The following is a 109037-nucleotide window of genomic DNA, read 5'->3' as shown; positions in this document are numbered from 1 at the left end:
TCGGGTCGCTCGGTCGCGGCGCGGACGATCATGCCCACCCGCGTACGCGTCATCAGCAGCCAGACGCCGAGGCAGACGAGCAGCGCGACACCGATCACGAAGAGCTGGTAGACCGGCAGCCCGACGCCACCCACCTGCACCCGCCCGGTCAGCGCCTCGGGGCGCTCGTAGGGCAACCCCGAGACCCCGTAGCGGCGCTTGACGAGGTCGACCAGCAGCAGGGTCAGCCCGAAGGTGAGCAGCAGGTTGTAGAGCGGGTCGAGCGGCAGCAGCCACTGCACCAGCAGCCGCTCGACCAGCATCCCGAAGACCAGCATCAGCAGCGGCACCACGATCAGCGCCAGCCACAGGCTCATCCCGACGGTGTCCAGGAGCACCGCGGCGGCGACCGCTCCCAGCATGTAGAAGGCGCCGTGGGCGAAGTTGACCACGCCCAGCACCCCGAAGATGACGGCCAGGCCGAGCGCGGCCAGCGCGTAGAAGCTGCCGGCCGCGAGCCCTTGGACGGTGTACTGCAGAACCGCGTTCATACCAATCCCTCTAGACCTCGCGCCTACATCGAGCAGCCGGACTCAGCTGCCGGGCGGAACGCCTCCTCGGCCGGGATCGTCTTGATGATCTCCTCGTAGTCCCAGTCCTCCTTGACGTCGTCCGGTCCCTTGACCCGGGCCAGGTAGGCGTCGTGGATGACCCGGTGGTCCTCGGCGCGGATCTCACCGTTGCGCAGGAACATGTCCTCGACCTTCTTGCCCTCGAGCTCCTCGACGATCTTGTCGGCGTCGTCGGTGCCGGCCGCCTGGACCGCCTCGAGGTACTGCGTCGCCGCCGAGTAGTTGCCCGCGTGGGCGTACGTCGGCCGGTCGCCGGTCTCCTCCATGAAGCGGTCGGCCCACTCGCGGGACTTCTCGTCGAGGTTCCAGTACCAGGCGTCGGTGAAGATCGTGCCCTCGAACGCCTCGACGCCGAGCGAGTGGATGTCGGAGATGAACATCAGCCCGACGGCCAGGTCGATGCCCTGGTCCTTGAGCCCGGACTCGTTGTACTGCTTGACCAGGTTGATCAGGTCGCCGCCGGCGTGCATGGTGCCGATGACCTGCGGTTTCGCGGCTCCCGCCTTGGTGATGTACGTCGCGAAGTTGTCGTTCGGGAACGGCGTCGCGATCGTGCCCGCGACCGTGCCGCCGCCCGCCTCGATGGCGCCGGTGAACGACTTCACCATGTCCTGGCCGAAGGCGTAGTCGGGGTAGATCAGCTGCCAGTTCTTGTCGCCTTCCTCGGTGACGACGGTGCCGGTGCCGTTGGCCAGCATCCAGGTGTCGTAGGCGTAGTGGAAGGTGTACTTGTTGCACTGCGCGCCGGTCAGCTCGGTCGTGCCGGCGCCGATGTTCATGTAGAGCTTCTTCTTGTTCTTCGCCTGCGTCGCGACGGCCAGCGCCGCCGACGAGGTCGGCACGTCGAGGATGACGTCGGCGCCCTCGCGGTCGTAGAGCTCCTGGGCCTTGGTGTTGGCGATGTCCGGCTCGTTCTGGTGATCGGCCGAGGTCACCTCGATGTCGTCGACGACGGCCTCGTCGCCGTACTTCTCCTGGTAGTCGTCGATCGCCATCTGGATCGCGATCTTCGAGTTGGGGCCGGAGACGTCCTTGTAGACACCGGAGGCGTCGTTGAGCAGGGCGAGGACCACCTTGTCGTCGGTGAAGTCACCTCCGGCAGCAGCCGGCCCGCCGGCACCGCAGCCTGCGGTGACCAGGACACCTGCCATCAATATCGAGGCGCCCGCAGCTGTGCGTCGCTTGTTCATCGTGTCTCTCCTCGTGGGGTAGGGCTGTGCTCGATCTCTGCGGACGTACGTCAGATCCCGAGGTCTTCGAGTAGCTCGTCCTGACGTTCGACGAACTCGTCGTTGTCGAGGCTCTCGACCAGGCGGCCCTGGGCGAGCAGGTAGTGGCGGTCGGCGACGGTGGCGGCGAAACGTACGTTCTGCTCGATCAGGAGCACGCCGATCCCGGACTGCTTCGCGGTCCGCACGATGTCGCCGATCTGGGCGACGATGACGGGGGCGAGCCCCTCGGAGGGCTCGTCGAGCAGCAGCAGGCGGGCCCCGGTGCGGAGCACCCGGGCGACGGCGAGCATCTGCTGCTCGCCGCCCGAGAGCGTCGTCCCGCCCGCTCGCCGACGGCTGCCGAGAGCCGGGAAGGCGTCGTAGACCTGCTCCAGCGTCCACGCCGACTCGGAGACCTTCGGCGGCAGCAGGAGGTTCTCCTCCACGCTCAGGTTGGCGAAGATGCCGCGGTCGTCCTGCACCCAACCGAGCCCGGCGCGGGCCCGCTTGTGCGCGGGCAGCGAGGTGATCTCGCGGCCGTCGAGCCGGATCGATCCGGTCAGGTGCTTGTGGAGGCCCATCAGGCAGCGGACGAGCGTGGTCTTGCCGGCGCCGTTGCGGCCGACGAGGGTGACGACCTCGCCCTCGGCCACGCTCAGGGTGGCCTCGCGCAGGGCCTGCGCCTCTCCGTACCAGGCGCTCAGGTTCTCTATCTCAAGCACGGTGAGCCTCTCCGAGGTAGGCGGTGATGACCCGCGGGTCCGCACGGACCTCGTCGTAGGGGCCTTCGGCGAGCACCGAGCCCTGCTGCAGGACGGTGACCCGGTCGGCGAGGTGGGCGACGACGTGCATGTTGTGGTCGACGAAGACGACCGTGCGGCCCTCGGCGATGCGCCGGACGAGCTCGATGGTGCGGTCCACGTCCTCGATGCCCATCCCCGCCGTCGGCTCGTCGAGGAGCAACAGGCGGGGCTCGACAGCGAGGACGAGAGCGAGCTCGAGCGCCCGCTTCTGTCCGTACGCCATCAGCCCGGTCGGCTTGTCGGCCAGCTCGGTGAGGCCGACCTCGGCCAGCAGCCGGTCGACCTCCTCGCGGCGGCGTCCGAGCAGCTTCTCCGAGCGCCAGAACCTCAGCCCCTGGTTGGTCAGTCCCTGGAGCGCGATCTCGACGTGCTCGCGCGGGGTGAGGTTCTCGAAGAGGCTGGTGATCTGGAAGGAGCGGGCCACCCCGTGGCGGGTGATCCGCTCCGGTGCCATCCCGGTGACGTCGTCACCGAAGACCGTGATCCGTCCGCCGGTGGGCTTGAGGAACCCGGTCAGCAGGTTGAACAGGGTCGTCTTGCCGGCGCCGTTGGGGCCGACGAGCGCGTGTACGGTGCCCTCGGCGACCTCCAGGTCGACTGAGCTGACTGCGCGGAAGCCGCGGAAGTCCTTGGTGAGACCCTCGGTCCGTAGTGCGCACCTCGGGGTCGATGTGGTGCTCGTCACAGGGGCGACGCTAGGGAAGTGGTGAGACGTACGCCATAGGGGTTCGGGACACACTGAGCCCCGTCATTGTGTGGCTCGCCCCCATGCCGGCTCTCCAGTGCCCGGCTCAAGTCTGGCCACATCTTGCGCACAGGAGTTGTGTGCGGCGGCCACATGGCGCAGGTCACACCGCGTCGCGATCCTTGAGCAATGGCCCCCACCCACGTACGCAGATTCCTGACCGTCGGCTCCGCGCTCGCCCTCGCCGCCGCGGCCCTAATCGTCGGCCAGGTGCCCGCGAGCGCCGCGCCGTCGACGGGCACCGCCGACTGCTCGTCGCTGGTCGGGCTGAAGGTCCCCGCCCACCGCATCGGCCTGCCGACCACCGGTGCCGAGGTCACCGCGACGAGGTCGATGCCGGCCTCCGGGACCGGGCCGACCGCGCTCCCGGCCTACTGCCGCGCCGACATCGCGATCCACCCGGTCGACCCCGCCGCCCCGGACATCCGGATGGGCCTGGCCCTGCCCCAGGGGTGGAACGGGAAGACGATGATGTTCGGCGGTGGCGGCTACAACGGCACCGTCCCCAATCTCGCCCAGAACGTGCCCTTCGGGCCGGTCGACCAGCGCACCCCGCTCGGCCGCGGCTACGCCACCTACGCCAGCGACTCCGGCCATCAGGCCGACACCAGCCGCCACCCGATCGCCAGCCTGGACGGCTGGTTCGGCCAGAACGACGAAGCCGTGCGCAACTTCTCGGGTGACGCGCTCAAGAAGGTGCACGACACCGCCACGTACGTGATCTCGAAGGCGTTCGGTCGGGCGCCCGGCACGGCCTACTTCGCCGGCGGCTCGACCGGTGGCCGGGAGGCCCTGGCGGTCGCGCAGCGCTGGCCGCGCGACTTCGACGGGGTGATCTCCGCGTACCCGGCCTGGAACGCCGCCACCCTCGACCTCTTCTTCGGCCGGATCACCCACGAGTTCGGCAAGCCCGGCGCGTTCCCGTCGAAGGCGCAGCAGGACCTCGTCGCACAGCGGGTCCTGGCCGCCTGCGACGGCGGCGACGGGGTCACGGACGGGGTGATCTCCGACGAGGCCGGCTGCGACTTCGACCCGGAGACGCTGTTGTGCGGCGAGGGCGAGACGCCGGGGGACACCTGCCTCTCGCGTGAGCAGGTGGATGCGGTGGTAGCGGCCGACAGCAGCTGGCGGCTGCCCTACCGGGTGGCGAGCGGAGAGTGGGGCTACCCCGGGTTCCCGCTGCTGTCCGGAGCACGCATGTCGACGCCGGTCCTCGGCTTCGGCACCGCCGCGCCGGCCGACCCGATGCCGGTGACCGCCGGCTACGGCATGCAGTTCTGGAACCAGTGGGCCAAGTACTTCGTCGCTCGCGACCCGCAGATCAGCCCGTTCGCGATCGACCCGGCCGACCCGGGGGAGTGGCAGGGCCGGATCAGCGAGCTGACCGCGCTCCAGGACGTCAACGACGCCGACCTGCGCCCGTTCGCCCGATCCGGCGGCAGGCTGATCCTGGTCCACGGTGCCGCCGACGAGCTGGTCAGCCACCGCTCCACGATCGACTACTACCAGCGCGTCCAGCGGCTGATGGGCAAGCGGGCGACCGAGGGGTTCTCCCGGTTCTATCTGGTGCCCGGAGCCAACCACGCCAACTTCGCCCCGGTCGCCTTCTCCGCCTCGTACGACTCCCTCACGGCCCTGGAGAAGTGGGCCGAACGAGGCGTCGCTCCCGGGCAGAACCAGGTGGTCGCCGACGGCAATGCCGGAGCCGCCCGGACCCGGCCGCTGTGCGATTGGCCGGCCTGGCCCGCGTACGTCGGAGGACCCGCCTCGGAGGCGAGCAGCTTCCGGTGCGAGATGTGACGGATTACACCCCCGACCTTTCCGGTCCATCAGCCGAGATGGTTTCCTATCCCTCATGTCTGTTTGGCGCACCAAATCCATCGAGCAATCCCTTGCCGATGCCGAGACCCCGGAGTTCAAGCTCAAAAGGCGACTCACTTCGGTTGACCTGACCGTCTTCGGGATCGGCGTCATCATCGGAGCGGGAATCTTCACGCTGACCGGTAGAGCCGCGGCTGAGTACGCCGGCCCGGGTGTGGTCTTCTCCTTCGTCATCGCCGCGATCTGCTGCGGCCTGGCCGCGCTGTGCTACGCCGAGTTCGCCTCGACGGTGCCGGTGTCGGGGTCCGCGTACACGTTCTCCTACGCCACCCTCGGCGAGATGCTCGCCTGGATCATCGGCTGGGACCTGATCCTGGAGATGGTGCTCGGTGCGTCCGTGGTCGCGCAGGGCTGGAGCAGCTACCTGGTGACGTTCCTCGAGGAGATCGGCCTCGGCTGGCCCGAAGGGTATGGGCCGGACGCCAACGCCGACTTCGGTCAGCCCAACCTGGCCGCCCTGCTGCTCGTGATCGTCCTGGTGGGCCTGATCGCGATCGGTATCAAGGAGTCGCTGCGGGTCAACCTCGTCCTGGTCGCGGTCAAGCTGTTCATCGTCCTGTTCGTCATCGTCGCCGGCATGTTCTACATCACCGGCTCCAACTACGACCCGTTCATCCCCGACCGTGCCGGTTCCGTCAGCGGTGAGGGCATCCACCAGCCGCTGATCCAGTGGGCCTTCGGCCTCGAGCCGCAGACCTTCGGTGTCCTCGGCATCATCTCGGCCGCCTCGGTCGTCTTCTTCGCCTACATCGGCTTCGACGTGGTCGCCACGACCGCGGAGGAGGCCAACAACCCCCAGCGCGACCTGCCGCGCGGCATCATCGGCTCGCTGGTGATCTGCACGATCCTCTACGTCGCCGTCGCCCTGGTGATCACCGGCATGGTGAAGTACGACCAGATCGACACCGAGGCCGCGCTCGCCACCGCGTTCCGAGATGTCGGCCGCGGCGGGTTCGCGACCCTGATCTCGGCCGGCGCCGTCGCCGGTCTGACCACCGTCGTGATGACGCTGATGATCGGCGCCATCCGGGTCATCTTCGCGATGAGCCGCGACGGTCTGTTCCCGGTGAGGTTCGCCCACGTCAACCCGAAGACCGGCACCCCGGTCCGGATCACCCTCACCGTCGGCGTCTTCGTCGCGATCGTGGCCACCTTCACCCCGATCGGCAAGCTCGAGGAGATGGTCAACATCGGCACCCTGACCGCGTTCGCGCTGGTCTCGATCGCCGTGCCGATCCTGCGCAAGCGTCGCCCGGACCTGCCGCGCTCCTTCAAGGTGCCGTTCAACCCGGTGCTGCCGATCGTGGCCGCGCTGATCTGCATCTACCTGACCCTCAACCTGAGCGTCGAGACCTGGCTGCGGTTCCTGGTCTGGATGGCGATCGGCTTCGCCATCTACTTCCTCTACGGCTACCGCAACTCGCGGGTCGGTAAGGGCGGCGACGACAACGTCGTCGAGCCGCTGCACATGTGAGGATCTCGTAGACGAGAAGGAGCGCGTGGCCGGACCGGCCGCGCGCCCCTTTCCTCGTCTGGACGTCACCTGACGGCATCGACCAGGCGGTCGCCGAGGTCGGAGCGGAGATAGAGGACCGATCGGCCGTGGCGGGCCGAGGTCAGCAGCCCTGCCGCGCGCATCGCCCGCAGGTGCTGGTTGACGGCGGTGGGGGTCACCCCGAGGCGTACGGCCAGCTCGGTCGACGAGGCCGGAGCCGCCAGCAGCGTGAGGAGCCCGGAGCGGGTCTCGCCGATGAGGTCGCGCAGCGCCCGCGGCGCCTGCGGCCGGTCGCTGGTCCACAGCGTGCCGAGGCCGCGTGCCGGGTAGAACATGACCGGCGGCTCCTCGGGCGAGATCGGCGTCGACGGGTTGCGGGAGAACAGGGTGGGGACCAGGGTGAGCCCGTCGCCGGCGGTCGTACGCCGATAGTCGACCTTCGACGTGGTGAGCCGGATCGCGAGGACGTCGTCGGCGAGGGTGACCCGCGGCGAGATGTCGGCGAACATCGACGCCATGCCGGAGTGGACGATCGTCCGGCCGCGATGGACGATGTCGGCCTCCAGTACCGCTCGCATCCGCTGCCAGTGGGGTTCGAAGCAGGCGTCCCAGTAGCCGCGCAGCGCGGTGAGGACGCGGCGCAGCACAACCTGCGGAGGCCCGCTCAGGACCGGCGGTGGGCCGCCCTCGAAGTGGACCGCGTCGAGGTCGGCACGTACGCGCTGCGGCGAGGTCGCCGCGACGACCTCGAGCTCGTCCTCGAGCCGGGCGAGCGGGGTGCGCGGGCGCGGGTTGAGGAAGTCCGGCGTCCAGAGTCGGTCGTTGGTCAGCGCCAGCAGGGTCTCGCGATCCAGGTCGGCGGTGCCGACACCGCGGAGCCAGGGCAGGTGGAGCGGGAACCGGCCGGGGTCGCGCAGCGCCCGCAGCGAGAGGGTGAGCTCGTTGAGCGGCGAGATGGCGAACCGGACCTCGCTCAGGTCGGGACCGGCCAGCTCGTACCTGATCATGAAGCAATACGCTACATCGTTAGCGCGCGCAGGCGTGGGGTGCGACAACTGGACCCGTGATCCGCCTCCCCAGCGACCCGGTCGAGCGCCCGCTCGTCGGCGCCATCGCCGCCCTCTCCCTCGCCCGTGGCATGTTCTTCGCCGTCAGCGCGCTCTACTTCACCCGCACGGTCGGCCTCTCGGCCGTGACCGTCGGCATCGGCCTGACCGTCGCCGGAGCCGTCGGCGTCGTGGCGACGTACGCCGGCGGGCGGCTCAGCGACCGGTGGGGCGCCGACCGGGTGCAGCTGTGGGCGATGGCCAGCTACGGCATCGCTCTGCTCGCCTACGCCCTGGCGCGTGACGTGGTCGCGTTCGTGCTGGTCGCGACCTGGGTCTCGGCCTCGCGAGGCTTCCAGTCGAGCGCGCAGTCGACGCTGATCGCGCGCTGGTTCAACGGCCCCGACCGGGTCGCCGTACGCGCCCGGCTGCGCGTGGTCATGAACGTGATGATCGGAGCGGGGACGCTGCTCGCCGCGCTGGCGCTGGCGGTCGACACCGGGACCGCCTATCGCACCACGATGGTGGTCGTCGGGTTGCTCACCACGCTCGCGGCCGTGCCGCTCATCGGGCTCAGGCGCCGGGTCGCCGGGCTGGCCGAGACGATGGACGCCGGCTCCGGTCCGACGGTGGCCGCGGGTCCCTCACCGCTGCGCGACCGCACCTATGTGACCGCGACCGTGCTCAGCGGAGTGATGGCGATCCACTTCGGGCTGACCTCGATCGGGGTGCCGCTGTGGGTGGCCGACCACACCGACGCGCCGACGGTCCTGGTCTCGCTGCTCCTGGTGGTGAACACCGTCTACGTCGCGCTCTTCCAGGTGCGGGCCTCGCGCGGCACCCACGACATCGCCACGGCGGGTCGGGCCGTGCGGGGTGCCGGGTTCCTGCTGCTCGCCGCCTGCCTGCTCTTCGCGGGGGCTGGCTATGCGGGCCCGGTGTTCGCCACGTGCCTGCTGCTGCTCGCCGCGCTGGCCGCCTCGGCAGCCGAGACGCGCGGCGAGGCGGGCAGCTGGGGGCTGGCCTTCGAGCTCGCCGACCAGCAGCGGGCCGGTGCCTACCAGGGAGTGAGCCAGATGGGCTACGCGCTGGCGCACATGCTCGCGCCTCTGGTGGTGACCGCCACCGCGATCGACCACGGCACCGGTGGCTGGATGGTGCTGGGCGCGCTCTTCGCCGTCACCGGCATCCTCACCGCGGTGCTCGCCCGGCACGCGGCCACGGCACGCGATCAGGCTCAGGCTCAGCGCAGCGAGTACGTCGCCAGCGAGACGCCGGTGTAGTGCACGATGAACGCGAGGATCGTGAAGGTGTGGAAGACCTCGTGGAAGCCGAACCACTGCGGCCACGGGTTGGGCCGCTTGAAGCCGTAGATGACGCCGCCGGCGGTGTAGAGCGCGCCGCCGACACAGATCAGCGTGAAGGTGGCGATCCCGATGCCGACACCGAGCGCGACCGCGCCGGAGAAGAAGGACGGGATGAAGAAGATCGCCGCCCAGCCGAGCGCGATGTAGTTCGGGACGTACAGCCAGCGCGGGGCCTCGGGCCAGAACACCCGGAAGAAGACGCCCAGGATGGCACCGGTCCAGACCACCGAGAGCAGCACGACCTGGGTGACGCCGTCGAGGAGCAGCAGCGAGAAGGGGGTGTAGGAGCCCGCGATCATCAGCATGATGTTCGCGTGGTCCCAGCGCTTCAGGATGGTGTGGGAGCGTGGGCTCCACTTACCCATCGCGTTGCCGCGGTGGTAGACCGCGGAGACGGTGAAGAGCAGCAGCGCGGCCATCGTGAACACCGCCGCGCCGAGCCGCGGCGCACCCGCGGGGGCCAGGACGATCAGCACGATCCCGGCCGCCAGCGTGAGCGGGGCGCTGGCCAGGTGGATCCAGCCGCGCAGCTTTGGCAGGGCCTCGTGAACGGTCGAGGAGACCGAGTCGGTGATCGTTCCGACCTTGAGGCGCATCGCGTCCGTCATCTCGCTCATAAGTGCCAAGGCTATCGGTCGACCCTGAAGATCGGGTGAACCCCGTCCCGCTGGGAGATGTGGGCGCGGCGCCGATACCCTTCTGCACGTGGCAGACTGGAAGGAAGGCGTACGTCGGGTTCTCTACCCAGCCTACGAGGCGCGGATGCTCCGCAAGCTCGATGCCTCCAAGCTGCCCAAGCACGTCGGGGTGATGCTCGACGGCAACCGTCGCTGGGCCAAGGAGGTCGGCCAATCGACCGCCCACGGCCATCGGGCCGGCGCGGCCAACATCGAGCCGCTGCTCACCTGGTGCGACGAGATCGGCATCGAGGTGGTCACCCTGTGGCTGCTCTCCACCGACAATCTCAACCGCCCTGCCGACGAGCTGGCACCGCTCCTCGAGATCATCGCCGACGCGGTCGACTCGCTGGCAGACGTACGCCGCTGGCGGCTGCACCCGGTCGGCGCGCTCGATCTCCTGCCCGACTGGCTGTCCCAGCGCCTCAAGGCCGCCGAGGAGGCGACCCGGGACGTCGACGGGATGCTGGTCAACGTCGCCGTCGGCTACGGCGGCCGCCGCGAGATCGCCGATGCCGTACGCGCCCTGCTCAACGAGCACGCCATCCGCGGCACCTCGCTGGAGGAGCTCGCCCAGATCATCGACGTCGAGCACATCGCCGACCACCTCTACACCAAGGGCCAGCCCGATCCCGACCTGGTGATCCGTACGTCCGGGGAGCAGCGCCTGGGCGGATTTCTGCTCTGGCAGAGCGCGAAGTCGGAGTTCTACTTCTGCGAGGCCTACTGGCCCGACTTCCGGCGAACCGACTTCCTGCGGGCCCTGCGCGCCTACGCCCACCGCGAGCGTCGCCTCGGAAGGTGACCACTGGCCGGAACATTCGGTCGTGTCACCAGGAGTTCACAAAGAAAAATCGTTCGTGTTGCCACAGACCGTTGGTCCGGCGTCGTAGCGTTGTACCAACGGCGGGGAACAAATTCCCGTCGCACCTGGAGGCCCGTTACGTGAGTAGTCACGAACCGAACCTGCGTCAGGATCTCATCGATCCCGACGGGTGTGAGGCGGTCGGCACCCCGACTGACGGTCCACCGTCCGGTCCATCTGATTAACGATGAAATGGCCGGACTCATGGGTGTATGAGCCGGTCGCGAGAGGTGATCCGCGTGGCCAACCGAACCACGAACGAGCATGTCACCGAGGCCGATACGTCGGCCGCTCCGACACCGGCGTCGGAGTCTTCCCCGGAGAGCGAGTCGCCTTCTGTGCGCACGTTCGTTCTCGACACCAGCGTCCTGCTCTCGGACCCGAAGGCCATGACGCGCTTCGCCGAGCACCAGGTCGTCCTCCCGGTGGTGGTCATCACCGAGCTGGAGGGGAAGCGACACCACCCGGAGCTGGGCTACTTCGCCCGCTCTGCGCTCCGGCAGCTGGACGGGCTGCGGGTCACCCACGGACGCCTCGACACGGCGGTCCCGGTCGGCGAGGAGGGCGGCACGATCCGTGTCGAGCTCAACCACACCGACCCGTCCTCGCTGCCGAGCGGATTCCGGCTCGGGGACAACGACACCCGGATCCTCGCGGTCGCGCGCAACCTGCAGGGCGACGGGCTCGACGTCACCCTGGTCTCCAAGGACCTGCCGATGCGGATCAAGGCGTCCGCGGTCGGGCTGAAGGCCGAGGACTACCGCGGTGAGCGGATCAACGACTCCGATCCGGGCTACTCCGGGATGGCCGAGCTGGACGTCGCCTCCGCGTCCCTCGACGAGCTCTACGACGACGGCGTCCTCGAGCTCGACGCGGCCCGCGACCTGCCCTGCCACACCGGTCTGGTGCTGATGTCGGACCGTGGCACCGCGCTGGGCCGGGTCGGACCGGACAAGCAGGTGCACCTGGTGCGCGGGGACCGGGAGGTCTTCGGGATCCATGGCCGCTCCGCGGAGCAGCGGATCGCGCTGGAGATGCTGCTCGACCCCGAGGTCGGCATCGTCTCCCTCGGTGGCCGGGCCGGCACCGGGAAGTCCGCGCTCGCGCTGTGCGCCGGGCTGGAGGCGGTCATGGAGCGCAACCAGCACAAGAAGGTGCTGATCTTCCGCCCGCTCTTCGCCGTCGGCGGCCAGGAGCTCGGCTACCTCCCCGGCACCGAGGGCGAGAAGATGTCGCCGTGGGGCCAGGCGGTCTTCGACACGCTCTCTGCGGTCACCACGCAGGACGTGATCGACGAGATCATCGACCGGGGCATGCTGGAGGTGCTGCCGCTGACCCACATCCGCGGCCGGTCGCTGCACGACTCGTTCGTGATCGTCGACGAGGCGCAGTCGCTGGAGCGCAACGTGCTCCTGACGGTGCTCTCCCGCATCGGCGCCAACTCGAAGGTCGTGCTCACCCACGACGTCGCCCAGCGCGACAACCTCCGGGTCGGACGCCACGACGGCGTGGTCGCGGTCATCGAGAAGCTGAAGGGCCACCCGCTCTTCTCCCACGTCACCCTGACCCGCTCCGAGCGCTCGCCGATCGCCGCGCTCGTCACCGAGATGCTGGAGAACGTCGTCCCGTAATCATTGTCACGTCAACGGCCCTGGACCTGTAAGGTCTGGGGCCGTTGTGATTTCTGTGACTCGTGTTACGGAAGTGATGCTCAGGACGGTCATTTCTGACCTACAAACGGTGCGTCCGGTTTGATACGAGGTTGGTGCTCATGCATTGTTTGCGGGTCTGTAATGCCTCAGCCCCCGAATGAGAGCCCGTGACCAAGCCTGTTCATCGTGCCCCGCGACATCGCGGTGCGCCAGCGAATCCGCTTGTCGACGTTCCGCACAAGGCTGCGCGTACGACCGCCAAGACAACCCTCCTCCTCTCCGTCCTCGCCCTCGGCGGGACCGGCGCCGCAGTCGCAGGCGGGGTGGCCTACACCGGCCCCGCCACCGACGACCCGACGCTCAGCGCGGGTGAGTCGGCAGCCGCCGACATCCCCGAGCTCACCGACGCCCAGCGCGCCGCGATCGAGGCCGAGTCCGCCGCCCGCGGCAACGAGACCTCCCTGTCGCGTTCGGCCGGTGACCGCCGCGAGGTCGCCGACCCCGGCAAGCAGGCCGCCCTGTCGGCCGGCAACGACGTACGGGCCATCGCCGGCGTCGAAGAGATCGAGATCGATCTGCGCAACCCCAAGGACATCGCCAAGTCGATGCTCGGCGACTTCGGCTGGGGGATGGACCAGTTCTCCTGCCTCGAGCCGCTCTGGGAGAAGGAGTCGGGCTGGAACCCGACCGCTGCCAACCCCTCCTCCAGCGCCTACGGCATCCCGCAGGCCCTCCCCGGCTCCAAGATGGCCTCCGCCGGCGACGACTGGGAGACCAACCCCGCCACCCAGATCGAGTGGGGCCTCGGCTACATCAACGACCGCTATGGCTCCCCCTGCGGCGCCTGGAGCCACTCCCAGTCCGTCGGCTGGTACTAGGCCGAATCTGTTGGCCCGGCGGCCGAGTCGGCTCGTCCTGACGTGAAATCTCGCCGAGTCGGCGCGTTCTAACGCGCCGACTCGGCGATGTTTTTGGTCAGGATGAGCCGACTCGGCGGGTCAGGGGTGGGTCATCGACTCGACGTCGAGCGCTTCGTCCAGCTGGGCCTCGGTGAGGGTGCCGTCGGCGACGTAGCCGAGCTTGATGACGGTGTCCTTGATCGTGGCGCCTTCGGCGAGGGCCTGCTTGGCGACCTTGGCGGCGGCCTCGTAGCCGATGTACTTGTTGAGCGGGGTGACGATCGAGGGGGAGGACTCGGCGTAGGCGCGGAGGCGCTCAGGGACGGGGACGATCCCGTCGACGGTGCGCTCGGCCAGGACGGTCATCGAGGTGGAGAGCAGGCGGATCGACTCCAGGATGTTGCGGGCCATCACCGGCATCGCGACGTTGAGCTCGAAGGCGCCCGAGGCACCGGCGGCGGTCACCGCGGCGTCGTTGCCGATCACCTGGAAGGCGACCATCAAGGTGGCCTCCGGCACGACCGGGTTGACCTTGCCGGGCATGATCGAGGAGCCCGGCTGGAGGTCGGGCAGGTGGATCTCGGCCAGGCCGGTGGTGGGGCCGGACGACATCCAGCGCAGGTCGTTGTTGATCTTGATCAGGCCGACCGCGAGCGTCTTCAGGACGCCGGAGAGCTCGACGAGCGAGTCGCGGGTGCCCTGGGCCTCGAAGTGGTTGCGGGCCTCGGTGAACGGCTGGCCGGTGCGGTTGGAGAGGTCGGCGATCACGGCCTGCGGGAACCCGGCGGGCGTGTTGATGCCGGTCCCGACCGCGGTGCCGCCCAGCGCCAGCTCGCGCACCCTCGGGAGCACCGACTCGAGCCGCTCGGCCGCGTAGCGGACGGTGGCTGCGTACCCTCCGAACTCCTGGCCGAGGGTGACGGGGGTGGCGTCCATCAGGTGCGTACGTCCCGACTTCACCAGGCCGGAGAACTTCTCGGCCTTCGCCTCGAGCGAGCCGGCCAGGACGTCGATCGCGGGCAGCAGCTGCTCGGTGACGGCGACGGCGGCCGCGACGTGGATCGCGGTCGGGAAGGTGTCGTTGGAGGACTGGGAGGCGTTGACGTGGTCGTTGGGATGTACGTCCCGGCCCGCCCGAGCCGCCAGCGACGCGATCACCTCGTTGGCGTTCATGTTGGAGGAGGTGCCGGAGCCGGTCTGGAAGACGTCGATCGGGAACGCGTCGTCGTGGCGGCCCTCGGAGACCTCGCCCGCGGCGGCGATGATCGCCTCGGCCTTGTCGCCGGGCAGGACGCCGAGGTCGAAGTTGGCCTTGGCGGCGGCCGCCTTCACATGACCGATCGCGTGGATCAGCGCCGGCTCGATGGGCGTGCCCGAGATGGGGAAGTTCTCCACGGCCCGCTGGGTCTGGGCGCGCCACAGCGCGTCCTTCGGGACCCGGACCTCTCCCATGGAGTCGTGCTCGATGCGAAAGCTCATGTCGTCCATGTCTGATTCAACCTTTGACTAGTTGGTGCCATTCCCGCGCGAGACCCCGTCGGCCGAGAGCCGGCCCACATAGAGCCAGTAGGTCTCGGAGTGCCCCTGCAGGTCGACCGGGTAGGAGAGCGCCTCGGCCTCGTCGAAGACCTGCGCCATCACCTCCAGCAGCGCCGGAGCCTTCGCCGCCGACCACACCACCACGGTGCCACCCGCGGCCGTCGCCCGCCGCGCATCCGCCAGCGCGGGCGCCTCGTAGAGCGCTCCGTTGGCGTCGTGAACCAGGTAGCCGGGGCCGTTGTCGACGTCCAGCAGCACGACGTCGTACGCCTCGGGCCGGCTCTCCCGCAGGACCACGGCCACGTCGGCCACCTCGATGTGGACGCGCTCGTCCCTCAGCAGGTCGGGGCCGTGGGGGATCCGGCCGGTCCGCATCCACTCGACCAGGCGCGGCTCGATCTCGACGACCGTGACCGCCTCGACCCGTGGATCGGTCAGTACGGCCTCGAGGGTGAAGCCGAGCCCGAGACCACCGATGAGCACGTGCTTCGGCGCCGGGTGCAGCTCGAGGGCGTGCGTGGCCAGCGCCTTCTCCGTCGAGGTCTCCCGGGTGTCCATCACGAAGATCCCGTTGGCCCGCAGCTCCAGGTGGCCGTCCGCTCGATGCCGTAGCGCCAGCCCACCGTCGACGATCACCGATTCAGTCCCACTCACGGTTCCATTGTGTCCGATGTGGGTACCGGGTCCGTCATGAGCGATGACGACACCCAGTTCCCAGCCCAGCAGCAGGAACCTCCCGGGCTCACCGGGGAGATGGACCCGCTGCCCGACCACGGCGAGTCCAGCTACCAGGGCCACGGCCGCCTCGATGGCAAGGTCGCGCTCATCACCGGTGCCGACTCCGGCATCGGCCGCGCGGTCGCCATCGCGTACGCCCGTGAGGGGGCCGACGTGGCCTTCACCTACCTCCCGGAGGAGGAGCCGGACGCCCAGGAGACCTCGAAGCTGGTCGAGGAGGCCGGACGTACGCCGCTGGCCATCCCGATCGACCTGCGCGAGCGTGAGGCGTGCGACGAGGTCGTCGAACGCACCGTGCAGGAGCTCGGCGGCCTCGACATCCTGGTCAACAACGCCGGTTACCAGTTCGCCCGCGACAAGGGTCTGACGGACATGGACGACGAGCGGATCGACCGGACGTTCAAGACGAACCTGTACGCCCTCCTCTGGCTGACCCGCGCAGCCGTCCCGCACCTGCGGAAGAGCAACGGCTGCGTCATCAACAATGCCTCGATCCAGGCGTACGAACCTTCGACCAGCCTGCTCGACTACGCCGCGACGAAGGCGGCCATCAACAACTTCACCGTCAACCTCGCCGCCGAGCTCGGGCCCGACGGGGTCCGGGTGAACGCAGTGGCCCCGGGGCCGATCTGGACCCCGCTGCAGCCGGCGACGCAGGCGCCGGAGAAGGTGCAGAAGTTCGGGGCGAACACGCCGCTGGGGCGCGCCGGTCAGCCGGCCGAGGTCGCGCCCGCGTTCGTGTTCCTGGCCTCTCCGGCCGAGGCGTCCTACGTCTCCGGCACCGTTCTCGGGGTGACTGGGGGACGGCCGGTGTTCTGATGGCCGCGAGCAGCTTTCACCCCGGTGAGATCGAGGGCGGTGGTCCGGACGAGGACCCGGCCGAGCGGATCACCCGGAACTGGAACGAGCTCCTCCAAGAGCTGCGGGTGCTGCAGACCGGCGTGCAGATCCTGACCGGCTTCCTGCTGACCGTCCCGTTCTCGCCCCGCTTTCCGGACCTGGCCGACCACCAGCAGACGATCTACCTCGTGGTGCTGGTCGGCTCGGTCATCACCACTTCCCTGATCATCGCCCCGGTCTCCTTCCACCGGATCCTGTTCAGGCGCCGCCAGCGGCCGTGGCTGGTCACGGCCTCGCACGCCTGTGCCCGCGCCGGACTGGCAGGATTCGCGGTCACCTCGGCGCTGGTCGTGCTGCTCGTCTTCGACGTCGTCCTCTCCTTCGGAGCCGGGGTCGTCGCCGCGGTGGGTGTCCTGGTCCTGTTCGTCTCGCTGTGGGCCGGCCTGCCGATGCTGAATGGGCGAAACAACTCTCGCTGACCCCATGTGATCACCACCACACCGGGAGTACCCTGGTGAGGAACCGAGTCTGGTGGGCTTATGTGGTCGTTCTTCTGGATCATCGTCGCGGTACTGCTCGGAGTTGCCGAGGCGTTCACGATGACGCTGGCGTTCGCTTTCGTCGCCGGCGGGGCGCTCCTTGCCGCGGGCAGCGCCGCCTTGGGCGCGCCCGTGCTGGTGCAGATGCTGGTCTTCGCGCTCGCGGGCGGCGGCAGCGTGCTGCTGGTGCGGCCGATCGCACGCCGTCACATGGCCCTGCCGCCGCCGGTGCGTGATGGCACCGACGCGCTGGTCGGCCGTCAGGCGGTCGTCCTCGCGGAGGTGAGCTACGCCCACGGGCTGGTCCGGCTCGCGGGCGAGGAATGGACCGCCCGCCCCTACGACGAGGACCTGGTCATCCCGGTCGGATGCCGGGTCGACGTGCTCGAGATCGAAGGCGCGACGGCGCTCGTGCATCCGCGCGACCCGCTGTCGCTGTCCCCTTAGAGGAGGGCGTACGAGATGGAACTTCTGCTGATCGTTCTGGTCATGGTCGCGCTTGTGGTGGGGGCGGTCGCCTCGACGGTGCGGATCGTGCCGCAGGCCCGGCGCTACAACATCGAGCGCTTCGGGCGCTACCGGATCACGCTCCAGCCAGGGCTGAACTTCGTGATCCCGCTCGTGGACCGGGTCAACACCAAGCTGGACGTACGCGAGACCGTCTACTCCTCCAACCCGCGTCCGGTGATCACCGAGGACAACCTGGTGGTCAACATCGACACGGTGCTCTACTACCAGATCACCGACCCGCGGGCGGCGGCCTACGAGGTCGCGAACTACCTGCAGGCGATCGACCAGCTCACCGTCACCACGCTGCGAAACCTCATCGGCTCGATGGACCTGGAGCGCACCCTGACCTCGCGCGAGACGATCAACGCGCGGCTGCGTGAGGTGCTCGACGACGCCACCGGGAAGTGGGGGATCCGGGTCAACCGGGTCGAGATCAAGGCGATCGACCCGCCGGCCTCGATCAAGGAGGCGATGGAGAAGCAGATGCGCGCCGAGCGGGACAAGCGCGCCGCCATCCTGCACGCGGAGGGCAAGCGGGCCTCGCTGATCCTCGAGGCCGAGGGCACCCGGCAGAAGTCCATCCTGGAGGCGGAGGGCAACCAGCAGGCCCGGATCCTCGAGGCCGAGGGTGAGGCCACGGCGTTGGAGCGGGTCTTCCAGGCGGTCCACGCCAACGACGCCGACCCCAAGGTCCTGGCCTACAAGTACCTCGAGATGCTGCCCTCGCTCGCGTCGCACGGCAACTCGTTCTGGGTCATCCCCGGCGAGCTCACCGAGGCGATGCGTACGGTCACCGGCGCCTTCGCCGACAACGCCTCCTCTATGCAGTCGGCGAAGGGGTCGGACAACGGCCACGACGCAGGACGTACGCCGCCGGTTCCCTCGCCTCGCGAGGCGATCGAGCAGGCGGAGCACGAGGCGGCCAAGGCGGTCGAGGCGGCCCACGAGGAGTCGGCCCGCGCGGACCGCATCATCGGGTGACGCCGCAAAGGTCGCAGAAACCCGTTTCCCGAGGGCACCCGGTCGCTGACAAGATGGCCGGGTGCCGCTGTCCACCCCGACGTTGACGACCGAGCGGTTGCGGCTGCGGCCGTTCGCCGCCGCCGATGCCGAGCCGCTGTTCGCCCTCCAGAGCGACGCGTACGTCCTGCGCTACTGGGACTCGCCGCCCTGGACCGAGCGGGCGCGTGCCGAGCAGTTCATCGCCCGAAGCCATGCGATGGCCGAGGAGGGGAGCGGGGCGCGGCTGGTCATCGAGCGCGACTCCACCTTCGCCGGCTGGTGCACCCTGAACTCCTGGAATCCCGACTTCCGCAGCGCCTCGCTGGGCTACTGCCTCGCCCGGGCCGGCTGGGGTCAGGGCATCGCGACCGAGGCCGCGGGCGCGCTCCTGGACTGGGCCTTCGACACCCTGGACCTGAACCGGGTCCAGGCCGAGGCCGACACCCGCAACGCCGCCTCTGCCCGGGTGCTGGAGAAGCTCGGCTTCATGCTGGAGGGGACGCTGCGCGAGGACTGCGTGGTGAACGGCGACGTCTCGGACTCGTGGGTGTTCGGGCTGCTGCGCCGGGAGTGGTTCGCCCGGCAACGGGGTACCGCACGGAACATGAGCCAGCAACCGTTACCAGCAGAGGGCCCCGACGATCCCGAATACACCGAGGAGACGGGGGAGGACCAGGAGGGCGGCCAGGTCTCCGCGGCCGAGAACCTCGAAGGCGAGGGTGGCACTCCGATCGCGCCGTCCGACGCGACTGCCGGCTACCCCGACTCCGAGTCCGGCAGCCCGGACACGCACGGGTCCGGGCCTGGTGAGGCGCCGCCCGAGAACCGGCGCGACAACGACGTCTAGGGACTCTGCGTACGTCCAGCCCCTGCGGCACACCGAATCTCGGTGCACCGCAGGGACCATCAGGTGCGTACGCGGCGCCCAGCAGGATCAGCCGAAGAGGTCACCCAACCAGGACTCGCGGTGGTGGCCGCGGCGGTTGTCGTGGCGGCGGTCGTCGTCGTCATAGTCGCGCCGCTCGTACTCCCGCTTCTCATAGCGTCGCTCGTCGCGCTTCTGCTCCTGGCGGGGCTGCTGGTAGCTGCCGGGCTGCGGGGCGCCGACGGACCGCTCGATGATCTTGTCGATCTCGCCGCGGTCCAGCCACACGCCACGGCACTGCGGGCAGTAGTCGATCTCGATGCCTTGGCGCTCGCTCATCACCAGGGTGGCACCGTCGATGGGGCACTGCATGGGGGTCTCCTCGTCGTCGGGGATCGGCGACCATCAACCTAGCCGGTCGCCCCGCATCGCCAATGCTCAGCGTCGGCGGACGTCCGGTCTTCGGCTGCTCCGGAAGGAATGGGGTCAGTCGCCGAGACGCTTGAACGGCTCGATGGCGAAGACGACGTCGACGGCGACGTCGAAGTAGGCGGCGATCCGCAGAGCAAGATGCAGCGAGGGGCTGTATTCGCCCCGCTCCAAGTAGCCCACGGTCTGGTAGTGGACGCCGAGGGCATCGGCGAGCTCCCGACGGGAGATGCCGCGCTCGGCGCGTAGCATCGCGATCCGGTTGTAGACGGTGTCCGATTCGTTGGCCACGGGTCAGTAGCCCCTGGACATGACCTTGTCGCGCGCCGCCGCGATCGCGGAGCCAGTCTGGCGGCGAGCCATCCGGCGGAGCACGATCGGTGCCAGCACGAGGCCGACCACGGCCCAGACGCCGAGGACGCCGAACATCTCGACCGTACGCCAGGAGTCTCCGATCTCCGCGGCCTCCGCCCCCGCGGGCATCATCGCGGACCGTGTGCCGAGCCCGAGCCAGTAGAAGGGGAAGATCTGCCCGACCCACTGCAGCCAGGTGGGCATCGCGGTGATCGGGTAGAAGATGCCGGAGATCGCGATCAACAGCATCGAGGCCAGCATGATCAGCATCGACTGGGCGCTCGACTTGAAGATCGAGCCGAGCGCCGACCCGATCGGAACGGTCGCGACCATGCCGACGACGAAGATGACCGGGAGCAGCAGCGCCGTGCGGCCGTCGATCCGGAGGTCGCCGATCACCGTCATCGCGGGGATCGCGAGCAGCACCAGGCTGGCCAGCGTGGTCAGCCCGAAGAACCAGATCTTGCCGATCAGGTAGCCGAGCATCCCGTCGGGCGTCGCCTTGGCCCGCAGCAGCGTGCCGTCCTCACGGTCGGTGGCGATCTGCATCGCCGGGCCCGCGAGGCCGCCGAAGGCGATCGACATCCCGATCAGGCTCGGCAGCACCATCGCACCCAGGGCGAGGTCGGTGCCGGGCACGGTGTTGCCGCGCATGAACAAGAGCGTCACCGTGAAGCTGACCGGGAACAGGAGCATCCAGAAGATGTCGCCGACGTCGGTCAGCGAATACTTGGTCTCCAGCCAGCCGCGGTGCAGCCCGGCGCGTACGGCGACGCCGCGCGTGCCTGTGGTCCCGGTGGTGATCATGACAGCGCCTCCAGCTTCTCGTGCTCCTCGGCCAGGCCGCTCTCGACCCGCTGGACGAGCGCGAGGTAGGTGTCCTCGAGGTTGGCCCGTTTCACCTCGAGCTCGGTCACGTCGGGGTCGGTCGCGAGCAGGCGGCGTACGAACTCGGTCGGGTCGCGGTCCTCGACCGCGTGCACGTGCCGCTCGCCTCCGGCGGTCCAGCGGACCTCCGCCTTGGTCGCGAGGTCGAGGGCCAGCTGGTCGGGACTGCCGTCGGCGATGATCGTGCCGCGGTCGAGCACGAGGATCCGGTCGGCGAGCTTCTCCGCCTCGGCCAGGTCGTGAGTGGTCAGCAGCACGGTGGTGTTCTCGAAGTCGGAGAGCCGGTGCACCAGCTCGTGGAACTCTCGTCGCGCGTGCGGGTCGAAGCCGGCCGTCGGCTCGTCGAGGAACACCAGTTCGGGACGGCCGACGATGCCGATCGCGACGTCGACCCGGCGGCGCTGGCCGCCGGAGAGCCGCATCACCCTCTGGTCTGCGTGGGCGGTGAGGCCGACGACGGCGAGCAGCTCGTCGACGTCCCACGGGCGAGGGACCTCAGTGGTGGCGTACGGCGCGTAGAACCGCGCGTGGTAGTCGAGCAGGTCGCGCACCCGCCAGCGGCTGTGGTCCCGCCATGACTGGAGCACCACGCCGACCCGCGCTCGCCACCGCTCGTCGCCCCGTGCCGGGTCGGAACCCAGCACCGAGACGTCGCCCGAGGCCGGCATCCGGAATCCTTCGAGGACCTCGATGGTCGTGGTCTTGCCGGCGCCGTTGGGACCGAGCAGGGCGACGACCTCGCCGCGACGGGCGGAGAAGGTCACGCCCTTGAGCACCTCGTTGCTGCCGTAGCGCACCCGCAGGTCGCGTACGTCGAGCGCGAGGTCGGTGAGCGCTGTTGTGCTCTCGCTATCGGGCATAGCAGGAATACTACGACCGATAGACGAAGTGCGACAGCGAATTGGGTGGGCGCCCGCTCAGCGCTCCTTGGAGCGCACCCGGATCCCGGTCAGCGGCACCGTGGTGGTGCCGGAGGGGTCGGTGAAGAAGTCGTTGCCCTCGCCGTCGACGACGATGAAGGCCGGGAAGTTCTCGACCTCGATCTTCCAGACCGCCTCCATGCCGAGCTCGGGGTACTCGAGCACCTCGACCGACTTGATGCAGTCCTGAGCCAGCCGGGCGGCGGGACCGCCGATGGAGCCGAGGTAGAAGCCGCCGTAGGTCCCGCACGCCTCGGCGACGACCTTGGAGCGGTTGCCCTTGGCCAGCATGACCATCGAGCCGCCGGCAGCCTGGAACTGCTCGACGTAGGAGTCCATCCGGCCGGCGGTGGTCGGCCCGAAGGACCCGCTCGCCATGCCCTCGGGCGTCTTGGCGGGCCCGGCGTAGTAGACCGGGTGGTTCTTCAGGTAGTCCGGCATCTCCTCGCCGGCGTCGAGGCGCTCCTTGATCTTGGCGTGCGCGATGTCGCGGGCCACGACCATCGGGCCGGACAGCGACAGGCGGGTCTTGACCGGGTGCTGCGACAGCGTCGACAGGATCTTGTCCATGGGCTGGTTCAGATCGATCGAAACGACCTCGCCGGCCGAGATCTCCTCGGCCATGCCGGCGTCGGGCATGTACTGCGCCGGGTCGGTCTCGAGCTGCTCGAGGAACACTCCGTCGCGGGTGATCTTGCCCAGCGCCTGGCGGTCGGCGGAGCAGGAGACCGCGATCGCCACCGGGCAGGACGCGCCGTGGCGGGGGAGCCGGACGACGCGTACGTCATGGCAGAAGTACTTGCCGCCGAACTGGGCCCCGATCCCGAAGGACTGGGTGAGCTCGAAGACCTTCTCCTCGAGGTCGGTGTCGCGGAAACCGTGGGCGCTCATCGAGCCCTCGGTCGGGAGGTTGTCGAGGTAGTGCGCGCTCGCGTACTTCGCGGTCTTGAGCGCGAACTCCGCCGAGGTCCCGCCGATGACGACGGCGAGGTGGTACGGCGGGCAGGCGGCGGTGCCGAGCGAGCGGATCTTCTCGTCGAGGAAGGTGAGGATCCGGTCGGGGTTGAGGATCGCCTTGGTCTCCTGGAACAGGAACGACTTGTTGGCGCTGCCGCCGCCCTTCGCCATGAAGAGGAACTTGTACTCCGGGCCGTTCTCGCCCTCGGTGGTCGAGTAGATCTCGACCTGCGCGGGCAGGTTGGAGCCGGTGTTCTTCTCCTCGTACGTGGTCAGCGGTGCCAGCTGGGAGTAGCGCAGGTTGAGCTTGGTGTAGGCGTCGAAGACACCGCGGCTGACGGTCTCGGCGTCGTCGGTGCCGGTCAGCACACCCTCGGACTTCTTGCCCATCACGATCGCGGTGCCGGTGTCCTGGCACATCGGCAGGATCCCGCCGGCGGAGATGTTGACGTTCTTGAGCAGGTCGAGCGCGACGAAGCGGTCGTTCCCGGAGGCCTCGGGGTCGTCGATGATCTTCCGCAGCTGCTTGAGGTGGGCCGGGCGGAGGTACTGGTTGATGTCCTTCATCGCCTCGGCGGTCAGCCGGCGGATCGCCTCGGGGTCGACCTTGAGGAACTTGCGCCCGTCGACCTCGATCTCTTCCACCCCCTCGCTCGTGATCAAGCGGTAAGGAGTGTCGTCCTTGCCGGTCGGGAGGAGGTCGGAGTACCGGAACTCAACGTCAGCCACGGAAGAGAATCGTACGCCGCCGGGGATGTCACAGATCGCGCGCGTCCGCCGTCTAGATGTCGAGCGCCCCGGAGAGCGGGGCCGAGAACCAGGAGGAGAAATGGCTGCCACCCGAATCGCGCCCGCGGAGATCACCGGCATCAAGGGAATGCTGATCAAGCGGTTCGCCAAGAAGATGCTCGGCCAGGTGCCGTCCTCGGTCGGCGTCTACTGGCACAACCAGAACGTGCTGATGGGCATGTCCGGCCTCGGGTCCAAGGTGAAGAAGTGGGACGCCTGCGACGAGCAGCTGAAGTCCTTCGCCCACATGGCCGTCGCCTCGGCCGTGGGGTGCAGCTGGTGCCTGGACTACAACTACTTCGAGGCGCACAACCGCGGTCTCGACATGGACAAGGCCCGGGAGGTGCCGCGCTGGCGTGAGTCCGACGTCTTCACGCCGCTGGAGCGGGACGTGATGGCGTACGCCGAGGCGATGAGCCAGGCGGAGCCGACCGTCACCGACGAGATGGTGTCGGGCCTGGTCGCGCAGCTCGGCGAGGCGGCGGTGATCGAGCTGACCGCGGTCATCGGGTTCGCCAACTTCTCGACCCGCACCAACATCGCCCTGGGTATCGAGTCCGACGGCTTCGCGGAGGCCTGTGAGCTCAAGCCGCTCGCACAGCGCGGAGGTCAGCCGTCCACGATCGGGTGAACCCCTTGCGTCGGGTGCCCACGATTCCGTTACAGTGATCGAGACCCAACCCACACGGGAGTCCGCGGCAGCGGGCTGAGAGGGAGCTGGAGCCGCTCCGACCGTAGTACCTGATCCGGATCATGCCGGCGAAGGAAGTGACCTGACGTGTTGCCTGCTCTACCGCGGCTCCTCTGCCTCGTGTCCACGACCGACGACCTGACGCTCCTGCCTGCGCTCGCCGCAGCAGGAGTCGACGGCTTCCAGGTACGCGACAAGGGCGCGACCACACGGGAGCTGGTGGTTCTCACCGCGTCCGTCATCGAGCTCGTCGCGGCGTACGAGGCGTGCGTCGTCGTCGACGACCGGCTCGACGTCGCGCTCGCCACCGGTGCCGACGGCGTCCATCTCGGCGCGTCCGATCTGCCGTTGGCCGACGCCCGGCGAATCGCCGACGCGGTCGCTCCGGGGCTGATCATCGGCGCGACCTGCCGGGACCGTGCCGCGGTCGAGGCGGCTGCCGCGGCGGGCGCGGACTACGCCGGGTTCGGACCGGTCTTCGCCACCACCTCCAAGGCCGGGCTCCCCGACCCGCTGGGCGTCGACGCGGTCACGGCCGCCGCCGGTGTCCTGCCGCTGATCGCGATCGGCGGGATCTCGACCACTTCCGCCGGGGCCGTCCGCGCCGCCGGAGCCCACGGAGTCGCCGTGATCGGCGGACTCTGGCGACAACCCGACCCACTCCAGGCCGCGAAGGAGCTCGTGGAAGCCGTCGGCTGATGCGGGTACGGATCCTCGGTGCCGGGATCGTCGGGCTGTCCGTGGCCGACGAGCTGATCCGTCGCGGTCACGACGTCGCCGTGGTCGATCCGGAGCCAGGCTCGGGGGCGTCGTACGCCGCGGCCGGCATGCTCAGCCCGGCCGGTGAGGCGTGGTACGGCGAGGAGACGCTGACCCGGCTGTGCCTGTCGTCGCTGGCACTCTGGCCCGGGTTCGCCGCTCGGCTCGGGGTGCCCGTACACACCCGCGGGACGCTGCTCGTCGGCCTCGACGCCGGGGACGTCCAGCAGGTCGAGCGGCAGCTCTCGGTGCTCGATCTCGCCGGGGTCTCCTACGAGAGGCTCCTACGTCGCGAGCTGCTCGCCCGCGAGCCCGGGCTCGGCCGTGTCGCCGGCGGGGCCTTCCTCGCCGAGGACCACTCGGTCGACCCGCGTGCGGTCGTCCGCGCGCTGCTCGAACGGGTCGGGGACCGTGTTGGTTTCGACACGCCTCCGCCTAGCGGCTCCGGCGGCTCAACCGACGAATCCGCTGGTCGAGCCGCGAGCGCCAGCGAGCGTGTCGAGACCAACACGGTCACCGTCATCGCGACCGGCGCGCAGCTTCCCGACCCCTACTCCTCCCTCATCCGCCCGGTGCGCGGGGACGTCGTGCGGGTGCGGACGCAGGAGCCGGTGGCGCGGACGGTGCGGGCCTGGGCGCACGGCGAGCAGATCTACGTGGTGCCGCGGATCGACAGCGACGAGGTGGTCATCGGGGCCACCACCGAGGAGCGCGACGGTCCGCTGCTGCCGACCGTCGAAGGCGTGTGGCGGCTGCTCGACTCCGCCCGCCGGGTGGTGCCGGCGCTGGACCGCGCGAGCGTGGTGGAGGCGACCTCGCGCGACCGCCCGGGCACCGCCGACAACCTCCCGCTGGTCGGCCCGACCCACGAGCCGGGAGTCGTGCTCGCCGCGGGCGCCTACCGCAACGGCGTCCTGCTGGCGCCGCTCATCGCGCAGCTGGTGGCCGACCACATCGAGACAGGGTCAGTGGAGCCCGCGGTCGATCCGCGTCGGTTCCGGATGAAGGAGGACGGATGAAGATCACCGTGAACAGCGAGCCGATGGAGGTCAGCGGCACCGTTGCCGATCTGCTCGAGGCACGTACCGGCGACCGGCGGCCGAGCGGCATCGCCGTCGCCGTGGACGAGGAGATCGTGCCGCGCGACGACTGGGCGCGTTGGCCACTTCAGGACGGACATGTCGTCGAGATCGTGACGGCGGTGCAGGGCGGATGACCAACCCACCGACGAGCAGCCTGAAGGTCGCCGGGCGCGAGCTCTCCTCACGCCTCTTCCTCGGCACCGGTGGCCTGCCCAACCTGGCCCTGCTCCCCGACGTCATCGCCGCCGCCGACCCGGGTCTGGTGACGGTCTCGATGCGGCGTACGTCCTCGACGGCCTCCGGCGGATTGCTGGAGACGCTGCGCGCGGCGAAGGTTCCGATCCTGCCCAACACCGCGGGTTGCCTCTCGGCACGCGAGGCGGTGCTGACCGCCGAGCTCGCCCGCGAGGCGCTTGAGACGGACTGGGTCAAGCTGGAGGTGATCGGCGACGAGACCTCGCTGATGCCCGATGCCGTCGAGCTCGTCGAGGCCGCCGAGCAGCTGGTGCGCAAGGGCTTCACGGTCCTTCCGTACGCCACCGACGACCCGGTTCTCGCCCGCCGGCTCGAGGACGCGGGCTGCGCGGCGGTGATGCCGCTCGGCTCGCCGATCGGGTCGGGGCTCGGGCTGCTGAACCCGTACGCGATCGAGGCAGTCGTCGCCGCGGTGTCCGTGCCCGTCGTGCTCGACGCCGGTGTCGGTACGGCCTCGGACGCGGCCCTGGCCATGGAGCTCGGCTGCTCAGCGGTCCTAGCCGCCACCGCGGTGACCCGCGCCGACGACCCGGTCGGGATGGCTCGCGCGCTGCGCCTGGCGGTCGAGGCCGGGCACACCGCCCGCGCCGCCGGCCGGATCCCGCGGCAGGCGGTCGCCCGGGCGTCGTCTCCGATGGAGGGCCGGATCGCATGACCGCACTGCCGCGCCTGCTCGTCCTCACCGACCGCTCCCAGCTGCCGCTCGGCCGCAGCCTGTTCGCGACGATGGCAGCGTGCGCCGAGGCGGGCCTGACCCACGTCGTGCTCCGGGAGCTCGACGAGCCCCTGGAGCATCGGGCCAAGCTGGCCGAGCTGCTCGCCGGACTCGGCCTGAACGTCATCGCCGCCCACACCCCGCTGCCGGCAGCGGAGGGCCTGCACCTGCCCGCCTCCGCGAGCTGTAGTCGGTGTCACAGCGTGTTACACCGCGGCCGCAGCTGCCACAGCCCCGCCGAGGTCGCCACGGCCGCCGCGGAGGGGTTCGACTACGCGATGCTGAGCCCGTACGCGCTGACCGAGTCCAAGCCCGGCTACGGGCCGCCGCTGGGGCCGGCCGCGTTCTGCGACCTGCCGCTGCCGACGTACGCGCTGGGCGGGATCACCCCGGACAACGCCGCGGCGGCGGTGGCGGCCGGGGCCCACGGAGTGGCCGTGATGGGCGCGGTGATGCGCGCGGAGGAGCCGGCCGAGGTCGTACGCGACCTGTTGGCGGCCCTCGGCACGACGGCGGTGGCGTCGTGAACCCACCGGTCGCGCTCACCATCGCGGGCACCGACTCCGGGGGAGCGGCGGGTACGGCGGCCGATCTGGCCACCTTCGCCGCGCTCGGGGTCCACGGAGCCTGCGTGATCACCGCCGTCACCGCCCAGGACACGACCGGGGTCAGCGACATCCACGCCATCCCGGTCGCCACGGTCGAGGCCCAGCTCCGCGCAGTCTTCGACGACCTCCCCGTCGCGGCGGTCAAGACCGGCATGCTCGGCAGCGCCGAGGCGGTCGCGCTCGTCGCGCGGCTCTGCGCCGGTCGGCCGCTCGTCGTCGACCCCGTCCTGGTCGCCACCTCCGGCGCGGTGCTGGGCGGTGAAGACGTACGCCGCGCCTACCTCGACCACCTGCTCCCCGTCGCCACCGTCGTCACCCCCAACCTCGACGAGGCCCGGGCCCTGGCCGGTCACGACGGATCGCCCGAGGGGATCGCCGCGGAGCTGGCAAATGCGAAGTCGGCGGTGATCGTCACCGGCGGTGACCCGGAAGCCACCGGCACATGCACCGACTGGCTCGCAGAGCCGGGGAGACCCCCGATCCCGCTCACCCATCCCGCCGTCCCGACGAAGAACGACCACGGCACGGGCTGCACCTACAGCTCGGCCCTGGCCGCCCACCTCGCCCACGGCGCCCCGCTGCGCGAAGCGGCGGAGCAGGCCGCCGCGTACGTCACCCGACAGCTCACCAGAAGCCAGCACTGGACCCTCGGCCGTGGCCGAGGACCGATCGCTCACACCAAGGAGATCGCATGACCGTCCACCCCGCCCACACCCGCCTCGAGATCGGCGACCTGAAGGTCCCGGTGACCCGGGTCGCGCTCACCAACGGTGAGACCTTCGACCGCTACTGCACCGAGGGCCCCGGCTCGCAGCCGGAACAGGGTCTCCCGCCGCGCCGCGACGAGTGGATCGTCGAGCGAGGCGACACCGAGACCTACGAGGGCCGCCGGACCGAGCTGGTGGACAACGGCAAAGCAGCCGTACGCCGCGGCGAGGCCCGCCAGGAGTGGCAGGGCGAGCGCCGGCCGCCGCGCCGAGGCAAGAACGTGACCCAGATGCACTACGCGCGCCAGGGCATCATCACCAAGGAGATGGCCTACGTCGCGGTGCGCGAGAGCTGCGACCCCGAGCTGGTCCGCGAGGAGGTGGCGGCCGGCCGGGCGATCATCCCGAACAACGTCAACCACCCCGAGTCCGAGCCGATGATCATCGGGAAGCGCTTCCTGGTGAAGATCAACGCCAACATCGGGAACTCCGCGGTCACCAGCAGCATCGCGGAGGAGGTCGACAAGCTCACCCACGCGATCACCTGGGGCGCGGACACGGTGATGGACCTGAGCACCGGAGACGACATCCACACCACCCGCGAGTGGATCCTGCGCAACTCACCCGTCCCGATCGGCACCGTGCCGATCTACCAGGCCCTGGAGAAGGTGAACGGCGAGGCCGACAAGCTCACGTGGGAGGTGTTCCGGGACACCGTCATCGAGCAGGCCGAGCAGGGCGTCGACTACATGACGATCCACGCCGGAGTGCTCCTGCGCTACGTCCCGCTCACCGCCAACCGCGTCACCGGCATCGTCTCCCGAGGCGGCTCGATCATGGCCGGCTGGTGCCTCGCGCACCACCAGGAGAGCTTCCTCTACACCCACTTCGACGAGCTCTGCGAGATCTTCAAGCAGTACGACGTCGCCTTCTCGCTCGGCGACGGACTCCGCCCGGGCTCCACCGCCGACGCCAACGACGAGGCCCAGCTCAGCGAGCTGCGGACGCTGGCCGAGCTCACCGAGAGGGCCTGGGAGCACGACGTACAGGTCATGGTCGAAGGCCCCGGGCACGTCCCGCTCAACCTCGTGGAGGAGAACGTACGACTCCAGCAGGAGTGGTGCCACGGCGCGCCGTTCTACACGCTGGGGCCGCTCGCCACCGACATCGCGCCCGGCTACGACCACATCACGAGTGCCATCGGTGCGGCCACGATCGCGATGCACGGCACCGCGATGCTCTGCTACGTCACCCCCAAGGAGCACCTCGGCCTGCCGGACCGGGACGACGTGAAGACGGGCGTGATCACCTACAAGCTCGCCGCCCACGCCGCCGACATCGCCAAGGGCCACCCCGGCGCCCGCGACCACGACGACGCGCTCTCCAGGGCTCGCTTCGAGTTCCGCTGGCGTGACCAGTTCGCCCTCTCGCTGGACCCCGTCACCGCGGAGAGCTTCCACGACGAGACGCTGCCGGCGGAGAACGCCAAGACCGCCCACTTCTGCTCCATGTGCGGCCCGAAGTTCTGCTCGATGAAGATCAGCCAGGACGTACGCGACCGCTTCGGCGGCGAGAACGGCGCGTCGCCCGAGGAGATCGAGGCGGGGATGCTGGAGAAGTCGAAGGAGTTCGCGGCCGCAGGGAGCCGGGTCTACCTCCCGCTCGCCGACTGACCCGCCTGCTACGAGTCCGACCGCAGGCTCTCGTAGAGCCTCGCGAGTCCCTCCGAGCCGTGCCCTGCAGCGATCTGTTCGCTGATCAGTGCCTGGACGGCAGCGATGGGGGAGGGGTCGACCCCCTCCTCCTCGCTGGCTCGCACGATGTGCGAGAGGTCGGAGAACTCCAGGCTCTGCTGGCCAGGGACGGAGTAGTCGCCGCCATCGATGACCCCCGCGTAGCCGGCGAGCTCCTCGGTCATGGCGGCGAGGAACAGAGCCTGCCGGGCGGCGAAGTCCGCCGCGCTCATCCCCATGGTGGCGGCCATCGCGGCACCGTGGAAGAAGCCCGTGAACATCTGGTACATCCCCGACAGCATCGCCAGGTCCACCAGCGACGCCCGGCCGGCGTCCTCGCCGTGGAACTCGCTCGTGGCCCAGACCTCGAGCGTCGGCAGCAGGGCGTCGTACGCGGCCCGTGAGCCGCTGTAGAAGATCTGGCCCGCGCGGGACCCGATCATGGCGGGCACGGCCATGATGGCGCCGTCGAGGTAGTCGATGCCGTGCTCGGCCGCCCAGGAGGCGAGCGCACGGGCCTCGTTGGGCGTCGTGGTCGTGACGTTGACCAGGGTGCGACCACGCAGCTCGCCGGCGGCCAGGCCGAGGGTCTCCTCGACGGAGGAGTGATCGAGCAGGCAGGCGATGACCACGGGGCTCGCCAGCACCGCCGCCGGGACCGAGTCCGCGGCCCCGGCGCCGCGGGCCACCAGCTCCTTGGCGCGGCCAGGCGTACGGTTCCAGACGGTCACGGAACGACCGGCGTCGAGCAACGCGGTGGCCAGCGCGCTGCCCATCGCGCCGAGGCCGAGCACGCTGACGTCGGTCGAGGGGATCGAGTTTCCATTGGTTTCTGACACGTCATCCATGCTGGAGGAGATCGCCCGGCCGCGGGAGTACCCACCATTTACTGGGGTACGCACCAATCGGTCAGTGCTCAGTCTCAGGGTTGAACCTGAGAGACGGGCGACACGTACGCCGATAGCATTCAGGACCATGGGACTCCCTGAACCGCACCCCGGCCAGCCCCGCCGAGCCGACCTGCGTGTCAGCGATGCCGACCGCCACGCCGTGGCCGACATCCTGCGCGAGGCTGCCGGCGAGGGCCGCCTGGACATCGACGAGCTGGAGGAGCGGCTCGAGGAGACCTACAAAGCCAAGACGTACGCCGACCTGGAGCCGATCACGCAGGACCTGCCGGTCGCGGGGCAGGCGCCGGTCTCACCGCCATCGGCCGCGGTGCCGGTCGTCTACGGCGAGGGCGCGGCGAGCGACAGTGCCAGCGCGTTCCTGAGCAACGTCGAGCGCAAGGGCGTATGGGTGGTTCCCCAGCAGTTCTCGGTCAATGCGGTGCTGGGCGACGCCAACATCGACCTGCGGGAGGCGCACTACTCGGCGCGGGAGGTGGTCATCAACGCGACCTCCGTCCTGGGCAGCGTGAAGGTCACCGTCCCGCCGAACGTGCACGTGATCGTCGAGGGCAACGGCGTCCTCGGCGACTTCAAGGAGCCCTCGGAGAAGGTGCCCGAGGCGCTCACCGCGGACTCCCCGGTGGTGCGGGTGCGGGGCCTCGCCGTGCTCGGCGACGTGACCGTCAAGCGCCGAGGTCCGCGCGGCCCGAGGCGCACGCTGAAGCAGCACCTCGGCCTGGAGTGAATGGTGTAGGGGGATTGTTGAGGCACAGTCTCGAAGCCCCCACTAGCATTCGCCCCATGGGAACGACCCCCGAGCCATTCCGCGGCCAGAATCCTGATCCGAACCTCCGGATCAGCGATGCCGACCGCCACAAGGTGGCTGACATCCTGCGCGAGGCCGCGGGCGAGGGCCGCCTGGAGATCGACGAGCTCGACGACCGCCTCGAGGCGACCTTCAAGGCCAAGACGTACGCCGACCTGGTCCCGATCACGGTCGACCTGCCGGCCGCGGGCACCCCGGCGCCGCCGGTTCCGGTGTCCAAGCCCGCCAACGCGAGCAGCCCCGCCGTCTTCGCAGCCAATCCGATCGAGAGCCAGCTCTACGTCGCGATCATGAGCGGTGTCGACCGTCGCGGGGTCTGGACGGTGCCGGCGACCGGCAACGTGATCGCCCTGATGGGCGGCGCCGAGCTCGACATGCGTCAGGCGCAGTTCTCCGCGCAGGAGACCGTGATCTACGCCAACGCGATCATGGGTGGGGTCAACATCACCGTCGGCCCCGATGTCCAGGTCGTGATGCAGGGAGTCGGGATCATGGGCGGCTACGTCGGTCCGCGCGGGATCGAGCCGACCGGCGGTCCGGTGCTGCGGGTGAAGGGCCTGGCGCTGATGGGTGGCGTCACGGTCATCCGCAAGCCGCTGAAGGAAGCGAAGGGCTCGCGGCAGCTGAAGATGCCGCCGCCGCACGAGCTGCACTGAGCAACACCATCTCGGGGATGGTCCGCTCCGCGGACCGATTTTGTCGTGCCAGGAAATCAGGCACTAATCTCACCTGAACCAGATATTGTGTAGTTACATAATAGACAAAGGAGTCTCGGGATGAAGCCGAAGTGGAGCGCACTGCTGGGCGCCGCACTCCTGGCCGTCGTGGCCCTGATCGCCGGACTCCTGGTCCTCGGCCCGAAGACGGTGGCCGCCGGCTCTGCCGCCGCCGACCCGTCGGCCGCGCCGGTCGAGGAAGCCGCGGAGCTGGCCGCGACGACCGACGAGCGGCCCAACATGGTCCTGATCCTGATGGACGACTTCTCCCTGGAGCTGCTCCGCACGATGCCGGAGGCGACCAGGATGGCGGCCGAGGGCGCGACGTACCAGAACTCCTTCGTCATCGACTCGCTCTGCTGCCCCTCGCGCGCAGCGCTGCTCACCGGGCAGACCCCGCACCACACCAAGGTCCTCACCAACACCCAGAACGACCCGGAGCACCCGGTCGGCGGCTGGTCGGCGTTCCAGCGCTACGGCAACGTCGAGAAGCAGTTCAGCATCGGGCTCCAGGAGGCCGGCTACACGACCGGTTTCGTGGGGAAGTACATCAACGCCTACGAGGCCACCGTCGGCTCCGACGGCAAGCGCGTGCCGCCGCCCAAGGTGCCTGGCTGGGACTCCTGGAACGCACTCCTCGGCGGCGCCTACGGCGGCTGGGGCTACCAGAGCACCTTCCTGGACGGCAACGGCGCGGTGCAGCTCCGCAACCACCCGAGGCCGCCGACCTCGGCCGGAGTGGCGCGCAAGGACGCGGGCTACGCCACCAACGTCACCCGTGACTACGCCCTCTCCTTCATCGAGAAGCACCGCGACGACGAGAATCCCTACTTCCTCGAGATCGCCGCCTACGGGCCTCACTCGCGCCTGGGCCACCACTACCCGGGCCTGGACACCTGGTTCCCGCCCGCGTTCGCCGACCAGGCGCCGGCCGGCGACCCCGCGGGCGGCAATTGCGGCCGGGTCGCGTGCGCCGACCTGAGCCTGACGGACCTGGTCGGCTACGGCGACGACCGCTGGGACAACGCGCCGACCTACCTCGGCCGCGGAGGACGTACGTCGCAGGCTCCCGCCTGGCGCACCAACAAGGTGTCGCTGACCGACGAGACCGCGCTGAACCAGTACCGCGACCGCGCCCGGATGGTGCAGTCGATCGACCGGATGATCACCCAGGTGCGGAAGGCTGCCGGGGATGACACCTACATCGTGCTGACCTCCGACAACGGCTTCCACCTGGGACAGCACCAGCTCAACGGCGGCAAGGGCGCTCCGTACGACTCCGACACCCGCGTGCCCATGGTCGTCGTCGGCCCGGACGTGGTGCCGGGCAAGCGCAGCCAGTTCGTCAACAACATCGACCTCGCGCCGACCTTCCTCGACATCGCCGGCGCTCCGACCCCGTCCTACGTCTCCGGGACCTCGTTCGCGGAGACCCTGAGCCGGCCGCGGCTGCCGGGTGGGCGATACGCCTTCTTCGAGCACACCTATGCGAAGTCGCATCCCGGCGAGGTCGACCTCGACAACGGCTCGGGCGGCACCATCGACATCATCCCGTCCTACATCGGGGTGCGCGGCTCGCAGGGTCTGCTGGTCCGGTTCGACCTGGACAAGTCCTGGAAGGGCACCGACTACGCCTACGAGCTCTACCGCTACGACCGGCCGTGGGAGGACCGCAACGTCTTCGCCGAGGACCACGCGAAGCCGTACGCCCGTGACCTGATGCGCCGGCTGAACGCCTACGAGGGTTGCGCACCAGCTGTGTGCCGGGCTTTGACCCGCTGATAACCGATGTGGGCTATGGTGTCTCCGCCGAGGAAATGTGTCCTCGGTCACTTCACAACGGATCGTCCGGCACGTACCTGCCGGTGAAGGAGACAACGGAATCATGGCAACAGTTACGTTCGAGAAGGCGCAGCGTTGGTACGCCGGCGCCGCCGAGCCCGCGGTCAAGGGCATCGACCTCGAGATCAAGGACGGCGAGTTCATGGTGCTCGTCGGTCCGTCCGGATGCGGTAAGACCACCACCCTGCGCATGCTCGCCGGGCTGGAGGAGGTCAACTCGGGTGCCATCAGGATCGGCGACCGCGAGGTCACCAACGTGGCCCCCAAGGACCGCGACATCGCGATGGTCTTCCAGAACTACGCGCTCTACCCGCACATGAGCGTCGCCGAGAACATGGCGTTCTCGCTGAAGATGGCCAAGGTCCCGAAGGCCGAGCGTGACAAGCTCGTCGCCGAGGCCGCCAAGACCCTGGGCCTGACCGACTACCTCGACCGCAAGCCGAAGGCGCTCTCCGGTGGTCAGCGCCAGCGCGTCGCCATGGGCCGTGCGATCGTCCGCCAGCCGCAGGTCTTCTGCATGGACGAGCCGCTCTCCAACCTCGACGCCAAGATGCGCGTGCAGACCCGCACCGACATCGCCAAGCTCCAGGCCGACCTCGGCATCACCACCGTCTACGTCACCCACGACCAGGTCGAGGCCATGACGATGGGCGACCGCGTCGCGGTGATGAGCAACGGTGAGCTGCAGCAGGTCGACACCCCGCTCAACCTCTACCGCAAGCCGGTCAACCTCTTCGTCGCCGGCTTCATCGGCTCGCCGCAGATGAACCTCATCAAGGCCACCGCTGCCGACGGCGGCGGTGCGAAGATCGGGGAGTACGTCGTCCCCGTCGGCACCACCGACATGCCCACGCAGATCACCGTCGGCGTGCGTCCGGAGAGCTTCCGGGTCATCGGCGAGGGCCAGGGCGGGCTGCCGGTCCAGGTGACCGTCGTCGAGGAGCTCGGCTCCGACTCCTACGTCTACGGCACCAGCGACGTCGAGGGTGTTCCCTCGACCCTGATCGTCCGGGTCTCCTCCAAGGACCACGTCAGCAAGGGCGACACGATCTACGTCACCACCGACCCCGAGGACGTCCACGTCTTCGACACCGAGTCGGGCCTGCGCGTCAACTGAGCGCCGACCGACGCACTCAGTGCTGCTGGTTCATCCGGGCCAGCATCGCGTTGTAGGCATCGAGGGCCTCGTCGCTGTCGGGATCCACGGATCCCGGCTCGGCGGGGCCCTCAGTCGTGCCCCGGGCGCTCTCCTCGGCGAGCCGGCTGCTGCGTACGCCATCGAGGAAGCGGCCGGTCATCTTGACCCGGCGCTCGGGTGAGGAGACGACGGCGATCACCAGGCCGATGGCGAGCAGCATCATGCCGCCGTCGCCGCCGGCCCACATCAGGCCGCCGGCGGTCTGGATGTCCTTGACCGCGTCTAGCGCCCACTCGGGCCGGGCGCCGGAGTAGACCGGGTAGAGGTCGCGCTCGGTCTGCAGCATCACGATCCCCACGATCGTGTCGGGCACCATCCCGACGACGAGGAGCGCGATCCGGCCCAGATAGGGCAGGTCGGTGCGTACCTTCTCCTCACCGATCGCTCCGGTGAGGAAGAGGAAGCCGGCGACGACGTAGAGCACCTGCTCGCCGACCATCAGCGAGGTGCTCTGCGCCATCGAGTCCATGAACCCGGACAGGTGGGTGCCGATGATGACCACCGAGTAGAGCAGCGTGCCGGTGACCGGGTGGATCAGGATGGTGACCGGGAGCGAGCGCATCGCCCGCTCGGCCCGCGGGCCGGTCTCGGCGATGACGGTGAGCGGGTGACCGAGCACCAGGAGCGTGGGCACGACCATGATCAGCGTCAGGTGGAGCACCATGTGCATCCAGGCCAGCGCCATCGCGTAGCCGTTGATGGCCGAGGCGACCACGACGTACATCAGGCCGAGCCCGGTCAGGAACGACGCCACCCGCCAGCCCTTGACCGTCGAGGCCGCTCCGGCGGCGTTGCGGAGCGTGAGATAGCCCGCCGCGAGGATGACCACGGCGAGCAGCCAGCCGGGCTGGAGACTCCAGGTGGTGAAGAACTCGGACCAACCGAGCGGGGGCAGGGAGCCGTGGTCGTGCATGGTCTCACGGTATCTCCGGGCCCACGCCGAAGGTTATTTCGGGCGGCTGCCGGGGTCGATCAGCGGCACCAGGAACAGCCGGGCGAGCGCGCGCAGCTGCGCCTCGTCGTCGATGTCGACGACCTCGCTCGGGGTGACCAGGAACGAGGTCGAGGTGCGGACCATCAGCTCGGCGACGAGGTCGACCTCGATCTCGGCGGGTACGTTGCCGGCCCGCTGCTCGCGACGCAGCTGACCGGCGACGAAGCGCGTGATCGTGGCCACGGTGCGGCCCCCGTCGCCGACGATGGAGTGCACCAGGGAGTCGGTCTCGACGGTGAGCAGGCCCCCGATCAGCGGGTTGCCGCGGATCGCCCGCATCGCGCTGGCGAAGCCGATCTCCACACGCTCCGCCGCGTCGGCGGCATCGGCGATGTCGAGCACGAACTGGTCGAAGTAGCGCCGGAACTCGCGGCGTACGACCTGCTCGACCAGGGCGTCCTTGTTGGCGAAGCGCCGGTAGACGGTGATCCGGGCGACCCCGGCGCGGTTCGCGACCTCCTCCATGGTGGTCCGCCTGATCCCGATCTGGCGGAACTGCTCCGCGGCGGCATCGAGGAGCTTCGCGGTCACCGCCTCGTCCTCGATGGGCTCGGCGACGTCCGTGAGCGCCCTGGCGAGCAGTGAGCCCGACTCGCCCTCGGGGACCGAGGCGCGCATCCGCTACGCGGTGACGGTGCGGTCGGCGGCTCGGTCGGCCGTGCGGCGTACGACCTTGATGAAGGCGGGCCACAGCGCTCGGGGCAGGTCGTGACCCATGCCCTTGAACAGGGTGATCTCCGAGCCGGGGACGGCCGCGGCAGTCGCCCGGCCGCCGGAGACGTGGACCATCTTGTCGGTCAGACCGTGGATGACGCTGAACGGGACCCGGATGCGTCCGAGGTCCTCGGTGCGGTCGGGCTGGGTGAGCACGGCGAGCATCTGCCGCGCGACGGCGGGCCCGCTGACGCCGCGGTTCCAGGTGTCGATCGCGCGGCGGCGTACCTCGTCCTCGGGCTCGGGGAAGCCGGGGGAGCCGATCTGGATGCCACCCTTGATCTGGCGCTCGATGTAGCCCTCCAGGCCAGGCTTCTTGATGACCAGCGCGGGCAGCAGGGTCGGGTGCTGGAAGCCGACACCGCGACGGCCGGTGGTCGACATCGTCGAGCAGACCGAGCGCACCCGGTCGGGGTGGCGGATGGCGAGGGTCTGGGCGATCATCCCGCCCATCGACACGCCCCACACGTGCGCGGAGTCGATGCCGAGATGGGTCAGCAGCGCGGCCGCGTCGTCTGCGAGGTCGTCCATCGCGTACGGCGCCCGCGTCGGCAGCCCCGCGAACGCACGCGCCAGCCGCGCAAGCGTGATCCGCTCGTCGGAGGGGTGCGGCGAGGAGTGGCCGATGTCGCGGTTGTCGTAGCGGACCACGTAGAACCCGGCCTGGGCCAGCTGCTCGCACAGCTCGGTGTTCCACCAGGTCATCGGGCCACCGAGCCCCATGATCAGCAGCAGCGGATCAGCGCTGGGGCTTCCGAACGTGTCGTACGCCAGCTCGACCCCTCCGGGGAGGAAGGCGGTGGACTCGGTCGGCTCGGCGGCGGTGGTCATGTGGTGATTTTACGGGACGCGGCCAGATGTCTCCGGGAAGCGTAGATCTCGACCCGCCCGTCGCTCGGGCTCGCTCGATCTTTTCGCGTTCGCCCGGCGCAAGCGTCGGGCGAGGATCAGAAGTCGATGGCGCTGTACGCCTGGAGCTTGGCGAGCTGGTGCTCCGAGGTGACCTTGCGGATCGTGCCCGAGCGGCTGCGCATCACCAGGGAGTCGGTGACGATGGCGCCGTGGGGGAGGTACTGCACGCCCCGCATCAGGTCGCCGTCGGTGATGCCGGTGGCGACGAAGAAGCAGTCGTCGCCGGTGACCAGGTCGTCGGTGTGGAGCACGAAGTCGGGGTCGAGGTTGTGGCCGGCGTCGAGGGCACGCTGGCGCTCCTCGTCGTCCTTGGGCCACAGCCGGCCCTGGATGGTGCCACCGAGCGCCTTCATCGCGCACGCGGCGACGATGCCCTCGGGAGTGCCGCCGATGCCCATCAGCAGGTCGGCGCCGGAGCCGGCGCGGGCGGCCGAGATCGCGCCGGCGACGTCGCCGTCGACGATGAACTTGATCCGGGCGCCGGTCTCGCGGATCTCCTCGACCAGCTTGTCGTGGCGCGGCCGGTCGAGCACGATCACGGTGATGTCGGAGGCCTTGGTGTCCTTCGCCTTGGCCACCGCGGCGATGTTCTCGGCCACGGGAAGGCGGATGTCGACGACGTCGGCGGCCTCGGGGCCGGTGACCAGCTTCTCCATGTAGAAGACGGCGCTTGGGTCGTACATGCTGCCGCGCGGGGCGACCGCCATCACCGCGACGGCGTTGCTCATGCCCTTGGCGGTCAGGGTGGTGCCGTCGATCGGGTCGACCGCGACGTCGCACTCGGGGCCGGTGCCGTCGCCGACCTGCTCGCCGTTGTAGAGCATCGGGGCGTTGTCCTTCTCGCCCTCGCCGATCACGACGGTGCCGTTCATGGCGACCGTGGAGATCATCGTGCGCATCGCGTTGACCGCGACACCGTCGGCACCGTTCTTGTCACCACGCCCCACCCAGCGGGCCGCGGCCATCGCAGCCGCCTCCGTCACGCGCACGAGCTCCAGGGCCAGGTTGCGGTCAGGAGCGGTGGGGGCGACGCCGAGCGGCTGGGTGTCGTTCATAGGGGTCAATCTATCCGCCGGGCGCGGTGGAGCGGCCACGGTGTCACTTGATCGATCCAGAGACAAGCCTCACAGCAAAACCCGACTGCGGGTCGTTCAGAACCTGCTCGGTGGGGCCGTCCTCGACGATGTGACCATGCTCGATCACCACCACCCGGTCGGCGAGCGCACGGGCGTCGGCCGCGTCGTGGGTGACGATGATGGCGGTCCTGTCCTCGAGGGCGGTACGCAGGGTCTGCCGCAGCGCGGGACGTACGTCGACGTCGAGCGAGGCCATCGGCTCGTCGAGCAGGAGCAGCTCTGGGTCGGCCGCGAGGGCCCGCGCCACCGCTACGCGCTGGGCCTGACCGCCGGAGATCTGCGTGGGTCTGCGGCCGGCGAGCATCTCGGCGCCGACCTCGGTGAGGTGGCGGGTGGCGAGCTCGTTGGCCTGGCGGCGGCGTACGCCACGGGCGCGGGGCGCGAAGGCGACGTTGGCCAGCACGGACAGATGTGGGAAGAGCAGCGGGTCCTGAGCGAGGAGCGCGATCCCGCGGGCGTGCGGGGGAGTGCCGTCCAGGACGCGGTCGCCGAGGCGTACCTCTCCCTCGTCGGGACGCAGGAGTCCGGCGATCACGCCGAGGATGCTGGACTTGCCGGCGCCGTTGGGGCCGGTGAGCGCGACCGTCTCGCCGGCGGCCACGTCGAGGGTGACGTCGATGCCACGCTGGGGGATCACCGCACGCAGATGCAGCGCACTCATAGAGCTCTCCCGTGGCGGGCGAAGCCGATCACGGCGACCGCGACCACGACCAGCACCAGCGAGAGCGCGACCGCGGCGTCCGGGTCGTCGACGCGGAGCAGGTAGACCTGGAGCGGCATCGTGCTGGTCACTCCGGGGAGGTTGCCGGCGAAGGTGATCGTGGCGCCGAACTCGCCGAGGCAACGGGCGAAGGCCAGGACCGATCCGGAGAGCAGCCCGGGGCCGACCAGGGGGAGGGTGACGCGCCGGAAGACGGTGGTCGGTCGGGCCCCGAGGGTGGCCGCGACCGCCTCGTAGCGGGTGCCGCTGGTGCGCAGCGCGCCTTCGAGACTGATCACCAGGAACGGCAGCGCGACGAACGTCTGCGCCATCACCACGGCGAGCGTGGTGAACGGGATCTGGATGCCGACCAGGTCCAGCGACTGTCCCAGCAGCCCCCGCCGGCCGAAGGTATAGAGCAGCGCCAGGCCGCTGACGACCGGGGGCAGCACGAGCGGAAGGAGCACCAGCGAGCGCATCAGCCCCTCGCCCCGGAAGCTGGTGCGGGCGAGGACGGTGGAGAGAGGTACGCCGAGGAGGATGCACAGCGCGGTGCTCGCCACCGCGGTGCGCAGGCTCAGCCAGAGCGCCTCCAGCGCGGACGGCGAGGTGATCAGCGCCGGGAAGCTCGCCAGATCGACGCGGAGGATGATCGCGGCGAGCGGAACGATGATGAACGCCGCCGCGAGGGCCGCCGGGAACCAGAGCCAGCGTGGCATACCGACGGACGGACCGGCCCCCCTCTGCCGGTCCGTCCGCCTGGCGGTCCCGAGAAGATCAGGGCTGGCTGAAGCCGGCATCGGTCAGGACCTTCTGTCCGGTCTCGCTCAGCACCAGGTCGACGAACTCCTGGGCGAGGTCGGCGTCGTCGGAGCCGTCGATGGTGCTGATCGGGTAGGTGTTCACGACTTGGTCGGCCTCATCGAACTCGACGCCCGTCACGGTGTCGCCGGCGGCTTTGACGTCGGTGACGTAGACCAGTCCGGCGTCCGCGTCGCCGGAGGTGATCTTGGCGAGTACGTCGCTGACCGACTGCTCCTCGCTGACCGGCTCGATGTCGACGCCGGTCTCCTCCTCCATCTGCGCGGTCGCGTTGCCGCAGGGGACCTCGGCCGCGCAGACGACGACCTTGGTCCCGTCCTTGGCGAGATCCTGGAAGCCGGTGATGTCGGCCGGGTTGCCCGGGGGCGTGGCGATCTCCAGGGTGTTGGCGGCGAAGTCCTCCGGGTCGGCGGCCAGGTCGCCGAGCTTGTCCATGTTCTTGGTGTCGGCCGAGGCGAAGACGTCCGCCGGGGCGCCGTCCTCGATCTGGGCCACCAGGTCCGAGGAGCCGCCGAAGCTGGTGGTCACCTTCACGCCGGGATGGTCCTTCTCGAACTCCTCGGCCAGCTTGGTGAACGTGTCGGTCAGCGAGGCCGCCGCGAAGACGGTCAGCTCCCGGTTCTCCGACCCCTCGCTCGAGCTCCCGCAGCCGGCGAGCGCGAGGGTGGCCGCCATCGCGACGGCGGCACCGATTCCAGGGTTCTTGATCATGGGCGCTCCACGACGACGTTGGTTGACTTGATGGATGCGACCGCGCTGACGCCTGGCTCGAGACCCAGCTCGACAGCGGCCTCGGCGCTCATCAGGGAGACGATCCGGTAGGGCCCGCAGACCATCTCCACCTGGGCCATCACGGTGTCCAGGGTGGTCTTGGTGACGATCCCGAGCATCCGGTTGCGGGCGCTGACCGCCTTCGCCCGGTCCGGGTCGGGGGCATCGGCCAGCTCGGAGGCCAGCTCGGCCAGGACGATGCCGTCGATGACCGCCCGGCCGTTCTCCGTGCTTGCCTCGATCCGTCCCGCGTCGATCCAGCGGCGCACGGTGTCGTCGCTGACGCCGAGGAGTCCCGCGGCTTCGGCGATACGGTAGGTGGTCACCGGAGGAGTATCGCATCTGCGGAGAGATCATGGGTGGATTGTCCTCATCTGCGGAACGCTCGGACTCGTTGGTCGAGCTTGTCGTGACCACGATTCGAGGGAACATCGACCGAGTGGGACCATGGAGGGCGTGAGCGACACCGATCAGCAGCAGCCCGCCCAGCCGTCGAGTGAGCCGGCGAGCGAGCAGCCGGAGACCCCGGCGCGCAGCTACCCACGCACGTTCGGTGCCCTGATCGGGTCGATGATCTTCCTGCTCGTCCTCGTCGTCCCGATCGTGCTGATCGTGCAGTGGCGCGGCAACCTCGAGCGCGAGGTCAGCGGTGCCAACGAGACCTACAAGGCCGACTGGGCAGAGGCCGTACGCAGCGCCCAGGTCGCCGACCTCGACGTCGTCTACCCGCGCGAGCTGCCCTCGGGCTGGTACGCCAACACCGACCCGTCCTACCAGGGCGGTGAGGAGCCGGCCTGGACCATGTCGTTCGTCAAGGGTGAGACCTCCTACGTCGGCCTCGAGCTCTCGAGCCGCTCGGCGCGGGCGCTGGCCCAGAAGAACGTCGACACCCAGGCCAAGAAGGGCGACGAGGTCAGCATCGACACCGACGTCGCCGACACCTGGACCGAATGGTCCGACTCCGGCGGCGACACCGCCTACTCTGCCGAGGTCGACGGCCAGACCCTGATGCTCTGGGGTCCCAAGGACGGCGACGTCCGCGACTACCTCGCCCTCATCACCACCGAGCCCCTGAAGTAGCGAGACGTCACCCGCGTCGGCCGAGACGTCACCTACGTCGGCCGACGTGGCAGCTCGGTGACCTCTCGGCCGACCTAGGTGACGTCTCGGGCGACGGGAGCGACTTCTCGTCAGTCTTGGATGGCGGCGTCGATCTTCTTCCGGGCGCCGTCGAGCCACTCCTGGCACAGGGTGGCCAGCTTCTCGCCGCGCTCCCACAGGGCGAGGGACTCCTCGAGGGTGATGCCGCCGGCCTCGAGCTTGCGGACGACCTCGACCAGCTCTTCGCGGGCCTGTTCGTAGGACAGGTCGCTGTTGTTGTCGTCAGTCATCGGCAGGATCTTTCTCAATCGAGGTGATGGTCGTTGTCAGGCGGCCGTCGGCGAGGCGGATGCTGACCGTCTCGCCCTCGGCGGCGTCGGCGACGCTGGTGAGGACGTGTCCGTCGGCATCCTGGGCGACGGCGTACCCCCGTCTCAGCGTCTCCAGGGGTGAGAGCGCTCGAGCTCGGGCGCGATGGTGGCCGATGTCGTCGGCGGCCCGGTCGAGGGCGTGCCCGAGGGTGCGGCGGGCACGGTCGCGCAGCGAGGTGACCTCGTCGCGCCGGGCGTCGATCAGGGAGCGCGGGTCGGCCAGCACCGGCCGGGAGCGCAGCGCGTCCAGGAGCGTCTGCTCGCGGTGGATCAGCGCGGCGATCCCGCCGCGGAGCCGGTCGCGTCCGGTCGCGACGATCCGCTGCTCCTCGACCACGTCGGGTACGACGAGCTTGGCGGCATCGGTCGGCGTCGAAGCACGTACGTCGGCGGCCAGGTCCAGCAGCGGCGAGTCGGGCTCGTGGCCGATCGCGGAGACGACCGGGGTGCGCGCGGCGTGCACCGCACGGATCAGGTGCTCGTCGGAGAACGGCAGCAGGTCCTCGACCGAACCGCCGCCACGGGCGATGACGATCACGTCGACCTCGGGGTCGCGGTCGAGCCGCTGCAGCTTCTCGACGACGTCAGCGGCGCTGCGCGCCCCCTGCATCGCGGCGTACGCCACCTCGAACCGCACCTGCGGCCACCGCCGCTTCGCGTTCTCGAGCACGTCCCGCTCGGCCGCGGAGTTCGCTGCGGTGAGCAGCCCGACCTTGGCCGGCAGGAAGGGGAGCGGGCGCTTGAGCTCGGCAGCGAACAGGCCCTCGGCGGCCAGCAGCTGCCGGCGCTGCTCCAGCCGGGCGAGCAGCTCACCGAGCCCGACCGGACGGATGTCGCGGGCCTGCAGCGAGAGGGTGCCGCGGTTGGCGTAGTAGGACGGCTTCGCATGGATGATCACCGAGGCGCCCTCGACCAGCGGCGGATTCAGGCTGTCGAGCAGGAACCGCGTGCACGTCACCGGCACCGAGATGTCGGCCACCGAGTCGCGCAGGGTCAGGAAGACGGTCTGCATCCCCGGCCGCCGGCTCATCTGGGCCACCTGCCCCTCCACCCAGACCGCACCGAGCTTGTCGATCCAGCCACCGATCGCGTTAGCGATCTGCCGCACCGGGGCGGGCGACTCGGGGGAGGTGTCCAACGCCATGTCGCCAACCCTAGAGCGGGCCACCGACATTAGAGGTGTCACGCCACGGTCTCTAGACTGAGGGCATGAGCATCGACCTCGGCACCCCACGCCTGATCTCCGACGACGAGAAGGCTGTCCTCCTCGCGGAGCCGCGCGGTTACTGCGCCGGTGTGGACCGGGCCGTGATCACGGTCGAGGAGGCGCTGGACCTCTACGGTGCGCCGGTCTACGTGCGCAAGGAGATCGTGCACAACAAGCACGTCGTCGACGACCTGCGCAACCGTGGTGCGATCTTCGTCAACGAGCTGGACGAGGTGCCCTCGGGTGCGACCGTCGTCTTCTCCGCCCACGGCGTCTCCCCGGCGGTCCACGCCGACGCCGCCGTGCGTGAGCTGAAGACGATCGACGCGACCTGCCCGCTGGTCACCAAGGTCCACCTGGAGGCCAAGCGGTTCGCCCGCGAGGGCTACAGCATCCTGCTGATCGGCCACGCCGGTCACGAGGAGGTCGAGGGCACCATGGGCGAGGCGCCGGAGGCGACCACGCTCGTCGAGGGCCCCGGTGACGTACCCGGCCTCGAGGTCGCCGACCCGTCCAAGGTCGTCTGGCTCTCCCAGACCACCCTCTCGGTCGACGAGACGATGGAGACGGTCGCCGCGCTCCGGGCGAAGTTCCCCGAGCTGCTCGACCCGCCCAGCGATGACATCTGCTACGCCACCCAGAACCGTCAGCAGGCGGTCAAGGAGATCGGCGGGGCCAGCGACCTGGTCATCGTCGTCGGCTCCGGCAACTCCTCCAACTCGGTCCGCCTGGTCGAGGTCGCCCTCGAGGCCGGTGCCAAGGCCGCCTACCGCGTCGACGACGCCAGCGAGATCGACGAGTCCTGGCTCGAGGGCGTACGCAGCGTCTCGGTCACCTCCGGAGCCAGCGTGCCCGAGAAGCTGGTCGAGGGTGTCGTCGGGTTCCTCAAGGACCGGGGCTTCCCCGACGCCACGGCGCACAAGAGCGCCGAGGAGTCGCTGATCTTCGCGCTGCCCACCGAACTCCGCAAGGACCTGAAAGCCGCTGCCGCGAGGGGTTGATCCCAGCCCGCCCGGTGGCGTTAGGGTCGAGGGGTGGCCCGATTTCTCGACGTACACCCAGACAACCCGCAGTCCCGTCTGATCAGCCAGGTCGTCGATGCCCTGCGTGACGACCAGCTGATCGCGTACCCGACCGACTCCGGTTACGCGCTCGGCTCGCGGATCGGCAACAAGGACGGTCGCGACCGGATCCTCAAGATCCGTGGTCTCGACGACCGCCACCACTTCACGTTGATCTGCAAGGACTTCGCGCAGCTCGGCACGATGGTCCACGTCGACAACAGCGCCTTCCGGGCGATCAAGCACGCGACCCCGGGGCCCTACACGTTCATCCTCCCGGCGACGCCTGAGGTGCCGCGACGGCTGATGCACCCGAAGAAGAAGACCGTCGGCGTACGCATCCCCGATCACGCAGTCGTGCAGGCGCTGCTCGAGGAGCTCGGTGAGCCGCTGCTGTCCTCGACGCTGATCCTGCCCGGCGAGACCGAGCCGGAGGTCTTCGGGTGGAACGTCAAGGAGGCGCTCGACCACCAGGTCGACATCGTCATCGAGGCCGGTGAGACCCCGGCCGAGCCGACCACCGTCATCGACTGGTCCGACGGCGAGCCCGAGGTCATCCGTGAGGGTGCCGGCGACGTCTCCGGGTTCCTCGCGCTGGACTGATCAGGAGGCCAGGGCGCGTTCGCGCTCGACCTCGTCGCGGGTCTCGGTGCGCTGTTTCAGCACCCGGCGGCGCATCACCAGGCAGCCCAGGCACAGGGCGTAGCCGATGAAGAGGCTGATCGCGTGGTGTCCGAGGCCGCTGACCACGGCTTGGACGAAGCCGTCCCCGGCGTCGGCGATCGATCCGGGCTGGGTCGCGGCCAGCAGGATGAAGATGCCGAGCATGATCAGCGGCGGGAGCACGCCGACCACGAAGAAGTCGCTGGGTCTGACGATCAGCGCGAGCGTCAGCGCGATCGCCACGAAGGCGAAGTCGAAGAGCAGGCCGATCTGGTCGTCGATGAGCAGATCGACGAAGGTCACCGTCAGCGAGGTGGCGGATCCGAGCGCGACAACATGGCGGCCGGACTCGCGTCCTTCCTCCCAGATGGTGCGCTGACTCATGGGGTCACGATCTCTCGTATGCAGCCTGTGTATCCGAACCCACGGTAGGGCCAGGCACACCGTCATTCTCGGCGGCGCGCCGATCATCTTCCCTTACGCTGCTGAGCCGCTCCACAGCGCGTATCTCGACTGGACGCGGCGTCTCGAGCTCATCGTCGGTTACCGATAATTCATTGAAACGACGGGCGGCCACCAGGACCCGGTTGTCGAGGGATCCGATCGCCTGGTTGTAGCGGGTCACCGCGGTGTTGAGGGAGCGCCCGATCCCGTCCAGGTGGCTGGACATCGTGGACAGGCGCTGGTGCAGGTCACGGCCGAGCCGGTGGATCTCCCGAGCCTGCTCGGCGAGCGCCTCGTGGGACCATCCGTGCGCCACCGTGCGCAGCAGCGCGATCAGCGTGGTCGGTGAGGCCAGCACGACGCGGCGCTCCGCGGCGTACTCGATCAGGCCGGGCTCGGTCTCCAGCGCCGCCGAGAGGAACGACTCCGCCGGCACGAAGAGCACGACGAACTCGGGCGACTCCTCCAGGAAGCGCCAGTAGGACTTCGAGGCCAGCTGGTCCACATGCGTACGCAGCTGGGCGGTGTGTCTGCGCAGATGAGCTCGGTAGTCGTCCTCGTTGTCCGCCGCCGCGGCGTCCAGGTAGGCGTCCAGGGGGACCTTGGAGTCGACGACCAGCTCCTTGTTGCCGGACAGGTGCACCACCAGGTCGGGTCGCAGCCGCCCGTCCTCGAGATGGACCTGCTCGGAGAAGTCGCACTTGTCCACCAGGCCGGCGAGCTCCACCGCGCGGCGCAGGTGCATCTCGCCCCAGCGGCCCCTGACCTGGGGTTTCCGCAGCGCCGTCGACAGCGACCGGGTCTCGGTCTGGAGCCGCCCGACCTCCGTCTCGAACTGCCCCTGCCAGCGAGCCCGCTCGCGGTCGAGATGCTGCATCTGGTCGCTGAGCCGGTCGAGCCCCTGCATCACCTCGGCCTGGTCCACCATCCCCGCCGCGACCGTCCCCACGCTCCGGGCGCGTGCCCACAGCACCCCGAGCACGACGCCCAGGGCAAGACCGATCACCAGTCCGAGCACGAGGATCCAGATCTCCATACATCGATCCTCGCAGGCACCACCGACAATTTGTTCGGATGGGCACTGTCGGCGGTTCGTGGTTCCATGGAGGCATGGCCCACGACGTCGAGCTCGCCGAACGAGTGCGGGACCTCGTGCCCGCCGGTGCCACCGAGGTGAAGATGTTCGGCGGGCTGGCCTTCATGGTGAACGGCAACATGGCCTGCGCCATCCGCCGCGACGACCTGCTCGTACGCACCGGCAGATCGGCCTTCGAGGCCGCCATCGCCGCGGGTGCCGAGCCGGCGATCATGGGTGGCCGGACGATGTCCGGCTACGTCAACGTCCCCGCCGACCTGCTCAGCGGCGACGCGCTCGCCGGCTGGGTCGAGCGCGGCGTCGTCACCGCCGAGTCACTGCCACCGAAGTAGCGCGACCACCGGAAGGTGATCGCTCCCGGTCCGGTCCAACGGTCGTACGTCCTCGACCTCGGCGCCACGGGCGAAGACGTGGTCGATGCGGATGGCCGGGAGGGCTGCCGGGAAGGTGAACCCGAAGCGGTCCTGCGGTTCGCTGACCTGGGAGATGACCGCACGGAGTGCGCGGTCGCGCGCGTCTGCGTTGAAGTCGCCGGAGACGATCACGACCTCGGTGTCGTCGGCACGCAGAGCCTCGGCGAGAAGCTCGATGCTCCCGTTGCGCGCCCTGACGTCCAGGCCGCGGACGCCCAGCCGGATCGAGGGCAGATGCACGGCATAGACCGCGACGACAGGGGCGTCGTCGGCAGGCCTGGTCTCGACCCGCAGCCCGCGTCTCCACGACGCGTCCACGCCCGCCGGGCGCAGATCGAGAGGTGTCGCGTTCTCCAGCGGTCGTGCCGACCAGACCCCGACGGTGCCGTACGTCTCGTGGTGCGGAAGGACATCGCCGAACGCCCGGCTGTAGTCGTCGACCCGCTCGGGAACCACCTCGTTCAGCGTTACGACGTCGGGCGAGGCCGCGAGGATCTCGCGGACGGTCCCGGTGATGTCCGTGTTCGTGTCGCTCACGTTGTGCTGGACGACGACCAGGTCAGGGCGCGACGCGGGAACGTCGGAGAGCTTGGGATGAAACGTCCAACCCCAGGCCACGGCGGGCACGAGGAACGCGACGACCGCGGCGGCCGACCGTCGCGCCAGCCCGACGATCAGGACCAGCACCGCCACGGCGCCGAGCCAGGGCAGGAACGTCTCCACGAGGCTGCCGATGCCGAGCGCCGACGGGAGATGGGCGTGGAAGACGATCGTGCCGCCGATGGCGAGCAGGAGGATCGCGCACACCGTTCCACGGGACCAGACCGTGCTCCGGCCCTCCCGGTTCACCTCATCGCGGTCAGTCGGCGAGATCGACGATCACCGGAGCGTGGTCGGAGGGAGAGCCGGTGCCGATCGCGGGGTTGCGCTCGTCGAGGTCGACGAACGCGCCCGTCACCCGCGAGGCGAAGGAAGGGGAGCCGAGGACGAAGTCGATGCGCAGGCCGCGGTTGCGCTCGAAGCGCTGCCGGTAGTAGTCGAAGTAGGTGTAGGCCTCCGGACCGGGCACGAAGGGGCGTACGACATCCTTGAAGTCCTTCTCGATGGCGAAGAAGGCGTCGCGCTCGGCGGGGGTGAGGTGGGTCTTGCCGACGAACTGCTTGGGGTCGAAGCAGTCCTCGTCGAAGGGGCAGACGTTCCAGTCGCCGACCATGGCCGAGGGGCCGTCGTGCCAGGCCAGAGAGGCCTTCTGCAGGGCCGCGAGCCATTCGAGCTTGTAGGCGTAGTGCGGGTCGTCGGGCTTGCGGCCGTTGGGGACGTAGACCGAGGTCACCCGGATCCCATCGCACGTTGCCGAGATGGCGCGGGCCTCGGCGACGTCCTTGAACGACGGCATCCCCTCGAACCCGACCTGGATGTCGGTCAGCCCGACCCGCGAGATCAGCGCGACGCCGTTCCACTGGTCGTAGCCGACCGAGGCGACCTCGTAGCCACGGGCCTCCAGCCCCATCGTCGGGATCTGGTCGGGCTTGGCCTTGGTCTCCTGCAGGGCCAGCACGTCGATCGAGTGTCGCTCGACGAAGGCCTCGACGCGGTCGATGCGGGAGCGGATGGAGTTGATGTTCCAGGTGGCGATACGCACGCCCGTCAGACTATCCAGAGGACGTATTGGACTACCGTTTGAGGCGTGGGCAGAGCGACGATCGAGATGCACGGGGTCCGTCGTCTCTATGAGCAGGCCGATCTCGCCGAGCTGATCGCCCTCGACGACATCGACCTGACGATCGAGCCCGGCACGTTCGTGAGCATCATCGGGCCCTCGGGCTGCGGCAAGTCGACCCTGTTGCGGCTGATCAGCGGGCAGGAGTCGGCCGACGCCGGGAAGATCACGGTGTGCGGTCTGACGCCGAAGGAGGCGGCCGAGGCGAAGGCCTTCGGTTTCGTGCCGCAGTCTCCGGCGCTGCTGCCCTGGCTGAGCGTGCTCGGCAACGTGACCCTGCCGCACAAGGTGAATCGCCGCAGCGACCGCGGCCGGCCCGATCTCGAGGCGATGCTGCGCGAGGTCGGCCTGGGGGAGTCGCTCCACAAGCTCCCGGCCGAGCTGTCCGGCGGCATGAAGCAGCGGACCGCGATCGTACGCGCATTCGGGCTGCGCCCTGACGTACTCCTTCTCGACGAGCCCTTCGGTGCGCTCGACGAGTTCACCCGCGAGGCGCTCCAGGAGCAGCTGCTGGAGCTGTGGGAGCAGACCCGCGCGACGGTCGTCTTCGTCACCCACTCGATCTCCGAGGCGGTCAGGCTGTCCGACAAGGTCGTGGTGATGGCTCCGCGACCGGGCCGGATCACCGATGTCATCGACATCGACCTGCCCCGTCCGCGTCACCAGGAGCTGCTCACCTCGCCCGAGTTCCACGCCTACGAGCTCGCCCTCCGGGGCAGCCTGAGGGACGCCTTCAGCCACGGAGAGGTCGTCTCGTGACCCTGGACTCAGGTACGCAGCCGGCCCCTCGGCCACATCTCGTCGTCCCCACTCCCGAGCAGCTCGCCGCGCGCCGCCTGCGCCGCCGTACGCGGCTGCTCCGCCCGCGCTACTGGCTCCCGTTCGTCCTCCTCGTCGTGGTGCTCGGGCTCGCCTGGGAGCTGGGCGCGCGGCGGATGCCCTACCTGTTCGCGCCGCTCGGCGACATCGCGAGCGTGCTGACCGAGGACCCCGGCTACTTCCTGAGCAACACCCTGGTCACGCTCAGCGAGGCGCTGGTGGGGCTCGGGATCGGCTTCGTCGCCGCCTTCGCCCTCGCCGTCGTGGTGAGCGAGATCGCGGTGGTGCGGCGTGCGGTGATGCCGGTGGCCGTCGTGCTCTCGGTGACGCCGCTGGTTGCAATCGCGCCGCTGCTCGTGGTCGCGCTCGGGTTCGGGATGGGGCCGAAGGTCGTCCTGACCGCGCTGGTCTGCTTCTTTCCGATCCTGATCAACGTGGCGACCGGGCTGCGGGCGGTGCCCTCGCCGGTGCTGCAGGTCTACCGGACCGTGGCCGCGAGCCGGCTGGAGGTGCTGCGCTACCTGCGGGTGCCGGCCTCGCTGCCGTACGTCTTCGCGTCCCTGCGGATCGTCTTCCCGCTGTCGATGATCGGCGCCGTCGTGGCCGAGCTCTCCGCCGCGGGGTCGGCAGACGGCCTCGGCAGCGTGATACAGGTGGCCAGCTCGCAGAACAGACTGGCTACGGTGTGGGCAGCGATCTTCGTCCTCGCGGCGCTCGGGTCGCTGCTGTTCTGGCTCGTGACGCTCGCCGAGCGTCGAGTGCTCCACTGGCACGAGTCCTGATCTTCGAGTGAAGGAGCCCTTCATGTCTCGCGTACGTCCGATCGCTGCTGCCCTCACGTCGGCGGTCGTCCTGCTCGGTGCGCTGACCGCCTGCGGGTCCTCGCAGAACTCCGCCGGCGAGCAGGGGAGCGCGGTCTCGGCCGAGCGCTGCGAGCAGAACGAGAAGGCCGGGAAGATCACCTACATGTCGGGCTACTACTGGCAGGCGTCGGCCTCGATCATGGAGGCCATCGCCGCAGATCGGCTCGGCTACTTCACCGATCTCTGCCTCGACGTCGAGCTTCAGCCGGGCTCGGGCGACGTCTCCCAGAATGCCAAGCTGATCGCCGCCGGGAAGGTGCAGGTCGGGCCGCTCTCCGAGCAGGACATCATGACCTCCAACGCGAGCGGCCTGAAGGTGCTCGGCGTCTCGTCCTACTCCAACGCCGGTCTCGACGTGCTGATGACCGGCACCTCGATCACCGACCTGAAGCAGCTCGAGGGCAAGACCCTCGGCCACAAGGGCTGGGTGCCGGTCGGCGTACAGGCGATGCTCGCCGAGGCCGGCGTGGACATGACCAAGGTGAAGCAGGTCAAGGTCGGCTACGACCCCGGCGTCCTGCCGCGCGGCCAGGTCGACGCGCTGGTCGGGTTCGTCTCCAACGAGCCCAACCAGCTGAAGGAGGCCGGCGAGGACGTGACCGTCTGGGAGCCGACCGACTTCGAGGTGCCCGGTTCCCTCGGCGCCTACTCCGTCAACCCCGCCTGGGCCGAGAAGCACCCCACCGCCGTCGAGGACTTCCTCCGGGCCGTCTTCAAGGCCTACACCTACTGCGCCTCCGCGGACCACGTCGAGGAGTGCATCGGCTACCAGCACGACCTGGCCGGCGCCGAGTCCGACGAGAAGCACGAGACGGCCATCTGGCGCACCGAGGTCGCGGTCGCGGCCGACAACCCGCTCCCGGGCAAGTTCGGCTCGGTCGACCCCGACAACGTCGCGGCGCTGGCCGGGGTCGTCACTGCGTACGCCGGGCAGAAGGTCACGCCCGAGCAGGCTGCCTCCTGGTTCGACACCTCCTTCGCGGAGGCCGTCGTCGATGACAGCGACAAGGTGATCTGGCCCGCTCCGTGATGCGACCGGCGGCAAACGTACGAGTTTCGTTCGAAACTTTTGCCTGGCAAACGGGAATTTGACCGAAGTTTCTATGCCGTATGCGGGGTCGTAACGCTTGAATCTCCTGTGGCCCTCGGGGTGCCCTATCTCGGGCGGCCGCTCACATTTCCAGGAGGAAGAGCTATGCGAGTTCGTATTCCCATGATGATCGCCGCGGCTGCGGGTGCCGCAGCGCTGACTGCGTCGATGGTTCCCGCATTCGCCGAGGAGGCACCGAGCTACCAGGAGTTCGAGGCGTCCACATACGTCGACGTGGACGGTCAGTACATCGTCAACGGCGACGAGGTCGTCTCCAACCAGGGTGACCTGCACAAGTTCTACGAGTCGATGGTCTCGACGCCGAAGCACGTCCCGGAGGACGGCCTCATCGTCAACACCGTCAGCGGCCGGGACGACAAGTGGTCGGCCTCGCAGGCGCTCAACCTGACCTACTGTGTCTCGGACAAGTTCGGCACCAACAAGGCCGGCATCGTCTCGGCGATGGCCCAGGGCGCCGGCCTGTGGGAGGCGGCGAGCTCGGCGGTCGAGTTCACCTACGTCCCCGCCCAGGACGGCGCGTGCAACACCCGCAACTCCAACGTGCTCTTCTCGGTCGAGCCGGTCAGCACCTCGCAGTACATCGCGCGAGCGTTCTTCCCCTCGACCTCGAAGCGTTCGCGCAACGTGCTCATCGACGACTCGATCTTCTCGTCGGGCAACTGGGAGCCGGGTGACATCCTCGCGCACGAGCTCGGTCACGCCCTCGGGTTCCGTCACGAGCACACCCGCCCGGAGGCGGCGACCTGCTTCGAGGACAACAACTGGCGTGCGCTGACCCCGTACGACTCCTCCTCGATCATGCACTACCCGCAGTGCAACGGTGGCTCGGAGGACCTGGAGTTCCAGGCCTCCGACGCGGCCGGGGTCCGGGCGCTGTACGGCTCCTGATCCTCTAGCAGCAAGAGAGCGGCCCTCCCGGTTTCCGGGAGGGCCGCTCTCATGGGGTTCCTAGTAGGACAGCCCGTGCCCGAGCGGGAAGAGATCCGGGATCTCCACCGGGAGCTTGCCGCTCGGGTTCACCTCGCCGTAGAGCACGCGCACCAGCGACTCGAGCTGGTGGGAGGTGTAGCCGTAGGTGTCGAGCACCGTCGCGGCCTCGGGGAACGAGGTCACGTCGTAGGGGTTGCGCATCGCGGTGACGATCACCGGGGTGTCGGTGGCGAGCAGCGCCTTGACCAGCTTGGTCTGGGCCACGGAGGCCGGGGTCGGCTGGCCGGTCGCCGGGTTGATCTGCCAGGCGTTGTTGGTCGGCACGACCACCAGATCCTTGCCCGCGGCGGCCTCGACGGCGGCGTTGATCTGCGCGTCGGTCGGGGTGGTGCCCGACTGCAGCACCTGGGTCGTCGCGCCGCGCTTCTGGAGTCCGGCCGCGATGCCCGCTGTCGTGTCCACGCCCCAGCCCGCGACCAGGACGTTCTTCGCCCCGGGCGCCAGCGGCAGCAGGTCGTCGTCGTTCTTCACCAACGTGGTGGTGCGGTCGGAGATCGCCTGGGCGTCGGCCTTGTGCAGCGGGTTGCTGAAGACCGCCGGAGCTGCCGCCGGGTCGACGTAGGGGCTCTCGAAGATCTTGTTCTCGAGCTTGTGCTCGAGGATCCGGTAGACCGACTCGTCGAGCCGCTGGCGCGAGATGGTGCCGTTCTTGACGGCGCCGAGGACCGCGGCGTACGCCGTGTCCATCTGCGGCGGGATGAGCAGCTGGTCGGCGCCGGCGAGGAAGGCCTCGACCGGGGCGACGTCGGGCGGGTACGTCGCGCTCGCGCCCTGCATGTCGAGGGCGTCGGTCACGATCAGGCCGTCGAAGCCCATCTCCTCGCGGAGCAGGCCGGTGAGGATCGGCTCGGACATGGTGGCCGGCTCGCCGCTCGGGTCGATCGCGGGCACGGTCACGTGGGCCGTCATGATCGCGTCGATCCCGGCGTCGATCGCAGCCTTGAACGGCGGCAGGTCGATCGCCTCGAGCTCCTCGCGGCTGTGGGTCACCTCGGGCAGGCCGTAGTGGCTGTCGGTGCCGGTGTCGCCGTGGCCCGGGAAGTGCTTGGCGATCGAGGAGAGGTCGCCGTCGTCGAACCCGCCGACCTCGGCCTCGACGATGTCGGAGACCGCAGCAGAGTCGGCCCCGGCCGAGCGGATCCCGATCACCGGGTTGTTGGGGTTGAGGTTGACGTCGGCGACGGGGGCGTAGTCCTGGGTGACCCCGACGGCGGCCAGCTCGGTGCCGATGACCTCGGCAGAGCGGGCTGCGTCCTCGGTCGAGCCGCCGGCGCCCAGCGCCATCTGGCCGGGCATCTGGGTCGCGCCGCTGGCCGGACCGAAGCGGGCCACGAGCGCGCCGCCCTCCTGGTCGACCGCTATGTTGAGCGGGATCTTGGGCCGCTGCTGGAGCGCGGCACGCTGGAGGCCGTTGGAGAGCGTCGCCACTTGGGCCGCGTCGCCGATGTTGTCGGGGCCGCGGGTGGTGAAGTAGATGACCCCGCCGGGCTGGTACTTCGCGATCGCCTGCGCCGGGGTGTCCACCCCGTAGAGCCTCTGGTTGCCGGCCTTCGCCGTGTCGCTGACGTTGTTGGCGTCGCGTCCGTAGACCTCGATCACGAAGAGCTGGCCGATCTTCTGCTGCAGCGACATGTGGTGCATCAGCGAGACGATCTTGCGGTGCTGGGGCGACGCCATGTCCGTGGCGGTCGTCGCGGGCGGATCCGGCTCTGCGGCGTGGGTTGCTGCGTACGGCGTAGCAACCGCCACCGCGGCCGCGAGTCCCGCAGCCGCCAACCTTCCGCGTCTGGTCAGTGTCGTTCTGCTCATGACAACCTCCCCATCTGCACCGCGATACGCGGCACGGCGATTCACTCTAGGGGCTACCAACCGGTCACGGAAGAAAATTCCCGAGTCAGCAGATGGGGCAGGACGATTTTCACCGGATCGGTGGACAGAACGGCCCGGCAGGGCCAGGGTGAACCTTCGTGCGCATCGTTGTCGGAGCCGCAGCGGCGGCCACTCTCGCTCTCACCACCCTCACATTCGCGCCGGCGGCGCAGGCTGTGCAGCCAGGGGGTGCGTACGACTGGACGTCTGTGAACGTCGATACGACACAGGGGTTCCGGGCGCTGGACGCCGTCGACGCGGAGACCGCGTGGGTCGGCGGGGACGGCGGGGGAGTGTTCCGTACGACCGATGGCGGCCGGACCTGGGACGAGGTCTCGCCGCCGGGATCCGACGGGCTGCTCTTCCGCGATGTCGAGGCACGCTCGGCGAGCGAGGCGGTGGTGCTCTCCATCGGTGAGGGTGAGGCGAGCCGGATCTACAAGACCGTCGACGGCGGAGCGACCTGGACCGAGACGTTCCGGTCCGCGGAGCCGACCGCGTTCTACAACTGCGTCGACTTCTGGCCCGGCGGGAAGCGCGGGATCGCGATGAGCGACCCGGTCGACGGTGAGTGGCGCATCATCACGACCGCTGACGGCGGCGACACCTGGACGATCGCGGACACGCGCGGCTTGGAGGCGCCGGGCGAGTTCGGCTACTCGGCCAGCGGGACCTGCCTGGTCACCGCGGGGGCGCGCGACGCCTGGATCGGCGGTGGCGGCGCGGCCGCGAAGATCTACGCCACCCACAACGGTGGTCGTTCCTGGTCCGCTGCCGACTCCACGATCGCGACCGGTGAGGCCGCAGGTGTCTTCGGGCTCGGGTTCCGCAACCCTCGCCAGGGCATCGCGGTCGGTGGCGACTTCGGCCTCGAGGACGACGGCGTCGACCGCGCCGCGTACTCCACCGATGGCGGCCGCACCTGGACCAACTCCGACTCCGACCTGGGCGGATACCGTGAAGCGGTCGCCTGGATCGGTGGCCGCACGGCGATCGCCGTCGGCCCCAACGGCAGCGACATCAGCCACGACAACGGCCGTTCCTGGAAGCCGTTCGGCGCCACCCAGACCCGCTTCCACACCGTCGACTGCGCCCAGGGTGTCTGCTGGGCCGCCGGTGCGGGCGGGCGGGTCGGGGTGCTCGCCCGCTGAGCTCAGATCTTGAGCCCGATCGTCATCGGTCCGCTCGAGGCCATCTCGTGCTCGCCGCGCTCGATGCAGAACTCGTTGCCCTCCGGGTCGCGGAGCGCGACGAAGCCGGTCCCGTCCTCCTTGCGGTGGTCGCCGAAGACGGTGGCGCCGAGCGAGAGCGCGCGCTCGACGAGCTCGTCGCGGGTGGTGTCCTCCGGCTTGATGTCGATGTGGACCCGGTTCTTCGCCGACTTCGCCTCGGGCACCGGGACGAAGAGGAACATCAGCTCCTTCGACGGGAAGCTGCGGGCGACGATCACCTCGGGGTCCTCGTCGTAGAAGAGGTGCCAGCCGGTGACCGCCGACCAGAACTCCCCGAGCTTGCGGGGGTCGGCACAGTCGAAGGTGAGATGGCGGATCTGGATTGTCATGGCCGGATCATCCACCGAAGCCCGCCCGACGCGGAACGGGTTATTCGACGAACTCCGAGACCGTACGCGGCGTGGCCGCCGTCGCCAGGGCGACGGCCGTCTCGAGCGGCACGTCCGGGATGTCGACGTGCTCGTGGCCGGCCGCGGTCATCGCGGTGACCTGGGCAAGGCCGATGCGGCGGTCGAAGAACGTCTGCCTGACCCGCCAGCCGATGATGCCGTCGGTCTGCAGCGCGGTGCGTACGGCGGTGTACGAGCCGGAGCGGACGACCAGGTAGCGATCGGTGAGCGCGTGGCCGAGGTGGCGGTGGCGGAGCTCGGCACCGAGCAGCCCGAGAACGAGGGTGACCACCAGCATGGCGACCGGGATCCACCAGAGCCAGACGTCGCCGAAGACGCCGATCAGCACCGTCGGGACGAGCGCGACGAGCGTCCACACGACGGTGGCGACGACCGCCCGGAACCAGTAGCGCCGGCGTGGCCGCGGCCCGTGTCCGGTGAGCGCCGTCGAGAACGCGTCCTCGCCGAGGATGTCGGTGCCGACCTCGGAGACGACCTGCTCCGGGGCCGTCGGCAGGACCGCGGGGAAGTTGTCGTCGAGCCCGGTCGTCAGCAGGTTGAGATCGGCCCCGCCGGCCAGGCCGATCAGCGGGCCGACGGTGGAGGTGGCGCCGCGTACCTTCGCCTCCTCCACCGTCGTCGCGCGGGTGCTGGTCAGGCCGAAGCTGCGTCGCAGCGTGGTGCCCTCCCGGCCCTGCTCGCGTACGACCTGGAGGTCCCACCAGCGCACCGCGTAGCCCACGCACGACCCGATCGCCCACACCGCGGCGGCCCCGACGATCGCGATCGGCACGGCGATGAAGAGCATGCGTACGAACTCGTCGACCGGGACGCCGTTGACCTCGCCGTTGGTGACCCGGACACCGAAGGACTCCCACGGGATGAGGTCGGAGAAGGCACCGAAGAGCGCGCCCAGACCGCCGAGCGCGATCGCGAGGTTCCTGAGGTTGAGCGGGGCGTACCTGATCCAGGACCAGTCGAGCCTGGCGATGATCTCGCCTTCGGGCGAGGCCGCGACGGGCGCGGTCTCCGGCGAGGAGCCTTCAGCGGAGGGCACCTCAGGCGCGGATGGCCCGGATGGCGCCGGGGCCGCGTGCAGGAGCTCGCGCCGCAGCCGGGCGGCGGCGTCCTTGGTGAGCGAGTCGAGGGTGATCTGGCCCTCGTCGACCCCGGTGCCGACATTGACCTTGGTGACCCCGAGGGCGCGGTGGATGAGGGTCGAGCTCAGGTCGACGCTCCGCACCCGGTCGAGCCGGGCGGTCAGGGTGGTGCGGTTGAGCAGGCCCTTGCGTACCTCCAGATGTGTCGGTGTCACCCGATAGCTCGTGGTCAGCCACGGGACCATGCCGGCCAGAGCCGCGACCACCGCGATGCCGACCGCGACCAGCAGACCGATGAACACGTTCGCCTGCCCGGCACCGAAGGCACCGACCGCGGCCGGGATGATCGCCTGACGCAGCGTCGAGAGCGGGCTGACGACAGCGGTCCATCCGGCCAGCCGCTGCCACTCCGCGTCCGGAACGACAGGAGCGTCAGGGACCTCGGGGGCCTCGGGGACGTCAGGGACCTCGGGTGTGCTCACGTCGCGTCCTCAGGCGTCGCCGCGGTGATCGCCACCAGCTTCGCGACGACCTCGAGCGCGAGCGCGTCGTCGAGGCAGGCGATCTGGACGATGCCCGCCGAGGAGGCGGTGGAGACCTTGACCGTACGCAGCCCGAACCGCCGCATCAGCGGCCCCTGGGTCGAGTCGACCGTCTGTACCCGGGAGAGCGGCACGATCTCGTCGATGACGGTGAGCCACCCGTGGCGTACGTGGACGGCGATGTCGGTCACCTCCCACCGGTGGATCCGGAACCGGATCGAGGGCACGAAGGTCAGCCCCGGCACCGGCGCAAGGACGAAGACCACGGCGACGGCCCAGAGGATCCAGGTCCAGAAGCCCTCGGGGACGAGGACCGCCGCCACGATCGCACCCACCGCGAGGGCCAGCCAGATCACGGCGCCGATCGCCTCCGCCGTACGCCAGTACGCCGGTGCGCGCTCGGAGACCTGATGTGCGGGTTCGCGCAGTCGCTGTGGTGCGTCGGGGGCGTTCACGGGACGCGAGCCTATTGGGTGGGGTCCCATGACCGTCGGAAATTGTGATCGGCGGTTCTGGTGCCGACCCCAGCCGTCCGCGTTTCGGCCGTGGTCGGCGTACGGATCTCGACCCGCAGTCGCGGCTTCGCAAGCTCAGCCGAGCGCTCGCTCGATCTCCTCGCGTTCCCCGAAGCAGGCTTCGGGGAGGCTCGGACCTAGGATTGTCGATCGTGGCACTCACCATCGGCATCGTGGGACTTCCCAACGCGGGCAAGTCGACCCTCTTCAACGCTCTGACCAAGAACGACGTACTCGCGGCGAACTACCCGTTCGCCACCATCGAGCCCAACGTCGGTGTCGTCGGGGTTCCCGACGAGCGGCTGGCCGAGCTGGCGAAGATCTACGGGTCCCAGAAGCTGCTGCCGGCCACGGTGCAGTTCGTCGACATCGCCGGCATCGTGCGTGGCGCCTCGCAGGGTGAGGGCCTGGGCAACAAGTTCCTCTCCCACATCCGCGAGTCCGATGCGATCTGCCAGGTCACCCGGGTCTTCCGCGACGACGACGTCACCCACGTCGACGGCAAGGTCGAGCCCGCCAACGACATCTCCACCATCCAGACCGAGCTGATCCTGGCCGACCTGGAGACGGTCGAGAAGGCGATCCCGCGGCTGGAGAAGGAGTCGCGCAAGGCTCCGGACCTCAAGGCGAACCTCGCCGCCGCGGTCGAGGCCAAGGAGGCCCTCGAGGCCGGCACCCCGATCATCGCCACCAAGATCGACCGCGCGCTGATCCGCGACCTGATGCTGCTCACCGCCAAGCCCTACATCTTCGTCTTCAACTGCGACTCCGACGAGCTCGCCGACGAGGCCCTGAAGGACTCCATGCGCGAGCTGGTCGCCCCCGCCGAGGCGATCTTCCTGGACGCGAAGTTCGAGTCCGAGCTGGTCGAGCTCGACGAGGACGAGGCCCGCGAGTTCCTGGCCGACGCCGGCGTCGAGGAGCCCGGCCTGGACATCCTCGCCCGCGTCGGCTTCGACACCCTCGGCCTGCAGACCTACCTCACCGCCGGCCCCAAGGAAGTACGCGCCTGGGAGATCCCCAAGGGCGCCACCGCCCCCGAGGCCGCCGGTGTCATCCACACCGACTTCCAGAAGGGCTTCATCAAGGCCGAGATCGTCTCCTACGACGACCTCATCTCCGCCGGCTCCGTGGCCAAGGCCCGTGACCTCGGCAAGGTCCGCATGGAGGGCAAGGACTACGTCATGGCGGACGGCGACGTGGTCGAGTTCCGCTTCAACGTCTGAGAAGTGATCTGCTGAAAAGCCAGACGCCTGCCATCGGGCATGCGAATTTATACGCATGCCTTATGATGCAACGTTCCACCGAGGGAAGCGGCTCCGTGCCTTGGCGCGATGGTCGGAAGTGGGCGTCTTGGAACCGCGCGCGAGATTGCCAATCGAGGCTAGGTTTGCAGCCCGTGTCGACCAACGGTCGGGGGTCTTCTTCCGGCCAGTACTACTTTGTGACACGGACTCCGTAGAATTTCATCGCCAACTGAGTTACCTCATAGACGCCTTCGACGCATTGCCTGAGCGAGTTGACATTGCGTTCGACTCGACTTGGAAGGCCTTTGAGGTTGCGTCCGCTGCCGCGGTTAGCGCAAACATCACCGACCGGCTTAAATTGCTGTCTCGATCGATTGATGTAGCCGTTACCGATCGACTCTGTGCAAGCATTCCGGTGCAGTCATGTGAGTATCTCTTCAAAAAGATCGTTGCTGATATTGATGAACCTGAATCGCGGTCTCGATTCAGAAAACGAATCGATGGTCTGGGAGATTCCGCGATCAACCAGCTAGTCGGCCACCTACGCGCGACATATGGTGAAGGATCTCTGGAGTCAGGGCGAAAGGGTGCGTTACTGCTTAGAAGAGCACTTCGGGGTGAGATCCTCAGGCTCGGTTCCGACATCGATTTTCAATTGAGCGGATTATCGCGTTCAAGATTTCTGATGTCTGTCTTTCTGTATACGGCTCGCAACGATAGAATTCATGGAGAGTCCTTCTCGCCGTTTGTGAGCAGTGTGGCGAGTTTGCGAACCTATACCCACCCATACTTTGCGTTTCTGGCGTCCTATTACCTACTCCTGTGCGTTTGGCGAGAAACTATGCCGGACGTGCTTCCGGGCGGTCATGTCGGCATAGCATCTTCGCTCGACGAAAATATCAAGCTGGCGATGGAACTGTTCGGGCGACATTGGGAGAGGTAGAAATGGTGGTCGGGGAGTGCCGGATGTATTTGTAGAAGCAGATTGGCTGCATAGTCGAGTTCCGCTTCAACGTGTAAGCCTCCGGGACCGAGCCTCCGAGGAGATACTCGCGTCATGACGATCGACCGTCTGATCGCGTCGGGGCTGTTGTCGGCCGACGACGCGGAGTGGTCGCCGGTAGCCGGCGGAGAGTCCGGTGCCACGGTGCTTCATGACCGTGAGGCGGAGCGCTATGCGAAGGTCGTTCCCGCTGCGGCGGCGCAGGACCTGGCTGCGGAACGCGATCGGATCACCTGGCTCGGCGAGGCAGGCCTCCCCGTCGCCTCCGTGCTCGACTGGTGGGCGACGGACGATGGCGCGTGCCTGATCACCAGTGCGGTGGCCGGCGTCTCGGCAGACCAGCTGGATGCTGATGCGCTTCGACGCGCCTGGCCGAGCATCGCCGCGATCGTTCGTACGCTGCACGGCCTGCCTGTGGAGGAGTGTCCCTTCGACAGGGGGCTCGGGGTGATGGTGCCGCTCGCACGGGAGGTGGTCGCCGCGGGTCGAGTCCAGGCTGAGTTCCTGCCGGTAGCGCTGCAGCAGGTGCCGCCGGCGACGATCCTCGACGGGATCGAGGACGAGCTGCCGCAGCGTACGTTTCAAGAACGCACCTCACCTGTCGTGTGCCACGGCGACCTCTGCCTTCCGAACGTCCTCGTGGACCCGGACACGATGCGCGTATCTGGACTGATCGATCTGGGGCGGCTCGGTCGTGCGGACCCGTACGCGGACATCGCCCTATTGCTTGAGAATGCTCGCGAAACGTGGCGTGATGAGGCCACCGCTTCCCAGACCGATCGTGAGTTCGCCGAGCTGTATGGATTCCGTCTCGACGCCGAGCGTCGGCGCTTCTATCTGCGTCTCGACCCACTGACCTGGCCTGGCTGAACGATCAGGCGACAGCCGCATGATCAGTGGACTGGTGGGCCCTGCGGCTGCCCCTCGAACCTGGCTCCGCTCGGTTCGGCGAATACCGCACCTCATGAGCGGAGGCCGGCGGCGTGGTCCGCGTAAGCGATACTGAGCGGGCACGACATGCCGCCGCCTCAACCCAACACTGGAGGTTCCATGCCCAAGGGCTACTGGGTCAGCGCCTATCGCAACATTTCAGACCCTGAGAAGCTGGCCGCGTACAACAAGCTGGCCCCGCAGGCCGTCAAGGCCGGGGGCGGTCGGGTCCTCAGCCGTGGCAGTCGGGTCGTGGCGCACGACTCCGGAATCGCCGAGCGCACCGTCCTGATCGAGTTCGACAGCTTCGAGCAGGCCGTAGCGGCGCACGAGAGCGCGGCGTACCAGGAGGCGCTCGCCGCCCTCTCCGACGGTGTCGAGCGCGACTTCCGCATCATCGAAGGCATGGACTGACCGAAGTCCAGGATCTTCAGGTGCCACGGATCGAGCTCACCACTGAGATTCCGGCGACGCCGGAGCGGTGCTTTGAGCTGAGCTTGTCCGTGGACGCGCACCAGTCGTCGATGTCCGACTCGGGTGAGCGCGCCATCTCCGGTGTCACCTCGGGTGTGATGCGTCGGGGCGACTCGGTGACCTGGAGAGCACGTCACCTCGGGATCGCGTTCACGATGACTTCGGTGATCAGTCAGTACGACGCTCCGTACCGGTTCGTGGACGAGCAGGAGTCCGGCCCGTTTCGGCGTTGGTGGCATGAGCACCGATTCGAACCAGTCTCTGGTGGCACCCTGATGACCGATGTCGTGGAGTTCGAGTCGCCCGCCGGACCGGTCGGGCGGTTCATGAACGCCCTCGTGCTGACTCGGTACATGACGAAGCTGTTGGAGCAACGGAACGCGTGGTTGGTCGACGCTCTCTCTGCGCCTGAGGTCTGATGGCTCTCGTGGCGCGAGCCCTCGTCGCCCCGTGCTGATGCAGCAGCAACGTGGGAGTCCCGAAGTCACCCGGTGACCTCAGGACTCCCACGTCGCTTGTCGGTCAAGGTCGCGGCACCTTCTGCTCCTGCTGGGACCCCGGGACGAGCTGGCCGTCGATGGCAAGCTCGGAGGTGTACTCGTCCATGTCGTGGGGGACCTCGAAGGCGGCGTATCCGGCTCCGTCGACCTCATGGACGTCGAGGTCCTTGGTGTAACCCGCTGACGTGATGCGGACAGACGTCACATCGGGATGAACGGCGTAGACCCAGACGAACGAGTCGCCGACCTCGACACCAGAGGCGTTGAAGAGCGCCGGATTCTCCAGATAGCGGGACGTGTCGTTGACGTGGCCGCAGTCCATTTCGACGTACTCACCGTACTCATAACCAGTAGTGCTCCACTCGCTTCCGAGCAGGTTCTCCTTCTCCTCGACCAGTTCCACTCCGGTGACGGGCTGACCACACTCATCGGTTCGGTCGGACTCGATCAGCAGGTAGCGGCTGCCGTCCACGCTTCCGCGCATGACGATGTCCTGCGGAGGGATCTTGTCGACGTACTCCGGTCCTTGGCGGACGATCGCAGCTCCCGCGGCCGTCGCCAGCACCACAGGGATGGCGACTGCGCCGAGGCCGACCAGGATCCGCCGCCTGCGGTGCGGCTTTCGTGCGGTGTTGATCCGGCTTGCGGCGAAGTCGTCCTCGGCGAGTGTGTCCGCAACCGTGTGCAGGGTGTGTCGCAGCAGCAGGCCGAGGCTCTCCGGGTCGTGGGTGTTCTTCATGCGAGTGCCTTTCGGAGCTTGCCCAGCGCCCGCCGGTGGTCCGAGCGGACAGTTGCTGCTGGGCGGTTGAGGATGTCTGCGATCTCAGCCAGGGGAAGATCTTCGTAGTAGTGGAGGACGACGACGGCGCGTTGCGTCCACGGCAGCTGCGCGATCTGTGTCCAGGTCTCGTCAACCTCAGGCGGAAGGGTCACCAGCGGCCGATCAACGGCCTTGGCTCGGAGGCGGAACTGCCGTCGCTGGGCATCCTTGACGAGATTGACCACGGCCTTCTTGAGGTAGCGCGACGGGTTCTCGATCTGATCCCAGCGCTCGTGGGCCGAGGTGAACGCTGACTGGACCACGTCCTCGCTCATCTCGTGCGAGCCAGAAACCAGGTACGCCAGCCGCAGGAGCGTCATCCGGTACTCCCGGTAGGCCTCCTCGAACCCAACGTTGGGCATCTGCCCCTTCGTCGTCATCACACCTTCTCAGTCGTACCGGACACCCGAAACGTTGCACCTGATACTGCGCCGAATGTGGTGATCGCCAGGCACCTTCGAGTATCCGGCGGCCTTGCAGACATTCGTAGCGACAGGAGTCCCGAGCGGTGGTCGCGGTGGCGCCTGCGATCGTAGAGACCGAGACGACCTTGAACCGGGTCGATGAGGCGTACGCGCTGGCCTGGGCCGAAGCGCGTACGGCGGCCGACGAGGACCTGATCGACGTGCTCCGCCAGGCAGGACTCGGGCCGAGCTGGACCGAGCCGGGCCGGCCGCGGGCGGATCTGCTGCTCGCCATCTGGCGGGCGGGCGCTACCCCGCGGTCCGCCTCGAGACAGCTTCGCGAGGCTCTCGGCGTACGGTCCGGTGCTTGACCCTGGTGGGGACCAGGAGAAGTCTGGAGAGATGACCAACCGTGCGATCGATGACTCGCGTTCGCTGCTGACGCTCGGCCGGGTGGACTCGGTGCGGGTCCAGGTCGGCTATCGGGCCAGCCCTGACGACCAGGTGGATCGGCAGTACCTGCTCGACCTGTCGGTCCCAGAGCCGGACGGCGGGGGAGGCGAGGATGTACTCGACGAGCGGGAGATCCTCGCCGCGCTGGAGCCAGTCCTGTACGCCGGAGCCGAGGCGCGACGGCACTACTCGCTGCACCAGCACCGATGGCACACCAGCTGGGGCGCCAGCCCGGGCGCCCTCGAGATCGGGCTGCTGGTGAACACCGGGCCTCGGACCACGGCCGTCTCGGAGGCGTCGTACGACGGTGTGGCCCGCGCCTTTCGTGACGTGATGGAGGTGGTCGGCCAGCCGGAGCGGACGCCGACCTCGCGGGAGTCGGCGGTCCAGCGCACACTGCGCGCGGCCGCGACGGCGTACGCAGTGGACCCGGACGCGCTGTCGCTCCGTGCGGAGGAGCACCACGCGGCCGACAACTCCTGGACGCTCACCCTGCGCTCCACCGCGGGGGATGAGTACGACGTGGTGGTCGGCTTCGTCGAGGGGTACGCCGGTGCGGTGTCGGTGCGGCATGCACACCGGATCGAGGCGGCCGACTCCATCGGCCCCGAGTGACGTGGAGCCAGGAAGTCGCCGCGCTACAGCCAGGGCCGGCGTCCGGGGCCGGTCGGGTGGGTGCCGGTGACGCCCATGACGACCGAGTACAGGCTGGTCTCGGCGGTGATGAAGAGGCGGTTGCGCTTGGCGCCGCCCCAGGAGATGTTGGCGACGGTCTCGGGGACGTTCAGGCGGCCGATGAGGGTGCCGTCGGGGTCGTAGCAGTGCACGCCGTCGTCCATCGCGGCGACCCAGAGGTGGCCGCCGTCGTCGAAGCGGAGGTTGTCGAAGCGGGCGTCGTCGCGGGCTCCGGCGTCGGCGAAGACCTCGCCCTCGGAGAGGGTGCCGTCATCGCGTACGTCGAAGCGCCAGATCTTGCCGGCACGGGTGTCGGAGACGAAGAGCTGGCGCTCGTCGGGGGAGAAGACCAGCCCGTTCGGGGCGCCGAAGCAGTCCGCGACCAGGCGGACCTCGCCGGTGGAAGGGTCGATCCGGTAGACGTTGTTGGAGCCGATCTCGCTCTCGGCGCGGTAGCCCTCGTAGTCGCTGGTGATGCCGAAGTCTGGGTCGGAGAACCAGATCGAGCCGTCGGACTTCACGGTCGCGTCGTTGGGGCTGTTCAGGCGCTTGCCCTGCCAGCGCTCGGCCAGCACGGTGATCGTGCCGTCGTGCTCGGTCCTGGTGACGCGGCGATTGCCCTGTTCGCAGGTGATCAGCCGGCCCTCGCGGTCGAGGGTGTTGCCGTTGGTGTGCCCGGCGGTGCGGCGGAAGACGCTCACGTCTCCGGTCTCCTCGTCCCAGCGCAGCATCCGGTCGTTGGGGATGTCGCTCCAGACCACCTGACGCCAGGCGGGCACGTAGATCGGCCCCTCGGCCCAACGGCACCCGGTGAAGAGGACCTCCAGCGCCTCGTCGCCGTTCATGCATCGTCCGGTGCGGAACCGGTCGTCGAGCATCTCGTACAGCCCAGGGCGGTCACTGCTCATGGAGTCCACTCCTCAGTATCCAATGCCGAATCTGAATCGGCCTGAGGTGAAGACTGCAAGATCAGGTATGGTCAGCGCAAGATATTTCTGAACGGAGAACCTGTGGACCAGATCGATCGCGAGCTGCTGGCCGAGCTTCAGAGCGACGCCACCCAGTCCTACGCCGCGCTGGGCCATGCAGTCGGCCTCTCCGCGGGTGCGGCTCACGAGCGCGTACGCAAGCTGCGTGAGAGTGGTGTCATCCGGCGCACCACCGCCGACGTGGACCCGGCCGCCGTGGGCAGCTCGGTGCTGGCGTACGTCATGGTCGACTCCACGTCGTGGATGGGAGAGTCGGCGGAGGCGTTCGCCGCGCTCCCGGAGATCGTGGAGGCCCACATCATCGCGGGCAGCGCCTCCGTGCTGGTGAAGGTGAGGACCGCGACCACCGAGCAGCTGCAGGACGTGCTGCGCCGGATCTACGCCATCGAGGGCGTCAGCGGAACGCAGGCGACGGTCGTCCTGGAGACCTTCTTCGAGCGGCCGCTCTCGCCGGTGGTAGCGGACCAAGCCTGAGGTCAGGCGGGCACCTTGTCCAGGAAGCCGCGTACGTCACGGATCCGCTGGTCGGCGTCGACGACGACCACGTCGAAGCCGATGACGACCGGCTCCGCGCCGGCCGGTCCCAGACCCCACTGGAACCGAGCCTGCTGGTGGTGGGCGTCGACGGTCCCCACGGGCGTGAACACGAAGCCCGGGAACTGCGCACGTACGGCCTGGATGGTCGCCCCGACGGCCTCGCGGCCCTGCACGTCGGCGAGCGGGTCCACGTAGACGCAGTAGTCGGACCAGTGCTCGGCCAGCAGCTTGGTGAGCACCGACTCGTCGGTGGCGTTCCAGGTGTCCAGGTAGCGCGTCACGATGTCGTTCATGGTGTCTTCCTTCTCTCGGATCGGGTTGCCACGAGAAGGTTCGCCGCTGGTCGGTGCGCGGGTCGATAACCTCCGAGGTCATGGCCCTCGGAATCCAGGGTTGGCTAGCCTCGGGCCGTGATCTCAACCGCGACGTCACCGTCACCGTCGGTCGGCAGCGAGCTGCGCCGCTGGCGCGAGCTGCGGTCCTTGAGCCAGCTCGCGCTCGCCACGCAGGCCGAGGTGAGCACCCGGCACGTGAGCTACGTCGAGAACGGTCGCTCCCGGCCGACACCGGAGATGATCGTCCGGCTGGCCGAGGTGATGCGGGTGCCCATGGCCGAGCAGAACCGGCTCCTGCTCGCCGGCGGGTTCGCGCCTCGCTATCCGCACCGTGCCACCGACGACGACGCGCTCGCGCCGGTGATGGCCGGGCTTCGCAGCCTGTTGGACGCCCACGCGCCGTACCCGGCTCTGCTCCTCGACGACCACTGGGACATCGTCGATGCCAACCAGGCCGTCGACGGACTGCTCGACGGCTGTGACGCCAGCCTGCTCGAGCCTCCGCTGAACGTGATCCGGCTCTGCCTGCATCCGCGCGGACTCGCCCCGCGTATCCGCAATCTGCCCGTCTGGCGAGCCCACCTGCTCCATCAGCTCGGCCGCCGCATCACCCACACCGGCGGCGACCCGGCCCTGGTCGCCCTCCGCGACGAGGTCACCGCCTACCCCTCCGGCGACGAGCCGTCCGTCCGGCCGCTGGCCGACCCGGTCGTCCCGCTGGAGGTCGACGCGGGCGGCCACGCGCTGCGCTTCTTCAGTGTCGCCAGCCAGATCGAGAATGCCTCGGACGTCACTCTCAACGGCCTCCATCTGGAGACCTTCGTCCCAGCCGACGACCGGACGCGACAGCTGCTCAGCCGGTGACCAGTCGCTCTCTCCGTTGACGCGTGCGGCTCAGGTGTCGAGGGGCATGCGTACGCCGGTGAGCTCCTCGGAGACGGTCCACAGCCGCTGCTGGGTCTGCAGGTCGTAGGAGGCGGGGCTGGAGGTCACCAGCTTCGGATATCCGCGGGCCTCGCCGAGGCCGCCGGGCCCGTAGTACTGACCGCCGATGACGGCGGGATCGGTGGCGGCACGCAGGGTGGGGAGTGCGCCCATCGCGGGCGCCTGGCCGACCAGGGGCGCGAGCCAGTCGAAGGCGACGCGGATCGGGCCGGGAGAGTTGCGGCCGAGCTCGGTGTTGGAGCCACCGGGGTGGGCTGCCACCGCGATGGTGGTGCCGTGCGAGGCCAGCCGGCGCTGGAGCTCATAGGTGAACATCAGGTTGGCGAGCTTGGCCTGGCCGTACGCCGCGACGCGGCTGTAGGACCGCTCCCACTGCAGGTCGTCGAAGTGGATGTCGGCGCGGATGCGGTGGCCGAGGCTGCTGACCGTGACGACCCGCGAGCCGGGGACGGGGAGGAGCTGGTCCAGTAGCAGGCCGGTGAAGGCGAAGTGGCCGAGGTGGTTGGTGCCGAACTGCATCTCGAAGCCGTCCGCGGTGGTCTGCTTGGGCGTGTACATGACGCCGGCGTTGTTGATCAGCAGGTCGATCCGCGGGTGACTGGCGCGCAGGTCGGCCGCCGCGGACCGGATCGACTCCAGGGAGGCCAGGTCGAGGACCTGGACGGTGACGTCGCCGTCGATGCGCGCGGCTGCCTGCTTGCCCTTCTCTACGTCGCGTACGGCCATGACCACCTGCGCACCGTGCTCGGCGAGCATGCGGGCGGTCTCGAAGCCGAGGCCGGTGTTGGCGCCGGTCACGATCGCCACTCGGCCGTGCTGGTCGGGGATGTGCTGATCAGTCCAGGTGTCGCTCATTGTCCACTCCTAAAGAACCATCGGTCTGTTATGACCAACTTAAGAGACCACTGGTCTGATGTCAAGGGACCGGCGGTCTTTAAGTTATTCTGGGGCGGTGACATTCCAGCGGGCACGAAGCGACGAGCAACGAGAGATCCGCCGCCGGGCGATCCTGGACACCGCGGCGGCGATGCTCGACGAGATGCCGGTGGCCGAGGTGAGTCTCAACGAGCTCAGTCGGCGGGTGGGGCTGGCCAAGTCGAACGTGCTGCGCTACTTCGAGTCGCGCGAGGCGGTGCTGCTCGAGCTGCTGGACGACTTCTTGGGAGCGTGGCTCGAGGAGCTGTCCGACGAGCTGGCTGCGGGTGTCCAGGCCGAGGCGTCACTGGAGGTGCGGGCGGACCAGCTGGCCGAGGTCCTCAGCCGGTCGCTGTCGGGGCGGATGGTGCTCTGCGACCTCTTCGGCGCGCAGGGTGGCGTCCTCGAGCACAACGTCTCGGTCGAGGTCGTCAAGCGCCACAAGCGCTCCACCCACGAGCACCTCGCGACCATGCTCGAGCTCGTACGCCGCCACCTGCCCGAGCTCGGCGACGGTGCCGAGACGTTCTGCATGATGAGCCTGATCTCGGCCGGCGCGCTGGCGGCGTACGTCCCGCCGCCGCCCAGCGTCCTCGCCGCCTATGCGGACGAGCCGGAGCTCGGCGTACTGCATCTGGATCTGCGCGACGCCCTGCGCACCTCGTTCACCGCGGCGCTCCTGGGCGTGCTGCCACGCTGACCTACCCCTTGATCAGCCGCATGGTCTGGTGCGAGAGCAGCCTGTTCACCGCGGGCAGCCGGGAGATCGTCCCGACGATGAGGGCTTCGTACGCATCGGGGTCGGCGACCTGGACGCGCAGGTAGTAGTCGGGCTGGCCGAGCATGCGGCGCATCTCGGTGACCTCGGGGACGGCGACGGCGGCGGTCTCGAAGTCCTCGATGGTCTTGCCGTCGTTGACGGCGATGTCGATGGCCACGATGACCTCGAACCCGCGTCCGCCGCTCTTCGGGTCGATGCTGGCGTGGTAGCCCTTGATCACGCCGTCGCGCTCCAGCCGCTGCACTCGGCGCAGGCATGGCGCCGGGGTGAGTCCGACCCTTCGGGCGAGCTCGGCGTTGCTCAGCCGGGCGTCATCCTCGAGCTCGGCAATGATTGCTCGATCCAGGTCGTCAATCGCATGATCATTGCGCACGGCGGCACTTTAGCATCGCCGATGGGCAACCCAAGGACGTCAGAACTTTCCTAGGCTTGCCGCATGCAAGTGACGGAGATGGAGACGGCACCGCGGGAGCTCGCGGGGACCCGCGAGGAGGTCGCCGCCGGGTGGAGGACAGTGCTTCCCGCGTCTGTCGCCGTCGTCCCGCTCGGGCTCGCGCTCGGCGTACTGGTGGTCCAGTCCGGGCTCGCCTGGTGGTGGGCGCCAGTGCTGGGAGCGGTCGTGTTCGCCGGATCGATGGAGTTCCTACTCGTCGGCCTCCTGGCCGCCGCCGCGCCGCTGGCGCAGATCGCGGTCAGCACCCTGCTGGTGAACTTCCGGCACGTCTTCTACGCCATCACGTTCCCGATGCACCGGGTGCGCGGCCGCGGGTGGAAGGCCTACAGCACCTTCGCCCTGACCGACGAGGCGTACGCGCTCACCGCGACGCCGGAGGCGGCCGAGTGGTCGCGGACCAGGATCGTCAGCATCCAGGCGTTCTTCCACCTGGCGTGGGTGCTCTGCGTGGCTGCCGGCGCCGGGCTGGGATCGCTGATCCCGCCCCAGGTGGTCGGCCTCGACTTCGCGGTCACGGCGCTGTTCGTGGTGCTGGGGATCGAGGCGTACAAGGTCCGTAGGTCGGTGCCGATCTCGGCGCTCGCCCTGGGCTGCGCGATCGTCGCGGCGCTGATCTCGCGCGACAACATGCTGCTGATCGCGATGGGCATGTTCTGTGCCGCGCTGGTCTGCTCGTACGTCCTGGCTGCCCGTAGGAGCAGGCGTGACTGATCCCTGGTACGTCCTGTCCGCCGTCCTCGTCTCCGCGGCCGTCACCTGGACCCTTCGCGCGGCTCCGTTCGCGATGCTCGCTCCGCTGCGGCACAGCGCGCTGCTGGCCTACATCGGCGACCGGATGCCCGTCGGCGTGATGGTCATCCTCGCCGCGTACACCCTCCGTGACACGGACCCTGTCGTCCTGGCCTCTGCCGGGCCGGCCGCCCTCGCCCTCGCGATCACGATCGGGCTGCACCTGTGGCGAGGCAGCATGACGCTGAGCATCTTCGCGGGCACCGCCGCGTACGTCCTGATGACCTCGGTCATCGCGGCCTGATCGGCAGCTGTCGGGGACTACGGTGTCCGCATGACCGTAGAGAACAGTGCCAGGAAGTCTCGTCAGCGAGGCGACGGACGGAACGGGTTCGAACGCTTCGTGGAGGTGGTCACCTCTGTGGTCAGCCATGCTCCCTTCTTCTATGTGATCGTGGGCGTCCTGCTGGTGTGGGCGGTGAGCTTCCCCTTCTGGTCCTCGAGCACCAAGTGGGAGCTGGCCGTGCACACGGGTTCCTCGGTCCTCTCGCTGCTGTTGCTGGTGCTGCTCCAGAACGCTGGGCGGCGCTCGGAGGAGGCGTCCCACGAGAAGCTCAACGTGATCGCCTCGGCCCTCTCTGATCTCATGGAGTCCCGGGCCCGCGACGACGAGGACCTTGCCGACTCGGTGCGGATCCTGCGCGAGGCCGTGGGGCTGGAAGAGCGACACTGAATACTCGCGCCACCACCCGCTGAGAAGGAGTGCACATGACAGAGCAGACGATTCCTGAGCCGGTCGCCACCTTCATCGAGGCCGTCAACAGGCACGACGAGTCCGCGTTCCTCGACGCCTTCACCGAGGGTGGAGCTGTCGACGACTGGGGCCGTGTCTTCACCGGACGAGAGCAGATCAAGGGGTGGAGCGACAACGAGTTCATCGGCGCTCAGGGAACCCTCGCCGTCGAGGAGGTCGCGGCCGAGGACGGCACGGTGACCGTGATCGGCGACTGGCGCTCCACCCACGCCAACGGCCGCTCGAAGTTCGTCTTCGACGTCGACGGCGACCGGATCACCACGATGACCATTCGCGAGGGCTGACCCGCCTTGACCTCGATCCGCTGGGGGAGTGGGCGCTGGACCCATCCGCCCGTCTCCGCTGTCGAACGCGGCTCCGACCTGCTCGTCACCGCCGCCGAGGGGAGCGACGCGTGGCGTACGACCTCCTACGGGTTCGTCCACGACAGCGAGCACGCCCTGCTGGCTCCCTTCGACCAGGACACCGCTGTCGAGGTCGAGTTCACGGCAGCGTTCTCAGAGCAGTTCGACCAGGCCGGGATCTTCGTACGCGTCAGCGAGACGCATTGGGTCAAGGCGGGCGTCGAGTATGCCGACGGTCGTCCGCAGCTCGGTGCCGTCGTCACCGACGGCAGATCCGACTGGTCACTGGCGCCCGTGCCCGACTGGCGCGACCGCAGGGTCCACATGCGGGCCAGTCGATCCGGTGACGCGCTCACCATTCGAGCCGCGGTCGACGGAGGCTCTCTTCAGCTCGTCCGACTCGTTCCCTTCGCTCCGGAGCTCGTCGCCGAGGCCGGGCCGTTCACCTGTGCTCCCACGAGGGCCGGGCTCACGATCGCCTTCCATGCCTGGCGTACGACCGCGGCGGATGCCGCCCTGCACTGATCGTCGGCCTAGTTGATGATCTCGGCCCGTTCGTCGGCCCGGATCGCAGCGAGGCGGTCGCGCCACATCTGGAGGGCCTCCGGCGTCAGCCGGGTCCAGTCGTGGACCTCGGAGACGATCCGGAGCGGTGCCGTGCTGCGGTAGGAGCGGGTCGGGTTGCCCGGGAACTTCTTGTCCGTGACGTTGGGGTCGTTCTCATATTCGCCGGTCGGCTCAACGAGATAGACCCGTGGCTCTCCGTCGCCGGGGGCGATCTCGGCGGCTAGGCCTGCGCCGTCGGGGAGCGCGGTGAAGTAGATGTGGTTCATCACCACCTCGGGCTTGTAGTTCGACCGGAAGCCGGGGGTGAGTAGATCTCCTTCGCGCAGATCGGCCTTTGTGCCGTGGTAGAACGGCCCGTCGTCCAGCGGCTCAGTCATGCTGGGAGGTTACTCGGGGATTTGTGTTTGGGTTCCAGCGTGGGTGGGGCCAATACCGGGATTGGGTTGGAGATTTAGAAGCAGGGTGTCTGGGTTGGGTGCCATTCGGGTGTCTTGCGGGCTTCCAGCAGCGGTCTGGGTTTTGTTGGGGATATCTGTCCCTGATCGGGTTTGGGTTGCTTTCGTGTGGTAGGCTCGGCGCAGGCGTAAATGTGAAGGCCGACCACCTCGAAAGAGGCGTGCCCCAGCCATCCGAGACACAACGGGTGTGGGGTAATCCAGGGGAACCAGGGGCGTGAACGCTGAGCTGCGAGGGTAAGTAATAGCCCGTACTCCGGGCCTCCGAGACCAGCGAACCAACACACACCCGTGCCAGCGGGTGTGGAGAGTTCGTACGTCGGGAGGTGACCGGTTCGATGACCACACTGCAGCAGCCCCAGCACCCTGTGCTGGGGGCGGTGGTCGCGGTCACCAACGCCCTGGACGGTGTCTCTGAGGCGAATCCGGTGTTCATGGCCACCGACCAGAAGGCCGCCACCCTGCTTGAGATCGCCCGCGCGAAGGCGCAGTTGGCTGAGCTCGAGCTGCGGGTGCTCGCCACCGCTGACGACGTGGCCGCCGAGTCCGCGGCGCGGGATGTCGCGGCGTGGCTTCATCACCACACCCACCAACGCCCCGAGACCCTCCGCGCCGACCTCCGGCTGGCCGAGGCCCTGGACCGCTCGTATGGGCTGGTGGCGGCCGCGATGCGGACCGGTGCCTGCAACCCTGCCCAAGCCCACGTGATCGTGAACGCCCTCGACGACCTGCCGACCGACCTCGACCCCGAGATCCGCGTCAAGGCCGAAGAAGCCCTGGTCGGCTATGCGACCCGGTTCGACCCCACCCAGCTCCGACGCCTGGGCCGCCGGATCCTCGATGTCATCGCGCCCGAGATCGCTGAGGCGGAAGAGGCGAAACGGCTGGCGGCCGAGGATGCCCACGCCCGGAAGAAGACCCGACTCGCGATGCGGCGCCTCGGAGATGGCACCACCCGGATCACGGCGGTGGTCCCGGACGCGACTGCGGACCGGCTGGCCACCACCTTGGAGGCGTTCGCCTCACCCCGACGCGAGGACGGCACCCGCACCGAGACCGGCGAGTACCTGCCCTACGACCGCCGCCTGGGACGCGCGTTCTGCCAGCTGTTGGAGACCCTCGACCCATCGCGGCTGCCGATCCACGGCGGGGATGCGACCACGGTGATCGTGACCATCGACATCGACCAGCTCCGCAAAGAGGCCGGCATCGCCCAGATCCTCGGTGGCAGCCCGATCACCGCCGCCGAAGCCCGCCGGCTGGCCTGCACCGCGAACATCATCCCCGCCGTCCTCGGCGGCGCCTCCGAAATCCTCGACCTCGGCCGCAAGGAACGCTTCTTCACCGCCGCCCAACGCCGCGCCCTCCTCCTCAGATCGGCGACCTGCGAGACCGAGGGCTGCGACATCCCCGGCACCTGGGCCGAAGCCCACCACTGGATCGCCTGGGCCCAAGGCGGGGCCACCGACCTCGACAATGCCGCCTTGCTCTGCAGCCATCACCACCACCGCGCCCACGACCCCGAATACCTCCACGAACGCCTCCCCAACGGCGACATCCGCTTCACTCGACGAACGTAGATCGCGGCGCAACTCAGTCGAGCCACGAGCGCCTGCGACGTACGGTTGCCACCATGAGCGCCACCCCGATCGGCCCGAACCCTGCGGGCATCAGACCGGCGGAGCCAGCGGATGCGCCGCGGCTGAGGGAGATCGCGCTGGCGGCGTACGCGAGGTATGTCGAGCGGATCGGGCTCGAGCCTGGGCCGATGGGGGCGGACTACGAGGAGGCGATCGAGTCCGCGGAGGTCTGGGTGGCGACGGTTGATAGCGATGTTGCCGGATACGCGGTCACGAGGCATCCAGGGGACGGCGGTGTGCTGTTGGAGAACCTCGCAGTGGCGCCTGGCCATCAGGGGCGGGGGATCGGGCGAGCACTGATTGCTCACGTCGAGTCCCGCGCGATGGCCCGCGCCGCGACGTACGTCGAGCTCTACACGCATGAGGCGATGACCGAGAACCGGCGGCTCTACGCGCGGTTGGGGTATGAGGAGACCGGGTACGTCGTCGAGGATGGCTACCGCCGTGTGTTCATGGCGAAGACACTCTGATGCGGGTGTCGGTGGTCGGATCCTCGGGTTCGGGCAAGTCGACGGTCGCCCGGAGGCTGGCGGAGACTCTTGGGGTCCGGTACGTCGAGCTCGACGCGCTTCATTGGCGGCCGGGATGGGTCGAGGAAGAGCACGACGGGTTGGGGCGGTCTTCGTCTCTGGGATCCGAGCGACTCGGTCATCCGCTGGGCGTGGGACTCGTATGCTCCGCAGGTGAAGCGTTATGAGGCCGCGATGGCCGATCCGCGTCACTCTCACCTGCGGTTCGTCCGGCTTCGCTCGAGGCGGGACGTCGAACGGTTCCTAGAGAACGTCGGCGTGCAGGATCTCGACGTCGAGTGCTGAGAGCTGCTTGATCACGCCATCGGTCGGGGCGGCGTCGGTGATGATGCCGGTGACCTGACCCCAGGGGAGCACCCGGTAGGGGGAGGCGGTGCCGATCTTCTCCGAGGAGGCGAGGACGTACGTCTCGGCCGCACGCGCGGCGAGGGCGCGTTTCATGGCGGCGTCCTCGGCGTCGCCGGTGGTGAGGCCGGCCTCGGGGTGAACGCCGGTGACACCGATGAGGCAGAGGTCGGCGGAGACGTTCTGGGCTGCTTCGACGGCTGCGGCGCCACAGGCAACGGCGGAGTGCTTGAAGACCCTGCCACCGAGGAGGAACAGGTCGGCGCTCGGGTGCTGCAGGAGGGCCGAGGCGACGGTCGGGCTGTTGGTGATGACGGTGCACTCCAGGTCCCGGGGAAGTGCTTCCGCGACGGCGAGCGCGGTGGTGCCTCCGTCCAGGATGAGCGTGCTTCCGGGACGTACGAGGCCCGCGGCCGCGGCCGCTACCGCACGCTTTCCGCCGGGCTCGACGCTGTGGCGGGTGGTGTAGGCGACGACCGCCGGGGAGACGGGGAGCGCACCACCGTAGACGCGCTGGCACAGACCCTCCGCGGCCAGGTCACGCAGATCGCGGCGGATGCTGTCCTCGGAGACGCCCAGGTCGACGGCGACGTCCTTGGCCACGATCTTGCCTGTTTCGTCCAGAATGCGTAGGAGGTGAGCGCGGCGCTGTCCAACGAGCATGCACGTTCCTTTCTATTTTTGCACATTATTGCATGTAGTCTGGCGCCATGACGACACCGAAGCCGATGCTCATCCTCATTGCCGGCCCCTATCGTTCCGGCACCGACGGTGACCCCGCGGCCATGGCCGCCAACCTCGAGCGGCTCGAAGCGGCCGCCTGGCCGATCTTCGCCGCCGGCCACATCCCGATGATCGGTGAGTGGGTCGCGCTGCCCGTGCTGAGCTCGGCCGGCGCGGGGCCCACCGACCCTCTCGCGGAGGAGGTCCTCTACCCGACCGCGGAGCGGCTGCTTCAGCGCTGCGACGCTGTCCTCCGCCTTCCCGGGGAGTCGGCCGGAGCCGACCAGGATGTGGCGATCGCCGAGGGCCGAGGGCTTCCGGTCTACTACGACATCGCGGAGATCCCGGCGATCGGGGCCCAGCGCGCATGAGCGGCCGTCCAGGCATCGAGGTCCCCGACCATCGAGGCCGCATCGGTCTCGATCGCGCCGGTCGAGAGCTGACCCGCAACCCCGACGTCGTGGTCCGAGACGTCGAGCTGACCTCGCAGGGGTGGCACGTACTCAGGCGCACCACGTTCGACTACCGCCGGCGGGACGGGCGCTGGGAGACCCAGCAGCGCGAGACGTACGACCGCGGGAACGGCGCCGTTCTCCTTCCCTACGACGTCGAGCGCGGCACGGTCCTGCTGACCCGGCAGTTCAGGTATCCGGTCTACGTCAACGACCATCCTGACGGGCTCCTCATCGAGGCGGCCGCGGGGCTGCTGGATGCCGACGACCCGGTCACCGCCATCCGCCGGGAGAGCGCCGAGGAGCTCGGTATCAGCCTCACCGACGTCGACCACGTCTTCGACGTCTACATGAGTCCCGGGTCGGTGACCGAACGGCTCCACTTCTTCGCGGGGGCCTACACGCCGGCGAGCCGCATCGGAGACGGGGGCGGAGTCGCCGAGGAGGGCGAGGACATCGAGGTGCTCGAGCTCGACTTCGCCGAGGCGCTGGCGATGACCCGGGACGGCCGGATCATCGACGGCAAGACGGTCATGCTCCTGCAGTGGGCCGCCCTCGACGGACCTTTCGCCCGCGTTAGGAGCCGGCAGGCTTACGTGTGAAGGTCAGGTGGGTGACGCCGCTGGGCGTCGAGACCGCCTCGATGTCGTAGTCGTTCTCGGCTCCCTCCAGGCCGTCCCAGACGCGTACGCCACGACCGAGGACGATCGGCACCTGGACCAGGTGCATCAGATCGACGAGCCCGGCTGCGACGAAGTCGCGCACCACGGTCGCGCCGCCCCCGAGGCGTACGTCCTGACCGTCGGCGGCCTCGAACGCGGCCGCCAGCGCCTCGGCCGGAGGCGCATCCAGGAAGTAGAAGGTGGTGCCGCCCTCCATCTCCACGGGCGGACGCGGCCGGTGGGTGAGGACGAAGGTCGGCGAGTGGAACGGCGGGTTGGGACCCCACCAGCCCTTCCACTCGGGGTCGTCCTGCCACCCCGGCGGACCGAACTTGTTGGCGCCCATGATCTCGGCGCCGATGCCCTGGCTGTGCCGCTGCGCGAAGGCGTCGTCCGCGCCGGCGCCGCCGGACGAGTCCCAGTAGCGGGTGGCGAACATCCATTCGTGAAGGCGCTCGCCGGCATGGCCGAACGGCGCCTCGGCCGACTGCGGCTCCCCGGTCGCGAAGCCGTCGAGCGAGATCGAAAGATTGTGGACTCTGGTGAGTGGCATGGGTTCCTCCGTGAACCATGACGACGAGTCAGCTCGGCGTCCGATCGAGCGTACTGCTCGAGGACGGAGACGACGACGCCTTTCTCCGGCGGCCGTGATGGAATCGCCAGGTGCGGCGCCACCACGGAGCGCGGCGTGGCTCGGAGGGTGAGGATGACTGGTTCGTTCTGGTGGGACCTGGCGATCGGCGTCGCCGCGGCGCTGTTGCTCACCTGGCTCTGCCTCATCGTCGCGCTGCTCGTCGTTCGCCCGCGCGGCGACCTGTTGCGTGAGGCACTGCGGATCCTGCCCGATGTGGTGCGGCTGCTGCGTCGGCTCGCGACCGACAGATCGATGCCTCGCGGCGTACGGATCAGGCTCGGGCTGCTCATGGTCTACCTCGCCCTGCCGGTCGACCTGGTGCCCGACTTCATCCCGGTGCTGGGCTACGCCGACGACGCGATCATCGTCGCCGCCGTCCTGCGTGGCGTCGTCCGTCGCGCGGGGATCGACGCGGTTCGCGCCCAGTGGCCGGGCACCGACGACGGCTTCGCTGCCCTGGTCCTGATCGCAGGCCTCGACTCGAAGTAGCTCCTCGCTCAGCAGACGTACGCTGGGTCGGTGGCCGAGCGAGTCGAACGGGAGCGTGTGGTGGCTTTCCGGCTGGCATCGCACCAGCTCGATGCCCGACTTGGAGAGCAGGGCCTGGTGGCGGCTGCGGGACGGTGCGGTATCCAGAACTCTCCTCCCGGGTCGGCGCTGCTGGCGTTCCACGCACGGGTCGACGGTGTCTCGGCTGACCTGGTTGCCGACGCCGTCGAGGGTCGGGAGCTGTTGCTGACCTGGAGCATGCGGGGTGCTCCCTACTATGTCCCGACCGCCGAGGCGTACGTCTTCACGACAGGTGTGCTTCCCGTGACCGAGGAAGCGCGGAGGCATTTCCTGCTGGGTGTCCAGCAGGCGGTCGACAGACTCGGGCTGACCCTCACCGAGGCCGTCGACATCGTCGCAGCGGCCACCCGTGAGGTGCTGCCGGGACGGCAGCTCGCGATCGACGAGCTCGGAGCCGAGGTGGCCACACGGATCGCCCCCGAGCTGACGGACCGGCAGCGAGCGGTCTGGAACGAGGAGGGCCCCTACGCCGAAGGGCAGCCCATCGGGGAGGCGGTGGTGCATTTCTGCGTCCGCCTGCTCGCACTGCAGCGGACCGTCTGCTTCGCGCCACGCACCGGGAACAAGGCTCCGTTCGTCCTGACCGAGGAATGGCTCGGAGGGGCTGTCGAGGAGATGGATCCCGTGGCGTGCCGCCGCGAGCTGCTCCGGCGCTACCTGCGCTGCTACGGCCCGTCGACCCGAAGCAGCTTCGCGACGTGGCTCGGGGTGCGAGCGGGGGACGTCGATCCGTGGTGGAGCAGTCTCGAGGACGAGCTGGTCGAGCTGGACTTCGGTGGCACCGCCTGGGCCTTCGCCGCCGATCTCGACGCACTCCGAACGGCGAGGATGCCCACGGGCGTGCGGCTGCTTCCTCCCCGAGATCCCTACACCCAGCTGCGCGATCGAGACACCATCGTGGGCAAGGCCCATCACCGGGACGTCTGGAGAACGGTCGGCGACCCCGGAACGATGCTCGCCGACGGCGAGATCGTCGGCACCTGGCGCGCCCGCAAGAGCGGGCGAAGGCTGCGCGTCGAGCTCAAGGCGTTCGAGGCGCTGAGCCGACGCCATCAGGACGCGCTGGTCGCGGCGGCGGAGAGCATCGCACCGCTGCGGGATGCGTCGTCGGTGTCGGTCGATGTCACCACCTACTGACCGCGATGGTGCTGGAATATGGCGATGTCGTCTGCTCCCCGTGTCGTCGTCTGCGGCCCCGCGTCCTGGAACCACCTGATCGAGCTCGACCGGCTCCCCGAGCCGGTGCCACACATGCAGTTCGCGCGTCGCGCGTGGCACACGGTCGGCGGCACGTCCGCGGGCAAGGCGCTGCATCTGGCCGGGCTCGGCATCGACGTACGCCTGTGGGCTCCTGTCGGTGACGACGAGGACGGCGCGCGGCTGCGGGAGCGGCTCGAGCAGGCGGGGGTCGTCATGGAGGCGATCGCCAGCGAGCAGACCGAACGGCACGTCAACCTGATGGCCGAGGGTGGGGGCCGGGTCTCGTTGTACGTCTCGACCCCCTCGATCCCGTCCGCCGAAGCGGTCGAGGCGGCGGTGAGCGCGGTCACCGCCGGGGACCTCGCGGTGATCGACCTGAGCGAGCTCGGCCGGCTGGTGCTGGAGGCGATGCCCGCCCGACGGGCGCCGCTGTGGATGGACCTGCACGACTACGACGGCTCGTCGGCGTTTCACGAGCGCTTCGTGCGCGCCGCCGAAGGCGTGTTCATGAACGACGACGGCACCGAGGACCCGTGGGGGCTGATGGCCTCGTGCCTCGACCGCGGTCCCGGCCTCGCCGTCTGCACCCTCGGCGCGAAGGGAGCGATCGCGCTCGAGGCCGACGGGACCCGGCACGAGGTCGCGGCGACACCGGCCACTGTCGTCGACACCAACGGTGCCGGCGACGCTTTCATGGCCGGCTTCCTGGCCGCGTGGCTGCGTACGGAGCCGGTGGACGTCGCCCTTCGTGCCGCCGCCGAACAGGCCAGGATCGCGATCGAGACCGAGCACCTCCACCCGGCCCTCGCTCAGTAGGCCGTCCGCCGTCAGGCGTGAGGAGAGAGCCCGGACAACATCACGTCGAGGAGCAGGTCGCGGTCGGTCCCGTCGCCCAGGCGGACGGCGTGCTCGACCCCGCAGACGAGGCGCTGCAGGTGGCTGGTGGTGATGTCGGGACGCACGGCGCCATCGCGGATGGCCGCCTCGAGGGTGGTCTCGGCGAGCCCGAAGAGCTCGTCACGGAGCGCGCGTGCGGCCGGTGAGACCTCCTCGGACAGCAGGATCGCCTGGAGACCCTCGTGCTCGACCTGAAACAGGGCGGCGCTGCGTACGAACGTGGTGAACGCCTCGCCGGGATCGGGGAGCGCGGCTGCCGCGCGTGCCTGGGCGACGAGCTGCTCGAGCGCATCGAGGTTGAGTGCCTCCACGAGGGCGTCGACCGTGGGGAAGTGGCGGTAGACCGTCGCGACGCCGACGCCGGCTGCACGCGCCAGTTCGTTGAGACGCAGGTCGGTCACCGGTCGCGCGCGGGCCGTGTCGAGGATCTTCGCGCGGGAGCGAGCTGCGTCCGAACGTAGTGGGGACATGGGCACAGCCTACGCGATTCGGATGAATTATCCGCTTTGGGTATACCCTGAAACGGATCATCTATCCGATTAGAGGAGCATTCATGACCTGGGACCCCATTCACCTGCCCGATCTGCGTGGTCGCGTCTATGCCGTCACCGGCGCCACCGGAGGAATCGGCTACTTCGCCGCCGAGCAGCTCGCAGCGGCCGGTGCCGAAGTGGTCCTCGCCTCGCGCTCGCCCGAGAAGATCGACGTCGCCGCGGCCGCGATCCGCGGGCAGGTCCCGGACGCGGTCACCAGCGCGGTCGCCTTCGACCTCACCTCGCTCGCATCAGTCGAGGAGGGTGCCGAGCAGCTCGCCGCGCTGCCGCGGCTCGACGGGATCTTCCTCAACGGTGCCCCGATGCAGCTCGCCCGCCGGGCCAGGACGACGGACGGCCTGCCGCTCATGACCGGAGCGCACACCGTCGCCAACTTCGGCCTCGTCGCTCGGCTCCTCTCAGCGCGGTCCACCGGGACCGCTCACCCGCTCCGGATCGTGCATGCCTCGACCGGGTTCGTGCGGCGCTTCCACCTGGACGGGTCCGACCCGCGGGCGACGCCGCGAACCGGCATCGCCGCGTACGTCAAGGCCAAGACGCTCACCGAGATCTTGGGATACGAGCTCGACCGCCGGCTCCGCGCAGCGGGGCTGCCCGTCGCCTCGATCCTCACCCACCCCGGAGTCGGGGTCGACGCGAAGACACCCCGGCGCGCCGGGATCCGGGACGACAGCGTCGGCTATCGGCGCAACCCCTACACACCCTGGGCCCAGGGCAAGGACGCGGCGGCCTGGTCCGGGGTGCGCGCCCTGGTCGACCCGGACGTGGTCGGCGGCGACTATCTCGGTCCCGCGAAGATCGCCGGCCCTCCCGTACGCCTGACCCCGCTGCCGCACACGATCGACCCGGGGCCGGGCGTCGTCGCGCGCGTGTGGGAGGCGCTCGAGGAGATGGCCGGCGTGACCGTCGACTTGTCCTCCGCGGGAGCTACCCGTACCTCACCTGCAAACCCGTCAGGGTCGCGGGCTCAGAACGGGTAGCGCGCCGGCTCACCCCGCATGGTGATCCACCGGGTCTCGGTGAACGCCTCGATGTTGGCCTCGGCGCCGCCGAACCGGGACCCGGTGCCGGACGCGCGGACGCCACCGAACGGCGCGTTGGCCTCGTCGTTGACGGTCTGGTCGTTGATGTGGACGATGCCGGTCGGGATCTGCTCCGCGACCGCGAGGCCACGCATGACGTCCTTGGTGACGATGCCGAGGGACAGGCCGTACTCGCTGGCCGCCGCGAGCTCGATCGCGTCCTCGACGGACTCGACCTTGGTCACCGGTGCGACGGGGCCGAAGACCTCTTCCGCGTACGCCGGCGCGGTGATCGGGACGTCCGCCAGGACGGTGGGCCGGTAGAAGAGATCCTCGTACGTGCCGCCGGCCGCGATGACGGCGCCGGCATCCGCCGACGCAGTGACCAGACCGTGGATCTTGTCGCGCTGGCCGGCATCGATGACGGGGCCGAGAGCGACTTCGTCGGTGGCGGGATTGCCGACCGGTAGGTGGCTGGCCTTCTCGGCGAGTGCCTCGACGAAGTCGTCGTAGATGCTGGCAGCGACCAGGTGTCGGCCGGTCGTCATGCAGATCTGGCCCTGGTGGAAGAACGAGCCCCACGCCGCCAGGTTGACGGCGGCCTCGACGTCGGCGTCATCGAGGACCAGCAGCGCGGAGTTGCCGCCGAGCTCGAGGTGGGCACGCTTGAGGTGCCTGCCCGCCAGCTCACCGATGCGGCGGCCGACGCCGGTGGAGCCGGTGAACGAGATGACCCGGACGTGGGGATCCGTGATCAGCGCTTCGCCCACGTCGGCGCCGCCGGGCAGCATCTGGAGCACTCCCGGGGGCAGGCCGGCCTCCTCGAAGATGCGGGCCATCAGCGTGCCGCCGGTCACGGCGGTGCGCGGGTCCGGCTTGAGGATGACGGCGTTGCCCAGGGCGAGGGCAGGGGCGACCGAGCGGATGCCGAGGATGATCGGCACGTTGAAGGGGGCGATGACGGTGACCACCCCAGCGGGCACGCGACGTGTCATCGACAGACGCGGCTTTTCGGACGGGATGACTTCGCCGCTCGGACGGCTCGGGAGGCCGGCGGCCTCGTAGCACTCCTCGGCCGCGACGTGAAGTGCGAACCCGGCCATACCGGGTACGGCGCCGACCTCACGGACGTTCCACCCGGTGATCTCCTCGGCATGCCGCTGCCACAGGTCGCCGGCGCGGCGCAGGACGGCGGCGCGTTCCGGGTGGGGGAGTGCGGCCCACTCGAGCTGGGCCTCGGCGGCTGCTGCGGCGGCATCCGCCACGTCGGCCGCGGTGGCCAGCCCCATCCTGCCCAGCTCGGCGCCGGTGGCCGGTTCGACGACGGCGTAGTCGCCTCCTCGCCCGGGTTGCCAGGCGCCGGCCTTGAGGATGTTTCCGGACCAGTCGACGGAGTCGAGAACGGACATGGTGTGCTCCTGAATGTCGGGTGGTCAGTTGCTTGGGTGCGCCGGCACGGTCAGCAGAGCCAGCATGGCGATCACGGCCGCGCCGGCGAAGGCGTAGAAGCCCCACGGATAGGCGATGCCGGCGGTGAGGAGCGCGCCGCCGAGGAACGGCCCGACGATGGCGCCGACCCGGCCGATGCCGGCGGACATGCCGAGCGCCGTGCCGCGGATCCGGGCGGGGTAGAGGTGGCTGACGAACGCGTAGACCAGCACCTGCGCGCTGAAGACGAAGATGCCGGCGGCCAGCACCGCCGCGTACACCAGGAAGCTGCTCTCCATCTTGATCGACAGCAGGGCCAGCATCAGCGCGGCGACGCCGAACCAGGTCACCACCGTCGGCTTGTTGCCCTTGGCGTCGGAGATCAGGCCCGCCAGGACGAGCCCGATCACGGCGCCGACGTTCAGGGTGAGGAGCAGGCCGAGCCCGGCGTCGAGGGAGTAGCCCGCCTCGCCCATGATCGTCGGCAGCCAGGTGTTGAGGCCGTAGACCAGCAGCAGTCCACAGAACGACGCCGCCCACAGGCCCAGGCTGACCCACAGCAGGCGGCCGCGAACGACCTCGGAGGGATGTACCTTCTCCGCCTCGACAGTCTCCAGGTAGGCCTGCGACTCCGGGAGCTTCGCCCACATCACGGGGACCGTCAGCAGGCCCGCGACGCCGCCGATCACGAACATCGCCTCCCAGCCCAGGTGCGGGATCACCCACAGGGCCAGCAGAGCGGTGAGTACGGCTCCGACGTGGTAGCCGGTCATCATCCGGGTCATGGCCGTGCCCGAGCGTCCCTGGCGGGCGTGCTCGCTCATGAACGCCAGGGCCGTCGGCAGGCAGGCGCCCAGGCCCAGACCTGCCAGGAAGCGCAGCACGATGAACACCGTGGCGTTCGGAGCGAAGGCGACGGCCAGGGTGAGCAGCGAGAACAGCGCGATGCTGCTGATCAGGGTCCGGCGACGGCCGAACCGGTCGGCGAGCGGCCCGATGGCCACGGCGCCGATGCCGACGCCGATCAGGCCGACGGTGGCGGCCGTGGTCAGCGACGCCTCGGTGAACCCGAGCGCGCCGGTCCCCGCCAAGGTGGGGATGACCGCTCCTAGAACGACGAGGTCATAGCCATCGAGGGCGACAGCGAGCCAGCAAAGGACGACCGGCCACAGGCTCCGGGTATCGCCACTGACGGTGGACGATGTGGTTGCGGACACATTCATGGGGGCGAACCTACGAGCACTCGCCCTGTGAGCATCGACACAGCTTCCACTCAGTGGAAGCATCGCCAAAATTTTCCTAGCCGACGTTCCTCAGAGCCGCCGGCCGATCGACTGTGCGGCGACACGGAGTGCGCCGTACAGCCTCTGTTCGCTGCCCTTGAGCGTGGGCACCACCAGGCCCAGTGAGGCGACCACCTCGTCGCGGCGATGGATCGGGACGGCGATCGAGCAGGCGCCGAGGCTCATCTCCTCGCGGGTGGTGGCGTAGCCCTTGTCGAGCACCTGCCGCAGCTGTCTGCGGAGGACGCCCGGCTGGGTGATCGTGTAGGGGGTGATCCGGGTGAGAGCGCCCAGCACCGCGTCCTGGACTTCGACCGGAGCGTAGGCGAGGAGGACCTTGCCGACGCCGGTGGTGTGCAGCGGCAGGCGCCCGCCGACCTTGCTCACCACCGGGACGGACTGGTTGCCGCGCAGCCGGTCGAGGTAGACCACCTCGAGCTCCTCGCGTACGGCGAGATGGACGGTGGCCAGGGTCGCCCCGTAGAGGTCGTGGAGGAACGGTTCGGCGACCTGGCGCAACCCGGTCTCGGCAGGGGCCAGGTGGCCGATGTCCCAGATCTTCCGGCCGATGACGTACTCGCCGGAGGGCAGACGCTCCAGTGCACCCCACCGGAAGAGCTCGCCCAGGAGCCGATGGGTCGTGGCGAGCGGAAGGTCCGCGCGGGCAGCGATGTCGCTGAGCGACATCGCCCGGTGCTGCTCGTCGAAAGCGCTCAGGATCGCAAGTGCCCGGCTGGTCACGCTCGTGCCAGTCTGTCGGGTGTTCCCTGCCATTGCTGCGGAGATTACTACCTCATCCGCCGAACGCGGGGTGGAGCGGCCTGCCGGCCCCCTGGGAACGGGTGCTCGCGGTGGCCTCGATCGGGTCGAAGGTCCACAGCGCGTACGCCCCGGGGCCGACGTGCAGCGTCGAGTTTCCGATCGTCTCGGTGTGCGGCTCCTCGGCCGCCTCGTTGAGGGCGAGGATGATGTGGCGTACGCCTGCCTTCTCGGCCGGGACCGGGAGCAGGCGGATCGTGGTCATGCCGTCGAAGGCGAGCACGCCGCCGTCCTTGAGGACCCGGATGGTGATCCCGGCTGCGCGCCACAGCGGCACCATCTTCTCGATGTCGGCGGCGGTCGTGGCGATCTGGATGCCGATGACGTCGCGCAGCTGGTGGTCGAGATAGCGGTCGCGGTTGTAGCGGTCGCGGCTGACGTCGCCCTCGTAGGCCGCGGGCGGGAAGGAGAGCCGCGGGTCGTCGAGGAACTCGTCGCGATACTCCATCGCCCAGGAGAAGAAGGTGTCGTAGGTCGAGGTCGTGTAGGCGGCGTCGAACCACGGGATCAGGTTGCCGTCGCCGAGATCGGTCACCTGGGTGAACTCGACCGGGTCGGCGACGAGGTCGCGCAGGTTGTCCGCCGCGATGGCCAGGTCGCCGTCGTCGTCCGCCGAGACGGCGAGCCCGGTGTCACCGGCGACCGCGTCGGGAGCGTCGCCCGGACCGAAGAACTCCAGGTAGGTCTCCTTGCCGAGCAGGTAGCGACCGGTCCAGGTCGAGGTCCCGTCGTTGCCGGTGTTGATCCGGCGGTCGGCGAACTCGCCCAGGTAGTCGGAGTGCTCGATCGCGTCGGCCGTCTCCCGGTCGACCATCGCCCAGGCGTGGTTGAAGGCCAGGAGCGGGTCGGGACGCCCCTCCTCGGCGCGAGCAGGCTCGGTGGCGTCGGCGGGAGTCGCCAAGGCCCCCGAGGTGATGGCGAGCGAGGCGAGTGCGGCCGCGATGAGGCCCGAGAGTGGAGTCCGCATGCGTCCCAGTCTCGATGACCGAGGCGCTCCTGTCTTCGGAATTCGGCGGCTGACGGCCGGTTGCCGGCGTTCGGCTCGGGTCGGTCAGGCGCCGTGGGATGCGGTCGCCAAGGTGGCGCCGAGTCCGATCATCACAACGCCGCCACCGGCGCCGAGACTGTCGAGACGCTTGGGCTTGCGGGCGAACCAGGCCTTGGCACGGCTGGCAGCGAAGACCCAGCCGGAGTCGCAGGCAAAGGCCATCGCCGAGAAGATCGCACCCAGCAGGAGGATCTGTGGAACGGCCGGCGCCGAGGTGTCGATGAACTGGGGCAGGAACGCGAGGTGGAAGACGATCGTCTTCGGGTTCGTCGCGCCGACGATGATGCCGGTGCGGACCGCGCCCCACCCGCTCACTCTCGCAACCTCGCCACCGTCCAGGGCCGCGCGGGCATCGCCGCGGTGACGGATCGCCTGGATCCCGAGATAGACGACGTACGCAGCGCCGACCAGCTTCACGACCGTGAACGCCGTCGCGGACGCGGCCACGAGCGCGCCGAGCCCGATGGCCACCGCCAGAACCTGGAGGAACTGGCCGGACGCGTTGCCACCCACGGACAGCACCGCATCGCGGCGCCCGGCGGTCAGAGCCCGGCCGAGGGCGAAGAGAACGCTCGGGCCCGGGATCAGGATGAAGACGAAAGAGGCCAGCGCGAAGGCGGCGAACTGGTTCAGGGACGGCACGAGTCTGATTCTCCGGCACGGCCGGCCAGACGTACGAACCATTTCTGGCAGGCGAGACGAGGTTCGGGCGCACGGTCCCGGTCCGGATCACGCGCCATGGGTGATTCGCAAGCCGCGCGGGTCGTCTCGAATGGCTGTCATGAGCAACGTGACAGGGGCAGCGGTGACCGCCGGATCAGGAGCCGTCCTGTTCACGCTCGCCTCGGCGCAGTTCCTGATGACATTGGACAGTTCGGTCATGAACGTCTCCATCGCAACGGTGGCCGAGGATCTCGACACGACGGTCACGGGTATCCAGACGGCCATCACCCTCTACACGCTGGTGATGGCCAGCCTCATGATCACAGGCGGAAAGGTGGGCCAGCTGCTGGGCACCAAGCGGGCCTTCGCGATCGGCTGCGTCATCTACGGTGTCGGCTCTTCGACGACGGCACTGGCTCCCAACCTGACCGTGCTCCTCATCGGATGGTCGTTCCTGGAGGGTGTCGGGGCCGCGCTGATCATGCCGGCGATCGTCTCGCTCGTAGCCACGAACTTCGCTCGGGTCGAACGACCGCGCGCCTATGGACTGGTGGCGGCAGCAGGAGCGATCGCAGTGGCCGCAGGACCGCTGATCGGCGGAATGCTCACCACGTACGCCTCATGGCGGTGGGTGTTCGCCGGAGAGGTTCTGATCGTGTTGGGCATCCTGCTCCTCACCAAGAGGATGACGGACGCGCCGGCAGACCCGAGCGCACGCCTCGACCTGGTGGGCACCGTGATATCGGCGCTCGGGCTCGGCCTGGTCGTGTTCGGGATCCTGCGCGCGGGGGCCTGGGGCTTCCTGATCCCGAAGGAGGGGGCACCGTCATGGCTCGGCGTCTCACCTGTCCTCTGGCTCGTGATCGCCGGTGGACTCGTGCTCCGGGCGTTCCTGGGATGGGAGCGACGGCGCCAACAGGAGGGGAGGTCAGCGCTGATCGACCCGGCGATCCTCGACAACGGAGTGCTACGTGGCGGCCTGACGTCCTTCTTCTTCCAGTATCTCCTGCAGGCCGGCCTGTTCTTCTCGGTGCCGCTGTTCCTGTCGGTGGCCCTCGGACTGTCCGCGGTCGAGACCGGGGTGCGCATCCTTCCGCTGTCCCTCACCCTGCTGCTCGCCGCGGTCGGCATCCCGAAGCTCTTTCCGGACGCCTCGCCCCGCAGGGTGGTCAGGGTCGGGTTCGCCGCCCTCTTCGCCGGCAACGTCTCTCTGCTGGTCTCGCTCGAGGTGGGCGTAGGGCCCGAAGTCATCACCTGGCCGATGCTGCTGGCCGGACTCGGCGTGGGAGCCCTGGCCTCGCAGCTGGGCAGTGTCACCGTCTCTGCGGTCCCCGACGAGCAGAGCCCGGAAGTCGGCGGGCTGCAGAACACGGTCACCAACCTGGGCGCGTCGATCGGCACAGCCCTTGCGGGCGCCGTGCTGATCTCTGCCCTGACCTCATCGTTCCTGACCGGGATCCAGAACAACCCCGACGTCCCCGACAGCCTCTCCTCGACCGCCGCGGTCGAACTCGCTGGAGGAATCCCCTTCGTCCCTGACGACGAGCTGGAGGACGCCTTGGCCGACGCCGGCGTGCCGGACAGTACGTCCGCCGCGATCATCGAGGAGAACTCGGCCTCTCGCCTCGACGGGCTGCGGGCCGCCCTGTCGGTGCTCGCGCTGATCTCTCTCGTCGCCCTGTTCTTCGCCCGCCGAGTGCCTACCAGGCAGCCCGGTGCCGAGCCGACCGTCTCGAGCGGGGTATGAGCAACAGCTAGGCGACGCGGGAAGCCTTGACCTGCTCCACGAGGATGTCGCCGTGCCCGGCATGGCGGGCGAGCTCCTGGATCATGTGCGCATAGATGAACCGCAGCGACACCGGGTTGCCGTGCCAGTCGAACTCATCGTCCAGCTCGTGTCCGGCGGCGATCTCGCGGGAGCGCTCGCAGGCCGCGCGGTGGTTTGCCCGGACGGACTCGACCGTGTCCTCGGGGTCCGGTATGAAACTCTCGTCGACGGTGTCGGGCAGCCCGATCTCCTTGCGCGGCACACCGGCGACCCGGGCGTGGAACCACACCTTCTCCACGAAGGTCGCATGCTTGACCAGCGCCAACGGGGTGGTCAGCGAGGGCACCAACCGCCGTCGCGCCTCCTCGTCGTCGAGGTCCTCGAGGATGGCGTTGATCTCGTCCCGCTGGATGTCGACCATTCCTTCGAGAAGCGCGCGCTCGTCCGCCTGTCCGATCTTCATGCGGGCAGGCTAGCCGGGCGCCGTTCAGCAGCGCTCCCTGACGTACGCCTCGGCCTGCAGGTGATCCCAGCCGCGTGACTCCTCGAGCCCGCGAACGAGCATCGAGACGTACGCAGCCGACGGCTGGGTGTGCGGGACGGCGTCGAAGCCGTGGGGCGCGGTGAAGGTGAGCATCGGGAGGCCGTCGCGGCGACCGACCTCGATCAGGGTCTCGTAGTGGCCCGGGCCCGCCTCGTGGCGGCCCTTCTCGAGCCCGTCGATGACGACCTTCTCGATCGGGTCGCCGACGGTGGGCAGCCGGTCCATCTCCTGGGCGGCGATGTCGGCGAACTGCTCGGCGGTCATCCGGAAGGCCCGGGCAGCAGTCCACGACCCGGCCGCGTCGTGGTCGTAGAACGCCACCCCACCGGTCCACGTCGTCGACTCACCCGCGAAATAGAGTCGCCCGGGGAGATCGACGGCGGCGTCGTCGACGGGCATGACCGGCGTACGGGCCCCGACGTACGACCGCCGCGCACCCTCCGGTTGGCCACCGAGGAGATAGGCGCGGAGACGGTCGCGGCACATGTTGGACCCATAGCTGACGTACCAGACCTCAGAACTCATCGCGGCGCAGCCTACCGAGGGTGCGGGAGCGAGCAGCCGGCGACCTAGAGAGCGGCGAGCACGCCGTCGGCGTACTTCTCCAGCTTCGCCTCGCCGATCCCGCTGATCGTGCCGAGCTCCTCGCGGCTGGCCGGCAGGCGGGTGGCGATCTCGCGGAGCGTGGCGTCGTGGAAGACGACGTAGGCAGGTACGCCCTGCTCCTTGGCGACCTCGCCGCGCCATGCCCGCAGCCGCTCGAAGACCTCGGCGGCCTCGGGCGAGAGGTCGGCGGCGGCCACCTTCGGCTTCCGCTCCCCGGAGCTGCGACGGGCCTGCCGCGGCGGCTCCTTGCGGAGCATCAGCTGCTGCTCGCCGCGCAGCACCGGGCCGGCGGCCTCGGCCACCGAGAAGACGCCGTAGCGGGTGTCGACCGCGAGCATCTCCCGGGCCAGCAGCTGCCGGATGACGGAGTGCCAGTCGCTCTCGGCGATGTCGGTGCCGATCCCGAAGACCGAGAGCTCGTGGTGGCGGAACTGGCGGACCTTCTCGGTCTCCTTGCCCCGCAGGATGTCGACGATCTGCCCGGCCCCGAAGCGCTGTCCGTTGCGCTCGCGGTCGAGCCGGATGACGGTGGAGAGCACCTTCTGGGCGGGAACGGTGCCGTCCCAGGACTCCGGCGTGGCCAGGCAGGTGTCGCAGTTGCCGCACGGCTCGGCGCCCTGGCCGAAGTAGCGCAGCAGCTGCACCCGCCGGCAGTCGACGGTCTCGCACAGCGCCAGCATCGCGTTGAGGTGCTGGCCGAGCCGGTGCTTGTGGGCCCGGTCGCCCTCGGAGGTCTCGATCATCTGCCGCTGCTGGACGACATCGGCGAGCCCGTAGGCCAGCCACGCGGTCGACGGCTGCCCGTCACGCCCGGCCCGGCCGGTCTCCTGGTAGTAGCCCTCGACCGACTTGGGCAGGTCGAGATGGGCCACGAAGCGTACGTCCGGCTTGTCGATCCCCATCCCGAAGGCGATCGTGGCGACCATGACGATGCCGTCCTCGCGCAGGAAGCGGGACTGGTTCTGCGCGCGGGTCCTGGCGTCGAGACCCGCGTGGTAGGGGAGCGCCGGGATCCCGGCGCCGACCAAGGTCGCGGCGGTGCGCTCGACCGAGTTGCGCGAGAGGCAGTAGACGATGCCGGCCTCGCCGGGATGCTCGGTGCGGATCAGGTCGAGGAGCTGCTTGGCCGGCTTGTCCTTCGGGGCGATCCGGTACTGGATGTTGGGCCGGTCGAAGGAGGCCACGAAGTGGCGGGCGTCCTCCAGGTTGAGCCGGGAGGCGATCTCGCGCCGGGTCTCGGCGGTGGCGGTCGCGGTCAGCGCGATCCGCGGCACCTCCGGCCAGCGCTCGTGCAGGTGGGAGAGCTGCAGGTAGTCGGGCCGGAAGTCGTGACCCCACTGGGAGACACAGTGGGCCTCGTCGATCGCGAAGAGCGAGATCTTCGCCTGGTCGAGCAGCCGGCCGGTCTCGGGCACTCGCAGCCGCTCCGGGGCCAGGTAGAGCATGTCGAGCTCACCGGCGAGCAGCGCCTTCTCCACCTGCTGCCGCTCGTGGGGCATCTGGGTGGAGTTGAGGAAGCCGGCGCGTACGCCGAGTGCGGAGAGCGCGTCGACCTGGTCCTGCATCAGCGCGATCAGCGGTGAGATGACCACCCCGGTCCCGGCCCTCACCAGGGACGGGATCTGGTAGCACAGCGACTTCCCGCCACCGGTCGGCATCAGGACGAGCGCATCGCCGCCGCCGGCGACGTGCGCGATGATCTCCGCCTGCTCGCCGCGGAACTCGTCATAGCCGAAGACGCGGCGCAGGACATCCAGCTCGGGAGTCAGCGCATTCACGCGAGTGACCCTATCGGCCGCCACCGACGGTCTCCTCAGACAGAGACCTTCTCCCGCTTGACCGTGGCGCCGTCGGCTTCGTCGGCGCCGTGGGCGCGCTCGAGCGCGGCACCCTCGACGTCCACGTTCGGCAGGATGCGGTCGAGCCACTTCGGCAGCCACCAGGCGGAGCGGCCGAGCAGGTGCATCAGCGCCGGCATCAGCAGCATCCGGACGATGAACGCGTCCAGCAGCACCCCGAGCGCGAGCCCGAAGCCCATCGAGCGGATCATCACCGACTCGGCGAAGATGAACCCGCCGAAGACGGAGACCATGATCAGGCCGGCCGCGATCACGACCGAACGCCCGGCCCGGAAGCCCTGGGCGACGGCGATGCGGGCCGGGGCGCCGTGGACGTACGCCTCACGCATGCCGGAGGCCAGGAACAGCTGGTAGTCCATCGCCAGGCCGAAGAGGATCCCGACCAGCAGGATCGGCAGGAAGCTCAGGATGGGGCCGGTGCTGTCGAGGCCGATCCACTCCGCGCCGATGCCCTTCTGGAAGACCGCGACCACGACGCCGTACGTCGCCAGCAGCGAGAGCACGAAGCCACCGGTCGCGATGAGCGGGACCAGGATCGAGCGGAAGACCAGGATCAGGATCAGCAGCGAGAGGCCGACGACGACGGCGAGGTAGGGGAGGAGTACGTCGTTGAGCCCCTGCGACACGTCGATCGCGACCGCGGTGGCGCCGGCGACGCCGAGCGTGATGTCGCCATTGACCGCCGGCATCTCCCGGATCGCGTTGACCAGCTCGTTGGTCGAGACGCTGTTGGGGCCCTCCTCGGGGACGACCTGGAAGGCCGCCGTGCGGCCGTCCTCGGAGACCGCGGCCGGAGCCACGGCGCGTACGTCATCGAGGTCCGCCAGAGCCTTGGCGACCGTCAGCTGGGATCGCTGGATGCCGGCCTCGTTGAGGCCGCCGGGCAGCTCTGCGGCGACCAGCAGCGGGCCGTTGGCGCCTGCACCGAAGCTCTCCTCGGTGATCGTGTAGGCGGTCTTGGCCAGCGAGCCCTCGGGCTCGGAGCCACCGTCGGGCAGGCCGAGGCGCATGTCGAGGGCGGGGACCGCGAGAGCGAGCAGGGCGACCACGGAGGCGACGACCGTGACCAGCGCACGCCAGGTGGGCATCGGCGTGGCGTGGGCCTCGGCGGCGTCCTGCTCGGCGACCTTCTTCCGGGCGCGCTTGGAGACGATGCGGCCACCGACGAGGCCGAGGATGGCAGGGGTCAGCGTGATCGCGACCAGGACGGCGATCGCGACGCACGCCGCGCCGACCGAGCCCATCAGGCCGAGGAACGGGATCCCGGTCATGTTGAGGGCGACCAGCGCGACGATCACGGTGGAGCCGGCGAAGACGACCGCCGTGCCGGCGGTGCCGTTGGCGAGCGCGATCGACTCCTTCACGTCGGCGCCGTGGAGCAGCTGCTTGCGGTGCCGGTTGAGGATGAAGAGCGAGTAGTCGATGCCGACCGCCAGGCCGAGCATCAGACCCAGGATCGGGGTCATCGACGCCATCTGCACGACGCCGGAGAGGGAGAGCGCGCCGAGCGCGCCGATGCCGACTCCGGTCAGCGCGGTGACCAGCGGGACGCCGGCGCCGATGATCGTGCCGAGCATGACCAGGAGGACGATCGCGGCGACGCCGACGCCGACGATCTCACCGGGACCCATCGGGTTGGGCGCCTCCTGGGAGATGTCGGAGGAGACGCCGATCTCGACGCCGTCGATGGGGTTGTCGGTGAAGTGGTCGACCGTGGCCTTCTTGGTCTCCTCCGACATCTCCAGACGGCCGACGGAGTAGGCGACGTTGACCAGGGCGGCCGAACCGTCCGCGGAGACCATCCGGATCTCCTCGGAGAGCTCGAGCAGCTCGGCGCCGTTCTCGGCCTTGGCGGTGTTGGCCTCGAGGTCGGCGGCACTGTCGTCGAGCTTGGACTGCTGCTTGTCGAGGGCGGCCTGCTGGGCGTCGATCTGGGTGGTCGGCATCCCGGCGGCCTGCAGCTGGGCGCGGGCCGCGTCGATGTCGCCCTGCGCCTTGTCGAGCCTGGCCTGGGCGCTGTCGAGCCGGGTCCGGCCGGCCTCGAGCCTGGCCTGGCCCTCGGTGACCTTCTCGGCCTGCGCCTTGCGCTGGGCCTCGGTCTGGAACGGGTCGGTGACCGCGGCGACGTCGGGGAGGTCCTCGGCGCTGGTGATGAGCGCCCGGATCTCCTGCTTCTGGGTCGCGCTGAGCGGGGTGCCGTCCTCGGTCCGGAAGGCGATCGTGCCGGAGCCGCCGGCCAGGTCGGGCAGCCCCTCCTGGAGTTCGTCGACCACCTCGGACGAGGGCAGGCCCGGGATGTCGAAGCTGGTGGTGAGCTCGCCGGACCAGGCGACGTACGCCCCGGCGGCGCCGGACAGCGCCAGCACCCAGGCAAGGATCACAAGCCAGGCGCGGCGCGCGGCCGACTTGCCCAATCGGTACAACAGCTCCGCCATGACGGCATCCCTCCGGTAATACGCAACGGTGCGTCCAGTTAATCACCTGTACGCCGATGGACAAGGGCTGCTGAGCGAGTGATGTGTCACACCTGTGCCGTGGCCAGGAGATGCCACGGGCTCTTAGGATGCCGTTCATGCCAGCGTCAGCAGGAGTGCGCCGAAGGGGTGCCGTACGCAGCGAGGAGGCTCGCATGGCGGTCCTCGACGCGACCGGGCGGCTCTTCGCCAGCCAGGGCTATGACCACCTCACCATCGAGGGAATCGCGGCCGAGGCCGGTGTCTCCAAGCAGACGATCTACCGCTGGTGGTCCTCGAAGAGCGCGGTCGTCGCCGACGCCATGATCGAGGATCTGCTGCTGCCGGACCACCCGGTCGTACCGGACACCGGGGACATCCGCGGCGACCTGATCGCCTGGATGCAGAGCCTCATCGACCTCGTCGCCCAGCCCGGCAACGACGGCCTCGTCCGCTCGCTCGTCGCGGCCGCCTGCGAGAACCCCGACATCGGCACCCGCCTCAACGATGCGCTCGGCATCACCGCCACCGTCTCGACCCGCATCGAGGCGGCCGTCGAGGCCGGCCAGCTGCCCGCCGACCTGCCGGTCACGGAGTTCGTACGCGCCCTGGTCGGTGGCTTCGTGCTTCACTCCCTCGAGCGCACAGAGCCGGCTCCGGACGTCGCCGAGCGCCTGGTTCGCGCGCTCTTGCACTGAACTTCTCTTTACCCAAGAAAGAGGGATACGGACCTTCGAGGCCCGGCTACGGTGGAAGGCATGCCGAAGGTGCCGCCGCCCGTCTACGTCGCCGTGGGCCTCGCCGCCCAGCATCTGCTCGCTCGGGGTCGCCGACCGACGCTCGCGCGGTCCGTCGCGGCCGGTCTCCTCACGGCCGGCTCGGTCTATGTCGCCGGCGGAGCCGCCCGGGGGTTCAAGCACAAGGACACCACGTTCGACCCGCTCGAGCCCGGGGGTGCGACCGCGGTCGTCACCGACGGGCCGTTCCGCTACACCCGCAACCCGATGTACGTCGGCATGGCCGGCCTCCTCACCGCCCACGCCGTTCTCCGCGGTGGCTGGCTTCCGCTCGTCCCCGTCGCGGCCTTCGTCGCCGTCATCGACCGCACCCAGATCCCCGCCGAGGAGCGCGCCCTGTCGTGGAGCTTCGGCGAGGCGTACGACTCCTACCGGAGCGCCACGCCCCGATGGCTCGGTCCGGTCCGGGGTGTCCCGCGTGGCTGAGCTCCTCCACACCGTTCTCGACACCACCGACGTACGACTATGCGCAGAATAGGCCCGTGAGCGAGATCGAGTACGTAGACAACCCGGCCAGGCATCGCTACGAGATCCGTGACGGCGAGACCGTCGCGGGACTGGCGGCCTACCGGCTGCCCGACGAGGAGCACGTGGACTTCGTGCACACGGAGGTCAAGGAGGCCTACAACGGGCAGGGGCTCGCCTCGAAGCTGGTGGCCTTCGCGTTGGCCGACGTGAGGGCGAAGGGGAAGCGGATCATCCCGCATTGCCCGTACGTCGCAGGGTGGCTGAAGCGGCACGGCGAGGAGTACGCCGACATCACCGACTGGCCGGCCCGATAGCGAGACCGATCAGAAGGAGTCTGCCGACTTCCGCGGCTCCAGGCCCAGCTTGGCCAGGGGAGTGCAGGTCATGTGGGCCGAGGGCCAGGTCTGGCCCCGGGAGGAGCCGCGGGAGTAGGGCCTGGCGCCCGACTGGTAGGTCACGAAGAAGTCGTCCCCGACCTCGGCGACGCCCTCGGCCAGGTTCGGGAGCCACTGCAGAGCGCGGGGCCGGATCGTGACCCGGTCCTGCACGATCAGCTGGCTGCGTCGGGCGGGGCCTCGGTTGACGCTGAAGACGTACTCCTCCTCCCGGACCACGACGCCCTGGGTGCCGACGGGGGTGCGTACGCCGATCGGGGTCTTGATCTGCCAGGTGTCATCCTTGCGGATGTACTTGTAGAGGCGGTTGTTCGCGTGCGACCCGACGTAGAGCAGGTCCTTCGCGGCGGCGAGGTAGGAGCCGGCGGCGAGGGCGACCAACGGGGAGACGGTCGAGACGGTCGAGAGCGGTTCGGCGTGGACGATCTGGGTCAGTGAGTAGCGGTAGAGGCGGGGCGGGTTCCCCTCGCGGCACACGTAGACCTCGTCGCCGATGACCGCGACGCCGCCGGCGTTGACCGGTCCGCTGACGCTGCCCTTCGGCCCGCCGAGGTAGACGGCGTTGATCAGCTCGCCCGACGGCCTGTCGATCAGAGCGAGCGCGGAGCCGAGCTTGTCGCCGTAGTAGCCCTGCAGGAGCAGCTCGGCCTCGGGGGAGTACGCCAGGCCCTGGGGGATCCAGCCGTGGTCCTCGTCCCCGGTGAGCACCCCGGCGGTGGCGATGTGCGGGATCAGCGGACCGAGTCTGCTGCCACTACGGCCCAGCCAGGTCTCGGTGCGGTCGATGCCGCGTTGGACCCACTTCTGCTGCCTCTTGGCCATCACCTTGGGGTCGATCACGATCAAAAAATCTATCCGCTCGGGCACCGATCGACGGTCGCTTCGGGGTGCGAGTCCGACAACTGTCCATCTGACGGAACGGTCGGGCGACAGGTTCCATGTACTCGCGGGTAGATATGGTGGCAGGATCTGCCGACATGACGAAGCACGCCGACGTGATCGTGGTAGGAGCCGGCCTCGCCGGCCTGGCAGCAGCGGCCGAGGTCGCGGACGCGGGAAAGAGCGTTCTCCTGGTCGACCAGGAGCCGGAGCAGTCGCTGGGCGGTCAGGCCTTCTGGAGCCTCGGCGGGCTCTTCCTCGTCGACAGCCCCGAGCAGCGCCGGATGGGGATCCACGACTCACCCGAGCTGGCGCTCCAGGACTGGATGGGATCTGCCCAGTTCGACCGTGACGAGGACCTGTGGCCCCGGCGCTGGGCCGAGGCGTACCTCGACTTCGCGGCGGGCGAGAAGCGGTCGTGGCTGCGCCAGATGGGCCACCGGATCTTCCCGGTCGTCGGCTGGGCCGAGCGTGGCGACGGCCGCGCGGACGGCCACGGCAACTCGGTGCCGCGCTTCCACATCACCTGGGGGACCGGGCCGGGCGTGGTCGAGCCGTTCGAGCGGCGGGTGCGTGCCCACGCCGACAGCGGCCGGATCACCTTCGCCTTCCGGCACCGCGTGGACCATCTCGTGGTCGAGGACGGAGCCGTCGTCGGCGTACGCGGCAAGGTGCTCGAGTCCAGCGACATCGAGCGCGGGCACGCCTCCTCACGCACGGAGGTCGAGGACTTCGAACTCAGCGGCCAGGCCGTGATCGTCACCTCCGGCGGCATCGGCGGCGACCACGACCTCGTCCGCAAGCACTGGCCCGCCCGCCTCGGCACTCCGCCGAAGTCGATGGTCTCCGGTGTCCCGGCGCACGTGGACGGCCGGATGCTCGCCATCACCGGAGCGACCGGCGCCAAGATCATCAACGACGACCGGATGTGGCACTACGTCGAGGGCATCCGCAACTGGGACTCGATCTGGGCCAACCACGGCATCCGGATCCTGCCCGGCCCCTCCTCGCTGTGGCTGGACGCGACCGGCAAACGTCTCCCGGCGCCGTTCTTCCCCGGCTTCGACACCCTCGGCACGCTCAAGCACCTGCGTCAGACCGGCTACGACTACTCCTGGTTCGTGCTGACCGAGAAGATCATCAAGAAGGAGTTCGCGCTCTCCGGATCGGAGCAGAACCCCGACCTGACCGGCAAGGACATCAAGCTGCTCGCCGAGCGGGCGCGCAAGGGTCCCGGGCCGGTGAAGAGCTTCATGGAGCACGGCGAGGACTTCGTCGTCGCCGAGAACCTCACCGCGCTGGTCCACGGCATGAACGGTCTCGCTGAGAAGGACCCGACCGGCCCGCAGATCAAGGAGAGCGAGCTGCGCCGGATCATCGAGGCCCGCGATCGCGAGATCGCCAACAACTTCACCAAGGACGCCCAGATCACCGCGCTGTACGCCGCCCGCCACTACCGCGGCGACAAGCTGCAGCGCACCGCCAAACCCCACCGGATCCTCGACCCCGAGGCCGGCCCGCTGATCGCGGTCAAGCTGCACATCCTCTCCCGCAAGACCCTCGGCGGGCTCGAGACGGACCTGTCCGGCCGCTGCCTGACCGCCGCCGGGACCCCGCTTCCGGGGCTCTATGCGGCCGGCGAGGTCGCGGGCTTCGGCGGCGGCGGGATGATGGGCTACAACGCGCTCGAGGGCACGTTCCTCGGTGGGTGCCTGTTCTCGGGACGTACGGCGGGCAGGGCCGCGGCCGCGGCGATCTGACCCGGTCGGCTCAGTGGGCGCCGGAGAGGTTCAGCCCGACCACCCCGACGACGATCATCGCCAGGAAGCCGGCCTTGGCGGCGGTGAGGTGCTCACCGAGGAACATCACGCCGATCCCCGCGACCAAGGCGGTGCCGAGGCCCGACCAGATGGCGTACGCCACCGAGACCGGCATCCGCTCCACGACCACCGAGAGCAGCCAGATCGAGGCGCCGTAGCCGGCCAGGACGGCGACCGACCAGCCGAGGTTGCGGAAGCCCTCGGTGCGTGGGAGCAGCGCGGTGCTGACCACCTCGATCGCGATGGCGGCGACGAGCAGAATGGCGGCGTACATCTTCGGGTCCTCCTGAGGCGCATGTAGCGACTGCTACATCATGCCAAATGTAGCAGTCGCTACATGTTGGGCATAATGCTTTTCATGGACCGCAAGGAGGAGCTCCTCGGGCAGGTGGTCGACCACGTGCTGGAGCACGGGCTGATCGGCCTGACCCTGCGTCCGCTGGCGGCGGCGATCGGCACCAGCGACCGGATGCTGATCTACCACTTCGGCGGGCGCTACGAGCTCGTCGCCGCGGTGGTGGCGCGCACCAACGAGCTCTCCGTCGCAGCGATCGCCGCGCTGGAGCCGGCCGATGACGTACGCGCCGGGGTGGAGACCCTGTGGCGGGCCTACCGCACCGAGCCGCTGCACAGCTGCCTGCAGATCTACCTGCAGGCGGCGGCGACCGGGCTGATCGGGATGGAGCCCTATCGCTCGGTCGTCCGGGAGACCAACGAGCTGTGGTACGCCGCGCTGCGCGACTATCTCACCGCCTGTGGCGCGCCGCCCGAGCGTGCGGGCCGGATCGTCACGCTCGTCGACTCGTCGCTGTTCGGCTTCCACCTGGACCTGGCCACCGACCGGCCGGACGAGCTCGCCGCCGGGGTGGCCGATCTCGCCGCGGCCGCGGGAGCGATCGCCGAGGGCTGATCGAGGGTTCGGCACAATGCGGCGGGTGAACTCGCTGCTGAAGACGATCCCCGCCGACCGTATGCATCTGTGGCTGATGCTCGTGCTCACCTTCACCACGGGCATCAACGACGCCGTCGGCTACCTCGGTCTGGACAAGGTCTTCACCGGCAACATGACCGGCAACGTGGTGATCCTCGGCATGGCGCTGGTCGGCGACACCGGCCTCCCGGTCCTCGGGCCGGCGCTCGCGCTGGTCGGGTTCATGGCCGGTGCCGCGCTCGGCGGGCGGGTGCTGAAGGCCGACAAGCGGGCCTGGAGCGGGCGCACGACCGCACTGTTCTCCCTGGTCGCGGTCATGATGCTGGTGCTGGCCGGGCTGCTCTTCGTGACCGGTGACGAGCCCTCGAGCGCGGTGATGATCACGACCACCACGCTCGCCGCGGTCGCCATGGGGACCCAGGCGGCGGCCGCTCGCCACATCGCGGTCAAGGACGTGACGACCGTCGTCGTCACCAGCACGATCACGGGCCTCGCGGCCGACTCACCGCTCGGCTCCGGCAAGGCGTCCTTCCGTGGCGGCGGCACCGCGCGGCGCGTGATCACCATCCTGCTGATCCTGCTCGGCGCCTCCGCCGGCGCCGGGATGCTGCTGTGGCACACCGGCGGCGGCCTGCTGCTCGCCGGCATCCTGATCGGGCTCGCCACCATCCTCGGTGCCTGGCACGCCCGGGTGCACCGCTCGATCATCTAGGGTCTGCCACGTGGAGTGCCCCAAGTTCGCGGTCAGCGTCGATCTCGTCGTGCTCACCGTGCGTGACGACGCGCTCTGCGCCCTGGTCGTGCGCCGGGGCATCGAGCCTTATCGAGGCGCCTGGGCGCTTCCGGGTGGGTTCGTCCTCGACGACGAGGGCCTCGAGGAGGCGGCGGCGCGCGAGCTCGCGGAGGAGACCGGCATGCGGCCGGGCAGCGTGCATGTCGAGCAGCTGGCGACGTACGGCTCTCCGGGGCGGGACCCGCGGACACGCGTCGTGACCGTCGCCTATCTGGCGCTGGCGCCCGACCTGCCGGTGCCCGCGGCGGGGTCGGACGCGGCGGAGGCGCAGTGGTGGCCGGTCGACTCGCTCCTGGCCGGCGGCGGCCTCGCCTTCGACCACGCCGCGATCCTGCGTGACGGGGTCGAGCGCGCTCGCTCCAAGCTGGAGTACTCACCGCTGGGTGCGGCGTTCTGCGCCGAGGAGTTCACCGTCGCCGAGCTGCGCCGGGTCTACGAGATCGTCTGGGGCGAGCGCCTCGACCCCCGCAACTTCCATCGCAAGGTCACCAAGACCGAGGCCTTCCTCGAGCCCACGGGCGCCACGACGACCCGGGACGGTGGCCGGCCGGCTCAGCTCTTCCGCCGGGGATCCGCCGAGCACCTGCACCCGCCGCTGCTGCGGCGTACGGCTTCCCTCGGGGTCACGCCCGGCACGTGATCTCCTTCGCCGGGGGAGCGGCGTACTCGTTGTGCTTGCTGGTGCTGAGTCCGAGGCGGACGAGCCTCTCGACCTCCGCGGTCGCGGCGGCGACACCGTCGACGACGGGTACGCCGAGGTCCGCGGAGAGCTGGGCGCACAGGTCGGCCATGCCCGCACAGCCGAGGACAACCGCCTCCGAGCGGTCCGTGGCGAGGGCCCGCCGACACGCGGCCCGGATCGTCGCGTACGCCATGGGGTCGGTCTCCAGATCGACGACCGGGATCTCGCAGGCATGGATCCCGGCGATCAGATCGGCAACGCCGTAGTCACGCGCGATGGACCAGGTGTGCGCGATGACCCGGGGCAGGGTGGTGACCACCGAGAACCTCCGGGTGAGGTACGCCGCCGTTCGCAGTGCCGCCTCCGCGATCCCGACCACGGGACCGGTGAGGATCTCACGGGCCGCGTGCAGTCCCGGGTCGCCGAAGCAGGCGATCACGAACCCGTCGTACGCCTCGCGTTCCCGCTCCAGGACGCCAAGGAGGTGGGGCACCGCGATCGCCTCGTCGTAGTGCGACTCCAACGAGGCCGGCCCGGCACCCGGGTCGATCGCGTCGACGACCACGCCCGGGCCGACGCTCGCCCGGGCGCACTCGCCGATCAGCGTGGTCATCGATGCCGTGGTGTTCGGGTTGACGACCAGGATCCGCATCAGGCGACAGGTTCCGTGGCGGCCTCAGCTTCCGTCGCGTCGGTCGAGCGCCGCGAGGCGACGCCGGCGACGTCGGCGGCGTACGCGAAGGCGTAGTAGGCCACGAACCCGACCCCGCAGCCGATGAACCAGGAGTAGTCGGGGAGCCAGGTGAGCACCCCGCCGAGCTTGGGGACGAGCACCGAGGCGAAGGAGAACACTGCGGCCACGACGAGCGCGTAGACGGCGGAGGGGTTGGTGCCCCGGGTGTAGTGGTAGGCGCCCGACTCCGAGAGCGTGTAGAGGTCGTCGACGACGATCTTCTGCTGCCTGACCAGGTAGAAGTCTGCGATCAGGATGCCGAACAGCGGCCCGATCAGGGCTCCGAGGAGGCCGAGGGTCCAGAAGATCGCCTCGTCGTTGGCGTACCAGTTCCACGGGGTGAGCAGGACCGATCCGCCGGCCGCGATCATCCCGCCCATCCGCCATGAGATCCGCTGCGGGGCGACGTTGGAGAAGTCGAAGGCCGGTGAGATGAAGTTGGCCACGATGTTGATGCCGACGGTCGCGATCACGAAGGTCAGCCCGCCGAGCAGTACGGCGGTGTAGGTGTCGATCCGCTCGATCGTGGCCACCGGGTCGGTGATCAGCTCCCCGAAGACCGGAATCGTCGCGGAGGCGGTGAGCACCGTCAGCAGCGAGAAGAGCACGAAGTTGACCGGGAGGCCCCAGAAGTTGCCCGTCTTCACGGCCTTGAACGACTTCCCGTAGCGCGCGAAGTCGCCGAAGTTCAGCATCGGACCAGAGAAGTACGACACCACCAGGGCGATCGCGCCGAGCATCGCCGCCACCTGCTGGCCGGGGCTCAGCTCCTTGTCGGAGAGGGAGAAGGAGACGTTCCAGTCGGCGCGGTAGAGCATGTAGACGCACAGCACCAACATCGCCACGTAGACCGCCGGGCCGCAGAAGTCGATGAACCTGCGGATCGACTCCATCCCCCGCCAGAACACCAGGGCTTGGGCGACCCAGAGGATCGCGAAGCTCACATAGCCGAGATAGGAAAGGCCGAGGAAGGACTGGTCGGCGGTGGCGTAGGTCGCCAGCGAGGGAAAGAGCTTGAGGATCACGATGGTGAGCGACCCGGCGGCGAGGAAGGTCTGCACGCCGTACCACGCGATCGCGATCGATCCACGGATGATCGCGGGGATGTTGGCGCCGAGCACACCGAAGGACGCCCGCGAGACCACCGGATAGGGCGTCCCGGTCAGCTGGCTCGGCTTGGCGACCAGGTTGCAGAAGACCTGGACCAGGACGATCCCGGCGATCAGGCAGACGAAGACCTGCCAGCCGGTCAGGCCGAGCGCGAACAGCGCACCCGCCGTCACGTAGCCACCGATGCTGTGCACGTCCGACATCCAGAAGGCGAAGATGTTGTACCACCCCCACTTCTGCGCGGGAAGCGGGTCGAGGTCCTCGTTCGACAGTCGGGGATGGTAGGCAGGCGGTGCTGTCACCTCGGTCATCACAGTCTCCTTCGGGTGGGGGTCACCCCATCGTGGAGAGCAGGTGTTTCACCTGATCAGATGCCGTGTCAGAGCAATGTGACGCGAAAGATATACGACGTCCGCGGCGGGCAGCCGGCGACGCTCAGGGCTGCCGGAACACGTCCGGGTCGCTCCGGAAGGCCTCGATGGCGGTCTTGAGATGCTCGTAGTGGGCGGCCGACTCGGTGACGAGCCGATCCGCGTCGCGCGCACAGAAGGCGGCGACCATGACGTCGTGGTCGCCGTGGAGGAGTGCCCGGTCGACCTCGGCGACGCGTGACATCGGCCGCGCCGGCTCGGTCATGTTCCAGGCGGAGTCGTACATGTGCAGCAGTCGCTGCATCCCGGCCGGTGCGATCAGCGCCCGGTGGAAACGGCGCGACTCGACGTGATAGCCGCGCTCGTCCTCTCGGGCGACGGCTGCCGCCATGGCGGAGTGGGCACTGCGTACGAGCTCGTCGTCGGCCTCCGTCGCCGACCGGACGGCGACGCGCAGCGCGGAGCTCTCCAGGGCGGCGCGGACGTCGTAGAGCTCGCGGAACTCGGCGAAGGTCAGCTTCGCCACCGCATAGCCGACATGGGGTCGATGCTCGACGAGCCCCTCGCCGATGAGGACCTTGAGCGCTTCGCGTACGGGGATCTGGCTGACGCCGAAGAACGTCGCCACCGAAGCGATCGGGATGAGCGTTCCGGGTGGCTCCTCGCCGGACACGATCGCCAGGCGGAGGTCCTCGATGACATGCGGCTGTTCACCGTCGCCGGCAGAGCTGACCAGGCGAGAGGCGAACACGGAGCGGCGCCGAGGTCCCTGCACTGAAGGTCCTCCTGCCGTTGTCCCGCGCGTCCGATCGGTCACCGTATGGTCTCGGTGCGATCACGAATCGATAACGGCGAATCCTGGTGTGGTGGACGGCACACACGACGCGGCCGAACGCGTTGGGTAACTAGACAACAGTCACGGCATTCTTGTCCAGCGGACGCCGCGTCTCGGGATCGAACGCCCTGTTCGAGAGTTTCTCTTGAAAGGGTCGTTACAACGCCGAAACGCCAGTGCCAGCCCCTGAAACCTCCGCTCGCTACGGTCCCCGAAACCTATGCGTGACACTCCTCGAAGGGAACTCGTTTCGATGTCTACCCCCGCCTCTCGGACCTCGCGACGTACGTCAGTTCAACGCCGGGCCGCCGCGGCCCTGCTGACCCTGGTCGCCGCCACCACCCTGGCCGCCTGCGGCTCCGACTCCGAAGAAGGCAGCAGCGAGGAGGGCTTCGGCACCATCTCGATGCAGTACTCCTGGATCAAGAACGAGGAGTTCGCCGGCGAGTTCTACGCCGAGGACAAGGGCTACTACGAGGAAGCCGGCTTCGACGCGGTCAACGGCATCTCCGGCCCCGACACCGGCGTGGCCAAGCTGCTCTCCGGCAAGGTCCAGGTCGCCATCAACGACGCCGCCTCGGTCGGCTCCGCGATCGCCGAGCAGGAGGCGCCGCTGAAGATCATCGGCGCCACCTTCCAGAAGAACCCGTTCACCATCCTCTCCCTCAAGGACGGCGGCAACATCGCGACGCCGGCCGACCTCAAGGGCAAGAAGATCGGCGTCCAGGACTCCAACGTCAACGTCTTCAAGGCGATCCTCGCGGCCAACGGCCTGGAGGAGAAGAAGGACGACATCACCGTCGTCCCGGTCGAGTTCGACCCGACGCCGCTGATGAAGGGCCAGGTCGACGGCTTCATGGCCTACCTGACCAACGAGTCGATCACCGTCGAGATGGCCGGTCACGAGGTCACCAACCTGCCCTACGCCGAGAACGGCGTGCCGTACGTCGCCGAGACCTACACCGTCACCGACCAGTACCTCGCCGAGAACCGCGACCTCCTCAAGGCGCTGCTGACCGCCGAGATCAAGGGTTGGACCGAGACCTTCAAGAACCCCTCCGACGAGGTCGTCAAGGTCATCACCACCCACTACAACCAGGCGGCCAGCGACTCCGACGGTCTCGAGGCCAGCTTCGGTGAGCTCGACCCGGTGAAGACCAAGCGCGGTCTCGAGGAGTCGCAGAAGCTGATCTCGACGCCGGAGACCGAGAAGAACGGCCTCTTCACCATCTCCGAGGAGCTCCAGCAGCAGACCGTCGACTCGCTCGCCGCCGCCGGCTGGGAGGTCTCGGCCGAGGACCTGTTCGACACCTCGATCATCGACGAGATCTACGAGGAGAACCCCGAGCTCAAGGACTACCAGAAGTAGTCATGGCCGAGAACAAGCTCATGGATGCCGGTGCTCCCGCTGCGGAGACCGGTGGCGGCACCGGCATCCACATCTCCGGAATCAGCAAGGTCTTCGGCTCCGGGTCGAAGGCCGTCACCGCGCTCAAGGACACCGAGCTTCACACCGACCAGGGCTCGTTCCTGGCCCTGCTGGGGCCTTCCGGCTGCGGCAAGTCGACGATCCTGCGGATCCTCGCGGGCCTGGAGACGCCGACCAGCGGAGAGGCGTACGTCGACGGCAAGGCTCCCGCCGAGCTGCGGCGTGACTCCGAGCTGGGGATCGCGTTCCAGGACCACGCGCTGCTGCCGTGGCGCTCGGTGGTCGGCAACATCAAGCTCGTCTTCGAGGTCGCCGGGCGCCGTCCCGACATGTCCTACATCCACGAGCTGATCAAGCTCGTGGGGCTGGAGGGCTTCGAGAAGGCGCGTCCGGCGCAGCTCTCCGGCGGGATGCGGCAGCGGGTCTCGATCGCCCGCGCGCTCGCGCTGAAGCCGTCGGTGCTCCTGCTCGACGAGCCGTTCGGTGCGCTGGACGACATGACCCGGCAGAACCTCAACCTGGAGCTGCTGCGGATCTGGACCGAGAAGCCGGCGACCACGCTGCTGGTCACCCACGGCGTGAACGAGGCGATCTTCCTCTCCGACCGGGTCGCGGTGATGTCGCCCCGACCGGGCCGGATCAAGGAGATCATCGAGGTCGACCTTCCCCGGCCGCGCACGCCCGACATGATGCGTACGCCGGAGTTCCACGCGCTGGCCGACCGGGCCTCCGAGCTGCTCTTCGGTGACGACGGGCGCGCCGAGGCGGAGTCTTGATGCGGCTGAGTCAACAGCTGGCCGGCTGGGTGGCCGGTCTGATCGGCGTGGTCACCCTCTTCGTGCTGTGGGCCGTCGTTGCCGTGACCGTGTTCCCGCCCGACCCCGGCACCGGGTTCACGCCGGTGCCGCCGCCGTGGACGGTCCTCTCCGAGATGGCCGCCGCGGGGCCGTCGGCGTTCTGGGACGGCGTACTCCGGGAGACGCTGATGGAGGCGTCGATCGGGTTCCTCTGGGGCAACCTGATCGCCCTGCTGCTGGCCTCTTTGGTGCTGCTGGTGCCGTGGCTGGAGCCGATGATCATGCAGATCGCGGTGACGACGTACTGCCTGCCCGTGGTCGCCGTCGGCGGCATCTCGATCGTGGTCCTCGGCGGCGCCGAGCAGCCCGGTGACCCGTCGAAGACGTCGATCTTCCTGGCCGCGCTGATGGTCTTCTTCACGACCGTCGTCGGCGCCGTGCTCGGGTTCAAGTCGGCCGATCGCGCCTCGCTCGACGTGGTGCGGGTCTACGGCGGGTCGGTGTGGACCCAGCTGGTGAAGGTACGCCTCGTCGCGGCCGTGCCGGCGATCCTCAACGCGCTGCAGATCGCGGTGCCGACCGCGATCCTCGGTGCCGTGCTCGGCGAGTACCTCGGCTCCACCGACCGTGGCGTCGGGCGCACGCTGATCGTGCTGCAGGGCAAGCCCGACCCGGAGCGGCTCTGGGCCGTCTTCCTGGTCTGCGCCCTGGTCGCCCTGGCCGGCTACCTGCTGCTGGGGCTGGTCTCGCGTCTGGTGACGCCATGGGTCGCTGGGAGGTCCGGATGAGGTCGGGTGCCAAGGGTCTGTCGCGGGCGGTCCTGGGGCCGGTGCTGCACACCGTCGCCGCGCTGGCGATCGTGGTCGTGCTCTGGCAGGCGTTCGTGTCGTTCTCCAGCGTCTCGGAGTTCGTCGCGAAGGGTCCGCTGGACGTCGTCGACCACCTCTTCACCGGGCCGGACGCGGATGCCCACCGGGCGGAGCTCTTCCCGCTGACCTGGGTGACCCTGAGGGACGCCGCGCTCGGCTTCCTCGCCGGGATGGCGATCGCGGTGGTGGCGGCGGTGCTGTTCAACCTGTCGCGTACGGTCGAGGCCGGTGTGATGCCGCTGGCGCTGCTGCTGCGCTCGATCCCGCTGGTCGCGATCGCTCCGGTGGTCATGCTGATCACCGGCCGGGCTTCGACCGCCTCGGTCGTGGTGCTCGGGATCATCGTGGTGCTGTTCCCGGCGCTCGCCGCGGTCCTGTTCGGGCTCTCGCAGGCCTCGCCGCAGTCGCTGGACCTGGTCGCCGTCTACGGCGGATCGCGGCTCACCGCGATCCGCAAGGTGTCGCTGCCCGGCGCGCTCCCGTCGATCTTCGCCGCCGCCCGCGTCTCGGTGCCCGGCGCGGTGACCGGTGCGCTCCTGGCCGAGTGGCTCTCGACGGGCAAGGGCATCGGCGGCAACATCCAGAAGTTCCCCGCCGCCGCCCGCTTCGACGACCTGTGGGCAGCCGTCGCGATCATCACCGTGGTCACGCTGGTGCTCTACAACCTCGTCCAGCTCCTGGAGTCGGTCGCGCTGGAGCGGATGGGGATGACGACCCGCTAGCGCCGAGGCGTCACGTACGTCGCGCGAAGCGTCACTCCGGTCGGCCGAGTGGGCAATCCGGAAGTTCACCGCCACCGACGCGGGGCTGATCGGGATGGGCGTACGTGACGGCTGGACCGTCCGGCTCCCCGACACC

The 109037-nt window shown here is 69.2% G+C and carries 123 protein-coding genes and 1 riboswitch (1 of these 124 running past the window's edge); of the genes, 67 read left to right on the top strand and 56 right to left on the bottom strand.

Annotation, left to right across the window (positions count from 1 at the left end; translation table 11 throughout):
• The 4 genes in view from ABTX24_RS06615 to ABTX24_RS06600 are tightly spaced (at most 50 nt apart) and all read right to left on the bottom strand, a layout consistent with a single transcriptional unit that may run on beyond the window.
• Positions 1-530, bottom strand: the 5' portion of a protein-coding gene (locus ABTX24_RS06615; protein ID WP_160024912.1) for a branched-chain amino acid ABC transporter permease. The gene continues 343 nt to the left of window position 1, outside the view; only the first 530 of its 873 coding nucleotides appear in the window; its start codon is at positions 528-530; the stop codon falls past the left edge of the window.
• Between the two features lie 23 nt (positions 531-553).
• Positions 554-1801 (bottom strand): ABC transporter substrate-binding protein, encoded by a 1248-nt coding sequence (locus ABTX24_RS06610; RefSeq protein WP_160024911.1) that lies wholly within the window; start codon positions 1799-1801, stop codon positions 554-556.
• A 50-nt stretch (positions 1802-1851) separates the two neighbouring features.
• Entirely contained in the window at positions 1852-2544 is a 693-nt protein-coding gene (locus ABTX24_RS06605) for an ABC transporter ATP-binding protein (protein ID WP_350838284.1), read from the bottom strand.
• Positions 2537-3310, bottom strand: coding sequence for an ABC transporter ATP-binding protein (locus ABTX24_RS06600; RefSeq protein ID WP_350714612.1), 774 nt, complete (start codon positions 3308-3310; stop codon positions 2537-2539). The genes ABTX24_RS06605 and ABTX24_RS06600 overlap by 8 nt, the downstream gene beginning before the upstream one ends.
• A 189-nt stretch (positions 3311-3499) precedes the next feature.
• Here ABTX24_RS06600 and ABTX24_RS06595 point away from each other — a divergent pair, with 189 nt between their 5' ends.
• Positions 3500-5170 carry a tannase/feruloyl esterase family alpha/beta hydrolase gene (locus ABTX24_RS06595; RefSeq protein ID WP_350838282.1) on the top strand — a complete coding sequence of 557 codons (1671 nt, stop codon included), beginning with the start codon at positions 3500-3502 and terminating at the stop codon, positions 5168-5170.
• Between the two features lie 55 nt (positions 5171-5225).
• Positions 5226-6725, top strand: a complete 1500-nt coding sequence (locus tag ABTX24_RS06590; protein ID WP_350838281.1) for an amino acid permease — start codon at positions 5226-5228, stop codon at positions 6723-6725.
• A 65-nt stretch (positions 6726-6790) separates the two neighbouring features.
• Here ABTX24_RS06590 and ABTX24_RS06585 read toward each other — a convergent pair whose 3' ends face one another.
• Positions 6791-7753 (bottom strand): ArsR/SmtB family transcription factor, encoded by a 963-nt coding sequence (locus tag ABTX24_RS06585; RefSeq protein ID WP_350838279.1) that lies wholly within the window; start codon positions 7751-7753, stop codon positions 6791-6793.
• Positions 7754-7809: 56 nt separating this feature from the next.
• Between ABTX24_RS06585 and ABTX24_RS06580 the strand changes: the two genes are divergently transcribed.
• Positions 7810-9075, top strand: coding sequence for an MFS transporter (locus ABTX24_RS06580; protein ID WP_350838277.1), 1266 nt, complete (start codon positions 7810-7812; stop codon positions 9073-9075).
• On the opposite strand, the gene trhA is transcribed toward ABTX24_RS06580, so the two are convergent.
• Positions 9036-9776, bottom strand: a complete 741-nt coding sequence (gene trhA, locus ABTX24_RS06575) for a PAQR family membrane homeostasis protein TrhA (protein WP_350714621.1) — start codon at positions 9774-9776, stop codon at positions 9036-9038. The genes ABTX24_RS06580 and trhA overlap by 40 nt on opposite strands.
• Positions 9777-9864: 88 nt before the next feature.
• Here trhA and ABTX24_RS06570 point away from each other — a divergent pair, with 88 nt between their 5' ends.
• The 3 genes from ABTX24_RS06570 to ABTX24_RS06560 all read left to right on the top strand — a co-directional run bounded on the left by ABTX24_RS06570 (position 9865) and on the right by ABTX24_RS06560 (position 13231).
• Positions 9865-10641 carry an isoprenyl transferase gene (locus tag ABTX24_RS06570; RefSeq protein ID WP_160024904.1) on the top strand — a complete coding sequence of 259 codons (777 nt, stop codon included), beginning with the start codon at positions 9865-9867 and terminating at the stop codon, positions 10639-10641.
• Between the two features lie 299 nt (positions 10642-10940).
• Positions 10941-12332, top strand: coding sequence for an RNA 5'-3' helicase PhoH2 (gene phoH2 / locus ABTX24_RS06565; protein ID WP_350838275.1), 1392 nt, complete (start codon positions 10941-10943; stop codon positions 12330-12332).
• A gap of 188 nt (positions 12333-12520) precedes the next feature.
• Entirely contained in the window at positions 12521-13231 is a 711-nt protein-coding gene (locus ABTX24_RS06560) for an aggregation-promoting factor C-terminal-like domain-containing protein (RefSeq protein ID WP_160024902.1), read from the top strand.
• 120 nt (positions 13232-13351) lie between these two features.
• Here the strand turns inward: ABTX24_RS06560 and ABTX24_RS06555 are convergent, their stop codons facing one another.
• Both ABTX24_RS06555 and ABTX24_RS06550 read right to left on the bottom strand, forming a co-directional pair.
• The gene (locus tag ABTX24_RS06555; protein WP_350838273.1) at positions 13352-14740 is read right to left on the bottom strand and encodes a class II fumarate hydratase; all 1389 of its coding nucleotides are present in this window, start codon (positions 14738-14740) and stop codon (positions 13352-13354) included.
• Positions 14741-14758: 18 nt separating this feature from the next.
• Positions 14759-15445, bottom strand: a complete 687-nt coding sequence (locus ABTX24_RS06550; protein ID WP_350838271.1) for a spermidine synthase — start codon at positions 15443-15445, stop codon at positions 14759-14761.
• Positions 15446-15481: 36 nt separating this feature from the next.
• On the opposite strand from ABTX24_RS06550, the gene ABTX24_RS06545 reads away from it, so the two are divergent.
• From ABTX24_RS06545 to ABTX24_RS06525, 5 genes are all read left to right on the top strand, one after another.
• Positions 15482-16348, top strand: a complete 867-nt coding sequence (locus ABTX24_RS06545) for a glucose 1-dehydrogenase (protein WP_350714631.1) — start codon at positions 15482-15484, stop codon at positions 16346-16348.
• Positions 16348-16848, top strand: a complete 501-nt coding sequence (locus tag ABTX24_RS06540; RefSeq protein WP_350838269.1) for a DUF6328 family protein — start codon at positions 16348-16350, stop codon at positions 16846-16848. Before ABTX24_RS06545 ends, ABTX24_RS06540 begins: the two co-directional genes overlap by 1 nt.
• 60 nt (positions 16849-16908) lie before the next feature.
• A complete protein-coding gene (locus ABTX24_RS06535; RefSeq protein WP_350838267.1) occupies positions 16909-17355 on the top strand; it encodes an NfeD family protein in 447 nt (148 codons plus the stop codon).
• Positions 17356-17370: 15 nt separating this feature from the next.
• Positions 17371-18399 carry an SPFH domain-containing protein gene (locus tag ABTX24_RS06530; protein ID WP_160024896.1) on the top strand — a complete coding sequence of 343 codons (1029 nt, stop codon included), beginning with the start codon at positions 17371-17373 and terminating at the stop codon, positions 18397-18399.
• A gap of 61 nt (positions 18400-18460) precedes the next feature.
• A complete protein-coding gene (locus ABTX24_RS06525; protein WP_350838265.1) occupies positions 18461-19267 on the top strand; it encodes a GNAT family N-acetyltransferase in 807 nt (268 codons plus the stop codon).
• 87 nt (positions 19268-19354) lie between these two features.
• Here ABTX24_RS06525 and ABTX24_RS06520 read toward each other — a convergent pair whose 3' ends face one another.
• The 5 genes from ABTX24_RS06520 to ABTX24_RS06500 form a co-directional block, all read right to left on the bottom strand.
• Complete coding sequence (locus ABTX24_RS06520) at positions 19355-19657, bottom strand: TFIIB-type zinc ribbon-containing protein (RefSeq protein ID WP_350714639.1); 303 nt, start codon at positions 19655-19657, stop codon at positions 19355-19357.
• Between the two features lie 114 nt (positions 19658-19771).
• Positions 19772-20005 (bottom strand): helix-turn-helix transcriptional regulator, encoded by a 234-nt coding sequence (locus tag ABTX24_RS06515; protein ID WP_292648302.1) that lies wholly within the window; start codon positions 20003-20005, stop codon positions 19772-19774.
• A 3-nt stretch (positions 20006-20008) separates the two neighbouring features.
• On the bottom strand, positions 20009-20875 hold the full coding sequence (locus tag ABTX24_RS06510; RefSeq protein WP_160024892.1) for an ABC transporter permease: 867 nt from the start codon (positions 20873-20875) through the stop codon (positions 20009-20011).
• Positions 20872-21816 carry an ABC transporter ATP-binding protein gene (locus tag ABTX24_RS06505; protein WP_350838263.1) on the bottom strand — a complete coding sequence of 315 codons (945 nt, stop codon included), beginning with the start codon at positions 21814-21816 and terminating at the stop codon, positions 20872-20874. Before ABTX24_RS06505 ends, ABTX24_RS06510 begins: the two co-directional genes overlap by 4 nt.
• A gap of 57 nt (positions 21817-21873) precedes the next feature.
• The gene (locus ABTX24_RS06500) at positions 21874-23562 is read right to left on the bottom strand and encodes a fumarate hydratase (RefSeq protein WP_350838261.1); all 1689 of its coding nucleotides are present in this window, start codon (positions 23560-23562) and stop codon (positions 21874-21876) included.
• Between the two features lie 100 nt (positions 23563-23662).
• Here ABTX24_RS06500 and ABTX24_RS06495 point away from each other — a divergent pair, with 100 nt between their 5' ends.
• The 8 genes from ABTX24_RS06495 (at position 23663) to thiC (ending at position 30112) form a co-directional block, all read left to right on the top strand.
• The gene (locus ABTX24_RS06495; protein WP_350838259.1) at positions 23663-24253 is read left to right on the top strand and encodes a carboxymuconolactone decarboxylase family protein; all 591 of its coding nucleotides are present in this window, start codon (positions 23663-23665) and stop codon (positions 24251-24253) included.
• 44 nt (positions 24254-24297) lie between these two features.
• Positions 24298-24407, top strand: a riboswitch (TPP riboswitch).
• 26 nt (positions 24408-24433) lie between these two features.
• Positions 24434-25012 (top strand): thiamine phosphate synthase, encoded by a 579-nt coding sequence (gene thiE / locus ABTX24_RS06490; protein WP_350838257.1) that lies wholly within the window; start codon positions 24434-24436, stop codon positions 25010-25012.
• Entirely contained in the window at positions 25012-26091 is a 1080-nt protein-coding gene (gene thiO / locus ABTX24_RS06485) for a glycine oxidase ThiO (RefSeq protein WP_350838255.1), read from the top strand. The genes thiE and thiO overlap by 1 nt, the downstream gene beginning before the upstream one ends.
• Positions 26088-26288: a sulfur carrier protein ThiS gene (gene thiS / locus ABTX24_RS06480; RefSeq protein ID WP_160024886.1), complete on the top strand. Its 201-nt coding sequence runs from the start codon at positions 26088-26090 to the stop codon at positions 26286-26288. Before thiO ends, thiS begins: the two co-directional genes overlap by 4 nt.
• Positions 26285-27064: a thiazole synthase gene (locus ABTX24_RS06475; protein WP_350838253.1), complete on the top strand. Its 780-nt coding sequence runs from the start codon at positions 26285-26287 to the stop codon at positions 27062-27064. The genes thiS and ABTX24_RS06475 overlap by 4 nt, the downstream gene beginning before the upstream one ends.
• Entirely contained in the window at positions 27061-27651 is a 591-nt protein-coding gene (locus ABTX24_RS06470) for a thiamine phosphate synthase (protein WP_350838251.1), read from the top strand. The genes ABTX24_RS06475 and ABTX24_RS06470 overlap by 4 nt, the downstream gene beginning before the upstream one ends.
• Complete coding sequence (gene thiD, locus ABTX24_RS06465; protein ID WP_350838249.1) at positions 27648-28427, top strand: bifunctional hydroxymethylpyrimidine kinase/phosphomethylpyrimidine kinase; 780 nt, start codon at positions 27648-27650, stop codon at positions 28425-28427. The genes ABTX24_RS06470 and thiD overlap by 4 nt, the downstream gene beginning before the upstream one ends.
• Positions 28424-30112: a phosphomethylpyrimidine synthase ThiC gene (gene thiC / locus ABTX24_RS06460; RefSeq protein ID WP_350838247.1), complete on the top strand. Its 1689-nt coding sequence runs from the start codon at positions 28424-28426 to the stop codon at positions 30110-30112. Before thiD ends, thiC begins: the two co-directional genes overlap by 4 nt.
• A gap of 8 nt (positions 30113-30120) precedes the next feature.
• Here thiC and ABTX24_RS06455 read toward each other — a convergent pair whose 3' ends face one another.
• Positions 30121-31020 carry an NAD(P)-dependent oxidoreductase gene (locus tag ABTX24_RS06455; protein WP_350838245.1) on the bottom strand — a complete coding sequence of 300 codons (900 nt, stop codon included), beginning with the start codon at positions 31018-31020 and terminating at the stop codon, positions 30121-30123.
• A 127-nt stretch (positions 31021-31147) separates the two neighbouring features.
• Here ABTX24_RS06455 and ABTX24_RS06450 point away from each other — a divergent pair, with 127 nt between their 5' ends.
• The 4 genes from ABTX24_RS06450 (at position 31148) to ABTX24_RS06435 (ending at position 35563) form a co-directional block, all read left to right on the top strand.
• A complete protein-coding gene (locus ABTX24_RS06450; protein ID WP_350714657.1) occupies positions 31148-31807 on the top strand; it encodes a DUF1707 SHOCT-like domain-containing protein in 660 nt (219 codons plus the stop codon).
• A 56-nt stretch (positions 31808-31863) separates the two neighbouring features.
• Positions 31864-32544 (top strand): DUF1707 SHOCT-like domain-containing protein, encoded by a 681-nt coding sequence (locus tag ABTX24_RS06445; RefSeq protein WP_350838243.1) that lies wholly within the window; start codon positions 31864-31866, stop codon positions 32542-32544.
• 120 nt (positions 32545-32664) lie between these two features.
• Complete coding sequence (locus tag ABTX24_RS06440) at positions 32665-34386, top strand: sulfatase-like hydrolase/transferase (RefSeq protein WP_350838241.1); 1722 nt, start codon at positions 32665-32667, stop codon at positions 34384-34386.
• Between the two features lie 103 nt (positions 34387-34489).
• A complete protein-coding gene (locus ABTX24_RS06435) occupies positions 34490-35563 on the top strand; it encodes an ABC transporter ATP-binding protein (RefSeq protein ID WP_160024877.1) in 1074 nt (357 codons plus the stop codon).
• Positions 35564-35579: 16 nt separating this feature from the next.
• Here the strand turns inward: ABTX24_RS06435 and ABTX24_RS06430 are convergent, their stop codons facing one another.
• From ABTX24_RS06430 to ABTX24_RS06395, 8 genes are all read right to left on the bottom strand, one after another.
• On the bottom strand, positions 35580-36557 hold the full coding sequence (locus ABTX24_RS06430) for a cytochrome c oxidase assembly protein (protein WP_350714661.1): 978 nt from the start codon (positions 36555-36557) through the stop codon (positions 35580-35582).
• A gap of 33 nt (positions 36558-36590) precedes the next feature.
• Positions 36591-37256, bottom strand: coding sequence for a TetR/AcrR family transcriptional regulator (locus ABTX24_RS06425; RefSeq protein ID WP_350838239.1), 666 nt, complete (start codon positions 37254-37256; stop codon positions 36591-36593).
• A 3-nt stretch (positions 37257-37259) separates the two neighbouring features.
• The gene (locus tag ABTX24_RS06420; RefSeq protein WP_350838237.1) at positions 37260-38183 is read right to left on the bottom strand and encodes an alpha/beta fold hydrolase; all 924 of its coding nucleotides are present in this window, start codon (positions 38181-38183) and stop codon (positions 37260-37262) included.
• Positions 38184-38299: 116 nt separating this feature from the next.
• On the bottom strand, positions 38300-39319 hold the full coding sequence (glpX, locus tag ABTX24_RS06415) for a class II fructose-bisphosphatase (protein ID WP_160024873.1): 1020 nt from the start codon (positions 39317-39319) through the stop codon (positions 38300-38302).
• Positions 39320-39362: 43 nt separating this feature from the next.
• Positions 39363-40061 (bottom strand): sulfate/molybdate ABC transporter ATP-binding protein, encoded by a 699-nt coding sequence (locus tag ABTX24_RS06410; RefSeq protein ID WP_160024872.1) that lies wholly within the window; start codon positions 40059-40061, stop codon positions 39363-39365.
• The gene (locus tag ABTX24_RS06405; protein WP_160024871.1) at positions 40058-40819 is read right to left on the bottom strand and encodes an ABC transporter permease; all 762 of its coding nucleotides are present in this window, start codon (positions 40817-40819) and stop codon (positions 40058-40060) included. Before ABTX24_RS06405 ends, ABTX24_RS06410 begins: the two co-directional genes overlap by 4 nt.
• Positions 40820-40877: 58 nt before the next feature.
• Positions 40878-41633 (bottom strand): molybdate ABC transporter substrate-binding protein, encoded by a 756-nt coding sequence (gene modA, locus ABTX24_RS06400; protein WP_350838234.1) that lies wholly within the window; start codon positions 41631-41633, stop codon positions 40878-40880.
• A complete protein-coding gene (locus ABTX24_RS06395) occupies positions 41630-42019 on the bottom strand; it encodes a TOBE domain-containing protein (RefSeq protein ID WP_350838232.1) in 390 nt (129 codons plus the stop codon). Before ABTX24_RS06395 ends, modA begins: the two co-directional genes overlap by 4 nt.
• Before the next feature lie 130 nt (positions 42020-42149).
• On the opposite strand from ABTX24_RS06395, the gene ABTX24_RS06390 reads away from it, so the two are divergent.
• Complete coding sequence (locus ABTX24_RS06390) at positions 42150-42773, top strand: DUF4245 family protein (protein WP_160024868.1); 624 nt, start codon at positions 42150-42152, stop codon at positions 42771-42773.
• Positions 42774-42883: 110 nt separating this feature from the next.
• Here ABTX24_RS06390 and ABTX24_RS06385 read toward each other — a convergent pair whose 3' ends face one another.
• Entirely contained in the window at positions 42884-43084 is a 201-nt protein-coding gene (locus tag ABTX24_RS06385; protein ID WP_160024867.1) for an exodeoxyribonuclease VII small subunit, read from the bottom strand.
• Positions 43077-44309: an exodeoxyribonuclease VII large subunit gene (gene xseA, locus ABTX24_RS06380; protein WP_350838230.1), complete on the bottom strand. Its 1233-nt coding sequence runs from the start codon at positions 44307-44309 to the stop codon at positions 43077-43079. Before xseA ends, ABTX24_RS06385 begins: the two co-directional genes overlap by 8 nt.
• A 65-nt stretch (positions 44310-44374) precedes the next feature.
• Between xseA and ABTX24_RS06375 the strand changes: the two genes are divergently transcribed.
• Complete coding sequence (locus ABTX24_RS06375; protein WP_350838228.1) at positions 44375-45373, top strand: 4-hydroxy-3-methylbut-2-enyl diphosphate reductase; 999 nt, start codon at positions 44375-44377, stop codon at positions 45371-45373.
• Between the two features lie 33 nt (positions 45374-45406).
• A complete protein-coding gene (locus tag ABTX24_RS06370) occupies positions 45407-46036 on the top strand; it encodes an L-threonylcarbamoyladenylate synthase (protein ID WP_160024864.1) in 630 nt (209 codons plus the stop codon).
• Here the strand turns inward: ABTX24_RS06370 and ABTX24_RS06365 are convergent, their stop codons facing one another.
• Both ABTX24_RS06365 and ABTX24_RS06360 read right to left on the bottom strand, forming a co-directional pair.
• Complete coding sequence (locus ABTX24_RS06365; protein ID WP_160024863.1) at positions 46037-46480, bottom strand: DUF6542 domain-containing protein; 444 nt, start codon at positions 46478-46480, stop codon at positions 46037-46039. It abuts the gene before it with no gap.
• Positions 46481-46484: 4 nt separating this feature from the next.
• A complete protein-coding gene (locus ABTX24_RS06360) occupies positions 46485-47576 on the bottom strand; it encodes a DNA recombination protein RmuC (RefSeq protein WP_160024862.1) in 1092 nt (363 codons plus the stop codon).
• A gap of 74 nt (positions 47577-47650) precedes the next feature.
• On the opposite strand from ABTX24_RS06360, the gene ABTX24_RS06355 reads away from it, so the two are divergent.
• Positions 47651-47968 (top strand): TfoX/Sxy family protein, encoded by a 318-nt coding sequence (locus ABTX24_RS06355; RefSeq protein WP_350838225.1) that lies wholly within the window; start codon positions 47651-47653, stop codon positions 47966-47968.
• Here ABTX24_RS06355 and ABTX24_RS06350 read toward each other — a convergent pair.
• Complete coding sequence (locus ABTX24_RS06350) at positions 47951-48856, bottom strand: endonuclease/exonuclease/phosphatase family protein (RefSeq protein ID WP_160024860.1); 906 nt, start codon at positions 48854-48856, stop codon at positions 47951-47953. The two genes, ABTX24_RS06355 and ABTX24_RS06350, sit on opposite strands and share 18 nt — an antisense overlap.
• 52 nt (positions 48857-48908) lie before the next feature.
• A complete protein-coding gene (locus ABTX24_RS06345; protein ID WP_160024859.1) occupies positions 48909-49691 on the bottom strand; it encodes an exodeoxyribonuclease III in 783 nt (260 codons plus the stop codon).
• 45 nt (positions 49692-49736) lie between these two features.
• On the opposite strand from ABTX24_RS06345, the gene ABTX24_RS06340 reads away from it, so the two are divergent.
• The 4 genes from ABTX24_RS06340 to ABTX24_RS06325 all read left to right on the top strand — a co-directional run bounded on the left by ABTX24_RS06340 (position 49737) and on the right by ABTX24_RS06325 (position 53450).
• Positions 49737-50528 carry an ABC transporter ATP-binding protein gene (locus tag ABTX24_RS06340; RefSeq protein WP_350720381.1) on the top strand — a complete coding sequence of 264 codons (792 nt, stop codon included), beginning with the start codon at positions 49737-49739 and terminating at the stop codon, positions 50526-50528.
• The gene (locus tag ABTX24_RS06335) at positions 50525-51370 is read left to right on the top strand and encodes an ABC transporter permease (RefSeq protein WP_350838223.1); all 846 of its coding nucleotides are present in this window, start codon (positions 50525-50527) and stop codon (positions 51368-51370) included. Before ABTX24_RS06340 ends, ABTX24_RS06335 begins: the two co-directional genes overlap by 4 nt.
• A 22-nt stretch (positions 51371-51392) precedes the next feature.
• On the top strand, positions 51393-52481 hold the full coding sequence (locus tag ABTX24_RS06330; protein WP_350838221.1) for an ABC transporter substrate-binding protein: 1089 nt from the start codon (positions 51393-51395) through the stop codon (positions 52479-52481).
• A 165-nt stretch (positions 52482-52646) separates the two neighbouring features.
• Complete coding sequence (locus ABTX24_RS06325; protein WP_350838219.1) at positions 52647-53450, top strand: M57 family metalloprotease; 804 nt, start codon at positions 52647-52649, stop codon at positions 53448-53450.
• A gap of 60 nt (positions 53451-53510) precedes the next feature.
• Here the strand turns inward: ABTX24_RS06325 and ABTX24_RS06320 are convergent, their stop codons facing one another.
• A complete protein-coding gene (locus tag ABTX24_RS06320; RefSeq protein ID WP_350838217.1) occupies positions 53511-55361 on the bottom strand; it encodes a glycoside hydrolase family 3 protein in 1851 nt (616 codons plus the stop codon).
• Between the two features lie 158 nt (positions 55362-55519).
• Between ABTX24_RS06320 and ABTX24_RS06315 the strand changes: the two genes are divergently transcribed.
• The gene (locus ABTX24_RS06315) at positions 55520-56572 is read left to right on the top strand and encodes a WD40/YVTN/BNR-like repeat-containing protein (RefSeq protein WP_350838215.1); all 1053 of its coding nucleotides are present in this window, start codon (positions 55520-55522) and stop codon (positions 56570-56572) included.
• 2 nt (positions 56573-56574) lie between these two features.
• On the opposite strand, the gene ABTX24_RS06310 is transcribed toward ABTX24_RS06315, so the two are convergent.
• Genes ABTX24_RS06310 through ABTX24_RS06300 form a run of 3 tightly spaced genes read right to left on the bottom strand, consistent with a single transcriptional unit; the run spans position 56575 to position 59139 of the window.
• Positions 56575-56982, bottom strand: a complete 408-nt coding sequence (locus tag ABTX24_RS06310) for a VOC family protein (RefSeq protein ID WP_165112114.1) — start codon at positions 56980-56982, stop codon at positions 56575-56577.
• Positions 56983-57022: 40 nt separating this feature from the next.
• On the bottom strand, positions 57023-58624 hold the full coding sequence (locus tag ABTX24_RS06305; protein WP_350838213.1) for a PH domain-containing protein: 1602 nt from the start codon (positions 58622-58624) through the stop codon (positions 57023-57025).
• Positions 58621-59139, bottom strand: coding sequence for a PH domain-containing protein (locus ABTX24_RS06300; RefSeq protein WP_160024852.1), 519 nt, complete (start codon positions 59137-59139; stop codon positions 58621-58623). The genes ABTX24_RS06305 and ABTX24_RS06300 overlap by 4 nt, the downstream gene beginning before the upstream one ends.
• 212 nt (positions 59140-59351) lie before the next feature.
• Between ABTX24_RS06300 and ychF the strand changes: the two genes are divergently transcribed.
• The 4 genes from ychF to ABTX24_RS06280 all read left to right on the top strand — a co-directional run bounded on the left by ychF (position 59352) and on the right by ABTX24_RS06280 (position 63272).
• Complete coding sequence (ychF, locus tag ABTX24_RS06295; protein WP_141803377.1) at positions 59352-60425, top strand: redox-regulated ATPase YchF; 1074 nt, start codon at positions 59352-59354, stop codon at positions 60423-60425.
• A gap of 1078 nt (positions 60426-61503) precedes the next feature.
• The gene (locus tag ABTX24_RS06290; RefSeq protein ID WP_350838211.1) at positions 61504-62319 is read left to right on the top strand and encodes an APH(3'') family aminoglycoside O-phosphotransferase; all 816 of its coding nucleotides are present in this window, start codon (positions 61504-61506) and stop codon (positions 62317-62319) included.
• A 180-nt stretch (positions 62320-62499) separates the two neighbouring features.
• Entirely contained in the window at positions 62500-62793 is a 294-nt protein-coding gene (locus ABTX24_RS06285) for a DUF1330 domain-containing protein (RefSeq protein ID WP_350838209.1), read from the top strand.
• A 20-nt stretch (positions 62794-62813) separates the two neighbouring features.
• Positions 62814-63272: an SRPBCC family protein gene (locus ABTX24_RS06280; protein ID WP_350838207.1), complete on the top strand. Its 459-nt coding sequence runs from the start codon at positions 62814-62816 to the stop codon at positions 63270-63272.
• A gap of 103 nt (positions 63273-63375) precedes the next feature.
• Here ABTX24_RS06280 and ABTX24_RS06275 read toward each other — a convergent pair whose 3' ends face one another.
• Both ABTX24_RS06275 and ABTX24_RS06270 read right to left on the bottom strand, forming a co-directional pair.
• Positions 63376-64092: a hypothetical protein gene (locus ABTX24_RS06275; RefSeq protein ID WP_350838205.1), complete on the bottom strand. Its 717-nt coding sequence runs from the start codon at positions 64090-64092 to the stop codon at positions 63376-63378.
• The gene (locus tag ABTX24_RS06270) at positions 64089-64553 is read right to left on the bottom strand and encodes an RNA polymerase sigma factor (protein WP_350838203.1); all 465 of its coding nucleotides are present in this window, start codon (positions 64551-64553) and stop codon (positions 64089-64091) included. The genes ABTX24_RS06275 and ABTX24_RS06270 overlap by 4 nt, the downstream gene beginning before the upstream one ends.
• Before the next feature lie 137 nt (positions 64554-64690).
• Between ABTX24_RS06270 and ABTX24_RS06265 the strand changes: the two genes are divergently transcribed.
• Together ABTX24_RS06265 and ABTX24_RS06260 are read left to right on the top strand one after the other, a co-directional pair.
• Positions 64691-64948 (top strand): hypothetical protein, encoded by a 258-nt coding sequence (locus tag ABTX24_RS06265; protein ID WP_350838201.1) that lies wholly within the window; start codon positions 64691-64693, stop codon positions 64946-64948.
• 31 nt (positions 64949-64979) lie between these two features.
• Positions 64980-65645: a hypothetical protein gene (locus tag ABTX24_RS06260; protein WP_350838199.1), complete on the top strand. Its 666-nt coding sequence runs from the start codon at positions 64980-64982 to the stop codon at positions 65643-65645.
• 23 nt (positions 65646-65668) lie between these two features.
• Here ABTX24_RS06260 and ABTX24_RS06255 read toward each other — a convergent pair whose 3' ends face one another.
• Positions 65669-66613 carry an SMP-30/gluconolactonase/LRE family protein gene (locus ABTX24_RS06255; RefSeq protein WP_350838197.1) on the bottom strand — a complete coding sequence of 315 codons (945 nt, stop codon included), beginning with the start codon at positions 66611-66613 and terminating at the stop codon, positions 65669-65671.
• Between the two features lie 102 nt (positions 66614-66715).
• Between ABTX24_RS06255 and ABTX24_RS06250 the strand changes: the two genes are divergently transcribed.
• On the top strand, positions 66716-67168 hold the full coding sequence (locus ABTX24_RS06250) for an Lrp/AsnC family transcriptional regulator (protein WP_350838195.1): 453 nt from the start codon (positions 66716-66718) through the stop codon (positions 67166-67168).
• Positions 67169-67170: 2 nt separating this feature from the next.
• Here ABTX24_RS06250 and ABTX24_RS06245 read toward each other — a convergent pair whose 3' ends face one another.
• Positions 67171-67524: a nuclear transport factor 2 family protein gene (locus ABTX24_RS06245; RefSeq protein WP_350838193.1), complete on the bottom strand. Its 354-nt coding sequence runs from the start codon at positions 67522-67524 to the stop codon at positions 67171-67173.
• A gap of 117 nt (positions 67525-67641) precedes the next feature.
• Between ABTX24_RS06245 and ABTX24_RS06240 the strand changes: the two genes are divergently transcribed.
• On the top strand, positions 67642-68430 hold the full coding sequence (locus tag ABTX24_RS06240; protein ID WP_350838191.1) for a helix-turn-helix domain-containing protein: 789 nt from the start codon (positions 67642-67644) through the stop codon (positions 68428-68430).
• A 30-nt stretch (positions 68431-68460) separates the two neighbouring features.
• Here the strand turns inward: ABTX24_RS06240 and ABTX24_RS06235 are convergent, their stop codons facing one another.
• Positions 68461-69366: an SDR family NAD(P)-dependent oxidoreductase gene (locus ABTX24_RS06235; RefSeq protein WP_350838189.1), complete on the bottom strand. Its 906-nt coding sequence runs from the start codon at positions 69364-69366 to the stop codon at positions 68461-68463.
• Positions 69367-69463: 97 nt separating this feature from the next.
• Here ABTX24_RS06235 and ABTX24_RS06230 point away from each other — a divergent pair, with 97 nt between their 5' ends.
• Positions 69464-70126: a TetR/AcrR family transcriptional regulator gene (locus tag ABTX24_RS06230; RefSeq protein ID WP_350838187.1), complete on the top strand. Its 663-nt coding sequence runs from the start codon at positions 69464-69466 to the stop codon at positions 70124-70126.
• A gap of 1 nt (position 70127) precedes the next feature.
• Here the strand turns inward: ABTX24_RS06230 and ABTX24_RS06225 are convergent, their stop codons facing one another.
• Complete coding sequence (locus ABTX24_RS06225; protein ID WP_350838185.1) at positions 70128-70580, bottom strand: Lrp/AsnC family transcriptional regulator; 453 nt, start codon at positions 70578-70580, stop codon at positions 70128-70130.
• A gap of 63 nt (positions 70581-70643) precedes the next feature.
• Between ABTX24_RS06225 and ABTX24_RS06220 the strand changes: the two genes are divergently transcribed.
• The 5 genes from ABTX24_RS06220 to ABTX24_RS06200 are packed head-to-tail and all read left to right on the top strand — an operon-like array spanning position 70644 to position 73073.
• Positions 70644-71372 (top strand): AzlC family ABC transporter permease, encoded by a 729-nt coding sequence (locus ABTX24_RS06220; protein ID WP_350838184.1) that lies wholly within the window; start codon positions 70644-70646, stop codon positions 71370-71372.
• Complete coding sequence (locus tag ABTX24_RS06215; RefSeq protein WP_350838182.1) at positions 71365-71694, top strand: branched-chain amino acid transporter permease; 330 nt, start codon at positions 71365-71367, stop codon at positions 71692-71694. Before ABTX24_RS06220 ends, ABTX24_RS06215 begins: the two co-directional genes overlap by 8 nt.
• A 30-nt stretch (positions 71695-71724) precedes the next feature.
• The gene (locus tag ABTX24_RS06210; protein WP_350838180.1) at positions 71725-72123 is read left to right on the top strand and encodes a low affinity iron permease family protein; all 399 of its coding nucleotides are present in this window, start codon (positions 71725-71727) and stop codon (positions 72121-72123) included.
• Between the two features lie 35 nt (positions 72124-72158).
• Entirely contained in the window at positions 72159-72488 is a 330-nt protein-coding gene (locus ABTX24_RS06205; protein ID WP_160024838.1) for a nuclear transport factor 2 family protein, read from the top strand.
• A 6-nt stretch (positions 72489-72494) separates the two neighbouring features.
• On the top strand, positions 72495-73073 hold the full coding sequence (locus ABTX24_RS06200) for a DUF1349 domain-containing protein (protein WP_350838178.1): 579 nt from the start codon (positions 72495-72497) through the stop codon (positions 73071-73073).
• Between the two features lie 8 nt (positions 73074-73081).
• Here ABTX24_RS06200 and arr read toward each other — a convergent pair whose 3' ends face one another.
• Positions 73082-73492, bottom strand: coding sequence for an NAD(+)--rifampin ADP-ribosyltransferase (gene arr, locus ABTX24_RS06195; protein ID WP_350838176.1), 411 nt, complete (start codon positions 73490-73492; stop codon positions 73082-73084).
• A 416-nt stretch (positions 73493-73908) separates the two neighbouring features.
• On the opposite strand from arr, the gene ABTX24_RS06190 reads away from it, so the two are divergent.
• From ABTX24_RS06190 to ABTX24_RS06180, 3 genes are read left to right on the top strand one after another with little or no spacing between them, the layout of a single operon-like run.
• On the top strand, positions 73909-75150 hold the full coding sequence (locus ABTX24_RS06190; protein WP_350838174.1) for an HNH endonuclease signature motif containing protein: 1242 nt from the start codon (positions 73909-73911) through the stop codon (positions 75148-75150).
• A gap of 53 nt (positions 75151-75203) precedes the next feature.
• The gene (locus ABTX24_RS06185; protein ID WP_350838172.1) at positions 75204-75680 is read left to right on the top strand and encodes a GNAT family N-acetyltransferase; all 477 of its coding nucleotides are present in this window, start codon (positions 75204-75206) and stop codon (positions 75678-75680) included.
• On the top strand, positions 75680-75907 hold the full coding sequence (locus ABTX24_RS06180; protein WP_350838170.1) for an AAA family ATPase: 228 nt from the start codon (positions 75680-75682) through the stop codon (positions 75905-75907). Before ABTX24_RS06185 ends, ABTX24_RS06180 begins: the two co-directional genes overlap by 1 nt.
• 76 nt (positions 75908-75983) lie before the next feature.
• On the opposite strand, the gene ABTX24_RS06175 is transcribed toward ABTX24_RS06180, so the two are convergent.
• Positions 75984-76748: a DeoR/GlpR family DNA-binding transcription regulator gene (locus ABTX24_RS06175; protein WP_350838168.1), complete on the bottom strand. Its 765-nt coding sequence runs from the start codon at positions 76746-76748 to the stop codon at positions 75984-75986.
• 47 nt (positions 76749-76795) lie between these two features.
• Between ABTX24_RS06175 and ABTX24_RS06170 the strand changes: the two genes are divergently transcribed.
• Both ABTX24_RS06170 and ABTX24_RS06165 read left to right on the top strand, forming a co-directional pair.
• A complete protein-coding gene (locus ABTX24_RS06170) occupies positions 76796-77179 on the top strand; it encodes a DUF4406 domain-containing protein (protein WP_350838166.1) in 384 nt (127 codons plus the stop codon).
• A complete protein-coding gene (locus ABTX24_RS06165) occupies positions 77176-77862 on the top strand; it encodes an NUDIX domain-containing protein (protein ID WP_350838164.1) in 687 nt (228 codons plus the stop codon). Before ABTX24_RS06170 ends, ABTX24_RS06165 begins: the two co-directional genes overlap by 4 nt.
• Here the strand turns inward: ABTX24_RS06165 and ABTX24_RS06160 are convergent.
• Entirely contained in the window at positions 77837-78475 is a 639-nt protein-coding gene (locus tag ABTX24_RS06160) for a dihydrofolate reductase family protein (RefSeq protein ID WP_160024832.1), read from the bottom strand. The genes ABTX24_RS06165 and ABTX24_RS06160 overlap by 26 nt on opposite strands.
• A 153-nt stretch (positions 78476-78628) precedes the next feature.
• Here ABTX24_RS06160 and ABTX24_RS06155 point away from each other — a divergent pair, with 153 nt between their 5' ends.
• From ABTX24_RS06155 to ABTX24_RS06145, 3 genes are read left to right on the top strand one after another with little or no spacing between them, the layout of a single operon-like run.
• A complete protein-coding gene (locus ABTX24_RS06155) occupies positions 78629-79045 on the top strand; it encodes a YkvA family protein (RefSeq protein ID WP_350838162.1) in 417 nt (138 codons plus the stop codon).
• 30 nt (positions 79046-79075) lie between these two features.
• A complete protein-coding gene (locus tag ABTX24_RS06150) occupies positions 79076-80263 on the top strand; it encodes a winged helix DNA-binding domain-containing protein (RefSeq protein ID WP_350838160.1) in 1188 nt (395 codons plus the stop codon).
• A 24-nt stretch (positions 80264-80287) separates the two neighbouring features.
• Positions 80288-81142, top strand: coding sequence for a carbohydrate kinase family protein (locus ABTX24_RS06145; RefSeq protein WP_350838158.1), 855 nt, complete (start codon positions 80288-80290; stop codon positions 81140-81142).
• Positions 81143-81153: 11 nt separating this feature from the next.
• Here the strand turns inward: ABTX24_RS06145 and ABTX24_RS06140 are convergent, their stop codons facing one another.
• Positions 81154-81693 (bottom strand): TetR/AcrR family transcriptional regulator, encoded by a 540-nt coding sequence (locus tag ABTX24_RS06140; protein WP_350838156.1) that lies wholly within the window; start codon positions 81691-81693, stop codon positions 81154-81156.
• A gap of 83 nt (positions 81694-81776) precedes the next feature.
• Between ABTX24_RS06140 and ABTX24_RS06135 the strand changes: the two genes are divergently transcribed.
• A complete protein-coding gene (locus ABTX24_RS06135; protein WP_350838154.1) occupies positions 81777-82757 on the top strand; it encodes an SDR family NAD(P)-dependent oxidoreductase in 981 nt (326 codons plus the stop codon).
• Here ABTX24_RS06135 and ABTX24_RS06130 read toward each other — a convergent pair.
• From ABTX24_RS06130 to ABTX24_RS06110, 5 genes are all read right to left on the bottom strand, one after another.
• Positions 82745-84208, bottom strand: coding sequence for a benzaldehyde dehydrogenase (locus ABTX24_RS06130; RefSeq protein ID WP_350838152.1), 1464 nt, complete (start codon positions 84206-84208; stop codon positions 82745-82747). The two genes, ABTX24_RS06135 and ABTX24_RS06130, sit on opposite strands and share 13 nt — an antisense overlap.
• A gap of 24 nt (positions 84209-84232) precedes the next feature.
• Entirely contained in the window at positions 84233-85450 is a 1218-nt protein-coding gene (locus ABTX24_RS06125; RefSeq protein WP_160024825.1) for an MFS transporter, read from the bottom strand.
• Positions 85451-85540: 90 nt separating this feature from the next.
• Positions 85541-86251, bottom strand: a complete 711-nt coding sequence (locus ABTX24_RS06120) for an IclR family transcriptional regulator (protein ID WP_350838150.1) — start codon at positions 86249-86251, stop codon at positions 85541-85543.
• A gap of 52 nt (positions 86252-86303) precedes the next feature.
• A complete protein-coding gene (locus tag ABTX24_RS06115; protein ID WP_350838148.1) occupies positions 86304-87296 on the bottom strand; it encodes a DUF5829 family protein in 993 nt (330 codons plus the stop codon).
• A gap of 84 nt (positions 87297-87380) precedes the next feature.
• Positions 87381-88019, bottom strand: coding sequence for a LysE family translocator (locus tag ABTX24_RS06110; protein WP_350838146.1), 639 nt, complete (start codon positions 88017-88019; stop codon positions 87381-87383).
• Positions 88020-88158: 139 nt separating this feature from the next.
• Here ABTX24_RS06110 and ABTX24_RS06105 point away from each other — a divergent pair, with 139 nt between their 5' ends.
• Positions 88159-89787, top strand: coding sequence for an MFS transporter (locus tag ABTX24_RS06105; protein ID WP_350838144.1), 1629 nt, complete (start codon positions 88159-88161; stop codon positions 89785-89787).
• A gap of 7 nt (positions 89788-89794) precedes the next feature.
• On the opposite strand, the gene ABTX24_RS06100 is transcribed toward ABTX24_RS06105, so the two are convergent.
• The 4 genes from ABTX24_RS06100 to ABTX24_RS06085 are packed head-to-tail and all read right to left on the bottom strand — an operon-like array spanning position 89795 to position 95252.
• A complete protein-coding gene (locus ABTX24_RS06100; protein WP_350838142.1) occupies positions 89795-90271 on the bottom strand; it encodes a DinB family protein in 477 nt (158 codons plus the stop codon).
• 24 nt (positions 90272-90295) lie between these two features.
• The gene (locus ABTX24_RS06095) at positions 90296-90877 is read right to left on the bottom strand and encodes a histone deacetylase (RefSeq protein WP_350838140.1); all 582 of its coding nucleotides are present in this window, start codon (positions 90875-90877) and stop codon (positions 90296-90298) included.
• A 44-nt stretch (positions 90878-90921) separates the two neighbouring features.
• The gene (recQ, locus tag ABTX24_RS06090; protein ID WP_350838138.1) at positions 90922-92736 is read right to left on the bottom strand and encodes a DNA helicase RecQ; all 1815 of its coding nucleotides are present in this window, start codon (positions 92734-92736) and stop codon (positions 90922-90924) included.
• A gap of 35 nt (positions 92737-92771) precedes the next feature.
• Positions 92772-95252, bottom strand: coding sequence for an MMPL family transporter (locus tag ABTX24_RS06085; RefSeq protein WP_350838136.1), 2481 nt, complete (start codon positions 95250-95252; stop codon positions 92772-92774).
• A 137-nt stretch (positions 95253-95389) separates the two neighbouring features.
• Here ABTX24_RS06085 and ABTX24_RS06080 point away from each other — a divergent pair, with 137 nt between their 5' ends.
• Genes ABTX24_RS06080 through ABTX24_RS06070 form a run of 3 tightly spaced genes read left to right on the top strand, consistent with a single transcriptional unit; the run spans position 95390 to position 96849 of the window.
• Complete coding sequence (locus tag ABTX24_RS06080; RefSeq protein ID WP_350838134.1) at positions 95390-95968, top strand: TetR/AcrR family transcriptional regulator; 579 nt, start codon at positions 95390-95392, stop codon at positions 95966-95968.
• 60 nt (positions 95969-96028) lie between these two features.
• The gene (locus tag ABTX24_RS06075; protein ID WP_350838132.1) at positions 96029-96493 is read left to right on the top strand and encodes a methyltransferase family protein; all 465 of its coding nucleotides are present in this window, start codon (positions 96029-96031) and stop codon (positions 96491-96493) included.
• A gap of 56 nt (positions 96494-96549) precedes the next feature.
• Entirely contained in the window at positions 96550-96849 is a 300-nt protein-coding gene (locus tag ABTX24_RS06070; RefSeq protein ID WP_350838130.1) for a GNAT family N-acetyltransferase, read from the top strand.
• Between the two features lie 9 nt (positions 96850-96858).
• Here ABTX24_RS06070 and ABTX24_RS06065 read toward each other — a convergent pair whose 3' ends face one another.
• Positions 96859-97770 (bottom strand): hypothetical protein, encoded by a 912-nt coding sequence (locus ABTX24_RS06065; protein ID WP_350838128.1) that lies wholly within the window; start codon positions 97768-97770, stop codon positions 96859-96861.
• Between the two features lie 137 nt (positions 97771-97907).
• On the opposite strand from ABTX24_RS06065, the gene ABTX24_RS06060 reads away from it, so the two are divergent.
• The gene (locus ABTX24_RS06060) at positions 97908-99569 is read left to right on the top strand and encodes an FAD-binding dehydrogenase (RefSeq protein ID WP_350838126.1); all 1662 of its coding nucleotides are present in this window, start codon (positions 97908-97910) and stop codon (positions 99567-99569) included.
• A 10-nt stretch (positions 99570-99579) separates the two neighbouring features.
• Here ABTX24_RS06060 and ABTX24_RS06055 read toward each other — a convergent pair whose 3' ends face one another.
• Positions 99580-99903 carry a DMT family transporter gene (locus tag ABTX24_RS06055; protein WP_160024812.1) on the bottom strand — a complete coding sequence of 108 codons (324 nt, stop codon included), beginning with the start codon at positions 99901-99903 and terminating at the stop codon, positions 99580-99582.
• An 84-nt stretch (positions 99904-99987) separates the two neighbouring features.
• Between ABTX24_RS06055 and ABTX24_RS06050 the strand changes: the two genes are divergently transcribed.
• Genes ABTX24_RS06050 through ABTX24_RS06040 form a run of 3 tightly spaced genes read left to right on the top strand, consistent with a single transcriptional unit; the run spans position 99988 to position 101993 of the window.
• On the top strand, positions 99988-100539 hold the full coding sequence (locus ABTX24_RS06050) for a TetR/AcrR family transcriptional regulator (RefSeq protein ID WP_350838124.1): 552 nt from the start codon (positions 99988-99990) through the stop codon (positions 100537-100539).
• A gap of 16 nt (positions 100540-100555) precedes the next feature.
• A complete protein-coding gene (locus ABTX24_RS06045) occupies positions 100556-101272 on the top strand; it encodes a YoaK family protein (protein ID WP_502891068.1) in 717 nt (238 codons plus the stop codon).
• 10 nt (positions 101273-101282) lie between these two features.
• Positions 101283-101993: an NUDIX hydrolase gene (locus ABTX24_RS06040; protein ID WP_160024809.1), complete on the top strand. Its 711-nt coding sequence runs from the start codon at positions 101283-101285 to the stop codon at positions 101991-101993.
• Here ABTX24_RS06040 and ABTX24_RS06035 read toward each other — a convergent pair.
• The 3 genes from ABTX24_RS06035 to ABTX24_RS06025 all read right to left on the bottom strand — a co-directional run bounded on the left by ABTX24_RS06035 (position 101977) and on the right by ABTX24_RS06025 (position 105024).
• Positions 101977-102687 (bottom strand): aspartate/glutamate racemase family protein, encoded by a 711-nt coding sequence (locus tag ABTX24_RS06035; RefSeq protein ID WP_350838120.1) that lies wholly within the window; start codon positions 102685-102687, stop codon positions 101977-101979. The genes ABTX24_RS06040 and ABTX24_RS06035 overlap by 17 nt on opposite strands.
• Entirely contained in the window at positions 102687-104189 is a 1503-nt protein-coding gene (locus ABTX24_RS06030; protein WP_350838118.1) for an NCS1 family nucleobase:cation symporter-1, read from the bottom strand. Before ABTX24_RS06030 ends, ABTX24_RS06035 begins: the two co-directional genes overlap by 1 nt.
• Before the next feature lie 124 nt (positions 104190-104313).
• Positions 104314-105024 (bottom strand): GntR family transcriptional regulator, encoded by a 711-nt coding sequence (locus ABTX24_RS06025; protein ID WP_160024807.1) that lies wholly within the window; start codon positions 105022-105024, stop codon positions 104314-104316.
• A 313-nt stretch (positions 105025-105337) separates the two neighbouring features.
• On the opposite strand from ABTX24_RS06025, the gene ABTX24_RS06020 reads away from it, so the two are divergent.
• Genes ABTX24_RS06020 through ABTX24_RS06005 form a run of 4 tightly spaced genes read left to right on the top strand, consistent with a single transcriptional unit; the run spans position 105338 to position 108901 of the window.
• Entirely contained in the window at positions 105338-106453 is a 1116-nt protein-coding gene (locus tag ABTX24_RS06020) for an ABC transporter substrate-binding protein (protein ID WP_350838115.1), read from the top strand.
• 2 nt (positions 106454-106455) lie between these two features.
• A complete protein-coding gene (locus tag ABTX24_RS06015; protein WP_350720500.1) occupies positions 106456-107289 on the top strand; it encodes an ABC transporter ATP-binding protein in 834 nt (277 codons plus the stop codon).
• Positions 107289-108098 (top strand): ABC transporter permease, encoded by an 810-nt coding sequence (locus ABTX24_RS06010; protein ID WP_350720502.1) that lies wholly within the window; start codon positions 107289-107291, stop codon positions 108096-108098. The genes ABTX24_RS06015 and ABTX24_RS06010 overlap by 1 nt, the downstream gene beginning before the upstream one ends.
• Entirely contained in the window at positions 108074-108901 is an 828-nt protein-coding gene (locus ABTX24_RS06005; protein WP_350838113.1) for an ABC transporter permease, read from the top strand. Before ABTX24_RS06010 ends, ABTX24_RS06005 begins: the two co-directional genes overlap by 25 nt.
• Positions 108902-109037 lie beyond the last annotated feature (136 nt).

This window comes from Nocardioides sp. NPDC127514 (assembly GCF_040302125.1).
Classification (GTDB): Bacteria; Actinomycetota; Actinomycetes; order Propionibacteriales; family Nocardioidaceae; genus Nocardioides.
Note: the sequence above shows the minus strand (reverse complement) of the source record. Positions and strands in the feature narration are given on the sequence as shown.

Bases quoted from the DNA above. Each gene is read 5' to 3' on its own strand.
- ABTX24_RS06455 (WP_350838245.1), bottom strand. From the start codon at position 31,020: ATGGATGACGTGTCAGAAACCAATGGAAACTCGATCCCCTCGACCGAC.
- ABTX24_RS06085 (WP_350838136.1), bottom strand. From the start codon at position 95,252: ATGGCGGAGCTGTTGTACCGATTGGGCAAGTCGGCCGCGCGCCGCGCC.
- ABTX24_RS06610 (WP_160024911.1), bottom strand. From the start codon at position 1,801: ATGAACAAGCGACGCACAGCTGCGGGCGCCTCGATATTGATGGCAGGT.
- arr (WP_350838176.1), bottom strand. From the start codon at position 73,492: ATGACTGAGCCGCTGGACGACGGGCCGTTCTACCACGGCACAAAGGCC.
- ABTX24_RS06310 (WP_165112114.1), bottom strand. From the start codon at position 56,982: ATGACAATCCAGATCCGCCATCTCACCTTCGACTGTGCCGACCCCCGC.
- ABTX24_RS06205 (WP_160024838.1), top strand. From the start codon at position 72,159: ATGACAGAGCAGACGATTCCTGAGCCGGTCGCCACCTTCATCGAGGCC.
- ABTX24_RS06385 (WP_160024867.1), bottom strand. From the start codon at position 43,084: ATGACTGACGACAACAACAGCGACCTGTCCTACGAACAGGCCCGCGAA.
- ABTX24_RS06030 (WP_350838118.1), bottom strand. From the start codon at position 104,189: ATGACCGAGGTGACAGCACCGCCTGCCTACCATCCCCGACTGTCGAAC.
- ABTX24_RS06270 (WP_350838203.1), bottom strand. From the start codon at position 64,553: ATGACGACGAAGGGGCAGATGCCCAACGTTGGGTTCGAGGAGGCCTAC.
- ABTX24_RS06180 (WP_350838170.1), top strand. From the start codon at position 75,680: ATGCGGGTGTCGGTGGTCGGATCCTCGGGTTCGGGCAAGTCGACGGTC.
- ABTX24_RS06140 (WP_350838156.1), bottom strand. From the start codon at position 81,693: ATGTCCCCACTACGTTCGGACGCAGCTCGCTCCCGCGCGAAGATCCTC.
- ABTX24_RS06505 (WP_350838263.1), bottom strand. From the start codon at position 21,816: ATGCCCGATAGCGAGAGCACAACAGCGCTCACCGACCTCGCGCTCGAC.
- ABTX24_RS06425 (WP_350838239.1), bottom strand. From the start codon at position 37,256: ATGCGCGCCTCGGTCCCCGAGGGCGAGTCGGGCTCACTGCTCGCCAGG.
- ABTX24_RS06355 (WP_350838225.1), top strand. From the start codon at position 47,651: ATGGCCCACGACGTCGAGCTCGCCGAACGAGTGCGGGACCTCGTGCCC.
- ABTX24_RS06585 (WP_350838279.1), bottom strand. From the start codon at position 7,753: ATGATCAGGTACGAGCTGGCCGGTCCCGACCTGAGCGAGGTCCGGTTC.
- ABTX24_RS06135 (WP_350838154.1), top strand. From the start codon at position 81,777: ATGACCTGGGACCCCATTCACCTGCCCGATCTGCGTGGTCGCGTCTAT.
- ABTX24_RS06235 (WP_350838189.1), bottom strand. From the start codon at position 69,366: ATGAGCGACACCTGGACTGATCAGCACATCCCCGACCAGCACGGCCGA.
- ABTX24_RS06130 (WP_350838152.1), bottom strand. From the start codon at position 84,208: ATGTCCGTTCTCGACTCCGTCGACTGGTCCGGAAACATCCTCAAGGCC.
- ABTX24_RS06470 (WP_350838251.1), top strand. From the start codon at position 27,061: ATGACCGCACTGCCGCGCCTGCTCGTCCTCACCGACCGCTCCCAGCTG.
- ABTX24_RS06285 (WP_350838209.1), top strand. From the start codon at position 62,500: ATGCCCAAGGGCTACTGGGTCAGCGCCTATCGCAACATTTCAGACCCT.
- ABTX24_RS06185 (WP_350838172.1), top strand. From the start codon at position 75,204: ATGAGCGCCACCCCGATCGGCCCGAACCCTGCGGGCATCAGACCGGCG.
- ABTX24_RS06535 (WP_350838267.1), top strand. From the start codon at position 16,909: ATGTGGTCGTTCTTCTGGATCATCGTCGCGGTACTGCTCGGAGTTGCC.
- ABTX24_RS06010 (WP_350720502.1), top strand. From the start codon at position 107,289: ATGCGGCTGAGTCAACAGCTGGCCGGCTGGGTGGCCGGTCTGATCGGC.
- ABTX24_RS06175 (WP_350838168.1), bottom strand. From the start codon at position 76,748: ATGCTCGTTGGACAGCGCCGCGCTCACCTCCTACGCATTCTGGACGAA.
- xseA (WP_350838230.1), bottom strand. From the start codon at position 44,309: ATGGCGTTGGACACCTCCCCCGAGTCGCCCGCCCCGGTGCGGCAGATC.
- trhA (WP_350714621.1), bottom strand. From the start codon at position 9,776: ATGAGCGAGATGACGGACGCGATGCGCCTCAAGGTCGGAACGATCACC.
- ABTX24_RS06510 (WP_160024892.1), bottom strand. From the start codon at position 20,875: ATGATCACCACCGGGACCACAGGCACGCGCGGCGTCGCCGTACGCGCC.
- ABTX24_RS06495 (WP_350838259.1), top strand. From the start codon at position 23,663: ATGGCTGCCACCCGAATCGCGCCCGCGGAGATCACCGGCATCAAGGGA.
- ABTX24_RS06055 (WP_160024812.1), bottom strand. From the start codon at position 99,903: ATGTACGCCGCCATTCTGCTCGTCGCCGCCATCGCGATCGAGGTGGTC.
- ABTX24_RS06050 (WP_350838124.1), top strand. From the start codon at position 99,988: ATGGACCGCAAGGAGGAGCTCCTCGGGCAGGTGGTCGACCACGTGCTG.
- ABTX24_RS06445 (WP_350838243.1), top strand. From the start codon at position 31,864: ATGGGAACGACCCCCGAGCCATTCCGCGGCCAGAATCCTGATCCGAAC.
- ABTX24_RS06545 (WP_350714631.1), top strand. From the start codon at position 15,482: ATGAGCGATGACGACACCCAGTTCCCAGCCCAGCAGCAGGAACCTCCC.
- ABTX24_RS06290 (WP_350838211.1), top strand. From the start codon at position 61,504: ATGACGATCGACCGTCTGATCGCGTCGGGGCTGTTGTCGGCCGACGAC.
- ABTX24_RS06170 (WP_350838166.1), top strand. From the start codon at position 76,796: ATGACGACACCGAAGCCGATGCTCATCCTCATTGCCGGCCCCTATCGT.
- ABTX24_RS06210 (WP_350838180.1), top strand. From the start codon at position 71,725: ATGACCGTAGAGAACAGTGCCAGGAAGTCTCGTCAGCGAGGCGACGGA.
- ABTX24_RS06245 (WP_350838193.1), bottom strand. From the start codon at position 67,524: ATGAACGACATCGTGACGCGCTACCTGGACACCTGGAACGCCACCGAC.
- ABTX24_RS06440 (WP_350838241.1), top strand. From the start codon at position 32,665: ATGAAGCCGAAGTGGAGCGCACTGCTGGGCGCCGCACTCCTGGCCGTC.
- ABTX24_RS06160 (WP_160024832.1), bottom strand. From the start codon at position 78,475: ATGCCACTCACCAGAGTCCACAATCTTTCGATCTCGCTCGACGGCTTC.
- ABTX24_RS06035 (WP_350838120.1), bottom strand. From the start codon at position 102,687: ATGCGGATCCTGGTCGTCAACCCGAACACCACGGCATCGATGACCACG.
- ABTX24_RS06075 (WP_350838132.1), top strand. From the start codon at position 96,029: ATGCCGAAGGTGCCGCCGCCCGTCTACGTCGCCGTGGGCCTCGCCGCC.
- thiO (WP_350838255.1), top strand. From the start codon at position 25,012: ATGCGGGTACGGATCCTCGGTGCCGGGATCGTCGGGCTGTCCGTGGCC.
- ABTX24_RS06155 (WP_350838162.1), top strand. From the start codon at position 78,629: ATGACTGGTTCGTTCTGGTGGGACCTGGCGATCGGCGTCGCCGCGGCG.
- ABTX24_RS06095 (WP_350838140.1), bottom strand. From the start codon at position 90,877: ATGAGTTCTGAGGTCTGGTACGTCAGCTATGGGTCCAACATGTGCCGC.
- ABTX24_RS06100 (WP_350838142.1), bottom strand. From the start codon at position 90,271: ATGAAGATCGGACAGGCGGACGAGCGCGCGCTTCTCGAAGGAATGGTC.
- ABTX24_RS06060 (WP_350838126.1), top strand. From the start codon at position 97,908: ATGACGAAGCACGCCGACGTGATCGTGGTAGGAGCCGGCCTCGCCGGC.
- ABTX24_RS06365 (WP_160024863.1), bottom strand. From the start codon at position 46,480: ATGAGTCAGCGCACCATCTGGGAGGAAGGACGCGAGTCCGGCCGCCAT.
- ABTX24_RS06220 (WP_350838184.1), top strand. From the start codon at position 70,644: ATGCAAGTGACGGAGATGGAGACGGCACCGCGGGAGCTCGCGGGGACC.
- ABTX24_RS06020 (WP_350838115.1), top strand. From the start codon at position 105,338: ATGTCTACCCCCGCCTCTCGGACCTCGCGACGTACGTCAGTTCAACGC.
- ABTX24_RS06375 (WP_350838228.1), top strand. From the start codon at position 44,375: ATGAGCATCGACCTCGGCACCCCACGCCTGATCTCCGACGACGAGAAG.
- ABTX24_RS06540 (WP_350838269.1), top strand. From the start codon at position 16,348: ATGGCCGCGAGCAGCTTTCACCCCGGTGAGATCGAGGGCGGTGGTCCG.
- modA (WP_350838234.1), bottom strand. From the start codon at position 41,633: ATGATCAAGAACCCTGGAATCGGTGCCGCCGTCGCGATGGCGGCCACC.
- ABTX24_RS06005 (WP_350838113.1), top strand. From the start codon at position 108,074: ATGGGTCGCTGGGAGGTCCGGATGAGGTCGGGTGCCAAGGGTCTGTCG.
- ABTX24_RS06430 (WP_350714661.1), bottom strand. From the start codon at position 36,557: ATGCACGACCACGGCTCCCTGCCCCCGCTCGGTTGGTCCGAGTTCTTC.
- ABTX24_RS06015 (WP_350720500.1), top strand. From the start codon at position 106,456: ATGGCCGAGAACAAGCTCATGGATGCCGGTGCTCCCGCTGCGGAGACC.
- ABTX24_RS06190 (WP_350838174.1), top strand. From the start codon at position 73,909: ATGACCACACTGCAGCAGCCCCAGCACCCTGTGCTGGGGGCGGTGGTC.
- ABTX24_RS06165 (WP_350838164.1), top strand. From the start codon at position 77,176: ATGAGCGGCCGTCCAGGCATCGAGGTCCCCGACCATCGAGGCCGCATC.
- ABTX24_RS06405 (WP_160024871.1), bottom strand. From the start codon at position 40,819: ATGCCACGCTGGCTCTGGTTCCCGGCGGCCCTCGCGGCGGCGTTCATC.
- ABTX24_RS06115 (WP_350838148.1), bottom strand. From the start codon at position 87,296: ATGCGGACTCCACTCTCGGGCCTCATCGCGGCCGCACTCGCCTCGCTC.
- ABTX24_RS06275 (WP_350838205.1), bottom strand. From the start codon at position 64,092: ATGAAGAACACCCACGACCCGGAGAGCCTCGGCCTGCTGCTGCGACAC.
- ABTX24_RS06590 (WP_350838281.1), top strand. From the start codon at position 5,226: ATGTCTGTTTGGCGCACCAAATCCATCGAGCAATCCCTTGCCGATGCC.
- ABTX24_RS06450 (WP_350714657.1), top strand. From the start codon at position 31,148: ATGGGACTCCCTGAACCGCACCCCGGCCAGCCCCGCCGAGCCGACCTG.
- ABTX24_RS06325 (WP_350838219.1), top strand. From the start codon at position 52,647: ATGCGAGTTCGTATTCCCATGATGATCGCCGCGGCTGCGGGTGCCGCA.
- ABTX24_RS06330 (WP_350838221.1), top strand. From the start codon at position 51,393: ATGTCTCGCGTACGTCCGATCGCTGCTGCCCTCACGTCGGCGGTCGTC.
- ABTX24_RS06080 (WP_350838134.1), top strand. From the start codon at position 95,390: ATGCCAGCGTCAGCAGGAGTGCGCCGAAGGGGTGCCGTACGCAGCGAG.
- ABTX24_RS06145 (WP_350838158.1), top strand. From the start codon at position 80,288: ATGTCGTCTGCTCCCCGTGTCGTCGTCTGCGGCCCCGCGTCCTGGAAC.
- ABTX24_RS06555 (WP_350838273.1), bottom strand. From the start codon at position 14,740: ATGGACGACATGAGCTTTCGCATCGAGCACGACTCCATGGGAGAGGTC.
- ABTX24_RS06530 (WP_160024896.1), top strand. From the start codon at position 17,371: ATGGAACTTCTGCTGATCGTTCTGGTCATGGTCGCGCTTGTGGTGGGG.
- ABTX24_RS06360 (WP_160024862.1), bottom strand. From the start codon at position 47,576: ATGGAGATCTGGATCCTCGTGCTCGGACTGGTGATCGGTCTTGCCCTG.
- thiS (WP_160024886.1), top strand. From the start codon at position 26,088: ATGAAGATCACCGTGAACAGCGAGCCGATGGAGGTCAGCGGCACCGTT.
- ABTX24_RS06420 (WP_350838237.1), bottom strand. From the start codon at position 38,183: ATGACCACCGCCGCCGAGCCGACCGAGTCCACCGCCTTCCTCCCCGGA.
- ABTX24_RS06125 (WP_160024825.1), bottom strand. From the start codon at position 85,450: ATGAATGTGTCCGCAACCACATCGTCCACCGTCAGTGGCGATACCCGG.
- ABTX24_RS06475 (WP_350838253.1), top strand. From the start codon at position 26,285: ATGACCAACCCACCGACGAGCAGCCTGAAGGTCGCCGGGCGCGAGCTC.
- ABTX24_RS06255 (WP_350838197.1), bottom strand. From the start codon at position 66,613: ATGAGCAGTGACCGCCCTGGGCTGTACGAGATGCTCGACGACCGGTTC.
- ABTX24_RS06410 (WP_160024872.1), bottom strand. From the start codon at position 40,061: ATGAGTGCGCTGCATCTGCGTGCGGTGATCCCCCAGCGTGGCATCGAC.
- ABTX24_RS06045 (WP_502891068.1), top strand. From the start codon at position 100,556: ATGCGGCGGGTGAACTCGCTGCTGAAGACGATCCCCGCCGACCGTATG.
- ABTX24_RS06435 (WP_160024877.1), top strand. From the start codon at position 34,490: ATGGCAACAGTTACGTTCGAGAAGGCGCAGCGTTGGTACGCCGGCGCC.
- ABTX24_RS06320 (WP_350838217.1), bottom strand. From the start codon at position 55,361: ATGAGCAGAACGACACTGACCAGACGCGGAAGGTTGGCGGCTGCGGGA.
- ABTX24_RS06595 (WP_350838282.1), top strand. From the start codon at position 3,500: ATGGCCCCCACCCACGTACGCAGATTCCTGACCGTCGGCTCCGCGCTC.
- glpX (WP_160024873.1), bottom strand. From the start codon at position 39,319: ATGAACGACACCCAGCCGCTCGGCGTCGCCCCCACCGCTCCTGACCGC.
- thiC (WP_350838247.1), top strand. From the start codon at position 28,424: ATGACCGTCCACCCCGCCCACACCCGCCTCGAGATCGGCGACCTGAAG.
- ABTX24_RS06260 (WP_350838199.1), top strand. From the start codon at position 64,980: ATGACCAACCGTGCGATCGATGACTCGCGTTCGCTGCTGACGCTCGGC.
- ABTX24_RS06520 (WP_350714639.1), bottom strand. From the start codon at position 19,657: ATGCAGTGCCCCATCGACGGTGCCACCCTGGTGATGAGCGAGCGCCAA.
- ABTX24_RS06105 (WP_350838144.1), top strand. From the start codon at position 88,159: ATGAGCAACGTGACAGGGGCAGCGGTGACCGCCGGATCAGGAGCCGTC.